This window comes from Chitinophaga sp. W2I13 (assembly GCF_050434005.1).
Classification (GTDB): Bacteria; Bacteroidota; Bacteroidia; order Chitinophagales; family Chitinophagaceae; genus Chitinophaga.
In genome coordinates, this window is the sequence record NZ_JBNPWD010000001.1 from 1,786,592 (window position 1) to 1,901,934 (window position 115,343).

At 47.1% G+C, this 115,343-nt stretch carries 90 protein-coding genes and 1 tRNA gene (1 of these 91 cut by a window edge); 32 read left to right on the forward strand and 59 right to left on the reverse strand.

What is annotated here, in order from left to right:
• The 3 genes from QFZ48_RS07155 to yihA all read right to left on the reverse strand — a co-directional run.
• Nucleotides 1-704: the 5' portion of a FecR family protein gene (locus QFZ48_RS07155; protein ID WP_429044623.1), read on the reverse strand. Its footprint begins 274 nt before the window's first position; the window shows 704 of its 978 coding nt (coding positions 1-704); its start codon is at nt 702-704; its stop codon lies off the left edge, out of view.
• A gap of 73 nt (nt 705-777) precedes the next feature.
• A complete protein-coding gene (locus QFZ48_RS07160) occupies nt 778-1,365 on the reverse strand; it encodes an RNA polymerase sigma-70 factor (RefSeq protein ID WP_429044620.1) in 588 nt (195 codons plus the stop codon).
• 117 nt (nt 1,366-1,482) lie between these two features.
• Complete coding sequence (yihA, locus tag QFZ48_RS07165; RefSeq protein WP_429044616.1) at nt 1,483-2,091, reverse strand: ribosome biogenesis GTP-binding protein YihA/YsxC; 609 nt, start codon at nt 2,089-2,091, stop codon at nt 1,483-1,485.
• Between the two features lie 86 nt (nt 2,092-2,177).
• Here yihA and ubiE point away from each other — a divergent pair, with 86 nt between their 5' ends.
• From ubiE to QFZ48_RS07190, 5 genes are all read left to right on the forward strand, one after another.
• On the forward strand, nt 2,178-2,924 hold the full coding sequence (gene ubiE / locus QFZ48_RS07170; protein WP_370910931.1) for a bifunctional demethylmenaquinone methyltransferase/2-methoxy-6-polyprenyl-1,4-benzoquinol methylase UbiE: 747 nt from the start codon (nt 2,178-2,180) through the stop codon (nt 2,922-2,924).
• Complete coding sequence (locus QFZ48_RS07175) at nt 2,897-3,595, forward strand: porin family protein (RefSeq protein WP_429044613.1); 699 nt, start codon at nt 2,897-2,899, stop codon at nt 3,593-3,595. Before ubiE ends, QFZ48_RS07175 begins: the two co-directional genes overlap by 28 nt.
• 66 nt (nt 3,596-3,661) lie before the next feature.
• The gene (locus QFZ48_RS07180; protein ID WP_429061739.1) at nt 3,662-5,005 is read left to right on the forward strand and encodes a dihydroorotase; all 1,344 of its coding nucleotides are present in this window, start codon (nt 3,662-3,664) and stop codon (nt 5,003-5,005) included.
• A 124-nt stretch (nt 5,006-5,129) separates the two neighbouring features.
• Nucleotides 5,130-6,458 (forward strand): MutS-related protein, encoded by a 1,329-nt coding sequence (locus tag QFZ48_RS07185; RefSeq protein WP_429044610.1) that lies wholly within the window; start codon nt 5,130-5,132, stop codon nt 6,456-6,458.
• A gap of 87 nt (nt 6,459-6,545) precedes the next feature.
• Nucleotides 6,546-8,084, forward strand: coding sequence for a YifB family Mg chelatase-like AAA ATPase (locus QFZ48_RS07190; protein WP_429061741.1), 1,539 nt, complete (start codon nt 6,546-6,548; stop codon nt 8,082-8,084).
• A 55-nt stretch (nt 8,085-8,139) separates the two neighbouring features.
• On the opposite strand, the gene QFZ48_RS07195 is transcribed toward QFZ48_RS07190, so the two are convergent.
• Complete coding sequence (locus QFZ48_RS07195) at nt 8,140-10,266, reverse strand: elongation factor G (RefSeq protein WP_429044605.1); 2,127 nt, start codon at nt 10,264-10,266, stop codon at nt 8,140-8,142.
• A 150-nt stretch (nt 10,267-10,416) separates the two neighbouring features.
• Between QFZ48_RS07195 and QFZ48_RS07200 the strand changes: the two genes are divergently transcribed.
• From QFZ48_RS07200 to QFZ48_RS07210, 3 genes are all read left to right on the forward strand, one after another.
• A complete protein-coding gene (locus tag QFZ48_RS07200; protein WP_429061743.1) occupies nt 10,417-12,192 on the forward strand; it encodes an ABC transporter ATP-binding protein in 1,776 nt (591 codons plus the stop codon).
• Between the two features lie 43 nt (nt 12,193-12,235).
• A complete protein-coding gene (locus QFZ48_RS07205; protein WP_429061745.1) occupies nt 12,236-12,673 on the forward strand; it encodes a DUF983 domain-containing protein in 438 nt (145 codons plus the stop codon).
• A gap of 436 nt (nt 12,674-13,109) precedes the next feature.
• Nucleotides 13,110-13,589 (forward strand): hypothetical protein, encoded by a 480-nt coding sequence (locus QFZ48_RS07210; RefSeq protein ID WP_429061747.1) that lies wholly within the window; start codon nt 13,110-13,112, stop codon nt 13,587-13,589.
• A gap of 14 nt (nt 13,590-13,603) precedes the next feature.
• Here the strand turns inward: QFZ48_RS07210 and QFZ48_RS07215 are convergent, their stop codons facing one another.
• The 4 genes from QFZ48_RS07215 to QFZ48_RS07230 form a co-directional block, all read right to left on the reverse strand.
• Complete coding sequence (locus QFZ48_RS07215) at nt 13,604-16,060, reverse strand: TonB-dependent receptor (RefSeq protein WP_429061748.1); 2,457 nt, start codon at nt 16,058-16,060, stop codon at nt 13,604-13,606.
• A gap of 71 nt (nt 16,061-16,131) precedes the next feature.
• On the reverse strand, nt 16,132-16,488 hold the full coding sequence (locus QFZ48_RS07220; protein WP_429044594.1) for a hypothetical protein: 357 nt from the start codon (nt 16,486-16,488) through the stop codon (nt 16,132-16,134).
• A 43-nt stretch (nt 16,489-16,531) separates the two neighbouring features.
• Complete coding sequence (locus tag QFZ48_RS07225; RefSeq protein ID WP_429044591.1) at nt 16,532-18,115, reverse strand: DUF1501 domain-containing protein; 1,584 nt, start codon at nt 18,113-18,115, stop codon at nt 16,532-16,534.
• Nucleotides 18,116-18,133: 18 nt separating this feature from the next.
• Nucleotides 18,134-19,768 (reverse strand): DUF1800 domain-containing protein, encoded by a 1,635-nt coding sequence (locus QFZ48_RS07230; RefSeq protein WP_429044588.1) that lies wholly within the window; start codon nt 19,766-19,768, stop codon nt 18,134-18,136.
• A gap of 708 nt (nt 19,769-20,476) precedes the next feature.
• Here QFZ48_RS07230 and QFZ48_RS07235 point away from each other — a divergent pair.
• Nucleotides 20,477-20,695, forward strand: coding sequence for a hypothetical protein (locus tag QFZ48_RS07235; protein ID WP_429061750.1), 219 nt, complete (start codon nt 20,477-20,479; stop codon nt 20,693-20,695).
• A 58-nt stretch (nt 20,696-20,753) separates the two neighbouring features.
• Here the strand turns inward: QFZ48_RS07235 and QFZ48_RS07240 are convergent, their stop codons facing one another.
• Nucleotides 20,754-21,932 carry a thiolase family protein gene (locus QFZ48_RS07240; RefSeq protein ID WP_429044583.1) on the reverse strand — a complete coding sequence of 393 codons (1,179 nt, stop codon included), beginning with the start codon at nt 21,930-21,932 and terminating at the stop codon, nt 20,754-20,756.
• Between the two features lie 157 nt (nt 21,933-22,089).
• Between QFZ48_RS07240 and QFZ48_RS07245 the strand changes: the two genes are divergently transcribed.
• Nucleotides 22,090-22,163: transfer RNA gene (locus tag QFZ48_RS07245), tRNA-Lys, on the forward strand.
• Nucleotides 22,164-22,649: 486 nt separating this feature from the next.
• Here QFZ48_RS07245 and QFZ48_RS07250 read toward each other — a convergent pair.
• Nucleotides 22,650-23,084 (reverse strand): hypothetical protein, encoded by a 435-nt coding sequence (locus QFZ48_RS07250; protein ID WP_429061752.1) that lies wholly within the window; start codon nt 23,082-23,084, stop codon nt 22,650-22,652.
• A 1,049-nt stretch (nt 23,085-24,133) separates the two neighbouring features.
• Nucleotides 24,134-25,603 carry a LamG domain-containing protein gene (locus QFZ48_RS07255; protein ID WP_429061753.1) on the reverse strand — a complete coding sequence of 490 codons (1,470 nt, stop codon included), beginning with the start codon at nt 25,601-25,603 and terminating at the stop codon, nt 24,134-24,136.
• Nucleotides 25,604-26,191: 588 nt separating this feature from the next.
• On the opposite strand from QFZ48_RS07255, the gene QFZ48_RS07260 reads away from it, so the two are divergent.
• A complete protein-coding gene (locus QFZ48_RS07260; RefSeq protein ID WP_429061755.1) occupies nt 26,192-26,635 on the forward strand; it encodes an SDR family oxidoreductase in 444 nt (147 codons plus the stop codon).
• Between the two features lie 71 nt (nt 26,636-26,706).
• Here QFZ48_RS07260 and QFZ48_RS07265 read toward each other — a convergent pair whose 3' ends face one another.
• Entirely contained in the window at nt 26,707-27,156 is a 450-nt protein-coding gene (locus QFZ48_RS07265; protein ID WP_429061756.1) for an SRPBCC family protein, read from the reverse strand.
• A gap of 281 nt (nt 27,157-27,437) precedes the next feature.
• On the opposite strand from QFZ48_RS07265, the gene QFZ48_RS07270 reads away from it, so the two are divergent.
• Genes QFZ48_RS07270 through QFZ48_RS07280 form a run of 3 tightly spaced genes read left to right on the forward strand, consistent with a single transcriptional unit; the run spans nt 27,438 to nt 29,692 of the window.
• On the forward strand, nt 27,438-28,409 hold the full coding sequence (locus QFZ48_RS07270) for an aldo/keto reductase (RefSeq protein WP_429044574.1): 972 nt from the start codon (nt 27,438-27,440) through the stop codon (nt 28,407-28,409).
• Nucleotides 28,410-28,451: 42 nt separating this feature from the next.
• Entirely contained in the window at nt 28,452-29,264 is an 813-nt protein-coding gene (locus QFZ48_RS07275; RefSeq protein ID WP_429061758.1) for a helix-turn-helix domain-containing protein, read from the forward strand.
• Nucleotides 29,265-29,281: 17 nt separating this feature from the next.
• Nucleotides 29,282-29,692: an SRPBCC family protein gene (locus tag QFZ48_RS07280; RefSeq protein WP_429061760.1), complete on the forward strand. Its 411-nt coding sequence runs from the start codon at nt 29,282-29,284 to the stop codon at nt 29,690-29,692.
• Nucleotides 29,693-29,737: 45 nt separating this feature from the next.
• Here the strand turns inward: QFZ48_RS07280 and QFZ48_RS07285 are convergent, their stop codons facing one another.
• Genes QFZ48_RS07285 through QFZ48_RS07295 form a run of 3 tightly spaced genes read right to left on the reverse strand, consistent with a single transcriptional unit; the run spans nt 29,738 to nt 31,355 of the window.
• Nucleotides 29,738-30,457: a hypothetical protein gene (locus tag QFZ48_RS07285; protein WP_429061761.1), complete on the reverse strand. Its 720-nt coding sequence runs from the start codon at nt 30,455-30,457 to the stop codon at nt 29,738-29,740.
• A gap of 1 nt (nt 30,458) precedes the next feature.
• Nucleotides 30,459-30,959, reverse strand: a complete 501-nt coding sequence (locus tag QFZ48_RS07290) for a hypothetical protein (RefSeq protein ID WP_429061762.1) — start codon at nt 30,957-30,959, stop codon at nt 30,459-30,461.
• 9 nt (nt 30,960-30,968) lie between these two features.
• A complete protein-coding gene (locus QFZ48_RS07295; protein ID WP_429044561.1) occupies nt 30,969-31,355 on the reverse strand; it encodes a hypothetical protein in 387 nt (128 codons plus the stop codon).
• A 187-nt stretch (nt 31,356-31,542) separates the two neighbouring features.
• On the opposite strand from QFZ48_RS07295, the gene QFZ48_RS07300 reads away from it, so the two are divergent.
• Entirely contained in the window at nt 31,543-33,498 is a 1,956-nt protein-coding gene (locus tag QFZ48_RS07300) for a sensor histidine kinase (RefSeq protein ID WP_429061764.1), read from the forward strand.
• A complete protein-coding gene (locus QFZ48_RS07305; RefSeq protein ID WP_429044555.1) occupies nt 33,479-34,114 on the forward strand; it encodes a response regulator in 636 nt (211 codons plus the stop codon). The genes QFZ48_RS07300 and QFZ48_RS07305 overlap by 20 nt, the downstream gene beginning before the upstream one ends.
• Nucleotides 34,115-34,185: 71 nt before the next feature.
• Here QFZ48_RS07305 and QFZ48_RS07310 read toward each other — a convergent pair whose 3' ends face one another.
• From QFZ48_RS07310 to QFZ48_RS07340, 7 genes are all read right to left on the reverse strand, one after another.
• Nucleotides 34,186-34,737 (reverse strand): ferritin, encoded by a 552-nt coding sequence (locus QFZ48_RS07310; RefSeq protein WP_370910957.1) that lies wholly within the window; start codon nt 34,735-34,737, stop codon nt 34,186-34,188.
• A gap of 219 nt (nt 34,738-34,956) precedes the next feature.
• Nucleotides 34,957-35,694 (reverse strand): protein phosphatase 2C domain-containing protein, encoded by a 738-nt coding sequence (locus QFZ48_RS07315; protein ID WP_429044552.1) that lies wholly within the window; start codon nt 35,692-35,694, stop codon nt 34,957-34,959.
• Between the two features lie 121 nt (nt 35,695-35,815).
• Nucleotides 35,816-37,084: a RagB/SusD family nutrient uptake outer membrane protein gene (locus QFZ48_RS07320; protein WP_429061766.1), complete on the reverse strand. Its 1,269-nt coding sequence runs from the start codon at nt 37,082-37,084 to the stop codon at nt 35,816-35,818.
• Nucleotides 37,085-37,103: 19 nt separating this feature from the next.
• The gene (locus tag QFZ48_RS07325; RefSeq protein ID WP_429044547.1) at nt 37,104-40,256 is read right to left on the reverse strand and encodes a SusC/RagA family TonB-linked outer membrane protein; all 3,153 of its coding nucleotides are present in this window, start codon (nt 40,254-40,256) and stop codon (nt 37,104-37,106) included.
• A 168-nt stretch (nt 40,257-40,424) separates the two neighbouring features.
• Nucleotides 40,425-42,911: a glycoside hydrolase family 9 protein gene (locus QFZ48_RS07330; RefSeq protein ID WP_429044544.1), complete on the reverse strand. Its 2,487-nt coding sequence runs from the start codon at nt 42,909-42,911 to the stop codon at nt 40,425-40,427.
• A 65-nt stretch (nt 42,912-42,976) separates the two neighbouring features.
• Nucleotides 42,977-45,361 carry an ABC transporter permease gene (locus tag QFZ48_RS07335; protein ID WP_429044541.1) on the reverse strand — a complete coding sequence of 795 codons (2,385 nt, stop codon included), beginning with the start codon at nt 45,359-45,361 and terminating at the stop codon, nt 42,977-42,979.
• Between the two features lie 139 nt (nt 45,362-45,500).
• Complete coding sequence (locus QFZ48_RS07340) at nt 45,501-45,869, reverse strand: hypothetical protein (protein WP_370910963.1); 369 nt, start codon at nt 45,867-45,869, stop codon at nt 45,501-45,503.
• Between the two features lie 58 nt (nt 45,870-45,927).
• Between QFZ48_RS07340 and QFZ48_RS07345 the strand changes: the two genes are divergently transcribed.
• Nucleotides 45,928-46,323, forward strand: a complete 396-nt coding sequence (locus QFZ48_RS07345) for an SRPBCC domain-containing protein (RefSeq protein WP_429061767.1) — start codon at nt 45,928-45,930, stop codon at nt 46,321-46,323.
• Nucleotides 46,324-46,379: 56 nt separating this feature from the next.
• Here QFZ48_RS07345 and QFZ48_RS07350 read toward each other — a convergent pair whose 3' ends face one another.
• Together QFZ48_RS07350 and QFZ48_RS07355 are read right to left on the reverse strand one after the other, a co-directional pair.
• Nucleotides 46,380-47,018 carry an SMI1/KNR4 family protein gene (locus QFZ48_RS07350; RefSeq protein ID WP_429044533.1) on the reverse strand — a complete coding sequence of 213 codons (639 nt, stop codon included), beginning with the start codon at nt 47,016-47,018 and terminating at the stop codon, nt 46,380-46,382.
• Between the two features lie 39 nt (nt 47,019-47,057).
• Complete coding sequence (locus QFZ48_RS07355) at nt 47,058-47,885, reverse strand: metallophosphoesterase family protein (protein ID WP_429061769.1); 828 nt, start codon at nt 47,883-47,885, stop codon at nt 47,058-47,060.
• Nucleotides 47,886-48,097: 212 nt separating this feature from the next.
• Between QFZ48_RS07355 and QFZ48_RS07360 the strand changes: the two genes are divergently transcribed.
• Both QFZ48_RS07360 and QFZ48_RS07365 read left to right on the forward strand, forming a co-directional pair.
• On the forward strand, nt 48,098-49,615 hold the full coding sequence (locus QFZ48_RS07360) for a malate:quinone oxidoreductase (protein WP_370910966.1): 1,518 nt from the start codon (nt 48,098-48,100) through the stop codon (nt 49,613-49,615).
• A 202-nt stretch (nt 49,616-49,817) separates the two neighbouring features.
• Nucleotides 49,818-51,188: an alpha-L-fucosidase gene (locus tag QFZ48_RS07365; protein ID WP_429061771.1), complete on the forward strand. Its 1,371-nt coding sequence runs from the start codon at nt 49,818-49,820 to the stop codon at nt 51,186-51,188.
• 234 nt (nt 51,189-51,422) lie between these two features.
• On the opposite strand, the gene QFZ48_RS07370 is transcribed toward QFZ48_RS07365, so the two are convergent.
• Nucleotides 51,423-51,818 carry a DUF1634 domain-containing protein gene (locus QFZ48_RS07370; protein WP_429044522.1) on the reverse strand — a complete coding sequence of 132 codons (396 nt, stop codon included), beginning with the start codon at nt 51,816-51,818 and terminating at the stop codon, nt 51,423-51,425.
• Between the two features lie 3 nt (nt 51,819-51,821).
• Nucleotides 51,822-52,658: a sulfite exporter TauE/SafE family protein gene (locus tag QFZ48_RS07375; protein WP_429061773.1), complete on the reverse strand. Its 837-nt coding sequence runs from the start codon at nt 52,656-52,658 to the stop codon at nt 51,822-51,824.
• 144 nt (nt 52,659-52,802) lie between these two features.
• Here QFZ48_RS07375 and QFZ48_RS07380 point away from each other — a divergent pair, with 144 nt between their 5' ends.
• The gene (locus QFZ48_RS07380) at nt 52,803-53,639 is read left to right on the forward strand and encodes a CvfB family protein (protein WP_429061775.1); all 837 of its coding nucleotides are present in this window, start codon (nt 52,803-52,805) and stop codon (nt 53,637-53,639) included.
• A 45-nt stretch (nt 53,640-53,684) separates the two neighbouring features.
• Here the strand turns inward: QFZ48_RS07380 and QFZ48_RS07385 are convergent, their stop codons facing one another.
• From QFZ48_RS07385 to QFZ48_RS07455, 15 genes are all read right to left on the reverse strand, one after another.
• Complete coding sequence (locus QFZ48_RS07385) at nt 53,685-55,142, reverse strand: ATP-binding protein (RefSeq protein WP_429044516.1); 1,458 nt, start codon at nt 55,140-55,142, stop codon at nt 53,685-53,687.
• A 51-nt stretch (nt 55,143-55,193) separates the two neighbouring features.
• Nucleotides 55,194-56,615 (reverse strand): DHA2 family efflux MFS transporter permease subunit, encoded by a 1,422-nt coding sequence (locus tag QFZ48_RS07390; RefSeq protein ID WP_429061777.1) that lies wholly within the window; start codon nt 56,613-56,615, stop codon nt 55,194-55,196.
• Nucleotides 56,612-56,959: a hypothetical protein gene (locus tag QFZ48_RS07395; RefSeq protein ID WP_370910973.1), complete on the reverse strand. Its 348-nt coding sequence runs from the start codon at nt 56,957-56,959 to the stop codon at nt 56,612-56,614. Before QFZ48_RS07395 ends, QFZ48_RS07390 begins: the two co-directional genes overlap by 4 nt.
• Nucleotides 56,952-57,908 carry a DnaJ C-terminal domain-containing protein gene (locus QFZ48_RS07400; protein ID WP_429044511.1) on the reverse strand — a complete coding sequence of 319 codons (957 nt, stop codon included), beginning with the start codon at nt 57,906-57,908 and terminating at the stop codon, nt 56,952-56,954. The genes QFZ48_RS07395 and QFZ48_RS07400 overlap by 8 nt, the downstream gene beginning before the upstream one ends.
• Before the next feature lie 177 nt (nt 57,909-58,085).
• On the reverse strand, nt 58,086-59,318 hold the full coding sequence (locus tag QFZ48_RS07405) for a DcaP family trimeric outer membrane transporter (RefSeq protein ID WP_429044508.1): 1,233 nt from the start codon (nt 59,316-59,318) through the stop codon (nt 58,086-58,088).
• A 25-nt stretch (nt 59,319-59,343) separates the two neighbouring features.
• Nucleotides 59,344-61,047 carry an aspartate-alanine antiporter gene (gene aspT, locus QFZ48_RS07410; RefSeq protein WP_429061779.1) on the reverse strand — a complete coding sequence of 568 codons (1,704 nt, stop codon included), beginning with the start codon at nt 61,045-61,047 and terminating at the stop codon, nt 59,344-59,346.
• A gap of 232 nt (nt 61,048-61,279) precedes the next feature.
• Nucleotides 61,280-61,618, reverse strand: coding sequence for a DUF6686 family protein (locus QFZ48_RS07415; RefSeq protein WP_429044502.1), 339 nt, complete (start codon nt 61,616-61,618; stop codon nt 61,280-61,282).
• 444 nt (nt 61,619-62,062) lie between these two features.
• Nucleotides 62,063-63,655: a RagB/SusD family nutrient uptake outer membrane protein gene (locus QFZ48_RS07420; protein WP_429044500.1), complete on the reverse strand. Its 1,593-nt coding sequence runs from the start codon at nt 63,653-63,655 to the stop codon at nt 62,063-62,065.
• 24 nt (nt 63,656-63,679) lie between these two features.
• Nucleotides 63,680-66,856 carry a SusC/RagA family TonB-linked outer membrane protein gene (locus tag QFZ48_RS07425; protein WP_429044497.1) on the reverse strand — a complete coding sequence of 1,059 codons (3,177 nt, stop codon included), beginning with the start codon at nt 66,854-66,856 and terminating at the stop codon, nt 63,680-63,682.
• A 75-nt stretch (nt 66,857-66,931) separates the two neighbouring features.
• Nucleotides 66,932-67,879, reverse strand: a complete 948-nt coding sequence (locus tag QFZ48_RS07430) for a FecR family protein (protein ID WP_429061781.1) — start codon at nt 67,877-67,879, stop codon at nt 66,932-66,934.
• Between the two features lie 90 nt (nt 67,880-67,969).
• The gene (locus QFZ48_RS07435; RefSeq protein WP_370910981.1) at nt 67,970-68,524 is read right to left on the reverse strand and encodes an RNA polymerase sigma factor; all 555 of its coding nucleotides are present in this window, start codon (nt 68,522-68,524) and stop codon (nt 67,970-67,972) included.
• 177 nt (nt 68,525-68,701) lie between these two features.
• A complete protein-coding gene (locus QFZ48_RS07440) occupies nt 68,702-69,553 on the reverse strand; it encodes a DUF4249 domain-containing protein (protein WP_429061783.1) in 852 nt (283 codons plus the stop codon).
• Between the two features lie 10 nt (nt 69,554-69,563).
• Nucleotides 69,564-72,206 carry a carboxypeptidase-like regulatory domain-containing protein gene (locus tag QFZ48_RS07445; protein WP_429061785.1) on the reverse strand — a complete coding sequence of 881 codons (2,643 nt, stop codon included), beginning with the start codon at nt 72,204-72,206 and terminating at the stop codon, nt 69,564-69,566.
• Nucleotides 72,207-72,256: 50 nt separating this feature from the next.
• Nucleotides 72,257-73,234 (reverse strand): FecR domain-containing protein, encoded by a 978-nt coding sequence (locus QFZ48_RS07450; protein WP_429061786.1) that lies wholly within the window; start codon nt 73,232-73,234, stop codon nt 72,257-72,259.
• A 98-nt stretch (nt 73,235-73,332) separates the two neighbouring features.
• Nucleotides 73,333-73,863 carry an RNA polymerase sigma-70 factor gene (locus QFZ48_RS07455; RefSeq protein WP_370910985.1) on the reverse strand — a complete coding sequence of 177 codons (531 nt, stop codon included), beginning with the start codon at nt 73,861-73,863 and terminating at the stop codon, nt 73,333-73,335.
• A gap of 106 nt (nt 73,864-73,969) precedes the next feature.
• Between QFZ48_RS07455 and QFZ48_RS07460 the strand changes: the two genes are divergently transcribed.
• Nucleotides 73,970-75,007: a quinone-dependent dihydroorotate dehydrogenase gene (locus QFZ48_RS07460; protein WP_429061788.1), complete on the forward strand. Its 1,038-nt coding sequence runs from the start codon at nt 73,970-73,972 to the stop codon at nt 75,005-75,007.
• Here QFZ48_RS07460 and QFZ48_RS07465 read toward each other — a convergent pair.
• The 3 genes from QFZ48_RS07465 to dnaB all read right to left on the reverse strand — a co-directional run bounded on the left by QFZ48_RS07465 (nt 74,984) and on the right by dnaB (nt 78,935).
• Nucleotides 74,984-75,688 carry a 16S rRNA (uracil(1498)-N(3))-methyltransferase gene (locus QFZ48_RS07465; protein ID WP_429044477.1) on the reverse strand — a complete coding sequence of 235 codons (705 nt, stop codon included), beginning with the start codon at nt 75,686-75,688 and terminating at the stop codon, nt 74,984-74,986. The two genes, QFZ48_RS07460 and QFZ48_RS07465, sit on opposite strands and share 24 nt — an antisense overlap.
• 53 nt (nt 75,689-75,741) lie before the next feature.
• Nucleotides 75,742-77,100, reverse strand: coding sequence for an MATE family efflux transporter (locus QFZ48_RS07470; protein ID WP_429044475.1), 1,359 nt, complete (start codon nt 77,098-77,100; stop codon nt 75,742-75,744).
• 266 nt (nt 77,101-77,366) lie between these two features.
• Nucleotides 77,367-78,935, reverse strand: a complete 1,569-nt coding sequence (dnaB, locus tag QFZ48_RS07475; protein ID WP_429044472.1) for a replicative DNA helicase — start codon at nt 78,933-78,935, stop codon at nt 77,367-77,369.
• Nucleotides 78,936-79,407: 472 nt separating this feature from the next.
• Between dnaB and pheT the strand changes: the two genes are divergently transcribed.
• The 7 genes from pheT (at nt 79,408) to QFZ48_RS07510 (ending at nt 86,588) form a co-directional block, all read left to right on the forward strand.
• Nucleotides 79,408-81,837, forward strand: coding sequence for a phenylalanine--tRNA ligase subunit beta (gene pheT, locus QFZ48_RS07480; protein WP_429061790.1), 2,430 nt, complete (start codon nt 79,408-79,410; stop codon nt 81,835-81,837).
• A gap of 9 nt (nt 81,838-81,846) precedes the next feature.
• Nucleotides 81,847-82,155: a hypothetical protein gene (locus QFZ48_RS07485; protein ID WP_079469556.1), complete on the forward strand. Its 309-nt coding sequence runs from the start codon at nt 81,847-81,849 to the stop codon at nt 82,153-82,155.
• 17 nt (nt 82,156-82,172) lie between these two features.
• Nucleotides 82,173-82,487, forward strand: a complete 315-nt coding sequence (locus QFZ48_RS07490; RefSeq protein ID WP_429061792.1) for a cell division protein ZapA — start codon at nt 82,173-82,175, stop codon at nt 82,485-82,487.
• 151 nt (nt 82,488-82,638) lie between these two features.
• Nucleotides 82,639-84,204 carry a ribonuclease Y gene (gene rny / locus QFZ48_RS07495; protein ID WP_370910991.1) on the forward strand — a complete coding sequence of 522 codons (1,566 nt, stop codon included), beginning with the start codon at nt 82,639-82,641 and terminating at the stop codon, nt 84,202-84,204.
• 126 nt (nt 84,205-84,330) lie between these two features.
• On the forward strand, nt 84,331-84,942 hold the full coding sequence (locus QFZ48_RS07500) for a 3-keto-disaccharide hydrolase (RefSeq protein ID WP_429044463.1): 612 nt from the start codon (nt 84,331-84,333) through the stop codon (nt 84,940-84,942).
• 12 nt (nt 84,943-84,954) lie between these two features.
• Entirely contained in the window at nt 84,955-85,743 is a 789-nt protein-coding gene (locus QFZ48_RS07505; protein WP_429044460.1) for an SDR family oxidoreductase, read from the forward strand.
• A 23-nt stretch (nt 85,744-85,766) separates the two neighbouring features.
• Nucleotides 85,767-86,588 carry a purine-nucleoside phosphorylase gene (locus QFZ48_RS07510; protein ID WP_429044458.1) on the forward strand — a complete coding sequence of 274 codons (822 nt, stop codon included), beginning with the start codon at nt 85,767-85,769 and terminating at the stop codon, nt 86,586-86,588.
• Between the two features lie 90 nt (nt 86,589-86,678).
• On the opposite strand, the gene scpB is transcribed toward QFZ48_RS07510, so the two are convergent.
• The 3 genes from scpB to QFZ48_RS07525 all read right to left on the reverse strand — a co-directional run bounded on the left by scpB (nt 86,679) and on the right by QFZ48_RS07525 (nt 89,659).
• On the reverse strand, nt 86,679-87,908 hold the full coding sequence (scpB, locus tag QFZ48_RS07515; RefSeq protein WP_429061794.1) for an SMC-Scp complex subunit ScpB: 1,230 nt from the start codon (nt 87,906-87,908) through the stop codon (nt 86,679-86,681).
• Nucleotides 87,909-88,024: 116 nt separating this feature from the next.
• Nucleotides 88,025-88,909 (reverse strand): ATP synthase F1 subunit gamma, encoded by an 885-nt coding sequence (gene atpG / locus QFZ48_RS07520; protein ID WP_429044454.1) that lies wholly within the window; start codon nt 88,907-88,909, stop codon nt 88,025-88,027.
• A gap of 168 nt (nt 88,910-89,077) precedes the next feature.
• Nucleotides 89,078-89,659 carry a DJ-1/PfpI family protein gene (locus QFZ48_RS07525; protein ID WP_079469564.1) on the reverse strand — a complete coding sequence of 194 codons (582 nt, stop codon included), beginning with the start codon at nt 89,657-89,659 and terminating at the stop codon, nt 89,078-89,080.
• A 218-nt stretch (nt 89,660-89,877) separates the two neighbouring features.
• Here QFZ48_RS07525 and QFZ48_RS07530 point away from each other — a divergent pair, with 218 nt between their 5' ends.
• Entirely contained in the window at nt 89,878-90,396 is a 519-nt protein-coding gene (locus QFZ48_RS07530) for a hypothetical protein (protein WP_429061796.1), read from the forward strand.
• 76 nt (nt 90,397-90,472) lie between these two features.
• On the opposite strand, the gene QFZ48_RS07535 is transcribed toward QFZ48_RS07530, so the two are convergent.
• The 7 genes from QFZ48_RS07535 to QFZ48_RS07565 form a co-directional block, all read right to left on the reverse strand.
• On the reverse strand, nt 90,473-91,981 hold the full coding sequence (locus QFZ48_RS07535) for a TlpA family protein disulfide reductase (RefSeq protein ID WP_429044449.1): 1,509 nt from the start codon (nt 91,979-91,981) through the stop codon (nt 90,473-90,475).
• 9 nt (nt 91,982-91,990) lie between these two features.
• Nucleotides 91,991-93,340 carry a RagB/SusD family nutrient uptake outer membrane protein gene (locus QFZ48_RS07540; protein WP_429044447.1) on the reverse strand — a complete coding sequence of 450 codons (1,350 nt, stop codon included), beginning with the start codon at nt 93,338-93,340 and terminating at the stop codon, nt 91,991-91,993.
• Between the two features lie 10 nt (nt 93,341-93,350).
• Nucleotides 93,351-96,902, reverse strand: a complete 3,552-nt coding sequence (locus QFZ48_RS07545; protein ID WP_429061798.1) for a SusC/RagA family TonB-linked outer membrane protein — start codon at nt 96,900-96,902, stop codon at nt 93,351-93,353.
• 277 nt (nt 96,903-97,179) lie between these two features.
• Entirely contained in the window at nt 97,180-98,343 is a 1,164-nt protein-coding gene (locus QFZ48_RS07550) for a FecR family protein (protein WP_429044442.1), read from the reverse strand.
• A gap of 103 nt (nt 98,344-98,446) precedes the next feature.
• Nucleotides 98,447-99,034: an RNA polymerase sigma factor gene (locus QFZ48_RS07555; protein WP_429061800.1), complete on the reverse strand. Its 588-nt coding sequence runs from the start codon at nt 99,032-99,034 to the stop codon at nt 98,447-98,449.
• A 129-nt stretch (nt 99,035-99,163) separates the two neighbouring features.
• Nucleotides 99,164-100,777, reverse strand: a complete 1,614-nt coding sequence (locus QFZ48_RS07560) for a RagB/SusD family nutrient uptake outer membrane protein (protein WP_429061801.1) — start codon at nt 100,775-100,777, stop codon at nt 99,164-99,166.
• A gap of 40 nt (nt 100,778-100,817) precedes the next feature.
• A complete protein-coding gene (locus QFZ48_RS07565; protein WP_429044435.1) occupies nt 100,818-103,826 on the reverse strand; it encodes a SusC/RagA family TonB-linked outer membrane protein in 3,009 nt (1,002 codons plus the stop codon).
• 262 nt (nt 103,827-104,088) lie between these two features.
• On the opposite strand from QFZ48_RS07565, the gene QFZ48_RS07570 reads away from it, so the two are divergent.
• From QFZ48_RS07570 to QFZ48_RS07580, 3 genes are all read left to right on the forward strand, one after another.
• The gene (locus QFZ48_RS07570) at nt 104,089-105,456 is read left to right on the forward strand and encodes a 3-keto-disaccharide hydrolase (RefSeq protein WP_429044432.1); all 1,368 of its coding nucleotides are present in this window, start codon (nt 104,089-104,091) and stop codon (nt 105,454-105,456) included.
• A 114-nt stretch (nt 105,457-105,570) separates the two neighbouring features.
• Entirely contained in the window at nt 105,571-107,361 is a 1,791-nt protein-coding gene (locus QFZ48_RS07575; protein WP_429044430.1) for a DUF885 domain-containing protein, read from the forward strand.
• A 360-nt stretch (nt 107,362-107,721) separates the two neighbouring features.
• Complete coding sequence (locus QFZ48_RS07580) at nt 107,722-108,078, forward strand: MmcQ/YjbR family DNA-binding protein (RefSeq protein ID WP_370911006.1); 357 nt, start codon at nt 107,722-107,724, stop codon at nt 108,076-108,078.
• Here QFZ48_RS07580 and QFZ48_RS07585 read toward each other — a convergent pair whose 3' ends face one another.
• The 5 genes from QFZ48_RS07585 to QFZ48_RS07605 form a co-directional block, all read right to left on the reverse strand.
• Nucleotides 108,079-108,861, reverse strand: a complete 783-nt coding sequence (locus tag QFZ48_RS07585; RefSeq protein WP_429061803.1) for a sulfite exporter TauE/SafE family protein — start codon at nt 108,859-108,861, stop codon at nt 108,079-108,081.
• A 276-nt stretch (nt 108,862-109,137) separates the two neighbouring features.
• Nucleotides 109,138-110,475, reverse strand: a complete 1,338-nt coding sequence (locus tag QFZ48_RS07590; RefSeq protein ID WP_429044425.1) for a Gfo/Idh/MocA family protein — start codon at nt 110,473-110,475, stop codon at nt 109,138-109,140.
• A gap of 505 nt (nt 110,476-110,980) precedes the next feature.
• Nucleotides 110,981-112,348 (reverse strand): alkaline phosphatase family protein, encoded by a 1,368-nt coding sequence (locus tag QFZ48_RS07595; RefSeq protein WP_429061805.1) that lies wholly within the window; start codon nt 112,346-112,348, stop codon nt 110,981-110,983.
• Nucleotides 112,349-112,475: 127 nt separating this feature from the next.
• The gene (gene eboE / locus QFZ48_RS07600) at nt 112,476-113,687 is read right to left on the reverse strand and encodes a metabolite traffic protein EboE (RefSeq protein WP_429061807.1); all 1,212 of its coding nucleotides are present in this window, start codon (nt 113,685-113,687) and stop codon (nt 112,476-112,478) included.
• A complete protein-coding gene (locus QFZ48_RS07605) occupies nt 113,687-114,841 on the reverse strand; it encodes a 3-dehydroquinate synthase (RefSeq protein ID WP_429044418.1) in 1,155 nt (384 codons plus the stop codon). Before QFZ48_RS07605 ends, eboE begins: the two co-directional genes overlap by 1 nt.
• Between the last annotated feature and the right edge of the window lie 502 nt (nt 114,842-115,343).

Consider the following 115,343-nt stretch of genomic DNA (forward strand, 5'->3'; position numbering starts at 1 on the left):
GTGAGCATTTTAGTGACCGCATTATAGCTGGCCATTTCGCCGGGACTGAGCAACAGGATGCCGGCGCCGGCGTTGACTTTCACGCGTCCTTCGTTCAGCACTACCACTGCGTTTCCATTTGCCGTATTTACATTAAAGGCAGTGCCCAGTACGTTTACATCCACGCCGTTTTCCGTGTGCACAACAAAGGGCATTGCTGCCTGGTGGATCACTGTAAAAAAAGCTTCTCCTTTCAGCCATGCTTCCCTGGGCTGATTTTTACGGGGAGATGTGTTTACGGTGAGGCTGCTGCGTTGATTGAGACTGATCACCGTACCATCTTCCAGCCGGAAGGTTTGCACCTGGCGGGTGTTGTTTACAAAATGGCGTTTATCATTTTTATCTCTGTAAAAAAATAACAACAGGGTAGCCAGGCCAATGAGTGGTACCAGGGCTGCCGCCACTCTGAAGCCGGTTCTTTTCCATAGTGGGATCACCGGTTTGGACGGTGTATGTTGCAGGATGGCGGCAAAAACCTGACCGGCCCTATCCGCCGGCATTGCGGGCCAGTTTTGCTGCAGCAACAACTCTTCCACCGCAGGCAAATACTCCGGCGATGGATGATCCTGTAACCAGGCGAGGAGCTCCAAACGCTCTTCCTGTGTACATTTCCTTTCCGTTAATTTAATAAAGAGAGCAGTGATCCGTTCCTTATTTTCTTCCATTGTTCCTGGTTGACATAACAATAGTACGATCGGGCGGATTTAAAAGACGACCGGACTTAAAAATATTTTTTTCTCAGCGAAGGATATGGCAAAAGGCGGCAATAATAACAGAGATATCGGCATGTTGATAAAGGTAGTGCCTTACAAAGCGGGAAGCCTTTACGAGCTGGTCTCTCACGGTGTTGACAGAGATGCCCAGCTGATCGGCTATTTCCTGGTTGGAACAGCCCTGTACTTTGCTCATTCTGAAAATCAGCTGCCGTTGTGCAGGTAACTGGGCGATGGCATTCATTTTAATGGTTTCCAGCTGCCGGGTGTAGAGCATGTCGTCCATAGCGCCGGTATCTTCTGTATACATCTGCAGAAAATATTCGCGGAATTTCTGATCATGCACCGCCTTTCTCAGGTAATCGAATACATAGTTTCGGGTGGTGGTGTACAGGTAGGCTTTGAGAGATAATCCGGGATTCAGGGTATCTCTTTTTACCCATATCTTCATAAATACTTCCTGAACGGCGTCGGATGCTACTTCCGGCAGGCCGCAGAGTTTCAGGGTGTAGCCATAAATATGATCCCGGTATTTTTCATACAGTACCCTGAACGCTTCCTCATCCTGCGCTATTATCTTTTTACACAGTATTTCATCTGTTGCATCCAGCATTCCAACAAGTATTTGGGTAAAAAAATGCCATCACTGATTAAGATAAACAAATAAAAATAAAAAATTACCCCAGATTACTGAGGTAATAATAGTGTGCAGAAAAGATGATGCAGCGGATCAGGCGATGGCCCGGAATTGTGCGTTGAGTTCATCGATATAGTTGAGGATGGCATCCCGGCCGGATTTCTTTACGGTAGATGTAACGAAGTTGGGGGGCAGGAACTGCCAGGTTTCCCTCATTTTATTGAGAAAAGATTTTACGTTTTTGCTGACTTCTGCCTGGGTACTTTTATCTGCTTTGGTGAATACCAGGCTGAAAGGGATATTCCATTCTCCCAGTTTGGTAATAAAATCGATGTCGATTTTCTGTGGCTGATGGCGGCTGTCGATGAGTACAAATACGCTGACGAGGTTGGGCCGTTTGCGCAGGTAATTTTCGATCATCTGTTCCCATTGGCGGCGTTGCGACAAGCTTCTTTTAGCGAATCCGTAGCCGGGCAGATCCACGAGGTACCAGGCGTTATTGATGGCAAAATGATTAATCAGCTGTGTTTTACCGGGGGTTCCCGACGTTTTGGCTAATTTTTCATTATTAGCCAGAATATTGATCAAAGAAGACTTACCTACGTTCGACCGGCCGATGAATGCGTATTCCGGCCATATGGGATTGGGGCATTTTTCCCAATCGGGACTACTGATAAGATATTCTGCTGACTTAATAACCATAATGATATTGCTTTGTTCCATTAAAAATCCCGTATCCCTGTTTTTGCATACTGTCACATGACTACATTTCTTTAACTTTGCGCACTATGTCAGAAAATGCAAATGTTCAGAAGATCGTTCCCTTTGAAGGGTCAAAATTAAGCAAGAAGGAGCAGATAGCGACCATGTTTGATGATATTGCTTACCGCTACGACTTTCTTAATCACTTTATGTCGCTGGGGATCGACATTATATGGCGTAAAAAAGCCCTGGGGTATTTGAAATCGCTTCAGCCCAAACTCATGTTGGACGTGGCTACCGGCACGGGCGACTTTGCTATAATGGCGGAAAAGCGTCTTCATCCCGACAAAATTGTGGGCATTGATATTTCTGAAGGGATGTTGAGTCATGGCCGTGAAAAGATCCTGAAAGCGGGGTTAGGCGATAAAATTACCCTGCAAACGGGCGATAGTGAGACAATAAGTTTTCCCGACCAAACGTTTGATGCCATAACAGTGGCATTCGGTGTGCGTAATTTTGAGCACCTGGAAAAGGGGCTGTCTGAGATGTATCGTGTGTTGAAGCCAGGAGGCAAGTTGGTGATACTGGAGTTTTCGAATCCCACAGTTTTTCCTATTAAACAATTATATAATTCGTATTTTCGTTATATCACACCGCTGATCGGGAAATGGATAGCTAAAAGCCAGGCGGCTTATAGTTATCTGCCGGAATCTGTGAAAGCGTTTCCGCAGGGTGAAGCAATGCGAACTATTTTAACCAACACCCGTTTCCAGGCCGTTACATGCAAAACGCTAACATTCGGCATATGTTCCATTTACTGCGCTACGCGCTGATATTCATTGTATTCGGAGTGCTTCCTGCAAGGGCGCAAACCCAGATGAATATGTTGGAACACGATGCAAAACCCTATTACTTTGGTATTACGCTGGCGGCAAACCAGTCGTATTTCAAACTGGAGCATTCTCCTGCCTTCCTGGCCGATGATTCTATTATGGTAGCGGAACCGCTGAAAACCATGGGATTCAACCTGGGACTGCTGGCCAATGCCAGGCTCAGTGAGCATTTTGACCTTCGCTTTAACCCGCAGCTCATTTTTGCATCCAAAAACCTTTACTACCGCGAAACTTATCCCAAGCCACAGGATACTGACAAGAAGATTGAGTCGATATTACTGAGCTTCCCGCTGCAGATTAAGTTTAAATCGGACCGCATCGGCAATATGCGCGTTTATACCATTGCGGGCCTTAAATATGACTATGACCTTGCCTCCAACGCACGCCTGCGCAGAGCAGAGGACCTGGTAAAGATCAAAAAGAGCGACTACGGTTATGAAGCCGGCGCTGGCTTTGAGTTTTATTTCGAGAGCTTCATCTTTGCCCCGGAGTTTAAGATCAGCAATGGTTTTGGCAATGTGCATGTGAAAGACCCTAACCTGCGATATTCCAATGTGGTGGAAAAATTACAGTCGAGGATGATTGTGTTTTCGATTCACCTGGAAGGGTAACCGGAGAGATTGCCTCCCAACCACACCGATTAACCATCATTACGCTGATTTTTTTACCTTTGCGCCATGCAAAATTACCTCATCAGGAATATAGCCGTGGTAAACGAAGGGCGCACCACGGTACAGGATGTATGGATCAAAGACCACCGCATTGAAAAAATAGCGCCTAATATCACTATCAGCGGTAATTACACGGAAATTAACGGGGAAGGTAAGCACCTGCTGCCAGGCGTTATAGACGACCAGGTACACTTCCGGGAGCCCGGCTTAACCCACAAAGCCACCATTTATTCCGAAGCACGCGCTGCGGTAGCCGGCGGTACCACCAGTTTTATGGAAATGCCCAATACCAAACCGGCCGCGCTCACCCAGGAACTACTCGAAGACAAATACACCATTGCACAACATCATTCACTGGCCAATTACTCCTTCTTTATGGGGGCTGCCAATGACAATGTGGAAGAAATACTGAAAACAAACGCCAAAAAAGAAAGCGTTTGCGGCGTGAAAATATTCATGGGATCTTCTACCGGGAATATGCTGGTAGATAATTATCTCACCCTGGAAACGGTGTTTTCCAACAGCGAACTGCTGATTGCCACCCATTGCGAAGATGAAAAGATCATTCGCGCCAATATGGAGGCGTTTCAACGGGAAAAAGGAGATCGCCTCACCGCTGCGGATCATCCGTTGATACGCGATGTGGAAGCCTGTTTTGAATCATCCCTGGTAGCCATACAGTTTGCGCAGAAACACAATGCCCGCCTGCATATCCTGCACATCTCCACGGCGAGGGAGCTTCAGCTGTTCAGCAATATGCTGCCGCTGGCAGAAAAAAGGATTACGGCGGAAGTGTGTGTACACCATCTTCATTTTACGGCCGATGACTACGCACAATACGGCAACCTGATCAAATGCAACCCGGCCATTAAAGCGCCGGAAAACAAAACCGCGCTCTGGCAGGGACTCCTGGACGACCGGCTGGATATCATTGCCACCGACCATGCACCGCATACCTGGGAAGAAAAACAACTGTCTTACCTGCAGGCGCCGTCCGGTGTTCCACTGGTGCAACACAGCCTCCTGCTAATGCTGGAATATGTAAAGAAGGGAAACATCACCCTGGAAAAAGTAGTGGAAAAGATGAGCCATGCTCCCGCTATCTGTTTCCAGATAAAGGAAAGAGGATTTTTGAGAGAAGGGTATTATGCCGACTGCGTAATCGTAGACCTGCAGCACCAGACGAACGTAAATAAAGAAAACATATATTATAAATGCGCCTGGAGCCCGTTTGAAGGCCATACCTTCCTGGCGGCCGTTACGCATACCTTTGTAAGCGGACACCTCGCTTATGCGGATGGCGTTTTTAATGAGAACGTATTGGGTCAGCGACTGGCTTTCAGCCGGTAGTTTTTGCCTCCGTAAATGCAGCGGCAGCCGCTGCATTTACGGAAATGCCGGTACAGCCTTTCAATTCTTATGGAATTTTTCTATCCTTGCATCTTCCACCGTATATTCACCAAAAAGATGCTGCATGCAACTGGACAAAACATCCTACTACGACCTGTCTATCTTTAACCGCGACGAAGAATTTTCCCTGTTCCACCGCCTCGATTTTACTACCACTGCAGGCGGCCGTGAATACCTGCGGCAGCTATACAGCAATCCATTATCCGATATCAACACTATTAAGAACCGGCAGCGTGCATTGCAATATATACTGGAACAGGAAAGCAACTGGCCTTCCATTATTTCCAACGGTACCATTGTAGTGGTGGAGAATTACATGGATGCCCAGATCGAACCTATTTCCAGCACAGAAGGACTTGCCTTATATCTTCATGCAGCACTCAACAAAACGCTGTATGCGCCTGATTATGGCTATATCAAATTTTCGTTTACACAACTGGTGATATTACTGAAAGGATTTCGTTCGTTTATCAACGTTTTCAATTCAAACGAGACCCCAACAGTGCTGAAAGTGTTGCTGGACAGGGCGCAACAGTTACTTGCCAAAAAAGAGTTCTATGAAATTTTAAAGGCAGATGAAGAGGGAAAACTGAACTTTGTGGAGATCCTTCGTTATGATAATTATATCCGGAAGCGACACAGAAAAGTAATTCAGGAGCTGGTAACCCTTTACCAGCAGCTGGATGCGTACTATGCGATGGCCAAAGCCATGAAGCACTATAACCTGCAGTTCCCGGTTTTCTCCGGCGGCACCACACCTGTTATTAAAGCCACACAACTCTATCATATCATCCTTCCTGAGCCGGTGGCTTATGATGTAAAACTGGATGAAGCAGCTCATTTCATGTTCCTTACAGGTGCCAATATGGCCGGCAAAACCACCTTTATCAAAGCCGTTGGCGTAGCCGTATTCCTGGCACATATAGGCATGGGCGTGCCCGCTGAAAATATGGAGCTGAGCTTCTTTCACGGCATCTTCAGTAACATCCAGGTACAGGATAATATTTTTAAGGGAGAAAGTTATTTCTATAGCGAAGTACAGCGTATTAAAAACACTATCCTGCAAATCAGCAATGGTAAAAACTGGCTGGTGCTGATCGACGAAATGTTTAAAGGCACCAATGTGGAAGATGCCAGAAACTGCTCGCTGGCAGTGATCCGGGGATTTTTGAAAAGTACCAACTGCCTGTTTATCCTTTCTACTCACCTTTATGAAGTGGCGGATGAACTGAGCACAGAAAAACGTATCCAGTTTAAATATTTTGAATCTACCGTTATTGACGACGACCTGCATTTCACCTACCTGCTCAAAGATGGAATTGCCAAAGAAAAAATAGGTTACCTGATCCTGAAAAGGGAGAAGGTACTGGATCTGCTTACGCAGATAAAATAAAAAAGGAAAGCATTTAACTGCGGGCGATGTAACGATGTTTCCAGCAGTTAAATGCTTATATTCGTATCTGTTAACCCAGATATCGATATGATTGTTAAAACCTACGGCAGCGCCATCCTCGGCGTAAATGCCATCACCATTACCATAGAGGTAAATGTATCTTCCAAAGGCAACAAATTATTTATAGTAGGACTACCAGATAATGCGGTAAAGGAAAGCGAGCGGCGTATTGAATCCACTATTCAGTGCATGGGCCTGCGTATGCCCAGAACACGCACAGTGGTAAATATGGCGCCCGCCGCTATCCGCAAGGCCGGCGCTGCGTATGACCTGCCCATTGCCGCGGGTATTATTGCTGCCTCCGGGCAGGCCTCTCCCGTTCATCTTGAGCATTACCTGATGATGGGCGAGTTGTCGCTGGATGGTACCATTCAACCGATCAAAGGTGCGCTGCCAATGGCCATGCAGGCACTGAAAGATGGTTTCAGCGGCTTTATACTGCCCAAACAGAATGCGCTGGAAGCCGCCATGGTTAGTGGTTTGAAAGTGTATGGCATTGCTCACATTTCGGAGGCCATTAATTTTTTAAATGACCCGGATTGCCTCATACCTGTAACGGCTGTCCGTGACGAATTTTACGCCACGCAGGACCATTGGGGCATTGATTTCAGCGAAGTAAAAGGGCAACAGCATATTAAACGCGCCCTTGAAATAGCCGCCGCTGGTGGGCATAATGCCATATTGATTGGTCCGCCGGGAGCAGGAAAAACTATGCTGGCAAAACGTTTGCCCACCATCCTTCCACCGCTCACATTGCAGGAGGCGTTGGAAACCACTAAAATCCATTCTGTGGCAGGGAAGCTCCCCGAGCACACTTCGCTGATCACGCACCGCCCGTTCCGTTCTCCGCATCATACCATCAGTGATGCGGCATTGGTGGGTGGTGGCAGCATTCCCCAGCCGGGAGAAATTTCACTGGCGCATCACGGCGTATTATTCCTGGACGAACTGCCGGAGTTTAAACGCAAGGTGCTGGAGGTGATGCGGCAGCCGGTAGAAGAAAGAAGAGTGACTATTTCCCGTGCCAGAACAGCCATCGACTTTCCAGCCAGCTTTATGTTGCTGGCGTCTATGAATCCCTGTCCGTGCGGGTATTTCAACCATCCCGAAAAAGAATGTTCCTGTGCGCCCGGGCAGGTACAGGAATACCTGAATAAGGTATCCGGTCCGCTGCTGGATCGTATAGACCTGCACGTAGAAGTAACGCCGGTAAAATTTGCGGACCTGTCGTCCTCCAGTGCGGCGGAGAAAAGTACGTATATACGTAACCGTGTGATTGCTGCGAGGGCGATCCAGGCAAAGCGGTTTGCCGGTCATGACGGCGTGTATTGCAATGCACAAATGCATAGCCGGTTGCTGGCCACGGTATGCGTTATCAGTGATAAATGCAGGGAGCAGCTGGGGCAGGCGATGCAAAAACTAAAGCTCTCCGCACGTGCATACGACCGGATACTGAAAGTAAGCAGAACGATAGCCGATCTGGAAGGCAGTCACAGTGTAGAACCTGCACATATGGCGGAGGCCATACAGTTCAGGAGTTTAGACAGAGAAAACTGGGGGAACTGAGCATGGATCAATGGCCGCTGCCAGCGGTAACGATGGTGGCGCACACATTATTCCGTTAAACGCCCAGGTCTTCCTTATAACTTTCGCTCAGCTTACGCTGCATCTCAGCAGGAACGGGTGCATATTCCGCAAACTGGGATTTCAGCTTGGCTTTGCCCTGGGTAACATTGCGCAGTGCAGCAAACAGTTTATCTATTTCTGCCTGTGGGGTGCGTGCTTTGATCACCTGGTAACCATTCAGTGTATCCATTCCCGTTATGATGCTGCGATGTGTTTGCAGTTCGCTCATTATGTCGCCCATCATAACATCGGGGGCTACGGCTTCCAGGTCGTACACCGGTTCCAGCAACTGCGGGGCGGCCTGGTGGAACGCTTCGCGAAAAGCCATCATACCGGCTATTTTAAAGGAAATATCGTTACTGTCTACCGGATGCATTTTACCATCGTATACGCTTACACGTATATCGCGTACATATGATCCGGTTAGCGGGCCTTCCTGCATTTTTTCCATCACGCCTTTGAGGATAGATGGCAGGAAACGGTTGTCGATAGCACCGCCTACGATACAATTGTTGAATACCAGTTTGCCGCCCCAGTTCAGCGCTATTTCTTCCGAATCGCGCACGGTATGTTCCTTGTAGGGCGGCATACCCTCGTACCAGGGTTCTATTTTCATGTATACCTCTCCAAACTGGCCGGCGCCACCGGATTGTTTTTTATGGCGATAGGAAGCCTGGGCAGGCTTTTGGATGGTTTCGCGGTACGGTATTTTGGCGGCGTGAAAAGCCACCTGCATTTTATAAATATTTTCAAGGCGCCATTTGGTCACCAGCAAGTGCAGTTCTCCCTGCCCGTGGAGGATCACCTGTTTTAGTTCGCGGTTGAACTCCACTAGGAGGGTTGGATCTTCCATGTGTATTTCCGCAAGCACTTCGCTGAGTTTTTCATCGTCGCCTTTATTTTTTGCTTCAATGGCCACCCTCACTTTAGGGGCGGGAAAATCGATGGGAACAATTTGCCCGGGGAAATTCTTTTCGGCCAGTGTATGATTGGTGAGGGTACTTTTCATTTTAAGCGTGCAACCGATATCCCCGGCCTGCAGGCGCTCTATGTTATTGCGGTTCTTTCCGTCTGCGATAAACAGCTGGCTGATACGCTCGGTAGTATTGCCCTGTTCGTTGATAAGCTCCATACCGCCTTTTACTTCTCCCGACATTACCTTAAAATAAGTGAGCCTGCCGATATGCGGCTCCTGTAAGGTTTTAAAAACAAATAATCCTGCCGGACCAGCAGGATTACAGGGAACAGGTTTACCTCCGGTAGTAACTTCGGCAGGCATTTCCGCTGCACCGGGAGCTACATTATCGATAAATCCCATGAGGCGGCCGCTGCCCATATTATTTTTGGCGGATAAACAGAACAGGGGGAATACGTGGTGATTGAGCATGCCTATTTTGATGCCTTGCCGGAGTTCATCTTCATCCAGGCTTCCTTTTTCAAAATACAGTTCCATGAGGGTATCGTCGTTTTCTGCTGCTTTTTCCACGAGTTCGTTGTGCAGCTGGTCGGCTCTTTCCTTTTCGCTGTCGGGGATGGGAAGTTTTTCGGGTTTGCCGCCTTTTTCGGGAAAGCGGTACATGGTCATTTTCAGGAGATCGATGATCGCATTGAATCCGGGGCCGGCATTTACGGGGTACTGCATAATAGTAACAGGCTGACCGAATACCCGGGAGGCGTCTTCCACGGTTTTATTAAAATTGGCCAGTTCAGCATCCAGCTGGTTAACGGCCAATATGGTGGGTTTCCGGTATTTGTCCACATAATCCCATACCAGTTCTGTACCTACTTCCACTCCATACTGGGCATTGAGCAGGAGAACAGCGGTGTCGGATACGCGGATGGCTGCAATTACTTCCCCGATAAAATCTTCCAGTCCGGGTGTGTCTATAATATTTATCTTATAATCTTTCCATTCGGTGTGCAACAGGGTGGCATATACGGAGTTTCCCCGTTCGTGCTCAATATCGTGGTAGTCGGACACGGTATTTTTCTCTTCAATTGAGCCTCGTTTACTGATGATGCCGGCTTCAAATAACATGGTTTCGGAGAGGGTAGTTTTGCCGCTTTTGGGTGCACCTAACAGTACGATGTTTTTGATGTGTTTTTCATCATACGTCTTCATATGTGGAGATTTATTTAGATAATAGATACTCACCTGTGTCTTTACAAAGAACTTACTATTAAGTTAACGTTTTTTGACTAAAATAGCCAGTACTTTTCCCCGGAATATGTGACAACATACAGTAACTTTGCACCTCAGGAAAACGGACATATGAAACTATTACTGCATTATTTGAAGAGATATAAATGGTTGGTCGTATTAGCAATGGCTCTGGCCAGTATTAACCAGCTTTTCTCACTGATGGACCCTATGATCTTCGGATGGATCATTGACAGGTTCGCTTCTCATCCAAAAACTTTTAAGGGTGGCACTATGTTCCGGCCGGAGAACGAGTACCTCACAGGGGTACTGCTGCTGGTTGGCGCTGCGATAGGCGTTGCAATGGTATCCAGGATCGCTAAGGCTTTCCAGGACTATTTTGTGAACGTAATTGTTCAGAAATTCGGCGCCCAGGTATATACGGATGGCTTGAAACACTCACTCCGGCTGCCATACCAGCAGTTTGAAGACCAGCGCAGCGGTGAAACGCTGGCTATTCTCCAGAAAGTGCGGGTAGACTGTGAAAAATTCATCACCGCCTTTGTGAATGTGCTTTTTGTATCGCTGATAGGTGTATTGTTTGTGATGGTATACGCCACCACCGTACACTGGAGCCTTCCCTTCGTGTATCTGACCGGCTGTATTTTACTGACTATCCTGATGAGTTTACTGAGCAGGAAAATTAAGGTGATACAGAAGACGATCGTAAAAGAAACCACCGCGCTGGCAGGATCAACGACAGAATCGCTCCGGAACATTGAACTGGTAAAGAGTTTGGGCCTCTCCAACCAGGAAATCAGGCGTTTAAACTCCACTACCATGAAGATCCTGTTGCTGGAACTGAAAAAAGTGCGGAGCATCCGCAGTATCAGTTTTGTACAGGGTACTTTTGTGAACCTGATGCGCTCTGCCATCCTGTTCCTGCTGCTGTTCTACATTTACCGCGATGTAGTGAGCATTGGGCAGCTGATGACCTTACAGCTGTATTCCTTCTTCATTTTCGGACCATTACAGGAACTTGGTAACATTATCCTGAATTACCGCGAAGCGCAGGTATCACTGCTGAATTTCCAGAGCATCCTGAATACGCCGGTAGAGGAAATGCCCGCCAATCCTATCAGGGTTACGCATATTGATGAACTGCAATTCAAACAGGTAGGATTCAAGCACCTGACTGCAGCCACCAAAGCACTTGATAAGGTGAACTTCTCCGTAAATGTAGGGGAAACCATTGCGTTTGTAGGACCATCGGGGTCCGGTAAAACCACGCTGGTAAAGCTGCTGGTAGGATTATACAAACCAAATGAAGGGCATATCTACTACAATGGCATTGATGCCAATGAAGTAGATATGGAAGACCTGCGTCACCAGGTAGGTTTTGTGACACAGGATACCCAGCTGTTTTCAGGTACCATCCGTGAAAACCTGCTGTTTGTAAATCCGGGCGCCACTGATGCCGACGTAATGGAAGCACTGGATAAAGCTTCGTGTTATTCTTTACTGGCCAGGGCCGACAAGGGCCTTGAAACGGTAATCGGCGAGGGCGGTATTAAAATTTCCGGTGGGGAAAAACAACGTTTATCCATAGCCAGGGCGTTGTTGCGCAGACCGCGTTTACTTGTATTTGACGAGGCAACCTCCGCGCTGGACTCTATTACAGAGGAAGAAATTACTAAAACCGTACGTGAAGTAACGGCCAGCAAACAGCATATTACCGTGATGATTGCGCACCGTTTAAGCACTATTATGCATGCCGACCGTATTTACGTGCTGGAAAAAGGACAGATCGTGGAAATGGGTAAGCATGCCGACCTGGTAGCTGAAAAAGGACTTTACTATGCGATGTGGAGACAACAGATCGGCGAGCGCAAAACAGAAGCGGTGTAAGCTCCACTTTCAGTTGCTGAAAGTAATTGATTAATTTTGCAGCATGAGTACACAACAGCCCAGGCGCCCTAACTATTTTGTCAGCATGCTGACTATGAAATGCCCGAGATGCAGGAAAGGAGATATGTTCAGAGATCAGAATCCGTTTCACGTGAAGTTTTCGAAGATCTTTAATATGTATGATCACTGCCCTGTATGCGGACAAAAATATGAGTTGGAAACTGGCTTCTGGTTTGGAACGGGCTATGTTAGTTATGCTTTATCGGTGGCATTCAGTGTGTTTAACCTGATCTGGTTCTGGTTATTTTTTGGATTAACCTGGAGAGATAACAGCATTTTTATCTGGCTTGCCGTGAATGGGGTCCTGTTGGTACTTATACAACCATGGCTGATGCGGCTATCCAGGGCTATTTATCTTTATTTCTTTGTGTATTATGACGACGATACAGAGAAACTGGAAAAGCCGACACATCAACATTAAAAAAAATAACTGAAAAAAATATGGGGCTGTAAAAACAGCCCCTTTCTTTTTCAACCAAAATCTGAACCAATGGTGGTCAGAAAAGTCTTAATAACAAAAACCAATTTTTGAAAACTGAGGGGACTGTTCCTCCTGGCAGGACATTCAATCTGACACTTACATAATTAACGATCCTCTAAACTACAAAATCTATCAATATTTCAATTAAATATTTACATCAATGGTAAAACCACCGTGTATTTATACTGAAAAAACGATTTTACTTATCAAGCCCGTCAGGACCGGGTTTACGTCCGATACGGCAAATTAATATAAATTAGAAAAGATCATAACGTTATTATTAAAAATAATGTATAAGTAACCTTTATATATTAACAGGAGTCATGATGAGTTCCGTAAAAATTCAATAGCTTTATCTTTCAAACAGTTACTTATCGTGCAAAGAACCTTATTACTGCTCCCTGTTTTACTACTTGGCTGCAAACAGCCGGCTACCAAAACCCCGCAGGAAGCAACTCCGGCCGATGTTACCGGAGCCCAAACAATACCAGTCCCTTTTAGCCTTATAAGTGGAAATATAAACAGCGACAGCGCTGTGTTTGAGGCGGCAGGCATTACGGCTTCCATCGCCAATTCGGGATCGGGCATGCAAACCATCCATATTACGCGGGAAGGCAAACGGCTGATCAACTACATGCGGGCGATTGATTCCGCTGCTGCAACCATACCGGTGCCTCAACTGATGATAACGGGAACGGATACTGCGGTTGGATTTAATACCGAACCCGCGGCCAACCGGAAGATCTTCTTCAAAATAAAAAATAACAGGGCTACCTATACTAAAATGAGAAACGCTCCGGCAGGACCGGCGCCTGACACCATAAAAAAAGCCCCTGCTGACGCAGGAGCTCTTTAAAAGAAACCTTAACACTATTTGAAATCAATCGGAATTGCAAGCTTCACACTGAAATTCCGGCCAACGTTATATACGCCTGATCTGCCCGTTACTTCATTGATGGGTGCATACTTCAACCTGCTCAGGTGATTCTGGTAAGCCACATCTGTTAAGTTATTGACAGCGAAATGCAGGGAGAACAAAGTTTTATTCTTCTTATTTACAAAATCACTGCCTAACCCTGCGTTAAACAAAGTATAACCGGAAGTAGGCGTTTCTGTTTCGTAAGCTGAAAACACATCGTTCTGCGCAAAGTTCAGGTCCATCTGCACACCGATATAAGCATTATGCAACGGACTTTTTCCCACTTTTTTAAATCTTCCTTTTAATTCAGACAGCCAGTGTGCCGCCGGAATATTAGGCAGGTATTTCGTAGAGTCGCTGCTGTTAGCAGTAGTAGCCCTTACGTACGAGAAAGTATTCTCAAAATGAAGCCAGTCGATCGGATGCGGGTGAATATCCACCATCAGCTCTCCGCCATACAGGTTGGCATCTGTTTGCTGGTATTTAAATGCCGCATATCCTTCGTCATTATCCGTTGCCGGAATAGAGTCTGTACCGGCTGCATTAAACAGTTTGCGGGAGAATATGAAGTTATTGATATGATTGTAAAACAGGCTGGCCGACAGGGAAACGTGCTGAGTATTGAAATCCACTCCTGCATCTACCTGTGTGCTTACTTCCGGTTTCAGGTCCTGGTTACCATATTCGTATTTGATGGTTCCTTCATGCACGCCGTTAGCAGACAGTTCTGCCACATTAGGCGCACGGAAACCTCTTGCTGCATTGAGTTTCAGCACTACCTGTTCGCTGGCTTCATAGCTGAGGCCTATGCTACCGGATACGTTATTGAAGTTGCGTTTGAATGCATCAAATTTTGAATCCCCTGTATTGGATGGTTTGCCATCTGCATCCAGGAACAGTGATTTGGCGTTCATGGAACGGTTATCAAAACGCAGTCCGCCGCTCAGTGTGAGTTTATTAAAAGTTTTGCTTGTTACCGCGAAAGCGCCAAAGTCGAACAGATCGTATGCAGGGATCAGGAATTCTTCTCCCTTGTTCTGATTTGTTTGTTGCATGCCATTCACCCCTACAGTTGTTTGCCAGCCGCTCATTTCAGGCAGATAATATTTCAGCGCGTAGTTGAAAGTTTGCAGATGCAGGTACAATTCCGGTGTGGAAGGTTCCAGCACGTTACCGAATTCGCGGCGCTGGTTCAGCTGATAACCCAGAGTAAGACCAATACGACCACCATTATGCAGATAGAGGTTGTTGTCCCATACTATTTTCTGGTGGTTGATCTGTTGCTTGGGTACCGTCATGCTGTACGATTTATTATCGCTGCTGGTGGCGGGTACTTCTTCTTCTGTGCCGTTGTTGTTGATGAGTTTCAGGAAATCGCCGTTGCTGTCGCGGTCACCTTCCACCAGCCCGAGGTGCTGGTTAAAGGACGTGAAGCTCAGGTGAGAGTAGCCCCATTGTTTATTGATCCCGATATTAGCGCCGAAGTTGGTGTTATTAAAGCGGGAATTAAATACGTAATCGTCGTATTTATTCTTGTAGTCGTGCGCTTGTTTTTGTGTTACGAAAGCGCCCCAGCTAAAGCCGTTGTTATTACCGGCAATGTCGGCATGATAGGCCATCAGTCCGTTGTTGGTCTGATAGTTGGCTTCCACGTTGCCTTTAATTTTTCCCAGGGGCAGCGGTGCAGGCGGCACAATGTTCACCACACCGGCCAGTGCATCTGAGCCGTAGATGAGGGAGGCAGGGCCTTTCAGCACTTCAATCCTGCTTACATTGTAATCGTCGATTTCAATTCCATGTTCATCGCCCCATTGCTGGCCTTCCTGGCGTACGCCGTCGCCTACCACCACTACGCGGTTGTAGCCAAGGCCACGGATAAAGGGTTTGGAGATGGCCGGGCCGGTAGAAAGTTGTGTAACACCGGGCACTTTGGCAATAGCGTCTATAATGTTGGTAGAAATATTATCGTCGAGATAGTCGCGGCGGATTACGTTGATGGGCGTTGGTGTTTTCCTTGCAGATGTTGCCAGGTTGGCGCCGGTGATTACGATTTCATTTTTTTCTATCAGTGTTTCCCCGAGTTCAAAATCCCGGGTAGTAGCGCCGGAAATAGCTACGGGAGCACTGAATGCGGCGTAACCGATGTAGTGTACATCTACTACATACTTTCCTTTTGGAAGATTTTTGATGATATAGTTTCCCTGTGCATCAGCGGCAGCGCCAACGCGGAGATCCGGCAGGTAAACAGTAGCGCCGGGTAACGGTGTATGGGTTAATTTATCCACCACTTTACCGGTTAATGAATTTGAGTATTCCCCTTCTTCGGGGTTAGTGCCGGCATAGGCAGCAGGTAACGCCAGTAACATTACACTCCAAAGGCCGAGTATAAATACACGCAAATAATGCATATCTGAAAAATATAGAATCAGTAATAAAGAATAAACAACATGTACCGATGGTTCACGTTGCAAAAGAGAAGTTATGCCAGCTGTGCGGGCGGCGCTCTGGGAGTAAGATTAAAATAAGGGACGTGCGTGGTTTCCGGTAACGTAAGCGGAGAAAATACCCAGATTACTTTTTGGACCGGTGCTATATATAAAGTAACAAATGACTCATAAGGTTCTACCCCTATCTGCAGAAAATCACAGTGCCGGTGATGTTCAGATATCGTGAGGCCATCGTGTTGATGGAGGGGATCTGTTGTATCGTGGTGACCTGCAAATTCGTGTATAAATTCCCTTGGGATGGTATTTAGAGAAAATACACCCAGGAGAATAATCGCTAATATTTTATGCAGATAGCTCTTGTACACGGAGGCAAAGGTAGCAAAATCCATCTATTTGCAACAGCGTTGCACGAATATTAATGAAATTATAAGGTCAGTTTACTTTCAGCATAGGTCTTACCTGTTGTACCGGGCCGTTCTGGAAGCGGGCGTAGTAAATACCATTGGGCAGGCTATGCGCATCGAAGGTGAACGTATAGGTGCCGGGCGTATGTACTTTATTGACCGGTACGCTGATGAGGCGGCCGGTGGTATCAAAGATCTGGACCAATGTATTGCCGCTGCCGGTGATATAGGTAATAGTGGTATAATTTGAAAATGGATTGGGAGAGTTGGTTATCAGCTTCTTATCATCTGTATTCAGGTCGGGCAGGCCAGTGATGGTACCACAGGCCACGCCGCTGATGAGGGGCAGGCGTTGGTAGTCTTCCCGGAGAATAGTTTTCAGCACGGTTTGATCCACGCAGAACCATTGTTCCAGGATAGACGCATAGATAGAGCGGAAGTCGTACTGCATGGGGATGTTATCAATTACAGAAGAAGCGTCCGGCAGTGCGGGTGAATTTCCGAGCACACCCTGGTTCACGTAATCTCCGAAAATGATAATGGGGGCGGCAGCGCCGTGATCCGTACCCATACTGTAGTTCGATTTGATGCGGCGGCCGAATTCGGAGAAGGTCATGCCCACTACCCTGCGGGAAGCGTGCAATCCTTTCAGGTCGTCCATAAAGGCTTTGATGGCATCGGAAACGCCACCGAGCAGGTTAGCGTGACCTCCTTTGGTGGTATCACCACCTTCTGTTTGGTTGGCATGCGTGTCAAAGCCGCCGGTGCTTACCATGTAGAGCTTTGTTTTCAGTCCGCCGGCTACCAGGCGGGCAACGATTTTCAGTTGTTCCGCGAGGCTGTTATTGGCCGGGTAAGCGCCCTGTGAGGTCACTTTTTTCGCGGCTGCGGTGATGGCCTTTTCGTAGCTATTGGTTTGTTTGGCGATGAGGCGAATATATTCCAGTTCTTTTCCCCATTTGGTATTGGGAACAGGATCTGTTACACCATCGATCAGGTTATAGAAATCCGTAGCGCTGGTGATAGCGATGCCCATGCTGGCGTTGGGGCCCTGGAAGGCGGGCGATACGATAGAGCCTATCTGTACAGCCAGCGGATCGGGCGCCTTATCGTTGGGATATCCATCCGGGAAACCTTCAAATTGTGTATCCAGGTAGCGTCCTGCCCAGCCGGTGGTGAGCACTTCGTTGGAATTAGACCCTGTGAGCCAGATATCGGTAGCGCGGAAGTGTGAGAAATTGGGAGAAGGGTATCCGACACTTTGAACGATACTTACTTTTCCGTCGTTATACAATTTCTGTATGCCTGTCATAGCGGGATGCAGGCCTGATTTAATATAATTATCGAGGCGGAGTACTTTTCCTTCCTGGATAGCGATATTGGAACGTGCGGCCTGGTATTTACCGTATACATCCAGTGGGATGACCATGTTGAGGCCATCATTACCGCCGGTCATCTGGATCATAACCAGTACGTGATCATTATCTGCCGAGGCGGTGCTCAGTGCGTCCAGCATCGGGGATGAACCGAAAGCTTTGATAGAAAAGCCATTGATTAAAGTTGGCAGGATAGCAGCTGGTGCTGTATATTTCAGGAAGTCTCTTCTTTTCATAAAAAGGTTTTTCTGCTATCAGGATAATTGATATTCAGACAGGTCCATAATGTATTTATACAGGGCCTGGAGGCGGCTTTCCACATTATCTTTCAGGGTGGCATCCGAAGGCGAGGCTTTCCATGCGTTCCAGGCCTGCGTCCAGTAGTAGTTGCTATCAGGGCTTTGGTCGCTCAGGAGGATTTTATTTTTCAGAAATCCTTTAAGGTTATCGGAAACGCCTACACGATAAAGTATATCCAGGGAATCGTTGACCAGTGCTACGGGGTCTTCCGGGTGAGGAAGGCGGCTGGCAAAAGCGAGTGTGTCTATACGGACGCCGTTATAACCGTTGCTGCTGACGAGGCCATCGCTGAAGCGGTTACGTTTGGGCAGTGTATCTGTATTGATCCACAGTTCATGAAACGAAGGGGCCTGGTAGTATGCGTCCCATCCGGCTACCAATGGGGGATCTCCGAAGTTTTGCAGCATCGAAGCGGCCCTGTCGTGGACCACAGCCCATGCTTTATATTGATTGGTATAATCCGAAGGGAAGGTGATGCCATATTCGCGGCAGATACCGATGCAGAAGTCGGCGGGACTTTTAATCAGGCAGGCCATGTTCAGCGGATCAAAGAAATGTTCGCTGGTGAACAGTGCGTTGAGCGTGACTTTAATATCATAGCCGCTGCTGCGGAAAATATCTGCCAGTGGTGTAATTACATTCTGTTCCGTGGCGGCATCAATATCATAATACACAAAGAAGCGGTATAGTTTACGGCAGATAAATTTTGCGACCTCCGGTTGCAGGAAGATGATCGTGAGGAGTTCATCCAATTCTTTAGCGCCATCCTGGCCTGTTTTACCAGAGATAACTTTATTGAGATAGAATCCTGAAAATTCTTTGTTGGTAAGATCGTGTTGTGTGGTATCGAATAAGCTGACGATGTTGGTTCTATCTACCCGGAAGCCGGTGAGTACGCGGGCGGTGGCCCTTACATCATCTTCTGTATAATGGGAATCGGGGCCTTTTCCTACGGTAAAAAGTTCGTGCAGTTCCCGTGCATAATTTTCATCCGCGGCGCCCTTGGAGTTGAGGTATCCGTTGAGATACACCAGCATGGCCGGATCCAGGGTTATTGCCTTTGTAAGATCTTTAAAATTACCGAGGGCATGTTTACGCAGGGTAAGGTTATATTGGTAGATAAACCGGCTATCGCCAACCATGCCAGTTTCTGTAACGAAATGATTGTGCCAGAAGAGCACCATCTTTTCGTGTATGCTTGCCTGTTGGTTAATCATCTGGCCTGTCCACCATGCTTTATAGGAGTCAATTCTTTTTCTTTCCAGCATTTCATCACCGAGGGGAGCTTTTACCCATGTGGCACCGGGCGTAACGCCGGTGTCATCGATACCGTAGTTGTTAACGGGAGGAGCAGGATCTGGCTGCGCGGTGAGCAATGTATCTACTGCCTGCTGCATACTGAGGCTGCTGAAGGCATTGACGTTTGCGGGTGTAACCCCGAACAGGGTGCGTTTCAGCAGGTGAATGCGTTGTAAAGTATCCCAAGCGCCGGTATACGGAGTAATGCCGGTGGCGGTACGGGCGACAGTAGTGGCAGTCCGCTGTTGCTGGCGGTCAGGTGATAAGGTTAGGAATTGTCTGCGATCCATAAGGCGATATGGTTGATGGCTTAGGGGCCGATTATAGCGCCAAATTAACAAAAAGTTTAATCTAATTAAAAAGAAAGTGAGATTATATTAATAAGAAGTTTCACAATGATATTTTTTATATCATATTGATATCTAAATTATCATTTTAATATCTATCTAATTACTTTGATATCAATTTGTTACAAAATATTTTATTTGCCCGATGCGCCAAAATCTACTACATTTGAAAATGTATGTTTAATACCTTAATAGCCAAAAGAGAGCTGCCCGTTCCTGGAAAGAAAGACAGCTCCTTTGGTTTTTGTCTTACAAACAAAAAAATTTACGATGGATTTTTTTAGAAATCCGGCGATTGGCCGGTTGTTACATCAATCAGTTTTCCCTTCACCTCTTCTTCCTTCCTCTTCATCTGACTATTTTAACAGCTGTTAGTACCCGCTATTAAATGATTGCATCTCCACATCTTTTTTACCGGTACGCCGGTAATGGGTGTTTTATGTTCAAAATGAAAATCTATCTATCAAAAATTCGCCGCTCATATCAATTCAACACTTTTAAGATCAGTGATTTACACATTACGATACAAATATAGTTAATAATTGTTACAGTGGCACATTTTTGTAACATTTTTAATCCTAATCCATGCAATTATATAATAAGCGGGTAATCAGAATAATCCGTAAATCGCTAAAACTAACGCAGCAGGAAATGAGCAATTTGTTAGGTGTATCGTGCGCCTGCTTTGTGACCTATGAGAATGGAAGAGCAAAGGGAAAGCGTTCTTTTTTTTATGAGAGAATGATGTCCGAATTTGGCATTGACCTGCGACAGCCGGCCGATTCGCGTCGCATTGTATTTGTAGACGCCAGTAAGATTCCACAACCGGTATACCGGTATTTAAGTGAACTGGAAATAACAGGAGAATAAAAAAAGAAAGGAGCCAATGGCTCCTTTTTTAATATAAAGGTGAGTTGACCGGTATTTATCAGTTGATATTTTCTATGATACCTGCAATGCCTTGTCCCCCGCCAACGCAGGCGGTAACAATACCATATTTTTTATTCAGCCGTTTTAAATCGCCCAACAACTGCACTGTTAATTTTGCACCGGTACATCCCAGTGGATGCCCTAACGCAATAGCGCCGCCATTGATATTCACAATATCCGGGTTGATGCCCAGTTCGCGGATAACCGCAATAGACTGTGAAGCAAATGCCTCGTTCAATTCAACCAGGTCGATATCCTGCAACGATTTCCCCACACGTTGCAACACCTTTGGTATGGCGGCCACAGGTCCTACTCCCATGATACGCGGATGCACTCCTGCAGAAACACAACCCACCAAACGCCCGATAGGCTTCAATCCCAACTCATTCACCATCCGCTCGCTCATTACCACCACGAAGGCAGCACCGTCGGAAGTTTGTGAGGAGTTACCTGCTGTAACAGAACCTCCCGCGGCGAAAACAGGTTTCAGCTTTGCCAGCGCTTCCAGAGAAGTATCGGCACGCGGCCCTTCATCGGTATCCACGATGTAGGAACGCTTTTGCTTCTTTCCTTTTTCATCTACATATACTTCTTCTACTGAAACAGGGAGTATGCCCGGCTTGAAATAGCCGTTCTGAATAGCGTTCAGCGCTTTCTGATGTGATTTATAAGAGAACTCATCCTGGTCCTGGCGGCTTACCTTAAATTCATTAGCCACTGCTTCAGCGGTGAGTCCCATTCCAATATAATAATCGGGATTAGTGCTGGCCACGGTGTAATTGGGGACTGTTTTCCAGCCGGCTACCGGCACCAGGCTCATACTTTCGGTACCACCTGCAATGATACAATCGGCCATACCGGTTTGTATTTTCGCGGTGGCAATCGCAATTGTTTCCAGGCCGGAGGCACAGTAGCGGTTCACCGTCATTCCCGGCACATCAATGCCCAGTGCTCTAACTGAAATCATACGGCCAATCTGTAACCCCTGTTCTGCCTCCGGTACCGCGTTTCCCACAATGAGATCGTCGACCCGCTTAGGATCCAGCTGTGGCAAGGATTTCAGCAATCCCGTGATTACGTCTACAGCCAGGTCATCAGGTCTGTAAAAGCGAAATCCGCCTCTTTTGGATTTTCCCACCGCAGTGCGGTATCCGGCTACTATGTACGCTTCTTGCATGAAAAAAAATTTATAATGAGCTAACGGTTAGATTTTCAACATAATGGGTATTTATCCACATTTCGTCCTTCTTATCAAATTTAATTAAATAAAGTACACAAATATTCAGAAGATCCGTTAAATTTGCGCTCACGTTTTTTAACAAAGACGGTGGAAAGACTCCCTAGCTCAGTTGGTTAGAGCTACTGACTCTTAATCAGTAGGTCCTGGGTTCGAGCCCCAGGGGGGTCACAAGGACTGAAGCCTGTACTATCACAGGTTTCAGTTTTTTTTCTTTTCAATTTTTGTAGCAGCATAATGGTAACGCTAACAGTTACCTCTAACAGTTAACCTTAAATATCTGCTCCCTAAAAAATTAACAACACAGCTCCTTAATGGATGCTTCTGCACCAATTCTCAGTCTATCCCACTAATTGCATACTAAGAAAAGCTCCATTTTAATAGATTGGTATGTTTATACCGCTGCACTTTGTTTTGCTCTATAAATAGCCTGATATCCCAATCAGTTTGTTCTTTAATACAAATCTCCTTCCGAATCGGTGATATTGCTGCCAGGGGCGGAATGATGTATCAGAGTTGCTGTCGGTAAAAGGAGCTGGTGCCCGGCTATTTCTATTAAATAAAAAGACCGCCTACAGAGAGCGGTCTTTTTATTTAAACCGGTGGGCAAAACCTCACCGGCATTATTGGAAGAATATACAGTTTCTCCAGGTGGCATTACCTGCAAGGCCCGTTTACATCCACTGTTTGCGCCTCCTTCAGGCTCCTCGCTAAAGCGAGCCTTGTCATGCTTTGTACATAGGCCATTCTTTCCGAGGTAGAAGCAGTGGTAAGATTTCCCTGCACATCGATGGCCGCGATTATACTATCTCCTCCATTTAGCCCATTTATTTGTATCCACCACGTCCGGCCGCCGCCTTCTATAACTGCCCATACCATAAGGGTTACCGATCCAACAGTTTTCCTAAATCCAGGTAATTGCCAGATATCCATAAATTCCAATTGGGAAATACCATTCATCGCATCCTGAATGTTGGCAGGGCTGGGAACGTGATAATAGGCGATGGGCCCGGTATTGACGATGTTAATGGTACAATTAGGGTCATTAAGAAGCTCATTCGCCTCCTGCATTTTGGTTTCTTCCTGAGACATAATATTCATTTTGAGGGTGAAAATTGGGTTTTAATTGGCTTGTAGTGGCTTTCGCCGCTGGTAAGAAATAAAGATCAGGTTTTCATCGTATAATATTAACGGTTATAAATATCCGGGGACTAACAACCATAAATAAAAGGTTGAATTGAATAATTATTCGGCTGATTCCGCCCGTCTTCAAATTTAAATATATATTCCATCACATCAACAACAATTTCAACTAAGGCCCAGGAAATAAAAAGGGGAATACGCAGATTCCCCTCAGGTAGTATTACTACAGTAGTTAACACAGAAATCGCATTGTTTTGGCAATAGCAAATACTACCATTTATATGCACTATTCTAAGCATACAATACAACTTTTCAGGTTCACAAATGATCATATACAGAAAGGCCACCAGGCAGTCTGTTTATTGAACAGCCATACTTGCGGGCCTTTTTAAATTTTTCATAAAAAAGTTCGAAAAAAGTGTCTGAGGTGTCACAGGAAAATTTCAGGCTCTCGAGGGTCACGGGCTTTGTTGTTGGGTCTGTTTATTGGTAGAGATTGTTGTTTAGTTATACAGGGACCTCTAATCACTACTATATTTGCCACTTTTAAATCAGCAATCGCTTTCATCTAAATAAATGAGCGGGCTTCATCATGTTCAGACAGTCGGGACCAAACAGAAACATAAAACTCTTCGGGGTGAAATTGTTCGAAATGGAGAGATAGGTGACGTAGTGAGGCTCTTATGCTTAATGATAGCATCGGGATAAACCACCAATAGCTTTTCAATAATAGTCTTGCCCAATTTTATACTAATAAGAGTTGGTTACAAGGCTTGTTGCCATTAATATTTTAGGAGTAAAAATAGCCAGCTACCCAGGAAATAAACGAGGGAAAATGTGCAGTCCTATATAACCTAAAATCAACCATTGTGCAAGAATAGATAAATATCCTTAAAATGGAAAAGCTATAAAGTAAATTGTGATTGACTATGCAGAAATGAAAAACGGCTGCAAATCATTTGATCTGCAACCGTTTCAAAATATAAAAGTGTTTGCTATTAATTGACCGCAGTAAATAACTGTTGAATTTCGGTTGCACTTAATGTTCTGTTATATATGCGGATATCTTCCAGCGCCCCTTTAAGGTAATAGCCATTTGTACCAAGGATGGGATCATCACTGCCAATGTATAATTTGGTCGCCGGAGCATTAGTTGATAGTATACCTGTAGTAACATTATCCAATACACCATCAATATAGATGCTGAGCTGTTGGGTACTTACATTATATACATTGCTGACCATGTGCCAACTATTTAGCGTAACTACCTTTGTACCGAATGCATTGACAGATCCGCCACCAGGGCCAAATGAACCGGTACCAACGGGGGAGGCCAGCAATCCAGTGACTGACCATGTAAAGCCGGCAGAAGAGTTTCGTTTTACTAAAATTTCAGAACCCCAGGATGAGTTATAGCTATCGAGTTTTACCCAGGCATTCATGGAGAAGCTCGTTGCTGCCAATCGGATATCTACCTTGTCTTCTACAGAAATGTAGCTACTTGTTCCATTGAAATTGGATGCACCGTTATTAACACCTGATCGGTCTTTTGTGTAGGTGACATTATAAGCAGTACCATTATGTCCCAGTCCTGTTAAATCATTGGCTGCTGAGCAACTATTTAATGGCCAATAAGTGATTAAGCCGATAGTTGGAGCAGTAGTTTGATTATACAAGGCAAGAATTTCGGCAGCAGTCAATGATCTCCTATAAATGCGGATATCATCTAATGCTCCTTTGAGGAAGTATCCGGTTGGCAGCGAAATTTCGTCTCTGCCAATGTATAATTTGTTTGTTGTAGTGCTAATAGATGGTATGGCATTGGTAACATTATCAAGTATTCCATCAACATAAATACTTATTTGCTGCGTTGAATAGTTATAGGTAGTAGAAACCATGTGCCAGCTACCAGTGGTAACTACTTTTGTACCGTAAGCATTGAAAGATCCACCACCAGGGCCCAGTGAAACGACACCTGGGTTAGTCAGTAATCCTGTGATTGACCATCCATAGCCGTTGGGATTCCCATTTCGTTTGGCTATAATACTAGATCCCCAGGACGATTCGTAGTTATCCAACTTTACCCAGGCACTGAGGGTATAATTGGTATTAAGCAACTTTATATCTGTTTTATCATCCACAGATATATAGCTACTTGTGCCATTGAAATAATAGGCACCTTTACTATTACCAAACCTGTCTATGGTAAAGGAGGTATTAAAAGAAGTACCATTATGCCCGTTTCCGGTGACATCATTAGCCAGCAAACAACTGTCCAGTGGCCAGTAAGCAACTAAACTATCTGTCGACACAGGCGCAGCAGCTAATAATGTTAAGTTTGGGGTGATAGCCACGTCCTCTGCAGGTAACTTGTCCATCTTAATTGGCTTGGCTTTTTCACAGGAAAATTGTGTAGCCATAACAGTGGCAATAATGGAAAGCTTTCCAATGTTCTTTGTTGTTAGCATATTATTTTATAATTGATGTGTACGGGATAACTATTGTTTTACTATAGGATTTCGGATATTATTTCGAGGATGTTGTTAAGTAGAATATGGATTGATGTTGTTAACGACGGCGAATTTAAATTATTAGAATTAAAATGCAAGAATTTTTTTGGAGGTTGATAAATTGACAATGCAGAGATGTATTGAATATTCACCACAGGTAGGTATTTGCTCTGCTGCCCGAAGGAGTTTTATACTATTTCTACATAATTAATGCTTCTAAAAATGAGATTGAGATAGGTACTTATTTAGAAAAAAAGAATATCAAACTTCCCGATAAAATATACTTTAGGAAAGCTTCAGGAGAATTTTGGCGCGGATAAGGAATTTAAAAATAGAGGCATAATATTATAAGGAGGCGACTGCGGCTAGAATTGGTGCTGTTATAGTCGGAGGGTTTGAATTCTGGCAAAGGCGTTAACCAAATAGTTCGATTTCTGTGCAATAGGCGGCACACAGAAAATAGAAAGCCTTCAAAGCCATTGGCTTTATCTACTCAATCAACCCAACCGCTACGCAATCCACCTATCTCCCAATTATCTTCTTCCTATGTACATGAACTTAAATCTGAAGAGTGTTTACTTCACTGTTCAGAAATCACTCTCTTACCTGAATGACGGAGCTTCTGTTATTCTTATTGCCTCCAGTGCTGCACACCGGGCCGCACCAGGCATGACGATATATGGAGCCGCAAAAGCTGCAGTTATATCATTAGCCAAGGGCTTGTCGCTGGATTTATTATCAAGAAATATCAGGGTAAATGCACCTTCGCCAGGTTCTATTGACACGCCGGTATTTGGTAAAATAGTGCCGCAGGAACAGGTAGAGCAGGTTAAACAAATCTGGAGAGATCTGACTCCTGCAGGGCGACAAGGCCTTCCATCTGATATAGGAAAGGCAGCTGTATTTTTAGCATCGGACGACTCCTCTTTTATCGTCGGTACCGAACTTCTTTCAGATGGCGGGATGACAAATATCAGCCTGATGAAATAATGCTTAGCAACAAAAAAAAGCCGCATAAATCATGAAATTTACGCGGCTTTTGTTTTCCGTCCGGAACTAAATCAGGCATCCGGTATATTAGGTTCTACCAGTTTCGCTAATTTTTCCAGAGATTCCTGCCAGCCCAAGTAGCACATTTCTACGGGTATAGCGGCAGGTATTCCTTCCTGCGTAATTTTTATTTCTGTACCGACCATTGTTTTGTTAAGCCATACGGTAGTGATCATTTCGCCGGGCAGGTTGGGATCGTCAAATTTATCAGTGTACTTCAAAAATTCATTGGGTTTGATTTCCAGGTAGGTTCCGCCGAATGAATGACCATTGCCGGTGGTGAAATTCTGGAATGACATCTTAAAAGAACCACCTGTCTCCGCCTTCATTTCATGTATGGTACACAAAAATCCGTAAGGAGGCAGCCAGGAGGCGATTGCCAGGGCGTCAGTAAATGCGCGGAATACTTTTTCCGGAGATGTTTTAAGAACTCTGTGCAGTGAAACTGTATTGTTTGACATAAGATATATTTTGTTCCTACTCATCTGGCTTTTCGGTCCCGCCCGTTTTTTGTGGTTGCTGCTCCACTTTTATTTATGTTGTTTGATTACTTCGTTAAAACAAAGATGATAAGAAATGAGGATTCGGGCAGGGGGAGTATACGACAATCCAGAGGGTTATTTGCGACCTGAACATCTCTCCGAAAAGGTGAGCCATACAGACAAGTAAATTGAGCCATAAAAGCAAGTGGTGGTAGCCTGCAAAGCCGATCTTTGTGCTGTTAATCAATAAAACAACAATCATGACAACAATAACAAAGATGCCCTTAGGCAAAAATGGACCACTCGTGTCTAAACTCGGATTAGGCTGTATGCGGATGTCGTCCGTTTGGGGCAGCAAGGCAAATGATGAAAGCGAGAGTATTGCTACCATTCAGAGTGCATTGGACAACGGCATTAATTTTCTGAATACAGGAGACTTTTACGGCAGCGGCCACAACGAGCTCCTGGTAGGCAAAGCCATCAAAGGCAGACGCGACGACGCCTTCATAAGTGTGAAATTTGGCGCTATCTTCTACGGCAATCAAATGCTTGGACTTGACCTGCGCCCCATAGCCATCAAGAATTTCATTAACTACTCCCTGGTACGTTTAGGTGTAGATACCATAGATCTTTATCAACCTTGCAGACTCGATAACAGTGTTCCGGTAGAAGATGTGATTGGAACTGTAGCCGACCTGATCAAAGAAGGAAAAGTGCGTTACCTGGGCGTTTCTGAAATCACTGCAGATCAACTCCGCAAGGCGAATAGTGTTCACCCGGTAACAGCATTGGAAATAGGTTACTCATTGGCAGACCGCCAGATAGAAAACGACCTGCTTCCTGCCGCAAAAGAGTTAGGTATAGGAGTGGTGGCGTTTGCCAATACTGCTGAAGGACTACTCACCGGCGAAATGAAAGCGCCTCTTCCGGCCAATGACTACCATCTTCACTTCTCGCGTTTCCAGGGAGAGAACCTGATAAAGAATTTGGAGAAAATAGACCTATTAAAGCAGATGGCAAAGGATAAAGGATATACACCAACCCAACTGGCGATTGCCTGGGTAAATGCGCAGGGTGATCATATCATGCCATTAGTAAGCATGAGCAGGAGAGCACGGCTACCGGAAAACATACAGGCCATGGATATCAGGTTCACCGCCGATGAATTAAACACGCTTAATACCCATTTTTCGCAAGGAGCAATACTTGGAGGTACCTACCTGCAGCGATAGTGAAATGACACATACACCCCGCCTGTTTTATATCTTTACATCATGATGAATCCAACTGAAATAATCCCGGGAGTCATCTTTTTCTCTTATCACTCCGCCATGAGAAAGGAGAAGATTGCCTTCCTGGAACATAACACGCTGGTATTGCAGGTTTTAGGTCGTTTCACATTGGAAACTGCCACCCAAAAGATCTCCATGGAGGCCGGGGAAATGTTGCTGATACGAAAAAATCAACTGGGAGAAATTACCAAGATGCCTTTGGATGGCCAGGATTATCAAACCATTGTGATTCGCCTGACGGAAGACTTGCTCAGGAAAATCGCGCTGGAGGAACAAATAGAGGTAGCGCAGAAATATACAGAAGCTTCCAATCTTCTGATCCCGGGGAACGATTTTTTGCACGCTTTCTTTCAATCCCTGATGCCCTATGTTCGTCACCCGGAAAAGAAAATAACGAATGAAGTAGGCATACTTAAAGTGAAAGAAGCCGTGTATCTCCTCCTGGATATCATGCCCGGGCTCAGAGAGTTCCTGTTCGACTTTTCGGAACCTTATAAGATGGATCTGGAAAAATTTATGCTCACCAATTTTCATTACAACGTTCCCATTGAGAAATTTGCACACCTCACGGGAAGGAGTCTTGCGGGGTTCAAACGTGACTTTCAAAAAATATTCGGCATGGCGCCCCGCCGGTGGTTATTGGAAATGCGGCTAAAGGAAGCCCTGCACCTTATAGAAAAAAAGAATAAAAAACCATCCGGGATTTATCTTGACCTGGGATTTGAAAGCCTCTCTCATTTTTCTCATTCTTTTAAAAAGAAATTCGGTAAGGCACCTACCGAATGGTTAATTTAAAGCTGCAAACATAACATATGAACAAACCGGTTATTACAAAGACGATCGAAATAAACGCATCCCCAAAAAAAGTATGGCGCGTTTTCACAGATCCTAAGGTAACGAGGCAAATGGGCGGTGAATATGTTTCTGAATGGAAAGCTGGCAGCTCTTTTGGATGGAAAGGAAAAGACAGCAGCCTTTATACGAACGGAATAATCCTTGAATTGGAACCGGAAAAATTACTGAAGCATAATTTATTTGACCTCAAAGATAAAAGCAGGTTGCTTTCCGTGATAACGTATGAATTTACAAAAAATGGAGATGGAACCATTCTTTCAGCAAGAGAGGAAATCAATTATGAAATTACGGATTACCTGCTTAAAGAAGCAAATGAAGGTTGGGATGCAGCGCTTCAATTGGTAAAATATGTAGCCGAGAAATTATAACTTAAAAGAAAAGCCTACACAAGTTGGCTTTTCTTTTAAGTTACTTTACTTCATTTTAAATTTTGTTTTCAGAAACTGATCAAGATCCGTTACATAGCCATCGAAGAATGATTCCAGGCGCTTCTTATTGCCGGGGTTTACAACTTTGCCATCCGGATCAAAAATACTGTCGGGATAAGCCAGTTTATAATTGATTTTACGTGAAGTTGCCTTACCCAAAAGGCCGCCATGCGGAGCCACGGCACTTTGCGTACGGCCGTCGGTGGGCTGTATAAACTTATACTCATTGAAAGGCACATCTTCCTCAGATACAACATCGTCGCCCGGACTGATACGCAGCTTTGCATCAAAAACAGAAGCGTATATCTTTGAATTGCTTCCGGGACGGATGGAAATATATCCTTCTTCAGGTATCGCAAACAGGAAAATAAGCCCGGTAAGATCAGCAAAACAATTTTGCTTGTTGCCGATCGTGGCAAAATCACGATATACAACAACAGATCCATTATTAAGCACTGTATCAATTTTCAGGGCAGGTCTGTTTTTCAGGTATTCCAGTATGCCCTCCAAAAGCTGCCGCTGGTTTTTGCCCCCATAAGGAAGTTTTACATCGTACTGGTTATTAAGTGGTCTTATTCTTCCATAGTCCATTCCATTGAACACGCCCTTCTCAATAACTACTTCAAAGTATTTACCTTGTGAGACCCCCGAAAAGTTTATGGCCAGCAAACTGGCCGCGAGTATTGTCTTGAATACGTAATTCATATCAAAAATAGTTACCTGACCGCGAGCTGTTTATTTTATAGTCCACTTTTGTAACGACCCCGTTTTTATCTACAAATACAGTGGTAGTTTCCACATACTGACTGGCCCAGCGCGTATCTTTAGACTGCACTGTTTCTGAGTTTACAGCCTGTCCGAAAACATTGTAACCCGTTATCGTATATCCGGGGGTATAGCTGCCACCCCCATAGTTAGACATCTTTTCATATACCACTACCTGGCCCCCATCTGCATCCGGGAAGGCTTTTGCGGGAGCACCCCATTTTTTATAAATATCTGACAGCCTGGCCCCTACCCATGAATTCTTCCAGTTTTCCCGGTTATAAATACCTCTTTGAAAATCAGCGTAATACTTATCATCCTGATAACGCTGTTCCAGCGCCTCTTTCGTCCGTTTGTCCAGTTTCGACTGCGCATAAGAACCGGCTGCAGAGAAAATGAGCGTCAGCACAATGATGATGGATGTATTTTTCAGGAGCCGCATGAAAAAGTATTAAAATTTGTAATTGAGGTTAACCGTTAATACCGTACCTGGACTGGATGATGCTTCCTTTTTCAATTGGCCATCTACATAAATCCCTACCTTCAATGTGGAGGCATTGCTGGTGCCTATTCCATTCATAACGATATTGGCATTGTACGCGCCTGCCGGCGCCGTAAGCTCAGGACTGCTCCAGGAGGTACCACTAAGGTTAGTAGCACTGTGGGCGTCCGCATCGACCCCATAGGCGGCCCTGTCGACTGTGCCACCTCCTGAAGTTTCGGCTTTAAATACTACTTTGTGTGTCGTTGGGGAATTGTTATCATCCTTATCTTTGGAACAGGACGTGGTGAGCATTGCTGCGAACAGGATACTTGCAATGGATAATTTTCTGTACATATGCTATGGTTTGAAATGATATTCTTTGAATTTAACCCGGTTTTTATGTCAGTACGCAGAACAAAATTACTTATGAAAACAAGGGCGTCCTATACCGTGAAATGGTCATTTTGCGTATAGCTGTTTTCAGTCATTCTCTTCCCGTATCTTTATTATGACGATAATATGTAACAACTTGCAAATTGTTATGAAATCATTTACACTCGTACTTATTCTTCTGTTGTCGGCAGTCCGGAGTTATGCGCAGCAGGCTCCCGGAAAATTTGACAAGGATAGTCTTGCCCATATCCTTGAACAAGCGGTAAACGATAGCATCAAAGCCCGTGTAAGCTTTCGTTTGTCGGATGAATGGGAAGAGACGGACACTACGCTCTCGAAAAAATACATGCAGTCAGGTAAAAGACTTAGCAAGGGCTATCCATTTCTGCAGGGCGTGACACTGTATTACGAAGCCAGGAGACTGACCGCCGCAGCACCGGATTCTGCTGCCAAGATGTTCATGCAGGCGGAAAACATCCTGAAGAAATTTCCGGGCAAAGATGCATTGCTTTTCCGTTCCATGTGCTGGCATGATTACGCGCGGGTATTCCACTTCGAAAAAGATGATCCGGAAACTTATGTAAACCTGCTTGTAAACCAGGCCATCCCGCTGGCCCAAAAAGCCGGCGACCAACTGTACCTGGGAAAGAATTACCTGGATCTGGCTTATGGATTTAAAAACCTGAAAGAATACGCCAAAGCTAAAGCCTATCTGCAACTCTCGATTGAAACGTTACGGAATCAGCAAGGAAATATAAAATACCTGGCTACTGCCTATCATACCTTATCCGAGAATTATTCGTTATCGGGTGATTCCGCGAAAGCCGCTTTGTACCTTGATAGCATGCGGGTGTTATTGGCTCCCTACCCCGAAGCAAATGAGTGGCTGGATTATTATGCCGGAGAAAGTATGCGGCTTACCATCGCGGAAAAATTTGAGCAGTCCCTTGCAGTTGCAGAGAAAGGCATTGCATTGGCCAGGCAACTGCACCAGCCTTATCCTGAACAACGGTTATTGTTACAGAAATTCTATGCATTATACAATAAGAAAGATCTGCAGCAGGCCCGCAGCGTAGCCCTCGACCTGTACAGTAAACAACCATTTATGAACAATTCAGCCAACCGGCTTTTATTGTTCTATGGCCTCGTAGTAACCAATGAAGATCTGAAAAATATTCCGGAGGCCTTCCAGTGGTTGAAGCGTTATAGTTACCTGAGCGACAGCGTTGCGCAAAGCAACCTGGAGACAAAAATAAATGCCCTGGAAATAAAATTCAGGAATGCAGAACATCAACGGAAAATTACGGAACTGAACGCGTCCAACGACAAGGCAAACTTTGCATTAAAACGAACTATCCTGCTAAGCTGGTCGTTGGGATTGGTAAGTATTCTTTTATTTATGATCTTACTACTGGCTTACTTCTTTTATAAAAATAAAAAGAGAACTGCCATCCAGCAGGAACAAATAAAGGTTTCGCATGCCATGCTGCTGGGTCAGGAAGAAGAACGCAAACGGGTGGCGCGGGATCTTCACGACAGCCTGGGAGGACTATTGGCTTCCACAAAAATCAATCTTTCTAAAATTGCCGGCGCCGTCAATACCAGTAACCGCCCTGAACTGGAAGGCATCATCGCACAGATGGATACATCAGTGACAGAGTTAAGACGCATTGCTCATAATATGATGCCCGAAATGCTGTTACGACTGGGTCTTGAAGCCGCATTGAAAGATCTTTGCGATTCATTTTCCTCTGAAAAAACAACCATCCGCTTCCTGTGTTTCGGGATTCAGACAAATATCCCGCAGGGAGAACAGCTGATCATTTATCGCATTGCACAGGAATTACTCACCAATGCAGTAAAACACGCCGCAGCAAAAAGTATCCTGTTACAATGCAATCAACGGGATAATAAGTTTTTTATTACTGTTGAAGATGACGGCACCGGTTTCAATGAAGATATGCTGCATGAAAATAAAGGAATGGGCTTCATTAGTATTAAAACCCGTGTAGCGTATCTGAATGGTACAATAGACATCGTTTCCAGAGGAAATCAACCAGGTACTTCCATAAATATTGAAGTGTATGTTGCAACCAAAATATAAGCTGGCCATTCTTGATGATCATCCGGTGGTACTTCAGGGGCTCGTGAATGTTCTTGCCGGGGAAGCGGCATTCGAAATTACAGGTACGTTTACCCATGCCAGGGATTTCCTACAGTTTTTCAATACCAACCCCGTTCATGTGGTGCTCCTTGATATTATACTCCCGGATGGAAACGGAATGGATATCTGTAAGGAAATTAAAAGAACAGCTCCCGATACCATTGTCCTGGCGCTGAGTAATCATGATCAACGCAGCGCCATTATGAAAATGCTTGAAAACGGCGCAAGTGGTTACCTGCTCAAAAATGCATCTGTAGAGGAATTGGTGCGCTGCATCCATGAAGCCCTGCAACACCAGATCGTATTCAGCAATGCCATCAAAGAAATTATTGCCCGGCCCGGAGGGCGGGCCACAAAAGACGTTCCGGCGATTACTACCAGGGAACTTGAAATCCTGAAACTTATTGCTTCCGGTATCACCACCAGGCGCATTGCAGAAATGCTTTTCCTAAGCAAATTCACCGTTGAAAATCATCGTAAAAATCTGCTTCAGAAATTCCAGGTAAAAAATGTAGCCGGGCTTATCAGCGCTGCAAGCCAACAGGGGCTACTTTAGTTAGCGTGCAATAATTATAAAGGAGGGATTGCCAATGCAACCCCTCCTTTATATCATTATGAATAGCTCTGCTATGGATTCTCTACTGTTTTTGTTTCTGCCAGTTCCGCCTCATCCGGTTCTTTTTCCAGATCCCTGTCCAGTGCATACAATGCTTCACCGGTTGCCTTTTCTCCACCTGCCACTTTGATCTTATCCAACAGGTTCAGCGCCAGGGTCTCTTCTTCCGTTTGTTCCTTCACAAACCACTGCAGGAAATTCCATGAAGCCCAGTCGCCTTCGTCAAAACTCATCTTCACCAATTTATAGATTCCCGTTGTGTTATTAACCTCCTGCTGAAATACCTGTTCAAAACAGTTTTGTACGCTGACAGGATTTGCAGGCGGTTGCGGAATAGCGGCTATCTCCACTTTACCCCCTCTTTCCAGGATATATTCCAGGAATTTCATCATATGATTACGCTCCTCGTTGGCATGGCGGAAGAGGAAATTGGCAATCCCATTATATCCTTCACTTGCAGCCCAGGATCCATAAGACAAATATATCTGTGCTGCAAACGCTTCCTGGGTCATTTGATTATTAAGTCCTGCTTGTAAGCTGGCTGAAAGCCTGTTCTTGTTCATGATAGTAATTTTTAGGATTTCGCTACGAAAGGCCAAATCAAAAACTACACCACAACAATGTTGCTTTGCTCCTGTGTTTGCTTCATTTGCCGGAAAACGCCATCTCTGTATGGGATTGGCAATCAGCAGGCGGTTGGTGGGTTTAGTTCAGTAAAATATAATGGAACATCTTTCTCTTTATATCCACGGGGAAAAATATGGACGTAATGCGGTATAAGATTATTTTATCATCCTTATCACTGCCAGATCATCTGTATGATTCAATCCAAACTTGTGCTCAATCACTTTTAATTTCATATTCAGCATTTCTTCATTGCCTCTCCCGGTTTGATCATTTAACAGAAAATCTACCGGATTTATTACCTCGGAATTTTCCGGCGCTGCCACCCTGGTAAATGTTTCTAAACCATCGGTAGCAATGCTGATATCGATGAGTTCATGTAAAAATATTTTCTGCAGCTGACATTCATACCAATGATCAAAATCTTCCGACAGATGATAGCCCAGGTAATCAGGCTTGTTATCCTGATCAAAGGTAATAACGGCGCCGTTAATGTTCACTATACCATCTCCTACTACTAAAACCAAACCTTTATCTGCTTTGGTATCTGCCAACAAAATAATCAATGTGGTTAACAACTCTTCTCTCTCCAGTTGTATTTGATTTTTGATAACTTTTAATTCTGAGAATAATTCTTTTAAGATGATTTTCAGATAGTCATCCAATGACATTTCGGGGTATTCTTTGGAATAAAACGATTTATAGCTTAGCGATTTACAGATTTTTCTCAACAGCTTACCTACCAGTGAAGAAATCAGATAGCTATCCTTTCCCATTGTACAGCCGTCCATAACGGCACAAATGATCTTATTGCTATCGATATGATCGAAGAAGAGATAGTCTTCACAGTGGTTAACATGATAGGCGCCTATCTGAAGGGTTGTATATATTTCCATACTTAAACATCAAGATAACAACTTTGCCCCCCATTTCAAAACGTTTTACAGGTTGCCACCACCCGCGGCAACCTGTAAAACGTAACATTAAAATGCAGGATCATCCGGCGTATTCGGATTGTCATTCCGTTCTACAAACGGATATGGAAAATAACTCCGCTTCCGTTCCAACACTGGTCTTCCAAACCGGCGGCTGTCCTCCAGTTCCTGGGCCCCCCATAAACAATTCTATTCTCCGGTGCTTATAGATCAACGTCAGCAATTCCGCTTCAGTGACTGCCACTACCGGCGGCAATGCTGCACCAACACCGAACGCATCTTCAGATGCCTTCTTGGTAACAACTTTGTTCAGGTAAAGCAAGCCGTTCACAATGTCATGCTGACGGGCATAAGCTTCTGCTTTAATAAGCAGCATTTCCCCCGGCAGGTAAATGGGCACAGCAGTTAAACTACTTCTGAAAAAGCCGTTGATATTAAACTTCGGCTTCGCTGGCCGGGCAATATAAAACGGTACCCGCTGGTCAGCCAGATCCGGTTGTATAGGCACCGGCAATCCCATCGTAGAGTCAACAACGTTATAGATGTTGTTGGTAGCCGTTACCAGCGAAAAGATGGGGTTGTTGATCTGTGGATTAAAAGAAAGCGTAGACTGTACACCCAGGTTTACTTTATCAGCTGCACTTATTGCCGCCGGGTAGTCACCTGCGTAGAGGGCGTACCTTGCTTTCAGTGCATACAGGGTATTAATGATATCCACATTCTGGGGGATATTGGCCAAAAAGCTAGTTCCTATAGGCGTAGCCGTTATAGTGCTGATCGCGTTGTCCAGGGCGGCTACTGCCATTACATAACCCTGCTTGGCCGGAACAAATTTCACCCCACCGGATGACACAGGGGTACCGGTATTTTCCGGTACCTGCTCCCAGAAATTCGCCTGCACGCCCAGGGCGAGGGCCTTAAAAATAGTGGTATAACCAATAAGGCCACTGGCAAAGCCTTTATCGGCAACAACAACGCCGGTACGGCGTAAAATGCTATCGGCTTCATACCTGATCTTATTAGACACATTCCACATACCAGTAACTACCACGTTGGTGGTCAGGATTTTATTCCCTCCTGCAGCGATCTGCCCTTCATCTGCGTTACCCGGGTTGGTTACAAAGGTTTCTCCCAATAGCAAACTGCCGGAAGTAACCGTGGTGTATAACAACCCTGTGCGATCTTTTGCATACCATGCCTGCAGGCCCACTGCTGCATTCGCCAAAGTAGCGGGCGAGCTGTAAGCCTGTTCTGATGAAGGTCCCGATGGATCCTGGTAATCTTTCTTACAGGCGGTGAAAATGCAGAACAAAGCGATGGCGAGGATACTATATTGCATATATCGTTTCATAATAGCTCTTTTTTTGTGATTAAAATTTTGCGCGAATAGCCAGGTTATAACTCCGGGGCACCGGCACGGCGCCAAAATCAATTCCGCGCAATACGGTACTTTGTCCTGCCGCATTTAATTCCGGATCGTATCCTTTGTAGTTGTCCCAGGAAATCAAATTCCTGCCGCCAACACTTATCGTTAAATCACTGAGTCCTTTCAGCTTGCCAAAGCTATAGCTGAAGGCAACTTCCCTCAACTTCACAAAGGAGCCGTCATCAATTCTCCATTCCTGTATATTGTAATTGCCCGCTACAAAACCGCGTGGAAGCAACCCGAGATCCTCCTGTTCAGCTACCTTTCCGTTATCAACACCTTGCCTGGTTCGCCAGTCGGCATTGAATACATCGCCACCCTGCACAGCATCTATCTGTATATGAAGACCCAGTTTTTTATATTGGAAATCATTGGTAAGTGTGCCGGTCCAATCGGGGTTAGGATCACCTATTTTTTTATTCAATGCCGTAACGCCTGTTGTTGGCGGCAACCCGGTAGCCGGATCACGTGCAACCGTATACGTTAGTGGTGAATTTTGTTTGCCTGCTTCCGTAACCGGTATGCCGGCAGGTGTTTTCAGGAGATTACCACTTTCGTCCCTGGCGAAGAAGGTACCATAGAAAAAGCCGATCGGCTCTCCATTGGCAATGCCCACAGGAGCGCCGCCTACAGTGTTATAGAGGATCAGCGATTGTCCGATATCCACCGCTTTATTGCGGTTACGGTTATAGATAGCAGTCAGGTTCCAGTTGAAATTAGTCGTCTTCACCGGCATTACATTCAACACTACTTCCACACCGGTGTTTTCCAGTGTACCGATATTATCCTGGTAAAAAGAGTAGCCTTTGGTGGGGGCCACTGCGCGGCTGATTAACAGGTTTTCAACACGTTTTTTATAATAGTTAACGGATAAGCCTATACGATTATTCCAGAACGCCAGGTCCGTACCTACTTCCAGTTCTTTTTGCTTCTCCGGTTTCACATCCGGGTTTGTATAGGTGGAGGGCGACTGGAAAGCAGCGGCGCCTATAAAGGCTGTGGCAGCATAGGTATTGTAACGGCCATATGCGGGGATACCGGTTAAGTTACCGGATTCGCCGTAGGCCGCTCTTAATTTCAACAGGTTCCACCATCCGGCCACGGATGATTTTTCCCAGAAATCTGTGCCGGATATCACATAGCTGCCACTGAGTTTAGCATATAACTGGTTCCTTTCATCTACCCCAAATACGGATGATCCATCCACACGCAAGGCGCCGGTAAGAAACAGCTGGTTGCGGTATTTAAAATTCTGCTGGATATATTCTCCGGAAACAGATAACTCCGTCCGTTGATCTGCACCGGGAATAATAGTAGTGGCCTTATCTGCTGTTTGCACAAAAGGAGGCAGCCCTCTTCCCTGTTCCAGGGTGTAGTGCATGCGCTGGTATTGCACGGAGTAGCCCACCTGTGTTACCGAACTGAGTTTATCATTGATATCCCAGTTATAGGTAGCATTGAGGTCGTGGTTGATCAGAAAGGAATTATTATTACCGGCGCTGGCATAACCATTCTGCGCAGGGTCCAGGGTAGGACCGCCGCCGTAAAAACCAGGACTTACAAAGTAAGCGAATGCGGGCATGAAGGTGGTGCCTTCCTGGTTATAGTTGTCGATACCGAGCCGGTAATCTACCGTAAGGTTCTTGATTGGCCGCAGCTTGACGCCGGCGCCGGCAATCACCCTGCCTACATGTTGCTGCTGTTTAAAATCCTCCATGATAGACACGGGGTTTACGCGGCCGCGTTCTCCTACTTTCATCAGCTGACCTAAGGCGTTACGCTTTTGTATATCATAGTAGTTACCGATGATGGTTACGCCATTCATGGGAGAATAGAAGGTATTGCCATCAGGTTTTTCATTTGCTTTGCTGTAAACATAGTTCAAACTGGCATTGAAGCTTATCCAGCTGGCCAGCTCCTGATCGAGGTTTAAGCGGAAACTGAACCGGCTGAAATCTGTTTTATTGATAATTCCCTGGTTATAAAAGTAACTGCCGGATGCGTAGTATTTTGTTTTGTCTTTGCCACCGGCCACGGATATATTATTATCCGTTCCTACGCCGGTGCGGAAAATATAATCCTGGTAGTCGTACCTGTTTACCGGTGTTTTACTCACGATAGCAGGAGTCAGGATGTTTTGTGTGGAATCGTCCGGAGATCCGCCAAACTTTACCGGGGCCTGATTCACGTCCAGTTTTTTACGCAGTTGATTCACGGAAAAACTGGTGGAAAAATTAACCACCGGTGCTCCGGCGCTGCCTCGCTTAGTGAAGATCTGTACAACACCGGCGTTGGCGCGGGAACCATAGATGGCTGCCGCAGCAGCGCCATTCAGTACTTCTATGCGTTCAATATCTGCCGGGTTAATATCAGAGATACGGCTTTGCCCTACGTTACCTACAAAGTTATTGCCTGCGCCACCTGCCGGATCGGTTGTTCCTCCAACGCCGTAGCTCGGATCAGCATTGGTTACACGCGTAGTAGAGTTATCAATGATTACCCCGTCGATGATATACAAAGGTTCTGTAGAACCTGATATGGTACTGATACCACGGAGTTTTACAGAGATGCCGCCTGCCGGATCCCCGGAGTTCTGGGAAATCTGTGCACCGGCAGTTTTACCCTGCAGGGCTGCCAGCACGTTACCCGAGCCGCTTTTACTCAGTTCATCAGCTTTCACCGTGCTGATATAGTTACCCAGCTGCCGGCGCGTGGTTCCTTCGGAGGTACCGGTTACCACGATCTCATCCAGTTTGGACACTTCTGCCGACAGTTGAATGTTTTGCGTATAGGTGGTGTTGCCGGCGCTTATTACCAGCACCCGCTCACCGGGTGCGAAGCCAATACCTGAATAACCCAGTGTGTAATTGCCGGGCGGCAGGTTGCCGCTGATGGTATAACGTCCGTCCACATCTGTTTTGGCGCCCAGTTTTGAATTCTTCACTACTACCGTGATGCCGGGAATAGGAGATTGCTGGTTATCCGTTACCTGGCCTGAAATTTTTACCTGGGCATAGGTAGCAACGGCCAGCACGTTCATGAACAGGAATAGCAAAAAGGACCGGCCTTTAGCCATCTTCAATAGAAACAAGCTCATAGAAAAAATTTAGCGGGTTTAAGTTTGGTCGATTACAGTCATGGGTAGCATACTAACTACCTTTTCTAATTTTGGTTGTCTTTGTTTTGATTCAATTCTCGCATTTATGTGTTTATCAATACTTTAAGTTCGCTAAAAATTGGCAGGTCACCAAAAGGACCATTAATGTTATTGCAGCACCTGTTCCAGCGGATTGAAATGATATCCCCGCTGCTTCAGCGCCGTGATCAATGCTCCCAGCTGTTTGTAAAATTTATCTGTTCTGCGGGGATCCGTGCCTATATGCAGCAGCAACAGGAAGCCATTCAAACCGCCGGGACGGTTTGCTTCATATTGCAGAATGGATTGATAAATTTCTGCTGAGGTACGGTATTGCTTTCCCAGCGCCGGATAGGTATAGTCTGCATTGGAACGGGTGCCTGGTGTAAAGTTAATCAGCTGCAAACCCGCTGTGGCAGTCCATGCAGCGATGCTGTCATTGTACCATTCATACGCAGGCAAAAACCAGGGGGCAGCTTCTTTTAAAATTCCTGCCACTGCCAATTTTTTATAATTGGCCTGCAGGTCGTCAAGGAACTGTGTTTTTGTAACCAGCAAACTATCCCTGTTTTGCCAGTCGCAATACAACAGGTGCTGATCGCCGTGCGCTCCTAAGTAATGCCCGTCTGCTTTCAGCTGCCGGATGAGCGCCAGGTTAGCGGGTTGCTGATAAAATCTACCGGTGAAAAAGAATGCCGCTTTTACATGCTGCTGCTGCAATGTTTTGCGGATTACCTGCGCGCCGTCCGCATATTCATCTCCTGTGAAAACAAGTGTCAATTGTTTTTTGCTGCTATCTCCCCGGATTAATCCGCCATGATCGTATTGCCGCTTCCCGGCCCCTTCCTGTGCTTTTGCCGCCAGCAGGTATACCAGGGAAGCCGTGCCATCCATGGTGGGCTCATTGGTGCTGTAATCACCAACATCGTCGTGATACACGGCGAGGTTACTTTGAAATGCCGCATATTCATCGGGGTTCGACAACCGGATGCCGATGAGATTTTTGTAGATGTTGGTATACACAGGTCCGTCTACCAGTCCGCCATCCACCGGGTAGTGGCCAACAGCGGAGAAGGCGGCGTGCGGATCTGCAGGCGTATCGCCGTTTGCAGGCAACCCGTATACCATGCTGGTGCCCCAGGGGTTACAGCCGAAAAGCCAGTCGATGTTTGCCTGCTCCAGGGCAGCAAAAGTATTTTTATGACTGAGTTGCCGGTACCAGTAACACTGGATGGCAAAGGCGGTAGTCAGGTTATTACTGCACCAGATAAATGGTATACCGCGATAAAAAGCATTATGCTTTGCTTTGTTCCACACCCGCTGGATACCGGTTTCATAATAGCTGGTGAGACGGTCCTTTTCCGCACGGTTGCTTTGCTGGGCCAACGCATAATGCCCCAGGTTGATGAACGGATACCACTGGTAATGATGAGCGGTATCGGCGCCCAGCCATGGCGTTACTTCTTCCTGCGCGGCATAGCCGGTGGCCGCCTGTTGGTATGCCGTTTCTTTTGTGATCTGGTACAGTTGTGCAGCGGCCAGCTCCATGTCATCGGTCCAGTTATCTTCTGCATAAATGTAGGGCGATAGTACCGACGCCGTTTGACATACGCCGGGTTGTTTTCTTCCCATTTTCCAGGCAGACAAAGCCCGGGTTTTCAGCAGCTGCGCATAGGCAGGCGCAGTTGTTTTCAGCAGATCATATCCCAGCGCGAAAGTGCTGGAAAACTTTCCTGCCGTAGAAGCTACGCCGGTGCTTTTGTTTTTGTATTTACCTAAGCCCTGCGGTTCTCCTGTGCAAAAATATACGGGTCGTTCAAAGCCTTTGCCATAAAAGTTATCTTCACCGGGCAGGCGAAGACCATGATGATCGCGGTCGTCGGCTAACTGGTTAAACATCACGTTATCCGACGGATGCATTTTCAACAGCCAGTCGAGGCCCCATTTTGCTTCGTCCAGCACATCGCTGATATGATTGCTGCCCGGCAGGCCATTGGCCGAATAGCTATCTCCAAAAACACCCGGAAAATCGCGGTAAGCTGCCAGCAGGTGAAAGGCTGCATTGGCAGAAGTAGTTACATACTGGAGGTAATCGGTGGCATCATGCCAACCACCGGTTACGTCGATATGCGTACTGTCTGGCATAGGACCGTACATGGTGTAGCCGTCGTGCGTGTGACAGGAATCTTTGAGCGTAGGATTGAACCCGCTTCGCTGCTGCCGCATATAACGCAGCAAAAAGTCTGGCGTACGCGCGTACACGTTATCGCCTATACGAAATTCAGGAGAAATGATACTATCTGTTTTCAGGTAATATTTCCCGGGAGATGAATACGCGGAGAAGTCCAGCCGATAGGTTTGATCAAACGGGCCGTAGGCGCCGAAAGGCGTACCTGTACCGGCTGTAAAAACAACTTTACCGGTAACCGCCGACACTAGTTGAAAGGTGCGTGGCTGCATGCTTCCTTTGCCGCCCCAAACGGCTACTTTAACGCCACCGGGAAGATAGCCAAGCTGGTTGATGCGTATCCATGCGGCAGGCGCCTGTGCATGGCTACAGGCAGCTACGCACAATAAGAATAACAGGTATGCCGCAAACAGCCGGACGTTTTTCATTATTCAAAAGCGGGTTGAGGATATTCAATAAAAATACCTTTTTTACCGCACAGGGAAAAGAAAAATTATTCTGCCCGCAAGCTCTTCACTGGGTTCGACAGTGCTGCTTTTGCGGCCTGGTAGCTTACGGTGAGCAGCGCTATCAGTAAGGCTCCCAACATGGTGAACACAAATATCTGCCATACGATGGTGGTGTGGTATTCGTACTGCAGCAACCATCTGTCCAGGCAATACCAGGCTACCGGAATCGCAAGGCAACAGGAAATACTGACCAGTATCACAAAATCTTTCGACAACATTTTCCACAACTGGAATACAGAGGCGCCCATTATTTTACGGATACCTATCTCTTTAGTACGTTGCTCTGCGAGGTAAGAAGCAAGGCCAAACAAACCCAAACAACTGATCATGATAGCAAGTATAGCGAAGAAGGTGGAGAGCTGCCCGATGCGTTCTTCTTCACTGAATTTCTTTGCGTATTCTTCGTCGGCAAATTTATATTCAAATGGTGCAGCCGGATTATATTTCTGCATTACTTGCTGTATCACTGCCATCGCTTTACCAGTGGTCACGTCCGGGTTGATCCGGATGTTTACAAAATTGCCGGGTTCACTCAAGAGGTAATAAATAGCCGGTCTTACTTCTTCATAAGGAGAAGCCATGATCATATTATGCACCACGCCGAGTACATGATACTCGAGGCTGTCCTTACGTATAATTTCACCTACAGCATTATCAAATCCCATGTACTTGGCAGCTGCTTCATTCAAAATTATTCCCATAGAATCGGAAGCAAATTGCTCGGAGAAGTCCCGGCCTGCAATAAACTGCCAGTCAACTGTTTTGCCATAACCCATTCTGCCGCCAATTACAGCAAAACCGTCCTCCTGGTCAGATCGCTGTCCTCTCCATTTATAACCGCCGGCGCCGGCCCATATGTCGGTGAGTGGCCCCTGCGACTCCGATACAGCGGTGACCATACCCGAACTTTCCAGTTCATTCTTGATGATCTTATAGTTCCTATAGATCTCCGGGGTGGTCATTTGTATGGACAGCAGGCCGTTACGGGTATATCCTACAGGACGGTTTTTCGCAAACTGAATCTGCCGGTAAATAACAATGGTGCCGATAATTAAAATAATGGATACGGTGAACTGTACTACGATCAGCGCTTTACGCGGCATAGCAGCAAAGCGACCGGCGCGGAAAGTGCCTTTTAATACTTTCAGTGGCTGAAACGAGGAAAGATACAACGCGGGATAGCTGCCTGCCAGCAAGCCGGTGAGCAAACTAAATCCCAGGCCAATGAGCCAGAACACGGGGCTGCCCCATAATACCCCAATATGTTTGTTAGCTACCTGGTTAAACCAGGGCAACACTATTAATACGATCAATATAGACAACACAAAAGAGAAGAATGCCACCAGCACCGATTCACTTAAGAACTGCCAGATCAGCTGCCGGCGCATAGAACCAATGGCCTTACGGATGCCTACTTCTTTTGCCCGCTTTTCAGACCGCGCGGTGCTCAGGTTCATAAAGTTGATACAGGCCAGCATTAACACAAACAAGCCTATCAGGCCAAATAACTTTACATAACGTATTTGCCCGCCGGTATTCACGCCATTTTCAAAAGAAGAATACAGATGCCACTTACGCATCGGGTGCAGGAATAATTCCTCTTTCAGGCCAGGCTCGAGGGTTAAATGCGGTGTTGCTACCTGGCTTATTTTTGCTGATACTTTGTCCATATCCGCGTTATCTGCCAACTGCACAAACAGTTTCGTCATGTTGAAGTCCCACTTGTCTCTCGCGTCGCCTATCCAGGTCCAGTTATTTATAAACAGCGACCATGGCGCAATATAGTCGGTGCTACTGAAAGAAGTATTTTCAGGCAGGTCTTCATATACACCCGTTACTTTCAGCACGAGGTTACGGTTGTTATCCATCTTCACCAGCTGGTCCATTGGATCTTTGTCGCCAAACAAAGCTGTTGCTAACCGGGCAGACAGGAGTACAGATGCTTGTTCTTTCAGGCCACTATAGGTGCCTTTCAGCATTTTCAGGGAAAGCATTTCAGGGCCGCCGGGTTCCGAAAAAATGCCGGTCCGGGTAAATTTTTTTTCTCCTGCAGCAATGGTATGTGTGCCATCTGCCATAATTACCACCTGCTTAAAATCGTCGGGATAGGAAGTCCGCAAAGCGGCTGCCAGGGGAATGGGGGTTGAATTAAAAGCGCCCGCCTCGTCGCCCTTCGACATCCGTTGCCATACCTGGGCAATACGATCGTAATTAGCGTGGTACTTATCGTACGACAATTCATTCCAGATCCATAGTCCTATGAGCATGGTTACCGCCATGCCGGCAGATAAGCCGAAGATGTTGATAAAGGAGGTGCCCCTGTTCTTCAACAGGTTCCTGAAAGCTATTTTCAAATAATTCCTGATCATGGCAAGGCGGATTTGATGGACGCCCTTAAAGACACAAGAAGACCGCCATAGTTGCATGGCCTTATCCACAAAGGATTACAAGGGAAGTATTCGTCTCCTTTTGTCCGGAAATGGACGGCAAATGCCCGGAAATGAACAATCAGGAAGGCTGCTGGAGAATCACGCACACGTCTTCTGTATCTCTCAGGGCAAATTCCAGTGCTCCCCAGGGTTGGAGCTTTATCTCCGGTAAATTGGGGTGTAGTAACTCAGGGTGACTTCCTTTCACCAGTGCATATGCTGCTTCTATGTCATCGGTTTCGAGTCGTATTTCCGGCCTGTCCTTGATCGCCCATTCATGACTTTCAATCAGGTGAATCACCAGGTTGTCCCGCTTGATGATGCAAAACGGCTGTTCCCCGCTGTCATCACGGTATGCCACAGAAAAGCCCAGCGTATCCACAAATAGCTGCAAACCCACATTCATATCCGAATAAAAGATATTCGGGATCAGTTTGGTTAGTTGCATATGCTCAATTTTTATAGAAAAGTAAATAATAATTCATCAATTCAGTAGCTTTGAAACCATGAAAGATTACAAAAAACATTTTATACTCGCGGCCCCGCCTGAAGAAGTATATGCGGCACTCACCAATCCCGCCACCATTCAGCTGTGGACAGGCGAAGTAGCTGAAATGTCGACAGCGCCGGGTTCTGAATTCGCTTTATGGGAAGGAAGTATTGTGGGTAAAAACCTGGAATTTGAGCAGGACAAAAAGATTGTGCAGCAATGGTATTTTATGGACGATGAAGAGGAAGAAGAGGAAAATCCATCCATTGTCACCATCAAACTGCATCCATCTCCAAAAGGAACAGATGTGGAGTTGAAGCATGTGAATATTCCGGACGAAGCTTATGAAGATATTATTGCCGGCTGGAATGAGCAGTATTTCGGCTCGCTGATAGATTTTTATAAAGATTAAAATAAGCGGGGCCGGCTAAAAATGTGATTTTATCCCCAACATTTTTAGCCGGTTTGTTATCCTCTTGTCTGGTAAGGGAAGCTGCTGTCCAGCCATTCAAAGCTCATTTCTTTCTCTACAATTTCGTGCAGGGCCACATTGGTCAATCTTCCAAAATCATATACTGCCTCTATAATACCTGCCTGGCGTGGTGTGAGGTAAGGTGCATGTGTGCGCAGGAAGTTGCGGCAGTTTTCTTTCATGTTACCATGTGCAATCAGCGAAGGGTTCCTGGGATCCAGGTCTGTTACTGCTTCCAGCATTTGTAAAAAAATAAAGTCCTGCAGGTTTTTAGCCAGGATGCAGGCTTCATTGGAATCATGAAACACCTGTACAATGGGCACATCGTCGCCGTTTTGCAGGTTGAAGTAAAAAGCGAACCAATCGCCGGCGCCGCTCATGGCAAAGGGAACGAACTGGTGTACAGGATCTGCAAAGAGCAGCCCTTCGTCCATTTCTTCATCCACCGTAGGCAGGGCCATTATTTCGAGATCGTTGGCGTATAGCAGTAAAGGCGGTGCAGTTTTAATAGCAGGGTATACTTTATCCAGCCAGTCTTCCCCAAACTCACCCCAGTTCAGCATACCATCCTTATATAATTGTTTATAGAGCGTAGGATAGGTAAATCCGTAGTCTTTTTCAAGTTCCTCCAGCATAGATTTTCTTTTAGCATCCCGATTGGACCGGCAAAATAGCTAAACTTTCGGAAAAACCCTTTCGTTCTGTCTTTTCAGCGGGTTCATAATAAAAGAGAGCAGGCTGCCGTCTTCCTTTAACTCCACTACCCGGAAACCGTGATAGCCAACTCCCCAGCTGCCGCCTACGTGACCATCGAACAGGAATGGGATGGGGCAGTTATCGAGCATTTTTACGCTGTCCTGGTCATGGTCATGCCCGTTGAAGATGGCCCTGATATTCGGATACTTCCGGATGAGCTGTTGAAAATCCTGACAATCCAGCCCGTTATCTGTCCATTTTACCGGGGTAATATGTAAGAAGATGAATATATTTTGAGCGGTTTTATATTGTTCGAGCTTTTGCGTGAACCAATCAACATCGGGGCAGATGTATTTTCCTTTCTCATCGGCGGTATTACCGAGGAGAATAACATGGTTACCCATTACCATATCGTGGTTGAGCGGCATTCCCCAGGCCTGTTCCCAGGCAGCAGCCGGCACCATGTCGTGGTTACCATGGGTAACCAGCAACTTGGGATGCAATTGCTTCAATTTGGCGGCGGCAGGCAGCAACAGGGCGGGATCGTTGTGGATAATATCCCCGTTGAGCGTAAAAAATTCGCAGGGATACTGGTGCTGGTATTGGTTAAAAGCGGTTTGCAGATCCAGGAAATACTGGTCGTAATTGGTTTTAGGCTCGCCGTAATGCCAGTCGGACCCGACCGCAAAGCGGAAAACGGTTTTACTGTCGAAGTGCCGGGGCGTTACGGCCTTTACTATTTTACCGCAGGCAGAAATCACTACTGCTGCGGATACTCCTTTTAAAAACAGGCGTCTGTTCATCATAAAATAAAAATAAACTTTCCGGGCAGTCAATTATTTCATTGCCAAATGCTTAACCAAAATATAAATTTATATATACGCAACGAGAAATTCAAAACTTTCAATCCGTTCAGAAAGAATTGTAATAGTATTGTTAAAGTGTAGTAAACGATCAATTTATTCTCCCTGCATAAGTGTTTTGATTGTAACTTTGCACCTCGAATAAAAATGGGGTTATGTTTAGAAGCAAGAGTACAGCTGGAACAGGTCCGGATGTGGTTTTAATCGGCGCCGGGATCATGAGCGCAACACTTGGAATGCTCCTGAAAGAGCTGGAACCTGAGTTAACCATTGCAATTTTTGAACGACTGGATGTGGCAGCTGCAGAAAGTTCCGATGCATGGAACAATGCGGGCACAGGACACTCTGCATTTTGCGAGTTGAACTACACGCCACAGAAACAGGATGGATCAGTAGACATTAAAAAAGCGGTGAACATTGCAGAGCAATTTGAAGTATCCCGCCAGTTCTGGTCCTACCTGGTAGAAAATAACATTATCTCCAATCCGCACAATTTTATACAGGCTGTTCCCCACATGAGTTTTGTTTGGGGAGAAGAGAATGTGGATTACCTCAGAAAGCGCTACAATGCCCTGCAACAGTGCCATCTGTTTAAAACGATGGAGTATTCTGAAGATCCGGAAAAGCTGAAAAACTGGATGCCCCTGGTAATGAAAGGTCGCGATGCCTCTCAGAAAGTAGCGGCTACCCACATGGAAATGGGTACAGACGTGAACTTTGGCGCATTAACCCGTGCCCTGTTTAATCATCTCGCAAAAATGGATGGTGTAAGCATGCACTTTAACCATGATGTGCGTGACTTTAAAAAGGAAGACGACGGCAGCTGGACCATCAAGGTAAAAAACCGTGGTACACGTGAAAGACAATCCATCAACACTAAATTCGTATTCATTGGCGCCGGCGGCGGTTCCCTGCCGTTGCTGGAGAAGTCGGACATTCCGGAAGGAAAAGGTTTCGGCGGTTTCCCGGTAAGCGGACAATGGCTGCGTTGCAATAATCCTGAAATAATTGAACAGCACCGTGCAAAAGTATATGGCAAAGCCTCTGTAGGCGCCCCTCCTATGTCGGTGCCGCATCTCGATACCCGCATGATAGATGGACAAAGAGCCTTGCTGTTTGGCCCTTATGCCGGGTTCTCCACCAAGTTCCTGAAAAATGGTTCTTTCATGGACCTGCCTTTATCTATCAAAGCCAACAACATTGTACCCATGGTGTCTGCTGGTTTGGATAATATTCCGCTGACCAAATACCTGATTGCACAGGTAAGACAGAAGCCGGAAGACCGGCTGGAGGCGTTAAGGGAATACTTCCCCGAAGCTAAAATGGAAGACTGGGAACTTGAAATTGCCGGACAACGTGTACAGGTGATTAAAAAAGATCCTGAACATGGCGGTATCCTGGAATTTGGTACTGAAGTAGTAAGTGCTGCCGATGGCTCCATTGCAGCGCTGCTGGGCGCTTCTCCCGGTGCATCTACTGCAGTATCCATCATGCTAAACCTGCTGAAACGTTGTTTTAACGAAGACGTTGAAACCGAAGCATGGCAGATCAAACTGAAGAAAATGATCCCGTCATACGGACAGTCGCTCCTGAATAACCCTGCCCTCTGCGATGAGCTGCGTACCTGGACTACCCAGGTGCTGGAACTCGGCGAAATGGAAATGGCGCAATAATATTCCTCCAATAGTTGGATATTTTATTCCTTCTCCCGGAATAAAATATCCAACTAAAAAAATACCAGCTTCCGGTAAAATCATCCCACTTCGGACCAGTTTTTTTATAGACATTTATGTGAATTGAATAAAGATCAGCGCGATAAGCGCTTATTTTTAAACCCTTTTTGCAATCGTTTGCATAACCGACAATACTTTCCACATGACGTTTATGAAAAAACTCACGCTATTCCTGATGGTGCTGTTACCCGCAGCTTCTCTTCACGCACAGCACACACTTACCCACGACCAGCGCATGCAATGGTGGCGCGACGCCCGCTTTGGCATGTTTATCCACTGGGGCGACTATGCCGTACTGGCCGGAAACTACAAAGGACACCAGGTAGGCCGCGGCGGCGAATGGATCATGAACCGCGGCAAAATACCGGTACTGGAATACCAGCAATACGCCAAACAATTCAATCCCGTTAAATACGACGCCGACGCCTGGGTAAAAACAGCCCGGGATGCGGGCATGAAGTATATCGTCATCACCGCCAAGCACCACGACGGCTTTGCTATGTTCAAATCTGCCGCCAGCAAATGGAACATTGTGGATGCCACTCCTTATGGTAAGGATGTACTGAAGCCGCTGGCTGCCGCCTGTAAGAAATACGGTATCAAACTCGGCTTCTATTGTTCCCAGGCGCAGGACTGGAACAACCCCGGTGGCGCCGCTGCCCGTAAAGTGGCCACCGAAGGCTGGCCTAACCCTGATTCCGTCAAAATAGATGCTTATACCCTGGCGCACACCGGCCACTGGGACCCATTGCAAACCTCCGCTACCATGTCGGACTACATCACTAAAGTAGCCGTGCCCCAGGTAAAGGAACTCCTCACCAACTACGGCGAAGTAGCCGTGCTGTGGTGGGACACCCCTACCAATATGACCGACGAATACGCACAGCAACTACAGGAGGTGCTGAAGCTGCAACCCAATATCATTACAAACGACCGCTTAAAAAGACCCAACTTCCCGGGCGATTATAAAACACCGGAGCAAAAGATCCCCAACCAGTCGGAGCTGGATGGCAGGGATTGGGAAACCTGCATGACCATGAACGGCACCTGGGGATATAAAGACTACGACCAAAAATGGAAAAGCACGGAAACGCTTATACGAAACCTGGCAGACATCGCCTCCAAAAACGGCAACTACCTCCTCAACGTAGGCCCTGATGCGCTGGGACAATTCCCCGAGGGCAGTCTTACCGCGCTGAAAGGAATTGGCCAATGGATGAAAGTAAATGGCGCCTCCATATACGGCACACAAGGCAGCCCGCTGCCACCCCTGGAATGGGGCCGCTGCACCCAAAAAATAAAAGGAGCCACCACCACGCTATACCTGCACGTTTTCAACTGGCCAACCGACGGCAAACTGCATGTTCCTGGTATAAAAGGAAAAGTAAACAGCGCCCGCCTGCTGGCAACCGGCCAGCAGCTCTCCACCACCGGCAACGCAGAGGACCTCGTCATCTCCGTTCCAGCAACAGCACCGGACCCTATTGACGCGGTGATTGCGGTAACCCTGTAGCGAAGGTTGTCTTTCTCAGGATTACGCTGATTATACTGATTTTTGGGATTTTGTTTTTTTTGATTTATAAAGGATTGGGGGAGATAGCAGCGAGTGTTTTAAAAGATTAGGGAAGACAAAAGCAAAATATCCGCTGCTGTCTTCCTTAATCTTTTAAAATCAAAAACAAATCCCAAAAATCAAAATCCCAAAAATCAGTATAATCAGCGTAATCCTGAGAAAGACAAAATCCGCTCACCCCGCTAATCCGCCCAGCATGCTGAATAGGATGATACCCAGTACCAGGAGTGTGATGCCTACGTACAGGTAGTCCTTCTCTATTAAAAAGGCGATAACGGAAAAGGCGATACGGATGATAGGCGTGGCAATTAATAATACGATGCCCAGCTGGATGATGTTCATGCCTTTATTTTCCATTACACCCTGCCAGATGCCGGGCAGGTTGGTTAAACCTTCTCTTACACCGGTAAAGTCGCCATAGGAGGGGTGTTCATGGCCATGACGGACGAGGTAAATGACACCACCGATAAATACGATGATGCTGGAAACAATTACGCCTATACGCAGTTGTTTGCCGATGAGCTGCTGGATATCCTTATCCCGGAAATACTTTGCGAGTGCCTGTTTCATCGTTTATAATTTTCCGGTTATCCCATTATAGATCATCTGTAAAGCGAGCAATCCGATTACTACGCTAAAGACTATACGCAACCCTTTTACATTGGCGCGTGTGAGCAAACGGGAGCCCGCAAAGGCGCCTGCCAGCACTCCCAGTACTACCGGCATACACAGGCCCGGAGAAATATATCCCCGTTGCAGATATACCACTGCACTGGCAGCGGCGGTAACACCGATCATAAAATTACTGGTGGTGGTAGACACCTTAAAAGGAATACGCATAATATTGTCCATCGCCATCACTTTCAGTGCGCCGGAGCCGATGCCCAGCAACCCGGACATGATGCCGGCGAAGGTCATCATAAAATAGCCCCCTGGTACATGATGCACTTTGTAATTGACCATCTCACCGTCGGAAGGATAGCTTCCGTTGAGCCGCAGCTGCTCCGCTGCTTTGCTGTCGCTATGCCCTGCCGGAAACTCCATTTCCTTGCGAAAAGACATTACGGACGAGAAAATGAGGACCAGTCCGAAAATAATGGCTACGATATTGGTGGGCATATATACGGCTATCAGTGCGCCCACAACGGCGCCCGTGGTTGTGGCTATTTCCAGGAACATGCCCAGCCGGATATTGGTAATGCCCTCCTTTACATAAGCAGCCGCTGAGCCGGAAGAAGTGGCAATGGAGGCTACCAAAGCGGTACCAATGGCATACCGGATATCGGTATGAAATACCAGGGTTAGCAACGGGATGATCACAACGCCCCCGCCTAAGCCGGTCAGCGATCCCAGCAGCCCAGCCAAAAAGGCCCCGCCGAGGAGGATCAGGGTGAATGATAAAATCGTCATAAGATAGTTTGGTTGGTTTTAGACCGGATACCCGGGAATTACCAATACTGCCCGGTATCTGATGCTTACAAAAGTAAGCAGAATATGATTCTCGCAATCCGGCAATCTATAAGTAACTTGCAGCCTGACAATTAATCGTTTTTTATGATAAAGGTGGGTGAATACAACCTGTTAAGGGTGAAAAAAGAAGCTGATTTTGGTGTGTACCTCGAAGGCGTAGAACAGGAGATCCTGCTACCCACAAGGTTTGTACCCGACGGTACCCGTGTAGGCGATGAACTGGAAGTATTTCTTTACCATGATTCCGAAAACCGCCTGATTGCCACTACCCAGCGCCCCTACGGGATTGCAGGGGATATTGTGATGCTGAAAGCGGTGAGCGTTACCAAACAGGGCGCTTTCCTGGACTGGGGGCTGATGAAAGACCTGTTTGTGGCCTCTTCCCAACAGCTTACCCGCATGGCGCCCGGACAGGAATACCTGGTAAAAATATACATCGATGAGCTGACCGGCCGCCTTGCTGCCACAGAGAAGATTGACCGTTACCTCAGCAATGAAAACCTCACCGTACAGGAAAAAGACCAGGTAAACCTGGTGATTTACCGCCGTACCGACATCGGTTACGTGGTGATCATCAACAACCTGCATACCGGTATCCTGCATCACAACGAAATATTCCGGACCATTGAAATCGGTGACAAATTACCGGGCTTCATCCGCCAGATCAAAGACGATAAAATAGATGTGATCCTGGGTAAACCCGGATTTAATAAAGTGGAAGACGAGTCAGAGAAAATTATGCGGTTACTGCAGGAAAACGATGGTTATCTGCCGTATCACGATAAATCGACACCGGAAGAGATACAGGAGTTTTTTGGGATGAGCAAGAAAACATTCAAAATGACCATTGGCAACCTGTACAAACAACGGAAGATCGTGTTTACACAAACAGGCATCAAAGCAGAAGAAGAGGATAAATAATATCATCGGCCGGTAAGTGCTGTAAGGCATTTACCGGCCGGTAGTCTATTCACTCTGGCTTTCTCCGTCAATAGGAAAACTAATCAGGAAAGTAGTCCCTTCTCCCAATATACTATCTACTGCAATCGTACCCTTATGCTGAAGTATAATATTCTGGGTAGCCGTTAATCCCAATCCCGTTCCCTTTGTTTTGTTGGTAAAAAAGGGCTCAAAAAGTTTCGCCAGGTTCTGCGGGGAAATACCACTACCGTTATCGGTTATACGAATAAATACTTTCTCCGCGTCTTTCCATGTATTGATGGTAAGTTTTCCTTCCCCGGCTTTCATGGCTTCAATGCCATTGATAATAATGTTCAGAAAAGCGATGAGGATCTTGTCTTCATCTGCCAGGATCATACAATCAGGTTGGCACATTTCCTTTACCACGTTAACGTTGCTTAGCTGCAACCTGTCGGCTGCAAGTTGCAGCGCTTTTTCTACCAGCATATTCAGTCCCAGCGGCAGCATATTGAGTTCCGACATCCGGGTGGACTGCAGTAATTCAGTGACCAGGTGATTGATACGATGGCAGTTGCGCTCCATAATATCCAGGTATAAGGTGGCATCTTCTGTTTCAGCCACCGGCTCCGTTTTAAGCTGGGATACTGCCAGCAGGATATTTGTCAGCGGGTTACGGACCTCATGCGCTATCAGGCGGGCAATGCGCCCGGTAATCGCGAATTTTTCCTGTTGCTGCTTTTCCCTTTCCTTCCGTTTGCGGGCGGTGATATCCTGGATAATACACAGGTATAACTGCTTTTTTTCATCCAGCAGGGAAGCGTTGATCATTACATCGAGCTGTTGACCCAGTTTACTGCGGAATACATATTCCTTTTGCACCACACCTTCATCGCTGCACAGCTGGTCGAGGAAAGAATTGATCACTCCTTCCTCCGCGAACAGGCTCTGGAGATGGCTGCTATACAGTTCTGCTTCCTCATACTTTAATACATTGAGTGCAGCGGGATTAGCCGCTACAATTTTGTGCTCGCAGTCTGCCAGCAGGATAAGATCATTGGATTTTTCGAAGATGCTGAAATAGCGTTTCTCGCTTTTTTCAATGGCCAGAAGGTGGCTGAATTTATCGAGGGTGTAGCGAATAGCCCGCTCCAGCAAGGCTGCGTTGATCTCGCTTTTTACCAGGTAATCAGACGCACCGGCCAGCATGGCTTCCTTGTCTATATGGTAATCGCCCTTCCCGGTAAACAAAATAACGGGGGCTTTATATCCCAGGTTGCGGAAATGATGCAACACATCAATACCAGTATGAGCGCCAAGACGATAATCTACCAGGTAAAGATCGTGTGAGCGTGCTTCAATTGCCAACAACCCTTCTTTGTAGGAAGAAACCCACTGCAAAACGTATTGATCGGGCGAAATATCCTGTAGTAAAGAGTTTACAAGGAAAAAGTCATCTTCGTCGTCGTCGATCATCAATATGTGCTTCTTACCATTTGTTGTCATAAATGCCGGAAAAGTTAACCTATCCTCACCAATAATCATGCACTAAAAAAGTCAGGTATCAATGTGGGCATCTGTATCTTTTAATACCACATTCCGGCGCGGAAGGAACCAGGCGGGTATCAGGGTTATCAACAGGATAAACAGGGAAATATGAAAACCCTGCTTGAGTGCCAGGTGATGGGCATAATGGCCTTCCTGTCCGGCCAGCACATGTTTATTGTAGGCAGCCTGGGTTACAATGGCCAGCACTGCGATACCTATGGCGCCGCCCACCTGTTGCATCAGGGTGCTGATAGACGAGGCCATTGTTACTTCGCTTGGCCGTACTGCGCTTAGTGTTGCGGCATTGAGCGGGGCGAGTAAAAGCCCCATGCCCAGCCCCCTCACCGTCATAGTGATGATCACGCCGGTAATAGTGCTGCCTTTGTCCAGCAGGGCAAACAGGTACATAGACACCGCCAGCAACGCAATTCCCAGCATGGATATTTCCCTGGAGCCGTGTTTATCGGACCAGCGCCCTGCAAAAGGCATCATCGCCGCCATAAATACGGAATTGGGGAGTATCAGCAACCCCGACATCCCTTCTGAAAAACCCATCTGTTCCTGTAACAGGAACGGCATCAGGAATAAGCCGCCGAACAGCGCAGCCGACCTCGAAATAGTTACGAGGATACAACTCACAAAAGAATAATTGGCAAAAAGATCCAGGTTAATGATCGGCTCTTTTTTATGTTTGTCTATCCAGATAAAAACAGCAAACGCAATCAGGGCCACACCCAGTGTAGCCAGTATTTCGGGAGAAGTGATCCCTACAACTTCTGCCCGTGCCACACCATATTGCAGGCAAACCAGGAATATGGTGAGCAATACAAAACCGGTAAGATCAAACGGCAGTTTCAGCTTCGGCTGCTTCCGCAGTACATCCAGGTAACGGAAGGCGAGGATCACTGTAAGGATACCGATGGGAAGATTGATATAAAATATAGAAGGCCACCCGAACTTTTCAGTGAGTATACCTCCCAGCGTGGGTCCCATGGCGGGGCCCACCAGGTTACCAAGGCCCCACCATCCCAGCACAGTGCCGCGCACCCTCGCCGGGAACACGTAAGAAATAATAGCCATAGAGGTAGGCGCCATAGCACCGCCTCCCAGCGCCTGGATCACCCGGGCGGTAAGCAGGCTGTCCAGGCTAGTGGACAAGGCGCACATTAAAGATCCCAGCGTAAAAAGGGAGATAGCGCCAATATAGAGATTGAAAAAGCCAATCCTGTTTTTCAGCCAGTTGGTGAGTGGCATCAATACGGAAAAACTGAGCATGTATACGGTAATCACCCATTCAATCTCGTCGAGCGTACAGTTAAACTGCCTGCTCATAACGGGAAGGGATATATTAACAATACTGGAGTCTATCCCTGCCATAGTGGTGCCCATGATCACTACTATGAGGATGCCTGTCCGGTTGATATCTCTCATACCCGGTCTTTCATCATAAATATCAGCTGGGCTTTCGCTACAAAAGGATTCAGCGGATTACAGTTGATCATGAACAGGTAAGTAGCCAGTTCCGATAACTGCCAGTCGGTGGTAAGTTCCCCATCCCGAAAGCAGTATACTTTCTTGAAATTATAGTCCACCGGGATGTTCAGGGCGGCACACGCATGCATGGCCCTGTCGAGCGGCTCCTGTTCCATGCCCGACTGGCCATATCCCATTTCCTGCATAATTTCGCTGGCGGTATACAGCAGGCGTGGGTTATTGAGTTGTGAGATCCGTTCTGTGGAAATCACTTCTTCCAGATAATCAAAAAGTTTAAGCATGGCCATTCTCATTTAATTGTGAAAGTTGCTGAAACAATTCTTTTTCCTTGTCGGAGAGGTTTGCCGGTATATGTACCATTGCTTTGATGTATAGATCCCCGGCTGTTCCGCTGTTGTCGTAAGCGGGCATCCCCTTGCCTTTTAAACGAAAAACCTTGCCGCTGTCTGTTCCGGCCGGAATATTCATATTCAGGGAAGCGCCCGGTGTGTTTACGGTCAGCTTTCCTCCCAATACGGCAGTATACAAAGGCACTGCCAGATCTGTATAAATATCTTTCCCTTTCAGCTCGTATTGCGGGTTTGGCGCCAGTTGCACGGTAATGAGCAGGTCGCCGTTCTCCCCGCCTTTGCGGCCGGGGTTCCCTTTTCCCTTTAACCGGATCACCTGGCCTTCGTACAGTCCCGGCTTCAGCTTGATATTAAGCCTGCTGCCACCCACTTCTACCTGGCGGGTAGCACCGGTATAAGCATCCTCCAGGGATACTTCCATGGTTGCCTGCACATCGCGGCCCCTGCCAGGGCCCTGCTGCTGCCGGCGGCCACCGCCAGCGCCTGAAAACCGGCTGCCAAAAAGCTGTTCAAAGAAATCGGAGAAGTTACCTTCACCGCCGCCGAACATATCATCCATATCCCCGCTGCCATAAGAGTAGGTGCGACGCTGTCCGCCGCCACCACCGTACTGCGACCAATCGTAGTCTTCCGGCCGGCCTCCGTGCTGCTCGTAATACTTGTAGTTTTCGCCAAACTGGTCGTACTTCTTACGCTTTTCAGCGTCACTCAGCACCTCATAGGCTTCATTGATCTCTTTGAATTTATCTTCAGCGGCTTTATCATCGGGATTCTTGTCCGGATGATACTTTACCGCCAGTTTACGGTAGGCTTTCTTAATCTGTTCAGCTGTTGCCGTTTTCTCTATCCCCAAAATCTTATAATAATCCTTTACGTCCATAGCTCTAAAACATGTTAAGGTGATAACTTGTTTTATGAATTTACGAATTAACGGGGAAAAATAACAGGTAAACAGCCACAGCATAGCCAGCAGGGACTTACGCCGCCGTCCGGCAGGGCGGGCAGCAGGAGAAGCGCAACTTTAGCGCTCATGATTATTCCATTTTTATGCAGATGATCAGAATTTGAAGAACGCGCTGAACTGAGTGCGGATATCATCGCCGGAATGATCATCCGTATTCACCCTTTTCCCATACAGTACTTCACCGGCTATTTTAAAGAAAGAAGTGAAGTAATAAGTGGTATTAAAAGAACCGTAGTGCGTTGCTTTCAGTGTGCCTACGGGCATATCGAGATCCGGCGTGTTCAGTTGCAGGTAACCATACCCGAGAGTAGATCCGAGACTTTTTGTCCAGAAATGATCGAAGTACAGCCAGGTAGCCAGCATGCTGATGTTACTGATACTTTTATCATCTGCCGTTGCGTATCCGTCGTATCCCTGCCCGCTGATATCTTCGCTGTATTTTGCATAGCCGCTGCCATAAGCGAACTGGAATTTCACATCATCGTTTTTAGCGAGATTAATATTTCCGGAGATATTAAAGGCGCCGCCTATACTTGTTTTCGTATCTGCGTCACTGTTCTTGTAATCGATCGGGTGCAGCAGGCCGGACAGCCGTACATGGCTGGCATTCTTTTTTCCAAAGTTTTTCTGAAAAGCGGCTGTTACATCCGGGTAGATGGTTTTGCTGCTCCAGGTGGAAGGAATGGAAATATCGCCACCGGGTTGTTCTGCGGAAACGGAGAAAGTCATTGATTCAGATATGGCCTGTGTAAAGCGCAGCTGTACCTGGCGTGTCCATACATAGGAATTTGGCCCCCAGTAATCCATGATGTTAGGCCAGTTATCACCATCCATAAAGTTGCTCCAATACTGACCGAAGATCCATTTGCCGTGTTGAATATAAGCATGGCGCAATCTTGGCGCACCGGATAAATTACCCCAGAGATCAAATTCCAGCACGGCTTTGAGGGTGCGCCCTTTGGCGTCCGGAACACCAAAGGCGGAAAAAGCAAAACGGGACTGCCGGATGGTAAAGGCCGTGTTGCCATCACTCAACGTGGGCACCGTGATAGTAGATGGCTGCATGGCATGTATGTTGCCGATTTCACTGAAGTCGTGGATAAAATCCGCCTGCACATATCCGCTAAACTGCAGCCGGATGCCCTTTACATCCGTAAAAAGAAAGCCCTGCGTTTTCCCGCCCTCAATCATGTTACGGGTAAGCCCCTTTCCGTTTTCAGCAGTATCTGTTTGTGCATGTGCCTGCGCCGCCCACAAAAGAATGGATATAACGTAAACGACCAAACGTAAATAACTGGTAGGGGTGTCTGTCACGGTGTATCTCATTTATGATGAATAGTTATTCACAACATCAGGTCATCAGCAGCACAATCACCACGCCCCAGATGATGAGCAGCGTATTGCCCACCGCGTATGTAATGGTATAGCCCAGTGCAGGCAGGTTGCTTTGTACCTCTTCCTGGATAGCGGAAAGTGCAGCGGTAGTGGTTCTGGCGCCTGCAGTACAACCAAGCACTAATGCCGGATGAAATTTAAAAATATACTTAGCCATCAACACCCCGGATAACAACGGGATAGCTGTAGCTGCAATACCTACTAAAAAAAGTCCCCATCCCACTTCTTTGAAACCCGCCACAAAGCTGGGACCTGCGGTGATGCCCACCACTGCAATGAAAGTATTTAAACCCACATTGTTCATCACCCACAATGCCGGCTCCGGGATTCTGCCAAAGGCAGGATGCTGTGAACGTAACCAGCCAAAAACCAGTCCTGCTATGAGCGCACCGCCACTTGTACTCAGGCTGAGCGGCACCCCTCCTACATGAATGCTCATGGCGCCAACAAGCCCCCCTAACACAATACCAAGGCCCACAAAGATCATATCTGTTTTATCGGTAGGAATATCCGCGTAACCAATTTCTTTGGCAGCTTTGTCCATATCTTTTTTGTAGCCTACCAGTTCCACATGATCCCCTTTTTCCAGTACGGCCTCCGGATACACCGGCATGGCGATTCCTGCGCGCCTGATGCTCTGCACCGGGATACCGTGCATGTAATCCATGGCACGTAAGGCTTTCACTGTTTTCCCAACTACGTTTTTATTCATCACAAATACCTGTACATTTTCCACGGGGAAGTTCAGCAATTCCATATCTACTATTTCTTTACCGATACCCTGTTCTTCTCCGAGGATAAATTCCCTGCGGCCGCTGAGTACAATTTCATCACCGGGATTAATTACATAATCCGGCGTGGCTTCCACCAGCTTCTTGTCTTTCCGGCGAATGCGTTCTACAAACAGACGGTGATTGCGTTGCAGCAATTCAGCTTCCAGCTGTTGTATTGATTTGCCTGCGGCAATGGATGCAGCATCTATTAAATAAGCGCGGAATGTAACCGGGATAAAAGCAGAGCGCATGCCGGGATCCTGTGTGGGGTCACCGGCGCCCATTGTTTTTTCCAGCTCTTTACATGCGGCTCTTACCTTTTCAATTCCGCCCATCATCATGGGAGCAATACTGGATAGTAACCACGCCGAACCTGCTGTTCCGAAGATATAGGTTACTGCATAACATACCGGCATGGCGTTGATCCATGCAGCTTTTTGTTCGGCAGACACATTTAACTGGTTAATGGTATCAGAGGCCACTCCCATAGTAGCGGAAATGGTTTGTGAACCGGAGATCAGACCGGCGGCCTGCCCTACGTTATAGCCGCAGGCAAGCGCCAGCAACCACGGCGCCACCAGGCAAACAACACACATAAGTACAGCAAACAATACCTGCGGCAGCCCATCTTTTTTCAGACCACGAAAAAATTGTGGTCCCACACTATAGCCTACTGCAAACAGGAACATGAGGAAAAAGACCGACTTCACATTGGCAGATACCTGTATGTCCATCTGCCCTACAATTACTCCGGTCAACAAAACACCGGTTACGGATCCTAACGAAAATTTCCCTACCCGTATGCTACCTATAAAAAATCCTGCGGACAAAGTAAGAAATACGGCCAGTTCAGGATATTCCTGGAATGTATGCTGTAACCAACTCATTTATATATGGATTATGAGAAGAAGAATATGGTCATCATTCAATTGTAATAGGTAACACAAGTCGTTTCGCATTTGTTCACATAAAATCAATTTTGATCATGGCTGAACAAGTAGCCATCCCGGTTGTTAAACAACAGCGCGTGCTGTCATATTCCGTCTGAAGGCGGAATATGACAGCACGCGCTGATCCAGGATTATATACATTTCAAAAAAGAAGGGGCGGCATTTATCATTAGCCGGCAGACTGGCATCCGGAGGATGTTTCCAGGATATCATAGGCATCAATCAATGCCTGTACTTCCGCTGTTATATTTGCCAGCGCAGTTATTTCAGCAGGGGTTACCAACATCATCACATGATCCGCCGGCAGGGGCAAACAAATCATCTTTTCATTTTCTGATGTGTGATAGTGTTCATCCGATAGCCGGTTGACCATCTTTTTGAAGCACTCAAATTCGGTGATATCAAGGTTAACAACCGTTGTACCAAAGGCTAACTGAATGCCTTTGCAATGCGGGCAGCGGATCACATATCCTGCAGCGCCGTGGTATAATGTCTGGTAATTACACATGGGCCTATGGGTTTGTGCCTCCAGCGACCGGGTTACGGCCGCTGTCAGGACTTAATTCATCACTCTTTACCTTTGAAAAATGGTGGTGGCAAACAACGGATGTATGGACTATGTATAGTTAATGACTCCGGGGTATTATTTATATCTCACAAAAATACAGCAGGAAATCGGGGAGTAATGATCGGATCAGGAAAACGACTTACGCAAAAGGGAAAAGATCGCCTTCGGCGATGCGGATTTTGTCTTTCTCGCTGATTACGCTGATTTTACTGATTACTTTGATTTTTACTTTTGGATTTTTTTTGATTTTTAGATTTATAATAATTAAGGGAGATAAAAGCTATATATCCGCTTCTATCTCCCTTAATCCTTTATAAAATCCAAAAGTAAAAATCAAAGTAATCAGTAAAATCAGCGTAATCCTGAGCCAAGACAAAATCCGCGCTAGTAGCCTGGATTCTGCACCAGCTTTGGATTCAGCGTGATTTCATCTACAGGTATGGGGTAAATGCGGTGCTGGGTATTTACATCTGATTTAAAACCCCAGGTGCCTTCAAATACGCCAAAACGGATCATATCATTCCTGCGCCATGCTTCCCAGGCTAATTCCCGCGCACGTTCTTCCAGCAAACCGCTGAGGTTGATACCGCTTACCGACGGGGCATGTGCCCGGGTGCGGATTTTGTTCACCAATACATCTGCATCCTGTAATTCGCCTTTCACTGCTGTGGGAGCAGCACCCCTCAGGATGGCTTCCGCCTTCATAAGCATTACATCTGCCAGCCTGAAAACGGGCACATCATTATTGGAGTTACGTTCTGATGGTTCAGTGTTTTTATCAGGGTAATACTTAATGGAACGCACACCGGCCGCTTTTGCCAGTTCATCATTCCCGATATCCATGGTAGTATCTACACGTAAGGTCATGGTTTTAGAGAACGTAAGCTGCCATTTGATTTCCTTCTTAGGTTCCGAGCCGGCATACTTATCATCTAATCCTTTGTTGGTGGTGGTAATCAGGATAGGCGAGCCGTCGGAATTAACCTGCGGTCCTTCCAGCCAGGTATTATTGCGGACATCCCCTGTTAAATTGAATTTATCATAGAAAGAACCGATGGTGCTCATTGCAATACTTGGGCGGAAAGGTAATGAGTACTTTGCCACCAGGTTTGGATGTAATCCGAAACGGGAAAACTGGTTGCCTTTGATCACATATCCATCATAAGGAATCGCAAAAATGGTTTCCATAATAGCAGGACCGTTATCAGGCATAAAAATGCTGGCGTAGTTGGCATCCAGCTCATATTTGCCGTTGGTCAGGATACTATCAGCCATTACTACCACGTCGTTATACCTGGGCTTGCCGGTGTATACCATTGAATTCAGATACATTTTTTCCAGCAGTGTAAAGGCAAACCATACAGTAGGCTTCGAATAGGTAATTTGCCCACGTTCCCTTCTCAGCAATGGTAACACTTCTTTCAGTTCCTTTTCTATGAAATTAAATACCTCTTCGCGTGATGATTGTTCTGGCGGCGTTGGATTACCAAATGTGGTGATGATGGGTACTTTGCCATACAAGTCCATCAGGTAAAAGTAATACAGCGCGCGCATCGCCCTGGCCTCCGCCATTGCCTGCGGTTTGGAATCGCTGTCGGGTGCTTTTTCAAAAAGCGCGAGAATACGGTTGCAGGTGTTCACGCCGCCAAAAGCCCAGCTCCACACATTTTTCACGGTGGTGTGATCTTTCGTCCAGGAATGCCTGTGCAACTGCGCATACACCCCTCCATCCACATAGTTACCACCACGGGCAGGGATAATGGCTTCATCAGTAGAGAGTTCCTGCATCCGCCAGTAGTCAACGGCATAGCCTCCGCTTAGTTGTGTATAAATGGGACCGGATGCGGCAATAAAGCCATCGGGTGTGGTTGGAAAATTTTCCTTTACATATTCAGATTCCACATTTACATCCAGCTTCGTACATGCTGAAAGTAAAGTAAAACTGAGTGCTAGTCCTGTGATAAAAATATTTTTCATGTCGCTATTTTTAACCGTCAGTTTTTAGAATGTTGCGTTTAAGCCAAAGAGGAAAGAACGTGTCTTTGGATAGAAATTGCTGTTGTCAATTCCCGGTGTAAGTCCGCCCATATTGATTTCCGGATCAATACCTGAATAATCGGTAATGATAAACAGGTTATTACCGGAAACGTATAAACGCAGTTTCCTGATATACTTATTCTGCATAGGAACCGTGTAGCCAATAGTAGCATTATCGAGCCGGAGATAAGCGCCATTTTCCAGGTAGCGGGAAGAGATGTAAGGCGCATTTACATCGCTGGGCGACTCTTGTTTGGAATACTGTGGAATATTGATGATACCCGCTTCATAAGGTGCATTCAGGTTAGCCAGGGTAGCGTTCAGTATCTTGTTTCCGGATACGCCGCGCAGAAAAATATTGGCATCAAAATTACGCCAGGTAAAGCTGTTGCTCCAGCCATAGGTAAAGGCCGGCTGTGCGTCTCCGGTATAAACCCGGTCGGTGGAAGTAGGGCCGGTAACCAGGTTGCCTTTGGCGTCGCGGAATTGTGAAAGACCGGCAGCGTTTTTATCCACGTATTGCCAGAGGTAGAACGAACCCAGTGCATATCCGCCTTCCACACGCTGTGATTTATTGCCTGATTGTCCCCTGCCGCCAAGTTCTGCGGTTTCAATATATTTCACAGAAAAAATATCATTGGAGAGGGAGAGTACCCGGTTCTTATTATGCGCAATATTAGCGGAGGTGGTCCAGTTGAAATGAGCTGTTTTTACCGGCACTGCATTCACCTGGAATTCAACACCTTTATTGCTCATGGAGCCTACGTTCGCCAGCATGGTAGATACAAAATACTGCGTGGCGGGTACATTGTAGGAGTAGATCAAATCAGTGGTGCGCTTATCATAGTAATCCACGGCGAAGCCGAGGCGTCCCCTCAGCGTGGTGAAATCCACGCCTATATTAGCCATGCCGGTGCGTTCCCATCTGAGGTTGGGGTTATCGTTCTGTACGGGTCCGATAGCGTTGATCAGCCTGCCGTTGTTATAAAATTTACCGGTGATATCATACCGGAGCGTGGCGATCAACGGATCGAAGCCCAGCGAGTTACCGGTAACACCATAGCCTGCACGCAGTTTAAGATCTTCTATCCAGGATACGCCGGAGAGGAAGCTTTCCTTATTGATTTTCCAGGCGGCGGATACGGCTGGGAAATAACCCCAGCGGTTGTTTGCGCCGAAGGCAGAAGAACCGTCCCTTCTCACAGAGGCCATCAGCAGGTACTTTCCGTCAAACTGGTAATTGGCTCTTGCATAAAAGGAGATGAAGCGCAGGGTTTGAATGCGGGTGGTACCAAAATTAGGCTGGAAGGCGCCATCGGGACTTCCCAGGCCCAGGTTATCGCCTTGGGTGGCGTCTGATACAAAACCCTGGTTGGAGGTCTGGAATCCGTCGCCGCGGCGATCTTCCTGCCAGGAGTAGCCGGCCAGCAAACGCAGGTCGTGTTTACCAAAAAGCACGTCGTAATTGAAATAGGTTTCCAGTACTTTCCGTGTATTCGTATAGGCGCTGCGGGTAGCTCTTCCGTTAACGCCCTGTGCCAGGCCGGAAGCGCGATTGTTATAAATGTCCCGGTTGATCTGCTCATCCTGCATAGATACATTCAGCGTATAACGCAAACCCGGCAAAAGATTGAGCTCTGCACGGGCATTCCCCAACATGATCTTGTTTTTGGTGCGGTCGCTGTTGTTATTAAGGAGTGATAAGGGATTCAGGTAGTTGCGTGTACGGGAGAAATCTTCTTTATAAGTACCATCCGGGTTAAAGATATTCACGGTAGGCATATAGTTCAGCATGTTCATAAACACCAGTTCCGGGATCTGGTTTTGTGTGCTTACGCTGTTACTGATCGACAGGTTCAGTTTCAACAGGTCGTTGAACGCGCGTTGTTCCAGGTTTGCTCTTACGTTTAGCCGTTCCAGTGATGATTTTTGCATGATACCATTATTCTGCAGGTAGTTCACGCTTCCATCGAATACGGTTTTCTCATTACCGCCGCCAAAGGAAATATTATGGCTGTGCGACAGGCCGTTGCGGGTTACTAGTTTCTGCCAGTCGTTATCAGCGTTATCATCATAAGCAGGTGTAATACTTTTACCGTTGTCTTCCAGGTATTTCGTGAGGTCGGCGCTGGACATCATATCGATGGAATTGGAGATGCGCTCACTGGCCACGTAGGCATTGTAGCTGATCCAGCTTTGACCGGGTTTTGCGCGGCGGGTGGTGATCATAATCACCCCGTTGGCAGCGCGTGCACCATAAATAGCGGTAGATGCCGCATCTTTCAATACATCCATTGATACGATATCTGACGGAGATACCAGCTGGATATTAGCGCCGGGTACACCATCAATAACATAGAAAGGCTGTTGTGCTTCACCATCGCGGAAAGTGGACGGGCCACGGAGGATCACTGCGGGTGTGGCGTTTGGATCACCGCTGCGGGTAATATTCAGGCCGGGTACTTTTCCCTGTAACAGCTGTTCCGGGGAGCTGAATACACCGGTATTAAAGTTTTCAGCGCCTACATGGGATACGGCGCCGGTAAGATCGCCTTTGGTGGTTGATCCGTAACCTACTACTACCACGCTGCTTAACAGGCTGGCATCGGTTTTCAGTTTAATCGCCAACCGTTGCTGCCCGTTTAACACCAGGCGGGTGGATTTATATCCCAGGGAAGTAAATAACAGGGTATCGCCGGCGTTATCAGCCTGCAAGGAAAAAGCACCGTTAGCATCCGTGATGCTGCCTTGTGTATTTCCTTTTACCAGTACGCTGACGCCGGGTAAACCCACGCCGGTTTCTTCGTCGGTGACTTTACCGGTGACCGTTGTTTTGTTCTTTTCTTTTTTAATGATGTATACGCCTTCTGTAGCGGAGAAGTGGAACCCGCTTCCTTTCAGTAAAACGCGCAATACTTCTTCTATGGGCTGTGAACGGAAGTCCTGTGTTTTCACCGTCAGGTTCTTCAATAAAGCTGCATCGTATACAATGTCAGCGCCGCTTTGTTTTTGCAGCATTTTCAGTGCGTCGGCAAGCGGGCCTGCGGTAATATGCAGTTCCTGCACGACGGTTGTTTTTTGCTGGGACATGACGCTGCCGCATAGCGACAGCATAAGCGCTACAAGAAATATCTGTTTCACAGAGCTCCTTGTACGCAAGTGGGTACTACGTACATTCATAACCGGTGTTTTAGTTTCAGTTCAGGGAATAAATATTTATTGATCTATGTTGTAATTTCCTGCGCCGGCAGGTGTTATTTTCAGCTGATGATCCGTAAGATCTTCCAGTACATTTATGATCTGCGTAATTGTTAAGTGCATGTTGAGCGATCCGCTGATTTGCCTGCCGGGCGCGCTCTTAACGTGGAACTTCACCGGGTAATAATTCTCCAGTAACATCAATGCATCCATAACGGGCATATTATCGAACACTATTTTATCCTGCTTCCAGCCATTTATATCTGGTGAGGATACAGACAACCGGGAAGAAGTATAATTATTTCTGTTAACCTGCAGTAGTTGATTGGCTGTTAAGATATCCATTACCTGGCCGCCTTTGTTAACGCTCACTTTCCCGGTATTCACCCCTATTTCCAGCAGCTGCCGGGGATAGGCCCTGATGTGAAACGAAGTGCCCAGCACCTGCACCTGCAGGCTGTCGGTGATTACGCTGAAAGGTTGTCCCGGAGCCTGGGCTATATCAAAAAAGGCTTCCCCTGATACCAGTTGTACCTGCCTGTTATCCGTAAAATGGTCCGGGTATTTCAGTACGCTATTGGCGCCCAGCCAGATCCGGCTGCTGTCGGGCAATAACAGCACTTTCTTTTCACCGATGGCCGTACGCAGTTCCAGCCAGGCGATCTTTTGGGACGACCGGTAACTCATCATCCACCAGCTGCCTATGCCCATCATCAGCAATACCGCCGCCGCTGCGGCCAGTTTCTTCCAGACAGGATATATGGCAGCCGGCTCGCCGGTACGTTGCTTTATGACCTTTAAAATGCTGCGGCGCAGCCGTTCCCGGCTACGGGCATCCTGTTCCGTTCCCGGACCGGCGTCTTCTGCCAGTGCATCCAGCCAGTGGGTAAGCAATTGCTCCTCCTCCGGAGTGGCTTTGCCTTCCAGGTATTTACCGATGAGTGCATTTATTTTTGATCGGATCAAGGTGTGGTGTTTATGACTAAGTTGCACAAACCACCCTTTTTAACTATCCGGAATCCCGGCTTAACGTTAAGGTAACATGGAGAGGGAAAATCAGAGGAACATTAACAGGCGGTTCAGCAATGGACGGGCTTTCTTGTAGGCGTTTCCGAGCTGGTTACGTACCGTTTGCTCGGCCGTGCCATGCATCATGGCTATTTCGCGGATGCTCAGCTCATCGAAGTGGTACCATTCAAATACCTGCCTTTCTTTTTCCGGTAAATGCTGGAGGTCTTGCTGGAGCTGGTTCAGAATATCTTTATGGATCAGGGAGTTAAGGGTAAGTTCGGACCGCAGCTCACTATGGGTAATAAATTTTTCGAGGTGCTTTTCTTTTAATCCGTCGTCGCGGAACTTACGCAGGATTTGCTTCCTTACCGCGCTAAACAGGTAGTAACGGATATGAGTATGCAGCTCCAGCTGCTGCCGGCGCTCCCAGATACTGGCAAACAAATCCTGTATGATATCCCGTGCATCTTCTTCACTACCCGTAACCTTTGCTGCGTAGGCATACAGCTCTTCCCAGTATGTATTGAAAATCAACTCAAAAAGCTTAAAGTCACCAGCACGTAACCGGTGAATAAGATCAATGGGGAATTGTTCAGGCATATAAATATATATATCCTAAAAATAGATCAGGTTTTTAAGATAAAAAACGGGATAACAAAAATATAGCGAAGTATTAATATAGCGCCGTAAAACGGCTTAAAGCATGCCCGTTTCTTTAAATGGCAGCGTCTTCACTGCGATATTATCTTATTTAGCTATGTTATATCACCGCGGGGATCACTGTATTTTAAAGGTCATCTTCCTGGTATTGATGCCGCCAACAATGCCATAGCCATTGGTTACATTGGTAAATACCCTTACATGGGACCCCAGGGATATCCCTGCATCTTTTTGGGCGGCGAGAGTATTGAAGTACTGGTAGGTAGTATGGGTCAGCGCACTTACCTCTACAGTCATTTCACCTGCATTCATGATGGGATCTGCTGTTTGTAAAACGAAGTTCACGGGTTTACCATTAAAGCGCTCATCATTCATGATCAGGCTGTTATAATTATCCTGGGAAAAATAGTCAACCAGGTTATTATTAAAGGCAGGGTCCAGCCTGAAAAGCAGGAAGGCGCCCTTTCCGGTGGAGGCATCGGTCATATAAATGCGGATCCGGTAATAATCCGCGGAGGCTGGCTGGTCTTTCAATGTGAACTGCACCCGGCTGCTGCTGCGCTGCGCGGTGGCATTGTATGCCACCGGGGCTTGCGGGAGTGTATCCGTAGCCGTTACCGCCTGTAACCCCGCCGCTGCCACGGCCACTTGGTATCGTTGTCCGAGCACCGCTTTCTGGCCAGACACATAGTAGGAAAGTCCTTTTATCGTTTGTACCTGCAACGGCATCACGGATGATTCATTTGTGGTAAGCGTTACGGTGGCGCCGGGAATATCCTTATACACGCCATCGTTATACACGTTGGAGGGCACGCTGCGCGTTACCCGGATATAAACCACACTATCCGGTTGTATCAGCGTGTTCACCACTATTTTATCGCCTTCATAAGGCAACTTAATTTCTTCCCGCTTTTCACATGCGCTCAATAGCATGGATAACCCGATCGTACCTACGAAAAAATATTTCATACTCATCTCTTTAAAACTTAACCGAATAAGTAATACTGGGTAATATAGGCAGGATGCTTACCCTGGACAGGTACCGCTTTTGCGCTGCCGCATCTTCACTGATATAATAGAAGTAAGGATTCTTCTGGTTATAGGCGTTAAACACGCTCAGGTTCCAGCTCCGGATCCAATATTTTTTTTGCTTACTCCAGGTAACACCCACATCGAGCCGGTGAACAGCCGCGCCCCGGTAATTGTTCCGGTTGTCGAAACGATCAATACTGCTATTACCGGTACCCGGCTCCCAGGGAGAGGAGCCCTCCGTTCCGGCATACGTGGATACCGGCAAAGTAAACGGCGTTCCACTGTTAAAATGCCAGGAGGCAGAAAGCTCCCATTGTTTTCCCAGTTGCTGTACCAGCACCAGTTCAATATCATGCCGGCGATCATATTTATAGGGATAGATATGCCCGTTATTCACGCCGGGAAACCGGCGGGTAGACCAGGCCAATGTATATGCCAGCCATCCCGTAGTGCTTCCTTTTTTCTTCTGCAACATTAATTCCGTACCATAGCTCCAGCCTTTACCTACGGTTACATTTTCATCCCACCGGGTAGCGGCAGTAGTAATGATACCGTTGGTTTCCCGGGTTTCAATCATGTTGTGCATGGATTTGAAATAACCCTCCAGTGAAAATTCATACTTCAGGTTAGCGGAAGTTTTAGCTACGCCGGCAGCCAGTTGCCGCGAAAACATAGGCGCTACATGTTGCGTGGATGGCACCCATATGTCTGTAGGCAAGGTAGTTCCATCGCCGGACAACAGGTGAATATACTGGTTCATATGTGTAAACGCCGCTTTTACCGCCCAGTTGCGGGGCAGCACGTAACGCAATCCCAGCCTGGGTTGCAGGGAGTAATAAAAACGGCCTTCCACTAAAAACGCAGATGCGTGCAAGCCTATGCTGGCAAAAAAATCAGGCCTGATCTGCCAGTCATCTTCCGCATACAACGACAATTCATAGCCCGTTACTTTCAACGAAGCATCGGCCGTATCCAATGGTATCACCTGGCTGTCCCTGTCTTCGAAACTGGAGTTGCCGGGTTTAAATTTATGTATGGTAGTGATGCCGCCAAATCGAATAGAATGGCGGGGATCCGGGCGGTAGTCAAAATCTATTCTGCCACTGTTATTCTCCATCCTCGAGTTGTATTTTCCGTATACATCCGCCTTTTCACCGGAAGCAGCCAACATATACCTATGCTCGATTTCTGTAAAAAACTCGTATTGCGAATAGTTCAGGGTTACATTGGAAAACAGCTTGGGGTTATAAATGTGGTTCCAGCGTATCGCGCCAATGGTATTGCCCCATCCAAGCCGGAACCGGATGCTTTCAGCAATGTACTTCGACGGACTGCTGAGGCGGGAAGTATCAGGCACCGTCTGTTTCAGCAACAGGTTATCTTCTCCCTTATAAAAACTAAAAAAGAGCCGGTCTTTGGATGAAAAAATATGATTCACTTTTGCATTCACATCAAAAAAGAATGCCTTAAAATCCCCATCCGGGCCTAGTGTATTATCTGATTGTAAAGCCGCCTTGATCAGCAGATCCGGATAAGAACGGCGGGCAGAAAACATGAAGGAGGTTTTGTCTTTTACGATGGGTCCCTCAATATTAAATTTAGCCGCAATGAACCCGATGGACGCGTCTCCGTGAAAGGTTTTCATATCTCCTTCTTTCATCGAAATATCTACCACGGAAGATATCCTGCCGCCAAAGCGCGCCGGGAAGGCGCCTTTATACAGGTCGGTAGTTTTTACCACGTTGGCATTCAGCATAGAGTATACGCCGAAGAAATGAGAGAAATTAAATACCGGTGTGCCGTCTATCAGCACGAGATTCTGATCAGGGCCACCGCCTCTTACATATAAACCACCGGCGCCGTCGGTGCCACCGCTTACGCCCGGAAGCGATTGCAGGGCGCGCATTACATCCACTTCACCGAGTAACCGCGGCATCGCCTGCAAATCAGACGTACTAAGATGCACCCTGCTCATCTGCGTTTGCTCCTGGAGCTTACTGCCCTCCTTTGCGCTGATCACCACCTCTTTTAAGCTGCCCAGGGGTTGCAGGTGGATGTTGATCAGCTGGTCGCCCTTAGCTTTTACCTTTTGCAGATAAGGCTTGTAGCCAATGTAAGAAATCAACAGGCTGTTGGTGTCTTTCACCGTAGTTAAACTATAAAAACCATACTGGTTGGCAGTAGTGCCCTGTTTGAGCGCAGGTGAATAAACAGTGGCCCCAATCAGGTTTTCACCACTGACCGCATCTTTGATATAACCACTGATGGTGCGGCTGCTGCGTTGCGCGGGTGATAGCACGATCTGATCGCCTACACGGGTGAAACGGATATCATCGGGAGAAAATAATTCGTCCAGTAATTTTTTAAGACGTTGCTGATGGGCGGTTAACGTAACCTTCCGGGACAAGTTGACAAGTTCCCTGCTATATGAAAAATGAATACCATATTCTTTTTCCAGTAATCCACATACTGCCTCCAGGGGCAGATCCTTTGCTACTATTGTTACTCTTGTTTGCCAGTCCCACCCGAAAACCTGTAAGGGGAAACTACATATTAATATTCCCGTCAGCAGTTTTAAGGCTAACGACATAGTATATCTGAATTGAAAGTGTGACTACAGCTTTAGTTGACGGCTAAAACCTATTTTAATTTGTATTGACGGTCGTTTACTTTTTCGTATGATGCGTTCAGCATAAGTGCCAGCGATTTCATCACCTCTTCTGTTGATTCATCTGTAAAGCTGGCCCGTACCGGCAGTTTCAGCAGGTCGGTGTCCATTACTTCTATTTTAACATCATACACCTCGGTGATCGTATGCAGTACTTCTTCAAGCGGGGTATTGTTGAACGACAACGACCGTTTACCCATATCAGTTACATGGGAAGCGATCCGGAAAGCGGGCCTGTCGTTATCCTTTTGTAATAACATACCATCGGTGAGCACTACGCTGTCTTTTTTATCATGATTAATCACCATTACCTTACCGTTGCTCACATGTACTTTCAGCGTGGCTTCGCCGGGTTGATAATTGATCATAAACCGGGTACCCAGCACTTTTACTTCGTTGTGCCCAAGTATGATCACAAAAGGGTTTTCCGCACTGCCATTTATATCAAAACTGGCCTTACCGCTGAAGGTTACTTTCCGGTTGCGGTCATTAAAGCCCCTGGCCACTTCCATTTTTGCACCTGCTGATAATTCAATCTTACTTCCGTCGCTGAGCACCGCGCTTACCGGGCCGGCATATACATAGTCCGGCTGATTACGGGTGAGAAACCACAACCCGGCGCCCAATGCAACCAGCAGTACAGCGGCAATTTTCAGCCAGGTAAAGCGGGGTTTGGACCTGATGGCAATCAATGCCGGCTTATCATCCATTTTTTCCTGGATTTGCGCCCAGGCGCTACCGGTATCGGCCGCCACTGTTTTTTCGTTGGCCGCAGCAGTATCCAGTACTTTCCCCAGCGATACCAGCAGGGCCATATTACCGGGGTCCGTTTCCCTCCATGCTTCCACCCACGCACGCTCTTCCTCATCCGCTTCATTCAGCAGATACTTGCAGAGCAAGGTATACAGCGCCTCATCGGGCAGTGCCTCGTTAGGAAAAGATGGTGTCATCAGTTGTTGTAAGTTTTTACAGTCGTCGCCCTTCGGGCGGTAATATATTAATAAGACGCACGCGAAATACAGATGCCCCTATGCGCCCGGAAATATTTTTAGAACAGGAATCCTGTCAGTAACGGCAGGTACTCCTTCAACTCCTGGTGGAGGATCTTCAGGGCCTTGCCCATCTGATTTTCCACCGTTTTTACAGAAATATTCATCGCTTCCGCTATTTCTGCATATTTCATATGCTGCTGGCGGCTGAGGATAAACACTTCGCGGCAGCGCTCCGGCAACTTTTCCAAGGCCACCCGGTACAACCGCTCCAGCTCCTTCACTTCTTCCCCCGCGCCAACCGTTGTTTCTGTTATTTTCCCATACCCATTCTCCTTTTCCGAGCGCACAACATCCTTTCGCCACTGGCTGATGGCGGTATTACGGATGGCAGAAAACAAATATGCTTTTACCGGGCCTGTAATAGTGATAGTGTCCCTTTTTTCCCACAACCGCAGGAATACCTGTTGTACTATTTCCTCCGCTACATGGGTATCCCCGGTGTAGTGAGTGGCAAAGGCCAGGCAATGAGCATGGTTTTCCTTAAATAATGCTTCAAATGTTTGGAGCTCCAGCATGATGAAGGGCAAATATAGGAAGGATTTTCACTTACGCGAATTTTGTCTTACTCCAAACCACACAAAATTCGCCCCCTGTCTTGCTCCCAATCGCGTAATGCTTATCTTTGTTCCCGCAATGTACAACCTGATTAAAAATTTCCTTTTCCGCTATCCGCCGGAAAGTATTCACCACAGCGTTATGCGTGGTATGAAAACAATTTATTCGCTGCCACTTGGCAAGAATATCCTGAACGCCTTTTGCGGAGTAAAAACCCCGGGCCTGGAACGTGAAATATTCGGACTTACCTTTTCTAATCCCGTGGGCTTAGCGGCAGGTTTCGATAAAGATGCAAAGTACATTGATGAACTGGCCTGCCTGGGTTTTGGTTTTGTGGAGATAGGTACCGTAACGCCGCTCCCACAGCCGGGTAATGAACTCCCGCGGTTATTCCGCCTGCCGGAAGATAAAGCCCTCATTAACCGCATGGGCTTTAATAACGAAGGAGCTGTGGCTGCCGCAAAAAGACTGCAACGCAAAAGATCCAATATTATAGTAGGCGGGAACATCGGGAAAAATAAAGTGACCCCGAATGAAGAAGCTGTCAGCGATTATGAAAAGTGTTTTCATGCGCTGTATGATGTGGTAGACTATTTCGTGGTAAATGTCAGCTCTCCCAACACGCCAAACCTCCGCGCCTTACAGGAGAAAGAGCCGTTGAAACAACTGCTGCATCACCTGCAGGTACTGAATGCCCAGAAAGTAAAACCAAAACCCATCTTACTTAAAATAGCACCCGACCTCACTACCGAGCAACTGGATGATATTATTGAAATAATAAAAGAAACAAAACTCGCCGGCATTGTAGCCACCAATACCACTATCAGCCGGGCCGGATTAAAAACACCGGCAGCGGAAGTAAATGATATCGGCGCCGGTGGACTCAGCGGTTTACCTGTAAAAAAGAAAGCCACAGAAGTGATCCGCTATATCCATACGCATAGCCAGGGCAGCATTCCCATTATCGCTGTGGGCGGTATTTTCACCGCGGAAGATGCGCAGGAAAAACTGGATGCCGGCGCATCGCTGGTGCAGGTGTATACCGGGTTCATTTATGAGGGCCCAACGATCGTGAAAAAGATCTGCGCGGGCTTACGCCCAACTGGCATTCATTAGTGTTACCGCCACCATACCGGCCGTTTCCGTACGCAGGCGGGTATCTCCCAGCGATACGGGTATATAGCCTTCGTCCAGCGCCAGCTTTATTTCTTCCGGTGTAAAATCACCTTCAGGGCCTATCAGTATAATGCTATCCTTTGCAGGCTGCATCACTTGCTGCAACGGGGTTTTCTGCTCCGGCAAACAATGCGCAATCAGCCGCTGCGGATCTTTATTATTTTTCACCAGCTTTTCAAAAGCCTGTGGTTCCTGCAATTCCGGTAAGTAAAACTGCTGCGATTGCAGCATAGCCGACACCAGGATATTCTGCAATCTCTCCGCCTTCATCTTTTCTTTCTCCGTACGCTGGCTTACCAGCGGAATGATCGTTTGAATGCCTATCTCTGTGGCCTTTTCCAGGAACCATTCTATCCGGGATGCATTTTTTGTAAAGGAGATAGCGATCCGCAATGCCCGCGCAGGCGCCGGCATCGTTTCAGAAGAAACAATCTTTACTACACATTTCTTGCGGTTATCATCGGTGATCACCGCGGTGATCTTATGCCCGCGGCCATCTGCCAGCAACACCTCATCGCCCTTTTCATGACGAAGCACCTGGATACAATATTTGGAAGTATCCTCATTCATGGTATACACTGCGGCATCCTGCTGTATTTCCGGCGCGTAAAAAACTGACATATATTTTTGATTATCCTGATGTGCGAAGATAGTATACAGAGATGATATGGATTTTATCCGGCAGATGATATCCGTAGTTTCCTGGTTTTAACCTGGAAACGCACAAACAACAGCACAGAAGCCACCAGTAAGCCCAGCAGCAACGCCCACCACACGCCTTCCACGCCATAATTCAATTTGATACCCAACAGGTAACCCAAAGGAATCCCCAGCACCCAGTAAGCTAACAACGTTATCACGGTAGGAATACGCACGTCGCCCAGGCCGCGCAAAATACCAAGTCCCACCACCTGCATACCATCAAACAACTGGAAGAAAGCCGCAATGATCAGCAGGCGGGAAGCTATCTGGATTACCTGCGGGTCCTGGATATAAAATGACGGCAACAGCTGATTACCCAGCGTAAACAACAGGGCAGCGGCTCCCATCAGCAGCAGCACCATATGATAACTGGCGATGGCGGATAAACGCAGCGCCCCGAAATCTTTCTTCCCAAAATTATTCCCGCTTTTGATACCCGCTGCCGCGGAGATACCGCTGGCCATCATGTAGGTCATGGCAGCAAGGCTCAACGCTATCTGGTGCGCCGCCAGTTCTGCCGCTCCCATCCAGCCCACCATCACAGCCGCGCCACTGAAGGCGCTTACTTCAAACAGGTATTGCAGCGCCACCGGCGTACCGATGCCCAGGATCTTTTTAATGGCGGCTGCCTTCAGGTTCTTAAACCCGAACGATTGCAGGTATGGTTTGAAGCGGGGCGCACGCAGCACATAAAACGCCATCGTAATTCCCATAATAAGGCGGTCGGTAAAAGTGGCGATCCCCACGCCGATCACACCCATCCTGGGCAATCCGAACAGGCCGTACACCAACGTAATCCCTATCAGGATATTCAGCACATTCCCGATGATACTGATATTCATAGCCTGGCGGGTAAACCCAAGCCCTTCGGCAAACTGCTTGAAGGAAAGGAACAGCATCAGCGGAATAAAGGAAAATCCCAGGAAACGCAGAAAGGGCCGGGCCTGATCTGCCACATCCCCTTCCTGGTGCAGGAAAGATAAATGGGCGCTGCCAAAATAAATAACGGCAGACAGCACCACACCCACCACCATATTGATAATAAGACTATGACTCAGTAAATGCCCGATGGCGCCTTTGTTGCCACGCCCGTTTTCCTGTGCAATCAACGGGGTTAGTCCGTACGACATACCAATACCGGCCACCATAAATACGGAAAACAAGCCATTGCCCAGGGATACTGCTGCCAGCGGCACCTTCCCGGTATGACCAATGATAATACTATCTGATAATGCTACTAATGTATGCCCCAGTTGGGAAATAACTACGGGGTAGGCTAAACTGAAATTGTCTTTGTAATGACCTTTGTACTTTAAATACAGTTGTTTCATTGATTGTTCTGTTATGCGGATTTTGTCTTTCCCAGGATTACGCTGATTATACTGATTACCTGGATTGATTTTTTGGGATTTTTTAAGGATTTGGAGAGATATAAGCGATATATTCCGCTTACATCTCTCCAAATCCTTAAAAAATCAAAAGTGATCAAATCAAAGTAATCAGTATAATCAACGTAATCCTGAGTAAGACAACCTCCGCGTATAAAAAAAGCCGGCGATCATTTCGATGCCGGCTTTTAGCAATATCTTTTTATGCGCTAAAATGGTGCATCTTCAAATCCTTCATCGAAGTTCATGTCGTTCATTTTGGATCCCTTCTGTATGTACAGCTTCGCTTCATCGTTGCCGCCGCCACCTTGTTGCGGACGGTTCATGCCTGCGTAGGGATTGCCGCCACCGGGGTTTTCCAGGCTGCCATCATCTTCAAAGCGCTGATATTCCAGTACGGCTCTCAATTTGATGGTATCCAGCTGACCATTACGGTGCTTGGCTATACGAACGTGGGTTTCACCTTTATTGGATTCGCCCATTTCATTGGTGTTGATTTCATAATATTCAGGACGGTACAGGAACATTACCATGTCCGCATCCTGCTCGATGGCTCCGGATTCACGGAGATCACTCAGCTGCGGCATTTTGTTACCGTCTTTACGTTTTTCCACATCACGGCTCAACTGCGAGAGGGCGATTACCGGTACCTGTAACTCTTTTGCCAGTCCTTTCAGATCGCGGGAAATCTTACTGATTTCCTGCTCACGGTTGGAACCTTTACCATCGCTGCTGCCGCTCATGAGCTGGAGGTAGTCGATGATGATAACGCCTACGCCGTGGTTATGTACCAGCCTGCGGCATTTGGCGCGCAGTTCAAAGATGTTGAGGGCCGGGGTATCGTCAATGAAGATGGGAGCTTTTGCCAGGCGTTCGATACCATGGGTCATCAGCTTCTTCATTTCATATTCTTCCAGCTTACCGCGGGAAATTTTTTCCAGCTTTATTTCTGACTCGGCCGAGAGGATACGTTGTACAATCTGGCCGGACGACATTTCCAAAGAGAATACCGCTGCTCCTTTAGGGAAGCGGGGGTGGAGGGCCGCGTTACGCGCGAGGTTCAGCGCAAAGGCGGTTTTACCCACAGATGGACGGGCAGCGATGATGATCAGATCTGTGGACTGCCAGCCATAGGTTACTTTGTCCAGTGAAGGGAACCCGGACGGTACCCCGGTAATATCATCTCCTTTATTCCGCAGGTCCTCGATGCGTTTCATGGTGTTCACCAGTACGCGGTCGATGGAATCGTAGTTTTTACGGAGGTGATTATTTGTTACTTCAAATAGCTTTGATTCGGCGCTGTCGAGCAGGTCAAACACATCCGCAGTGTCTTCATAAGACTCTGTGAGGATTTCCCCCGAAATGCGGATCAGTTCCCGCTGGATAAATTTCTGGAGGATGATGCGGGCATGCGCTTCGATATTTGCAGAAGACACCACCATGTTGGTGAGCTTCATCACGGTAAATGGTCCGCCGATTTGTTCCAGTGAGCCCATGGATTTCAGCTCTTCTGTTACGGTGAGGATATCCACCGGCATCGACTTACCCGCCAGGCGGGTCATGGCACTAAAAATAATCTGGTGAGCTTCCACATAGAAACACTCCCCTTTCAATATCTCGATAACGGTGTCAAATGCACCTTTTTCCAGCATTACGGCTCCCAAAACAGCTTCTTCCAATTCTTTAGCCTGTGGTGGTATCTTGCCATACACCAAGGATGACACATCAATGGACGGTTTTCTGCGCACATTGCGGTCCTTCTTAAGATTGAGATCCATTTATGGTTAGTGTATTAAAAAAAGTTAATAAAAGGTTACTGTCAATGGGCCTTTCCTGTTGTTTTTACAATCGATATCTGCATTTTCCCGCATTCTATAGGGGTCATAGCTACGTTAAGAAATTGTAAACTTTTTCAAGCCGTACAAACTAAGGTAAAGGCATTTTTCCGATTAATACCCTCTCCTTCGTTATTAAATTTATTAAGCCTCATACACAGGTTATCCACAAGCAAAATGTCAGTTATCCACTGACAGCGCTATGGTTATCCACCAAAACACAGAAAATTCCCTGGCAAAGGTCCGATTATTCACACACATTGTGTAAAAAGATTTTCCACATCCTGCAAAAATACAGCACTGTAGCGATTTTGGGCTATTTTTAATTTCAAAGAATCAAAGCAGATAAGCCGCAAAGCCCGAAAATCAATTCTAGTTGTTAACTTTACGCCACTTATATAAACCGAGCAGATAAATGACGATTTCATACAACTGGCTATGTGATTATTTACCGGTGAAGCCTACACCGGAGGAACTGTCTACCATTTTAACCAGAATAGGCCTGGAGGTAGAAAGCCTGGAGAAATTTGAAGCAGTAAAGGGAAGTCTGGCTGGATTAGTAATCGGAGAAGTACTGACGGCAGAAAAACACCCCAACGCAGACAAGCTGAAACTCACCACCGTTAACATTGGCAACGGCGAGCCCCTGCACATCGTTTGCGGCGCTCCCAACGTGGCACCCGGACAAAAAGTAGTAGTGGCGCCCATCGGCACCACCATTTACCCGCTGAGTGGCGAACCGCTGACCATGAAAAAAGCAAAGATCCGTGGAGAAGAAAGCCAGGGAATGATTTGCGCGGAAGACGAAATCGGGCTGGGTAGCAGTCACGACGGCATCCTGGTGCTGGACGCCTCCCTGCAGCCAGGCACTCCTGCCAGTGAAGTCTTTAAACCCGCACAGGATTGCATCTTCGAAATAGGTCTTACCCCCAACCGCATGGACGCCATGAGCCATATTGGCGTGGCCAAAGATGTTTGCGCATTCCTTAATAATTTAGAACATACGCATAAATACCAGGTACAGCTGCCTGAAATAAAGGCCCTGCCCAAAGCAGATGCGCCTTTAGCCATCAGCGTTACCATCGAAAATACAGATGCCTGCCCCCGGTACAGCGGTATTTCAATCACCGGCGTACAGGTGGCGCCATCCCCCGAATGGCTGAAAGCCAGGCTCACCGCCATTGGCGTTCGTCCTATCAATAACATTGTGGATATCACCAATTTCATCCTGCATGAAACCGGTCAGCCACTGCACGCATTTGATGCGGCAGCGGTAAAAGGCAATGCCATCGTGGTGAAAAACCTCCCGCAGGGAACGCCCTTTGTTACATTGGATGAGAAGGAAAGAAAACTGGATGCCACCGACCTGATGATCTGCAACGGCGCCGGCGAAGGCATGTGCATAGCAGGCGTATTCGGCGGATTGCACTCCGGCGTAACCGATACCACCCACAACATTTTCCTGGAAAGCGCCTTTTTCAGCGCCGGTGGCATCCGTACCACGTCGTTCCGTCATGGTTTACGCACCGATGCGGCCACCCGTTTTGAAAAAGGAGTGGATATCTCTAACGTTGTGTTTGCCCTGCAACGTGCGGCAGACCTGATCTGTGAGCTCAGCGGCGGAAAAGCAGCATCGGAGATCATCGATGTATATCCGGCTGTAAAAGTAAAAACGCAGGTGGAAACTACGTATAGCTATATCCGTAAACTCAGCGGCGGCAACTATCCCGGCGATAAGATCAAAAACATCCTGCGCAGCCTGGGCTTCGACATCCTGTCGGAAACCACCGAAGGACTCCGCGTAGCCGTGCCCTTCAGCAAACCGGATATCAGCCTGCCGGCCGACCTGGTGGAGGAAGTAATGCGCATCGATGGCCTCGATAATATAGAAATACCATCTAAAATAGCGATTTCCCCTGCCCTCTCCGCCCAACCGGACGCTGAAAGGGTAAAGGAGAAGATTGCAGACTATCTCGCCGGCAACGGGTTCAACGAAATATTCACCAACTCCATTACTAACAGTAAATACTATACGCCGGAAGTGCTGGAGCATGCCGTGAAGATGATGAACAGTCTTACCGTGGAACTGGACATCATGCGCCCGTCCATGCTGGAAACCGGCCTGGAAAGCATTGCCCATAACCTGAACCGCAAAAACGAAGACCTCCTGTTCTTCGAATTTGGTAAAACCTACCAGGTGCTGGAAAAAGGCTATGGCGAAAATAATCACCTGGTATTATATCTCACCGGTAAAAAAACAGCGGAAACCTGGATGCACAAATCCAACCCGGTAGACTTTTACTTCCTGAAGGGTTTTGTGATCAATATCCTGCAGCAACTGGGTTATAAGCAGTTCACCTGGGCGGAAAGCACCGAAGAGGGCCTGCAGCCCTCCTGGGATATCAAGATAAAAAACCAGGTGGTGGTGACACTGGGAGGCGTGCCCACAGCTAAACTGAAGCAATTCGATATCCGTCAGCCCGTATGGTTTGCTACCTTCAACTGGGATAAAATACTGGGACTCTTGCAAAAAAGTGATAACTTTTACAAGGAAATTCCGAAATTCCAGGCCGTTAGAAGGGATCTGGCACTGGTGCTCGACAAACAGGTTAAGTTTGCCGCCGTGGAAACAGCCGCACGCAGCGTGAAATCGGGCCTGTTACAACAGGTAAATCTGTTCGATGTATTTGAGAGCGAAAAACTGGGTACTGATAAGAAGTCTTACGCCGTGAGCTTTACCTTCCTGGACGCTCAGAAAACACTTACAGATAAAGAAATTGACAGTGTAATGGACAAACTTATCAAAACGTTTGAAACACAGTTACAGGCGGAGATAAGAAAATAAGTAAATGAAATGGTGCTCGAGCAATACATTCAACGTGTAGAAGAAAAATTGCACCTGCTGGTAAAAAAGCTCCAGCAGGTGCAGGCTGAGAATGCATTGCTGAAAGAAGAAGTGAGCATACAGCAACGGGAGCTGCAACAGCAGCAACAGGCGGTACAGGGACTGGAGGAAAGACTGCAACTGATGAAAATTGCATCTACCGCCCAGGGAGGTACCACCATAGCAGCAGAAGACGAAGCGTTCAAAAAAGAGATCCGGGGCAAAATCAATGATTACATTAAAGAAATTGACCGTTGTATCGCTTTGCTGAACAGCTGAATTAAAAATCATACATCATGGAGCAACTCATTCCTGTTAATATTATCGTAGCAGACCGCTCTTACCGGATCAAGATAAAACCGGAAGAAGAAGCGGAAGTACGTCGTATTATGAAAGAAGTGAATGAGAAGATCGTCGATTTTAAAACTGCCTATGCAGGGAAAGACCTGCAGGACTATATCGCTATGGCCCTTATCATGTACGCCACGCACCCTGTAACCAGCGGCGGTAAAGCCCAGGCTAGCACTGCGGCCTTTTTTGCAGGAGAAGCTGGAAAAGCTGGAAGAAATTATCAACCAGGCATTGGGTTGATCACGTTACCCATTGCTTAACAATGAATTAGCTAATTGGCTAATTATCACGTATCAAACACGCTTTAACTGCTATTTTTTTGTATTTTCGCGGGTCAGTTCTCGCCCCTGTCGTGTTTTAGCAGCGATATGGGTATGAGGATACTACATAAATCAAGTATAAATAATTCATATGGATGTTACACTTATCACGACAATAGCTGCAGTAGTGGCATTGATCATTGGGATTGTGCTAGGTAAGGTGATTTTTGCCAAAAATACGCAGCATAAGATAGACGAAGCTGAACTACAGGCTAAAAAAATCATTGCAGATGCGCAGATCAGTGCAGAAAATCTTAAAAAAGACAGACTGCTGGAAGCCAAAGAAAAATACCTGCAACTAAAAAGCGAATACGAAAAAGACGTATTGCAACGCAACCAGAAACTGGGAGAATCGGAAAACCGCATCAAACAGAAGGAACAGGCATTAAACCTGAAAAACGAGCAAATCCAGAAGCAATTAAATGAAAATGAGGCGATCAAGGAAACCCTGAACCGCCAGATGGAACTGGTAACCATCAAACGTACCGAACTGGAAAAACACCAGGAAGAGCACATCCGCCGCCTCGAAAAAGTGGCCGGCTTAACCGCAGACGAAGCGAAACACCAGCTGGTAGAGAGTTTGAAAGAAGAAGCCCGCTCACAGGCCCTCTCTCATATCCAGGAAATCATTGAAGACGCTAAATTAAAAGCGAACAAGGAAGCAAAGAAAATCATTATCCAATCCATTCAACGTACTGCTGCAGAGCAAACCATTGAAAATACCATCACGGTATTTACCCTGGAAAGCGATGAAATCAAAGGCCAGATCATTGGCCGTGAAGGTCGTAACATCCGCGCCATTGAAGCGGCTACGGGTGTGGACCTGATTGTAGACGATACCCCTGAAGCCATCGTATTATCTTCCTTCGATCCGTTACGCCGTGAAATTGCCCGTTTATCCCTGCAACGCCTTGTTCAGGACGGACGTATCCACCCTGCACGTATCGAGGAAGTAGTAGAAAAAACCAAGAAACAACTGGAAGAACAGGTAATGGATATCGGTGAAAGAACCGTTATTGAACTGGGTATCCACGGCCTCCATAAAGAACTGGTACGCCTGGTAGGTAAGATGCGTTTCCGCTCTTCCTACGGTCAGAACCTGCTCATGCACTCCAAAGAAACCGCTAACCTTTGTGCGGTAATGGCAGCTGAACTGGGACTGAACCCTAAACTGGCCAAACGCGCCGGCTTACTGCACGATATCGGTAAAGTACCGGATGAAGAAACTGAACTGAGCCACGCTCTGCTCGGCGCCAAGCTCGCTGAAAAATACGGCGAACATGCCGCCGTGGTAAATGCTATCGGCGCCCACCACGATGAAATGGAAATGCAATATGTTATTTCTCCCATCGTTCAGGCCTGTGATGCTATCAGTGGTGCACGCCCCGGCGCACGCCGCGAAATCATGCAGAGCTACCTGCAACGTATTAAAGACCTGGAAAACCTGGCGCTTGCCCACGATGGTGTGGAAAAAGCCTATGCTATCCAGGCTGGCAGGGAACTGCGTATCATTGTAGAAAGTGATAAAGTTTCCGATGGAGACGCAGATCGCTTATCCTTTGAAATTGCCAATAAAATACAAACAGAAATGCAATATCCCGGCCAGATTAAAGTAACGGTAATCCGTGAAAAAAGAGCAGTGAATATAGCAAGATAGTTTTCTGATTTAATAATTCAGGAATTTGAACTTATATTGGAGTCCTCCGGTTTTACCGGTGGACTTTTTTTATAGATCAATGACTGATCTTCATTCACCTGAAAATCACTAAATCTTAGCAGTGTTATGAAAAAAACCTTTTTCAATTGTTTACTGGGAACCGCCCTGTTATTGGGCTCCGGCAGTGCATTCGCACAAAAAGCACAGTCTTTATTCAATGGTAAAAACCTCGATGGCTGGAAAGTATATGGTACAGAGAAGTGGTACGTGGAAAACGGAGAACTGATCTGCGAAAGCGGCCCGGATAAAGAATACGGCTACCTGGCCACCGATGGGCAGTACAAGGACTTTGAGCTGACCGTACAATTCAAACAGGAAGCCAATGGCAACAGCGGCGTGTTCTTCCACTCTTCATTAGATGGCACCAAAATCACCGGCTGGCAGGCAGAAGTAGCGCCGCCCGATATGCATACCGGCGGTATCTACGAATCTTATGGCCGTGGATGGCTCATTCAGCCCGATAAAGAGAAAGAAAAGTTCCTGAAAATGGGCGAATGGAATACCATGAAAGTAAAGGTGCAGGGCGACAATGTAACCACCTGGCTCAATGGTCATGAAATGATCACCCTGAAAGATGACAAGATTGGCGCGGCCAATGGCCAGATAGCCCTCCAGATTCATTCCGGCGGCGGTATCAAGGTAAGATGGAAAAACATCAAACTGGTGCCTTTAAAGTAAATACACCGTTGAATGCACTTTACGGATAAAGTAATATTAATTACAGGCGCCAGCTCGGGTATAGGCCACGAGCTGGCGCTTTTGCTGGCAAAGGAAAAAGCCCGGCTGATACTCGCAGCAAGGAATCAGCCCGCCCTGGAAGCCGTACGCAACCAATGCCTGCTGTACACACCCCATTGCGAAATATTGCTGATGGACGTAACCGATGAAGTCCAGGTAAATGAAGGCGCCCAACGCGCCCTTCAGTTTTTTGGGAAGATAGATATCCTCGTGAATAATGCCGGCGTTACGCAACGGTCCAAACTGATAGATACCTCCATAGCGGCTATCCGCCAACTGATGGAAGTGAATTTCTTTGGCGCGGTGATGCTCACCAAAGCCCTGCTGCCACATTTCAAAGAACAGGGCAGCGGCCAGATCGTGGTGATCAGCAGCATGGCCGGCCTTATGGGCTATCCCTGGCGCTCCGGCTATAACGCCGCCAAACACGCCCTGCAGGGATACTTCGAAACACTGCAAACCGAACAACCCATCCCCCGGTTATATACTACCATTGTTTGCCCGGGCCGCATACACACGCCCATTACCTATTCCGCCATTACTGCCAACGGCGAGCCTTACGGGAAAATGGACCCCGGCCAGGCGAATGGCATACCGGTTGACCGCTGCGCGCAGCAGATCCTCAGGGCCATGCATAAACGAAAAAAAATAGTGCTCATCGCCCGGGAAGAAAAGCTCCTGCTATGGATTAAAAGATATTTTCCACCACTGTTTTACGTGATTGCGCGCAAAGGGAATTAATTTGCAGCAAATTCAACAAACGTATGGACCTGTTACTGCAACAAATAGCTGCGGCTACCACCTATCTGCAATCCTTTTCCTTTGAACAACCGCGTGTAGGCGTAGTATTGGGCACAGGCCTCGGGGAACTGGTAAATCATATTAAAATAGCCCATTCCATTCCCTACCAGCAAATCCCTCATTTCCCTGAATCTACCGTAGAATCACATAAGGGCCACCTGATCCTCGGGCATATCGGCGATACACCAGTAATCGCCATGCAGGGCCGCTTTCATTACTATGAAGGCTATACGATGCAACAGATCACGTTCCCCATCAGGGTGATGAAAGCACTGGGCATCCAGCAGCTGCTGCTCAGCAATGCCGCCGGTGGTATGAATCCGGATTTTAAGAAAGGCGACCTCGTATTGCTGGATGATCATATCAATATGCAACCAGAAAACCCGCTGCGGGGGCTCAACTCACCGGCATACGGTCCACGCTTCCCGGATATGAGCTGCCCGTACCACCCGGAGCTGGGCAACAAATTACAGGCGGCTGCCGCCTCACTGGGCACCACGTTAAAAAAGGGTATATACGTATCCGTTATGGGGCCCAACCTTGAAACACGGGCGGAATACCGCTTCCTCCGCATGATAGGCGCAGACCTGGTGGGAATGAGCACTGTGCCGGAAGTAATTGTGGCCAATCAGCTGCAGTTGCCTTGTGCAGCAGTTTCCGTGGTAACGGATGAATGCGACCCGGATAACCTGCATGCCGTTTCCATAGAAGAAATTATTGCCGTAGCCGGCAAGGCGGATAAATTGCTGAGCGGACTTTTTGCGGGGGTGATTACCGGGTTGTAGCGTAGGTTGTCTTTCTCTGGATTACGCTGATTATACTGATTACTTTGAGTTTTTTAAATAAAACAGCGGCTTCGATGAGCCGCTGTTTCTTTATTTTTTTCCGGAATTGTCGTTTTTTTCGTCATTATCGTCGTCTTCATCATCTTCATCATCTTCATCATCTTCCTCTTCTTCCTCTTCTTCCTCCTCATCTTCCACACCGGGTCCGCTGACCACCAGCAGCTTTTCGCCTAAAATGGCATCTTCCATCATATCATCCGGATCTTTATCGCCATCGTCCTCATCATCATCTTCCTCAGTATCTTCTTCTTTCTCCTCTTCCACATCATCTTCTTTTTCTTCTTCTCCGGAGATGACATCTTCCACGATACCATCGGGATCTTCATTCTCTTCGTTGGGGCTATGAGTAGCGGTATCCTTTACGGCATAAGGGTCTTCGTCTTCTTCCTCCCCATCCTCTTCGGTGGTGCTGGTGTCGCTTTCACCTTCTTCTCCGCCGCTGAGTTCTTCATTTACTTCTTCAATAATATCATCAAAACGAACAATTTCATCGTCAGGTTCCACTTCCTCATCTTCTGAGGCGGGCGGCTCTTCTTCGACGTCCGGGGCGGGGGGGGCCAGGTGATCCAGCTGGTGATCGGGGTCCAGGAGTTCTCCGTCTTCCGACACCATCAGGGAATGGACTGTTTCCGCTTCGGCGGTATGGGTGTTGTGTTCTCCCCGGCCGAGGGTAGCGGTATCGTCGGTGATAAGAGTAGGTTGCACCATTTCCTCATCAAATAATTCTTTCAGTTTAGGCAAATCAGCTACGGAGCTGATGCCGAAGTAATCCATAAAGGAGCGGGAAACGGCATACAGCAGCGGTTTACCGGGTTGGTCTTCGCTGCGGCCGGTAATCACGATCAGTTCCTTTTCCAGGAGCTTCTGGATAGAATAATCGGTGCTTACCCCGCGGATATATTCAATTTCGCCTTTGGAAATCGGCTGCCGGTAGGCGATGATGGCCAGGGTTTCCAGGGCGGCAGTGGAAAGGCGTTTCAGGAATTTATCCCCGTTGAGCTGCGCCACTGTCTGGTAATACTCTTTTTTGGTGAGGAACTGGTAGCCTCCCCCGCTGCTACGTACTTCGAAAGCATAAAATTCAGAGTTGTATTTCTCCCTGATCGCCTCCATAGCGGCTTCCACCTGATCCAGGTTGGTACGGTCTTCCAGAAAAGCCAGTGCATTGTTGAGCAGATCCACTATTTCCAGCAAAGGTAACGGCCGGTCGGCGGCGAAAATTAATGCTTCCACGTGCGGGATGATCTGTGATATTTCCATACGTTAACAGGAGATGTGGATTTACAAAAAAGGTCAAAGACCGAAAATACAGTCTTTGACCCTAATCTGAAAATATTAATTCAGTTGTTGACTTAGTGTTAATAACCCCTCTATCCTTAGTTCGCCAATGCAGCCGCACCACTCACGATTTCTGTGAGCTCGGTGGTAATAGCAGCCTGACGGGCACGGTTGTAAGAGATCTTCAGGGAACGGAGCAATTCGCTGGCGTTTTCTGTAGCCTTATCCATCGCGGTCATACGGGCGCCATGCTCGGAAGCGTGGGAATCCAGGATGGCTTTGAAGAACTGGGTGTTCAGGATCTTAGGCATCAGTTCAGCAATCAGGGTATCTTTTTCAGGTTCAAAGATGAAATCCGCTTTCAGACCACTCTTTTCCTTATTTTCTACTTTCGCGATTGGCAGGAACTGCTCTGCTACAAAGATCTGCGTAGCAGCATTTTTGAATTCGCTGTAAACGATTTCAACGGCATCGTAAGTACCATCGGTAAAACCCTGCAGCGCTACTGCTGCCGCTTCTTTCACGTGATCAAAAGTAAGACTGCCAAAAAGCTGCCAGAACTTATCATTTACTTTGTAACCGTTCTGTACAAAGTGATCATATCCTTTTTTACCAATTGGTAAGATTTCTACCTGGCCCTGTTCAAACTGTTCAGCATACTTTTCGCGGATCACACGTTTAGCTGTTTTGATCAGGTTGGAGTTAAAGGCGCCGCACAAACCCCTGTCTGAAGTGATGACCACAACCAGTACTTTTTCAACCTGACGCTGAGCTGCCAGTGGTGTATCGATATTGCCTTCGCTGTTGGAAACAATATTCTGCAACATTTCCTGGAGCTTTACGGCATACGGACGCATCAGCATGATGGCATCCTGTGCACGTCTTAATTTAGCAGCACTTACCATTTTCATGGCTTTGGTGATCTGCTGACCAGATTGAATAGATTTGATTCGGTTACGAACTTCTTTAAGCTGTCCGGACATATATAAAAATCAATTACGAATTACGAATTATCAATGACCAATGCAGGGATAGCCTCCTGAATTTGGCTGCAAAGGTAAGCAATGGCCGTTTAATTTGAAAATCCATGGAAAGATAATTTAAACTTTCTTTCTTCTTCTGATAATCAATTGTTTACACATGTCTATCGATTACAGGGTGATGCTGGTTCCCAGTACCTGCAAAAACGCTGCAATCCACTGCGGATGAGCCGGCCATGCGGGTGCAGTTACCAGCTTGCCATCTACCACGGCCTCATAAACATTTACAGATACATAAGTACCTCCGGAAGCGGTTACTTCCGGCGCTACTGCCGGGTAAGCCGTCAGTTTCTTTCCACGTACCACATCGGCAGCCGTCAGAATCTGGATACCATGACAAACAGCCGCCACCGGTTTATCTTCCAGGAAAAAATGCCTCACCAGCTCCAGCACATTTTTATTCAGCCGCAGGTATTCCGGGGCACGGCCGCCGGCTATCACCAGCGCATCGTAATCAGCGCCGGCCACATCGTTAAAAGTGGCATTCAACACAAACCCATGACCCGGTTTTTCACTGTAAGTCTGGTCTCCTTCAAAATCATGGATGGCCGTTTTGATTTTATCTCCTGCTGCTTTATCCGGACAAACCGCATGTACATCATGACCAATCATCTGCAGCATCTGGAACGGAACCATTGTTTCATAATCTTCTGCGTAATCTCCTGTCAGTAATAATATCTTTTTCTGTGCCATAGAATTGAAAGTTTTATTGCGTTAAAAAAGGCTGATGAAGATACGCATTTAGCTTTTAGCAAAAATGCAGCAAACGATCATGATGTGATCCCCTGCTGCATTTTTTTATTCCCGTAATATTTTTTGTTTAAATTCGGCTATGGGTTTATAATTCAGGCCATTAAAGTTTTCATGTTAAGCTCATCATTACCCTATATCAAAGCAAATTCCAGATAGAAATGAAACAATTAACCTATTTTCTTACAAAGAAATTTTATCTGCCACTGTTATTTCTGGGTGCCGTAAGTTTCGGACCAGGGTGTCAGAAAGCAAAACACGCCGATCCCTGTGAAGACGTACTGAGCGAAGGCATGCCTACCCAGGTGGGATTGATATTTATAGATGGACAAACAGGAGAAAATATTCTTTTGTCAAAAAATATTGATACTGCCACTATAACAATTACTCCGGAGCCGGCAGATCTTCCCTCAGAACGGGGAGTGATAGAAAAACGACCGGGGGCGCCTATGTATGGATCACTGATTTTTCATATTGCTGATACAAAAAAGGGCGCATTCAAATATAAAATAAACATTCCCACAGTAGGAAGTGCTACCCTGTCTTATATTAATAAGGAAATAAAATCAGACAGTAAATGTAAACCGTTTTATATCAGTGTAACTGATCCGGTAATTGAGGACCATCAGTTTACAGTTTCCAGCACAAACTCCCGGCTGATATTTAAAATAACGCTTTAATTTTCATTTCATCATAACCGGTAACTGCTACTCATAAAATGCAGTAGCAGATACCGGTTTATTTAATTGCCGGCATTTATCCTTCCGCCAGCAATTTATCCAACAATGCCCGCAGCGCAGGATTGGAAGGCCGCAGCGCATCAGCACTCACAATTTTCCCATCGGGCCCTATCAGTATAAAACGCGGAATGGCATTGATATTGAATTTCTGGATGAAATCAGATTGAAAATCTTTATCCGCCAGCAACTGTATGCCTTTCAGGTTTCCTTTCTGCACAAAATCTATCCATTTTTGTTTGTCTGCACTTTTGTCTACCGACAGGCTTACAAACCGGATCTTTTTGTGTTCATACAATGCTTCTATTTTCGACAAATGCGGGATTTCCATTTTACACGGACCGCACCACGTTGCCCATACATCAATATAAACATACTCCCCGCGTAAATCTTTCAGGGAAACTTTTTTGCCATTAACATCTTCATAAGAAAAATCGGGAGCAGGCGTGTTATCGCTGTAAGTATTGGCATTGCGGTAAATTTCCCGGATCTCTTTCAGGTAAGCAGGATGCTTTGCACTAGCCACGTAACTGTTATACAAACTATCCCGCACCTGTTTATCCTTCAGCATTTTTAAAGCATTCCGGGTGCCGGTATAAGTGTAGTACTGGAGCATAAAAGAATCGCTGATTTCGCCCTTTGAAATATACAATCCCATCAGGGTCCGTATATTATTGTCTTCTACAGATGCTTCAAATAAATGTCTGTACTTGTAGTACTGAATAGTAGAAAGATACCGATCCAGCACCTCCCTGTACCAGGCGGATTGTTGAAACAATGCAGCATCATTCTTATCCCAGTCGCTCATTGTCAGTTTATCCAGCAGCGCACGTTCTGTGCTGTCAAGCCTTTTCACATGCATGGCGCGGCCTGCTTCCTGCATGAGCCGCTGGTATGCTGTATCTTTCCGGTTACCGGTTTCCATCAGTTTATAAAACGCCTCCTGCTTCTTCAGGTCCGTTCCGTAATAGAGGCTGTAGTGGGCTAATACATATTTACCGTAGTACGCCAGGTCCTTACCGGCCATCTCCCGGAAAAATACGCTGGAGGATTGGTCAAACAAATGTTGTCCATCTTTTACGAAAGCATCCATCTTACCGATAAATTCCGGAACAGGGGTATACAAAGCTTCCTGCCCAAGCATATGCTCGGGGTCGGTGGCTACATATTTGGATAATGCTTTCCGTGCGTCTGCAGTGGCATTGTTTTCAAAGCTGCCCTTGCCGCTGAAGCGGTAGGTACTATCCGGCGCCAGTGCCATCTGAAGCTGGTAGCCAGGCTCCAGGTATACCTGCCCCACGCCGGTGAGGGAATAAAATCCCTTTGCAGGCAGGGCTACTTTTGAATGAAAGGTGCCGTCTCCATTTACAGGAATCAGCAGGTCGGCGCCGGTCATATTTTTCAGGTGCAGCGGTGTGGTAATATCGTTGCCACTCAATTTTCCTGAAAGTGTAGTAGTCATTTTCTGCGCAGCAGCAGTTGTAAACAGCAGTGTGCAGGATATCAGTACGGGAATAATATTTTTCATATAAGATGATTAACGGTCATTTAATTGCATGTCTGGATTAAATTGTTGTACGCGTGCGGGGATCTGGAAAACATACTTCTTGCTGCCTGGTTCCAGCGTGGCTTTCAAAGCGCCGGTGCCGTGCACTCTGCGCTCTACCAATGGCATCCGGCCTTCGCGGTCGAGGCGTTTCATATCCATCCAGCGTTGCCCGCGGAAAGCCAGTTCCCTTCTGCGTTCCTGCAACACTTTCATTAACGCATCTTCCTTTCCCGTGGCAGTCAGCGGCGTATAAGCGTCTGTTTTAAACCGGTATTTCCGCAGCTCATTCACGATGTTCATGGCGGCCTCGATTTGATTATCACGCGCCAGCACTTCTGCTTTTGTCAGGTGCATTTCCTGGAACGTTGTGCCAAAATTGGCATAGCCGTTTGTGCCGGAAAAGTAATAGTCATCAGGAAAGTCGTCAAACGCATAAGTGAGCAACAGTTTCCGGAGATCACCGGGTTCGTATAAATCACTCAGCGCGTGTTGCATGCCCATCATAGAAGGGATCGTATAATCCAACGAACCGCGTTGCCATAGTACTTCCGGGCTCAGGTCCGTTTCCGGGAATGAGTAAGGATCTTCGTAATCATTATAATTAACCATGCTGTGCGGCGCCGTTAATGCCAGGTCGGTATACTTTTTCGTTTTTTCATAATCCTGCATGTAGAGATAGATCCTCGACAGCAAACTATACGCAGCGTACTTTGTGGGCCGGTACTTGTTGAGATTAGTGAGCGGCAGCGATGCGATGGCATCCGTTACATTGGTAAGGATCGTATCCAGCGTTGTTTGTACAGAAGACCGCGGCGGCGTTTTATCGGTCACATTCGTGCTTCTTACCAATGGTAAACCCGGATCATTGGCAGCGGTGGCCGGATTATAGGCTTTTGCAAACAGCGTCAGCAACATGAAGTAACAATCTGCACGGATCACCAGCGCTTCCGCCAGTGTGGAAGCACGGGCTGCCGGCGTACCATCTGTGGTAGCCATTACATTATTGATGATTACATTGGCATTGTAAATAGTGTTATACAGATCGCCCCACGCTGCGGGATTCTCTTTTTCATTCTGGTCAATGCCAGGGCGCCAGTAATAAGCATTGGCTGGCGGTACTGTGCTCAGGTCATCAAATTCCTCGTAATAATCGTCTGTACAATACAACAATGCAGGCGGAAAAGTAAGCGTCATTGACCTGGAGTTCAGCATCAGTTGGTAGTCGCTCAGCTTCTCCGGAATTACGATCCCTTTTGGCTTCACTTCCAGGAACTTATCACAGCCGGAAAAAGCAGCGATGGCAAGTAAAAGGATAAAGACAATATTGATTGATCTCATAGATGAATGATTAGAAGTTAGTAAAAAGGGAAATGCTGTAAAGTGGCCGTTGCGGCAATTGGCGCACCCCGCTGGTCCGGTCTATCGCTTCCGGATCAATGTCGTTCCCGCTAAACGTATAGTAGAACAGGTTCTGGCCCTGTAACCGGATCTGCGTTTGACTAAGTCCCATCCGTTTTATAAAATTAAACTTCGGGTTATAAGTAATGATCAGGTCACGCAACCGGATATAATCCGCCCGGCGTACGAACTGCGATGCATACTGGTAACCGTAACGGGCATACGAAGAAAAATAGAATGGATCCTGTGCAGCACCTGGTGTAAACCCGGGAATATTGGTATGCAGTTCATCTCCGGCTTTTTTCCAGTAATTGGCAGATCCTTCCAGTAATGATGTGCTGTAAGTACTCAGGTTTACAGGATTGGGCTGTTCTACCCGCATCACATGACCACCATAATACATGAAGAGAAATGACAGGTCAAAAGAGCCTACGGAGAACTGGTTATTCAGGCCCAGTACATATTTGGGAGTGGTAGTACCGTTGTAGATCAGGTCCTCAAATGCTACATCTACCTTTGCATTACCATAAAAATACAGGATATGCTGGCCTCCTTTCCGGTCATACACAAATGGTTTGCCCATGTTCGTTAGTCCGCCGTAATTATAGCTGAATAACGCATCCATCGGATACCCCTGCCGGTTAATACGGCTACTGGTTATATCCTCTGTACTTTCATATTCACTGGCTTTTACCGCCAGTACTTTATTATTGTTCAATGAAGCGGTAAGACTTGTACGCCACCCGAACCGGCGGTTTTGTACATTCACGGTAGAAATCAGCAGATCCACGCCGCTATTCCGGATAGTAGCGGTATTGGCATTGTACTGGTTAAAACCGCTGGTGGGATCAGCATCATATTGTCCGAACACATCTCCCGTTCTTTTATAATAATAATCCACAGAACCAAACAGGCGGTTGTTAAAGAATCCGTAGTCCAGGCGCAGGTTATAAGTGCGGGTGGTTTCCCAGCGCAACGACTGGTTCTCGGGTGTTATCACATAAAAGGACGGTTGGGGAACCACAAACACATTGTTCAGCTGCGAAGCCAGGATCAGGAAAGGGCCGTTGTTACTCACCGGCACATTACCATTGAAACCCGTAGTAGCATTCAGCTTCAGCTCACTGATCCAGGTGTTGTCTTTCAGAAAATCCTCCATGTGCAGTCGCCAGGCGGCGCCGGCCGACCATAATGGACGATATTTATATTTGGGGTCCACACCAAACAGGTTGGACTGGTCGATACGATAACTACCGGTAACGATATATTTACTGTTGTAGATATAGGTGCCCTGTGCATAGTAAGAAAGAAAGCGCCGGTCGGCACTGGTTTCATTGACATAATCCCTCATGGCAAGAGCGCCGCCGAACTGGGTTACATCCGGGAAGGCAGAATTGATATAAAGGCTCGCACGTTGCAGGTTAACGGGTCTGCTGATCAGCGATTGTCCATCATACCCGAAGTAACTGTTAAGATAGCTGTCGTTAGTGGTTTTTCGCTGTTCTACGCCCAGAATACCCGACATTTCATGCCGGCTGTTGGCAGAACGTTTATCAAAATTCAGTTGTGCACGCAGGGTGTAGTTGATGGCTTTCTGATCTGTCCTCCGGAGAATATTACCCTGCGGAATGTCGATGAACATAGGTTTTCCACTGGGGTCTTTGCTGGCTTTAAGGTTCAGCAGCCTGCGTACGGTGTAAGATTGTTCATCCAGGAAGTTGTCCTGGATCCCTTGCTGCCGTTCATAATTACCGCCTACTTCGGCAGACATCCAGTCTGTGATCTTTCCTTCCAGGCGGGCTTGCACCCGAAACGCATTTGTGTTGACCTTAGTTGTATTGGCAGTGAGTTCCCGGTAAGGATAATAAAGCTGGTCATACAATCCCAGGGCGATCAGCCGGTTATTCCTTGCACGGTTTACACCAAAGTTGAGATAGTCCCTGTTCACTCCCTGAGCTACCGGCAGCGGGGTGCCACCAGCATCAGCCAGCTTTTCATACGGATAAAAATCATTCATGGGAGCGGTAGTACCTTTTTCGGATTCCGCATGCGAATACACGCCGCGAAAATCCATTTTCAGCCGGTTGGAAAGCTGGTAGGTATTGGCAAAATTCAGGATCAGCTGGTTGTTCTTCGATCCCACATTCACCGGTTGCTCCGCAATGTAATTCACCCCCAGCAGGTAAGTGCTTTTTTCATTTCCGCCGCTTACATCCAGGTTAAGATTGGTGGCCTGCCGTGTACGGAAGTAGAGGTCTTCGTATTCCCGTGTATTATCATAGCTCCCCAGCGAATCCAGTTTCTGCCTTGCTACCTCCGGGCTAATGCGTTTTTGCTGCTCGTCGAAGAGGATGGCAATGGCAGGAGCCATAGGCCGGTCATAAGCGGTATAGCCGATTTCATTCGGATTGGCACGCTTGAACTGTGCTTCCTGTAAGGTCACAAATTCCTTTGCCCCGGCAAACTTCAGGTAGCCAAAATCGGGCGACTGCTGCAACGCAGTGGTCGCGCGCAAACTAAATTTTGCCTTACCGGATTTCCCCCGCCTGGTTTCTACCACAATTACACCGTTGGAAGCGCGCACGCCATAAATGGCCGCCGCGGCGGCATCCCGCAGTACGGAAATAGAAACGATATCAATAGGATTGATAGTGTTAAGATCTATTTCTGTTGGAAAGCCATCCACCACTATCAACGGCTTCTTTACCGCATCAAAGGTAGAAACGCCGCGGATAGATAACTCGCCGGACTGACTGTTATACACCAAACCAGGGACCTTGCCTTCCAGGCTTTCCAGGAAGTTACCGGTAACGGCTACACGCTGATCGTATTCTTTTTGCGTTATCACAGAAGCGGCGCCGGTCAGCTGGTATTTAGGAATCTTTTTATACCCCGTGGAAATGGTTACGTTTTCCAGGTTCCGCACATCTGCCTGAAGGGCGATGCGGATATCGCTGCGGCCATTCACGGCAACTTCCTGCGGGGTATAGCCGATCATCTTTACCATCAGTGTTGCGCCGTCTTCTATATCGGCAGTGATCAGGAAAGCGCCGTCATCATCGGTAACGGTACCACGGGTAGTACCTTTCAACAGCACGGTCACACCAGGCAGGGGTTCCCCCTTTTCATTGACCACCGTTCCTTTTAACAGGACCGGCCGGGCCGCCGCCAGGCTGGTTTGTGCGGGGTTCGATGCCTGCTGCGGCCGGGGCCTCCCGGTTACAAGGATGGTATTGTTCCGGATCACATATTTCAGCGGTTGCTCCCTGAACGCAAGGTCCAGGAACGTTTCCAGTTGCATGTTATGCGCATCTACCGTCACCTTTCTGGCATCTTTCAACAGGTCAGCATTATACACCACCAGGTACCCGGTTTGCTCCCTGATGACGGAAAACGCTTTCTCAAGCGGTACATTTTTTCCGGAAAAGGTGATCTGTTGCGCATAGCTGCCCGCGGTTACATGCAGGAATGCAGCTGTAAGAAGAAGCATGGTCAGTTTCATGACTTTCAGTATTGGGATCCCCGTTCGGTAAAGGGATCCTTCGATTTTAGTTGACAACCGGGCGCTGCACATAGCTGGTGCTCCGGGGGCATGCGGACGTCGCATACCTTTCCCGGACCGGTTACAAAGAGCATTTAATTGCATAGCTTTGCAATGGTTTAGTTGATAAATAAGCAGTCTTGTGGGACTTGTTTTCTCAGTTAAGCCAATCTTTAACCGGAAGTGCTTCGAACCGCTTCCGGTTTTTTTATGGCATATGACCTGGTTGATAAAAAAATTAAGGCATGACCGTCAGTTTTCTTCCCGATAATTTAAAATGAACCCCTGATTCCTGCAGGAATTCCAGCACGTCTTTCAGTTCAAGGTCCCGTCCCATTTCACCACCGAAAGTAATGGCCGGGATATTTTTTTCATATACTACTTCTACATCATACCAACGGGCGATTTGCCGCATTACCACTTCCAGCGGGGCTCGCTGGAAATTGAAGATGCCGTTTTTCCAGGCAATTGCCTGACTGGTATTGGCATGCGCATCTACCGTAATGGATCCGGCTACCACCGCCTGTTCACCGGGTAACAATACCTTGCTGGCGGTAGCGGATTTTACGAGTATCTTTCCCTGCAGCAGGGTAGCCCGTAATGCCGATTCATCCGTATAGGCGTTTACGTTAAAGCTGGTGCCCAGTACCTGGATGGCCGTGCCGTTGTCTGTTTCCACGGTAAAAGGTTTGCGGGCATCAGCGGCCACTTCCAAGTAGGCTTCTCCCGTAATCATCACATTCCTTTCTCCTGCGGGAAAAGCAACCGGATACCGGATAGAAGATGCGGCATTGAGCCAAACGGTGGTACCATCCGGCAGTATTACCTGGAACTGGCGGCCACGTGGCGTAGCCACCGTGTTGTAGGCAAGTGAAGCGGATGAAGATCCATTCCGGCTGTTGTACAACAACTGTCCGTTCCGGAGCTGTACGTCGGTGCTTCCCTGCTGCGTGATCACGCCGTTTTTCAGGCTGTCCAGTACCACCTGCGAACCATCCGCAAGAGTAAGTATGGCGCCTTCCCTGCCTGGATGGATGATGTTGTTAGAGCGTTGCGCTATTTCCATATGTGCTTTCGGACGGGTAAGGAAATAAAGGCCCGTACCCAGCAATAATAAAACCGCTGCCGCCGCCCACCAGGTGCGCATGCCCACCACTCCTGCACGCGGGAGCGGAGCAGTGCGACGGTTCGCTTCTTCCAATATGTAACTAAATACTACCTGTTTATCTGCCGGCATTTCACCAGGGTAGCTACTTTTTTGCAACACCGCTTCTATTGCGGCTTCCTGCATATCTACGTCTCTTTCTTCCAGCACCCATTGCCGGAAGCGCTGCAATTCCTCTGTGGTAATACTATCGTCCAGGAATTTTTGTACAAGGTGCTGAAATTCGGATGGCGACATAATGATGCGTTGTTAAAATGGTAATAGTACCTGCAACCCGAAGGTCATTCCAGGTAAAGACAACCAGATAAGCAGGGGTAAGACGTTTGGAAAAAAATATTTTTTATCTGTAGAGGAAAAAGATCACGATTCCCAGTTTACCGGCATTTTTGCCAAGATGCCTGCGAATCGCCAGGAGGCAGCGGACCATATAGGTTTTGGAAGAAACAACGGAAATATTCATGCGGCGGGCAATCTCTTCATGCGTTAACCCTTCCTGCCGGCTTAGCAGGAATACCGTTTGCATTTGTGGCGGCAGGTTTTTAATGGCCTGATGAACAGATGTTTCCAGCTCCTTATATTCTATCCGTTCCTGCGGCGTTAAATTATTGTCCCTGAAATAAGCATGCAACATCTCCCCGTTCTCTACCGGCAGCACCTTTTTCTTTAGCTCATTGCGGATTACATTCCTGGCCACTGTAAACAGCCAGGCATCAAAGCGATCTACACCGGCCAGTTTTAACCGGTTCATCCATATCCGGATAAAGATTTCCTGTGTGAGGTCCTGCGCCAGTTCTGCTGATTTCGTAAAATGCAGCGCATTCATATACATCCTGTCCGAGTACCGGTCAAATAATACCCGGTACGCCTGCTCGTCTCCGGCAGCTACCTGCCGGAGCAGTTCCCGCTCGTTGTCTGAATTATTGGACATCCTGAAATATGCTACCCTCCTCAGCTATTGGTTGATTTCTGCTAAAAGTAGCAAAAAAGGTCAAAAAAGGGGCCGACCAATTTTACCTGGCCAGCCCCTTTTTGATTTTTTTTGAAAAAGAAAGAAATATTAATATCCCGGGTTCTGCGGGAACTCATTCACTGTTCTATCGATCTGGTCCTGCGGAATAGGCCGCAGCATATGTGTAAGCTTGATGTTACTACGTGCTTCGTCGTTATGCAGCTTCACCCTTTCCACCAGTTTATGGGTGCGGGTGAGATCAAACCAGCGCAGTTGTTCACCTACCAGTTCCCGGCCTCTTTCATCCAGGATAAAATCGATGGTCATGTCTGCAGCGGTTACGGTCATCGCATCACGGTTAGCCTGTGTTTCGGCAGGTGTAGCGCCAATACGTGCAGATCTCCAGCGAACCACATTTACGAGGTCGGCGGCTTCCTGTTTTTTGCCATCCATCATCAGGGCTTCTGCTTCTATCAGGTAAGCTTCGGCAAGACGCATGGCAATAAAGGGTCTTACGCCGGAAGCCTGGTTATCCGGACGGAGCGCGTCGGCAAATTTATTCAGGGAAGGATACAGCTTTTCAGTGTACAATCTTGGTGGCACCAGCATATAAGGTTTGGTGGCAATCACTGCGTCGGATACGTCATAACCAGGAAGGAACACAGCGGTATCGCCTGTTTTCAGGTTGTCAACCGGCGCATTGGTTCTCCACAGGGTGGTGTAGAATTTTTCATAACGTACATCGTGTATCCTGTCTTTATACAGTGTATCGATCAGGAACTTTGTAGGTCTGAAACGCTTCCAGGGCGTACCGTTGGCCAGATCCCGCTTCATTCCTTTCAACACATCATACTGCATCAGGAAAAAGCGGCAGGCGTTGTTATCAGGGTAACCATAAAGCGGGTCGGTGGTATACTGCGCTGCCCAGATAGTTTCATCGTTGTTTTCTTTTCCCTGTGCCCATACCTGTCCAACGTCGGTGAGTAATTTGAAACCGTAGTTTTTAATGACCATGTCGGCGTATTTGGCGGCATTGGCATAGTCTCCTGCCTTTGCCTGCGGAGAGGAGGCGCGGGTCAGGTAAACCCTTGCCAGCAGGTGTTCTGCGGCAGGCTTGGTAGCACGGCCCCATTCTGCCTGTGTAGCCGGCAATTCAGCTTCTGCTGCAAGCAGGTCGTTGATCACGGCATCGTAGATGGCAGATACGGAGTCGCGGTGAGCTTCTCTTATAATTTCCGCATTTTCGTGCAGGCGTAAGGGTACGGCGCCAAACATCTGCATGAGTACAAAATGATAATGCGCCCGGCAGAACAGCGCTTCTGCCACGCCTTTTTTCTTTGTTGCTTCCTCGAGGTCGGGGACCTTGTCGGCCCGGTCTACCACCACGTTACAGGTGTTGATGGTTTGATAGAAACTGTTCCACACTTCCCTGATATGATCGTAGCGGGAATCCAACTGTGAAGTATACTGACTTGTAAATTTGAAGTTACCGTCGGAACCGTTGGTGATAATATCGGTACCGGTTTCCGTAAGCGTCATACCGCGTTCCGTGCTGTAAAAGTTGCGCATAGACACGTAAGAGCCATTCACGGCTGTTTGAAAGCCGGCTTTAGTATTATAGAAATCATCTGTTACGTTGGTGACAATCTCTTCATCCAGCATTTTATTGCAGGAGGCGGTACCAACGGCCAGCAGCATGATGAGAGGAACTAAATATTTCATAACGTTTTCTTTTAAAGATGTTTAATCAGGATCCGTTGATTTAAAATTTGGCATTTATTCCGAACTGCAGCATCCAGGTGGCTGGTGCATCGATGCCGATCACATTTACGTCTTCAGGATCAACTCCTTTCCAGGTTTGGCGGTAAGGCGCCAGGATCATGGGATTTTTCACTCCTACGTTTACCCGGAGATCTTGCATGCGCATATGTTTCACCACTGCGTCCGAGAAGGCGTAGCTGAGTGTTATGCTCCTGATCTTAAAGAAGGAACCATCAAAGTAGCTCAGCGACTGGTAGTTGCTGGGTCTTTCCTGGTTGGCATTAGGCCGCGGGAAATCGTTGGTAGGATTGGCCGGTGTGTTATAGTCGATATTCAGGTTGTTATAACGGCCAAACAGGGTGTTATAGTTCTGGTAGAAATCACTTTTGATCATGCTTCCCATACGGGCAAAGGCCACGATGGATAATTCAAATCCTTTATAGGAGAAGCGCTGGGTGGTACCGGCAGACCATTTAGGCTGCGGGGAGCCCAGGATCTGGCGGTCGTTCTTAGCATCAATGAGGGTATCTTTATTTACATCTTCCAGCCTGATTTCTCCTGGCTTCAGGTTGTAAAGTTTAGCCAGCTGGGCATCCTTTTCCTGCCATACGCCGACTTTCTTAAAATCATAGTATACATAGGTAGGCTGACCCACAAACCAGGCGTTTCCAATATCGGCTGTTCTGCCATCGCCGAGCGACAGGATCTTGGACCTGTTCAGGAACATGTTGGCGTCCATTTTCCAGCTGAACCCATTAGGGTTGTCAATAATGGTGGCGCCTATTCCGAATTCAAAACCGCGGTTCTGGGAAGTACCGAGGTTCATCAGCACTTCATTAAACCCATTGCTGAACGGGAGCGATTGTGGCATGAGCAGGTCGGTAGTGCGTTGGTTGTACCATTCCACCACACCGGTGATACGGCCGTTGAGGAATCCGAAATCAATACCAATATCGGTAGAGGTGGTAGATTCCCAGGTGAGATTAGGATTACGCAGATCGAGCGGTACAAAGCCCAGTACGCCTTTATTTCCGAAGGAATAAGGAATTCTGCTCAGGTTACCCTGTGTAGCATATGGATTAATACCGGTGTTACCGATACGGCCAAAGCTGGCGCGCAGTTTCAGGTTATCCAGGACTTTCTGTTCTTTCAGCCACTTTTCACTTACCATGTTCCAGGCTGCTGCAATGGAGGGGAAATAACCCCATTTTTTGCCGGGTGCAAACCTGGAAGATCCATCCGCGCGAAGGGTGAGGGTCAGGAGATAGCGATCATCATACCCGTAGTTCAAACGGCCCATATAGGAAAGGATGGTCCAGGAACTAAGGCTGCTGGTTACGCCGGTTACGTTGAGCGACTGACCCAGGTTGTAATATTGTTGTGTTTCTACCGGGATACCTCTCACGTTGGTAGTAGAAATATCTACATTCTGACGTTGAACGCTGTACAAACCGGTGAAGCCGATATTATGTTTTTTGATCTCTTTGTTGTAGGTAACGATGTTTTCAATGGTATACGCCATGGTAGCAGCGTTTCCTTTGGTAGCTGTAGCGTCTCCACCGCCGATCAGCAGGTTGGTATTGTTTTTACCCTGGAAAAGACCATAGTTATAGTTCTGCACATCCGGACCTACGTTGAGGCGGTATTTCAGGCCATCTATGATTTCCACTTCTGCGAACAGGCTGGTGAAGATGCGGAAACGTTTCATTAATTCAACGCGGTTACCGGGTACATAATCCAGTAACGGGTTAGGCTGCTGGCTATCGCCGGTGGGATAGGTGATCAGCTTTCCATTGTCGTCGTACGGAGCGGCGATGGGCAGCATTTTCAGGGCATTGTCTATCCCGTTGTAGGTTTCGCCGTTACGTTCACTGTAAGCGCCCAACAGGGTAGCTCCCACGCGAACGCGGTCGCCGATCATCTGGTCGATGCCCACATTGAAATTATAACGCTCGTAGTCCTGCAGTTTCAGCACGCCCTGGTCTTTGAAGTAGCCCAGTCCCACGGTGTATTTTGTTCTTTCCGTACCGCCGGCTACGCTGAGGCCGTGATTGGTTTGATATCCGGGAGAGATCATCAGGTCCTGCCAGTCTACGTTTGTGCCTTTCTGGATATTCGCGTATTCAACGGTATTAAATATTTTCTTGTCGGAGGCATCGGGGTTGGCATCATCGTATTTACCGATGGTGCGGTTAGCTTCCCGGCGCATTTCTATGAAGCGGTTAGCGTCCATCATATCGGATTCGCCGAGCTGTTGTACATAACCGTAGGAGCCGGTATAGGAAACCACGGGTTTTCCTTCCTTGCCTTTCTGGGTAGTGATGAGTACTACGCCATTAGCGCCCCTGGAGCCATAGATAGCCGTTGCAGAGGCATCTTTCAAAATATCCATCGATTGTATTACTCCCGTACCGATATCGCTGAGTGTACCGGCGTAAGGGATCCCGTCTACTACATAGAGGGGGTCATTGCCGGCCCTGAGGGAGCGGCTGCCGCGGATACGCACAGTGGGTTCATCACCGGGCTTGCTGCTGTTGTTGAGTACTTCCACACCGGGAGCGCGGCCCTGCAAGGCTTGCTGCGGGTTGGTTACCGGTACGTCCTGGATAGCTTTGGTACCTACGGAGGAAATGGAACCGGTTACATCTTTTTTCTTCTGCTGGCCATATCCCACTACCACAATTTCTTCCAGTTTTTTGCGGTCTTCTGTTAAAACTACGGAAACGATTGCACGACCTTTTACAGGTTCTTCATAGGTGTTAAATCCGATGTAGGTAAATACGAGTACTGCGTTGGCGGCATCTGTAACTTTGAGCCGGAAATGTCCCTGGGCATCTGACTGGGTGCCTGCATTTTTCCCTTTGATAGAAACGGTTACGCCTACCAGTGGTTGCTTCTGGGCGTCGAGAACATTACCTTCTATGGTAATTGGGGTGCCTTGTGCCTGGGTGAGTTGGTAGAATAGCAAACATGCTATCATACAGATAAGACGTGAAAAAACTTTTTTCATAACGTAGTTTATAATGATTGTAGATAAAGAGTATTACTTTTTCGATTTTGGCTGTTGCTACGTGGATACTTTCGGAACCAAAATAAGATATTTTTACATTGCTGCAATCGTTTGCATGAATATTTTTATTTCTAATTCTGTAAAACCCCATATTGGTCAGATTATCATGTGGTTAAAAAATAAAAAATAAGATTAAAGTTTTGCAATCGGTTGTAAAAATCATTTTCATTGTTTATTTTGGTCACCTTATTCCGTTTAAGTTATGAAAAAGACGATCCTTTTATTTGGCACCCTGCTGTGTATGTATGGTGGCCTTTTCGCTCAGAAAGCCCAGTGGCAGCAGCTTTTCAATGGTAAAGATCTGAAAGGCTGGAAACAACTGGGGGGTGAAGCAAAATATAATGTGCAGAATGGCGAGATCGTGGGCACCACGGTGATGAATACGCCTAACTCTTTCCTTGCTACTGAAAAAGAGTACGGCGACTTTATCCTGGAGCTGGAATTCAAGCTGGGCAAGGAATTCAATTCCGGGATCCAGTTTCGCAGTCAAAGCAGGCCTGACTACCAGAATGGCCGTGTATTTGGCTACCAGATGGAGATTGACCCATCCGACCGTAAATGGAGCGGTGGTATTTATGAAGAAGGCCGCAGAGGCTGGCAGTACCCGATGGAACTGAACCCTGCCGGTCAGAATGCCTTTAAAAAAGACGGCTGGAACAAATACCGCATCGAGTGCCGCGGCAATGAAATGCGTACCTGGGTGAATGGCGTGCCTACTGCCCACCTGGTAGATACCGCATTACCAAAGGGTTTCATCGCTTTACAGGTACATAGCATCGGCAAAAATGCGGCAGACGACAACAAAAATATCTACTGGAAAAATGTAAGGCTGATAGAAAACCCTGCTGCTTCCCAGTATTCTCCCTACGACAACATCTACGTTGTTAATAATGTGGATAACACTATTTCCGGCCAGGAAAAGAAAAACGGCTACCAGCTGTTGTGGGACGGAAAAACCAGCAAAGGCTGGAGAGGCGTGTATAAAAAGAATTTCCCCACTGCCGGCTGGACCATGCAGAATGGTGTGCTCACCATTGGTAATTCTACGGGAGATGAAGAAGGCAGCGGCGGCGACATTATTACGGAGAAACAATACGGTGCCTTTGAACTGGAATTTACCTTCAAACTCACGCCGGGCGCCAATAGCGGGGTAAAATACTTCGTGAGCGAGTCCTACGAAACAGGAGGCAAGTCGGCTATCGGGCTGGAGTACCAGGTACTGGACGACGAAAAGCACCCGGATGCCAAATTAGGACGCGATGGAAACCGTACTTTAGCAAGTCTTTACGACCTCATGACAAGAAAACAGGAAAAACGTGCCATCAACCCTATTGGAGAATGGAACAAAGGTCGTATTATTGTGTATCCAAATAATCACGTAGAACACTGGTTAAATGGATTTAAAGTGTTGGAATACGAGCGTGGCTCCCAGGCCTTCAAGGATCTGGTGGCGATCAGCAAGTATAAAAGCTGGAAGAATTTTGGTCTGTGGCCTGAAGGGCACATCCTTTTACAGGACCATGGTAATGAGGTTTCTTTCAAAAGTATTCGTATAAAAATTCTTAAATAATATTTTTTACCTTTTTTTTCATTGTTCACTGTTCTAAATAAGCATTCCGATTCTTCGGAATGCTTTTTTTCTTGGATAAAACGGTAAATTACTACCTGTTCACAACCCATCAATATGAAAATGTTACAACGAAAAGGCTACCTCCTCCTGTCGGGGGCTTTGCTGGCCGCAGCTTGTCAGCAACCGGGCAGTCATAGTAATCCGCAGGCCACGCAGGACTCCCTGCGTCAACTGGCCACGCGGTACTACAATGAAAGCATGGCCCTGAACCCGTTGCAGGCTACCCAGAACGGGGAAAACCAATACAACGACCAGTTGCCGATAGATATCAGTGAAGGCTACCGCGCAAAAGCCGATTCTTTCTATGCCAGCTACCAGCAGGCAATCAAAGGCATTGATACAGCGGTACTCTCCGGCAACGACCGTATTACCTATGACATGTTGCAACGGGAGTTCAGCATCAACCGCGAGGGGCTTACCTTTCACGATCACCTGATGCCAGTGCAGCAGTTCACCTGCCTCCCAATCACACTGGCGCAACTGGGTTCCGGTTCTTCCGCCCAACCTTTTAAAACGCTAAAGGACTACCATAACTTCATGCATCGTATGGAGCGCTTTGCCATATGGACCGACACAGCCATCGCCAATATGCGCAGGGGAATGGCCACCGGCTATGTATTGCCGCAAAGCCTGGTGGTGAAAGTGATTCCGCAGGTAACAGACCTGGCAAAAAAAGATACTGCCAACAACGTATTCTATTCGCCGCTGAAAACGATCCCGGATTCGCTGGATGCAGCCACCAAAGTAACCCTGGTGAAAGAGTACAGCGCGGCCATTGAAACATACATCCTGCCTTCTTTTGCAAAGCTGCGCGACTTCATGCAGCAGGAATACCTCCCTAAGGCCCGCACCAGCAGCGGCATTGGCGCTATTCCTGATGGTAAGGCGTATTATGCTTTCCTGATAAAAAGCTGGACGACCACCGACCTTACCCCCGAAGAAATTTTTGCTTTGGGAGAAAAAGAAGTGGCACGGATCCGCGGTGAAATGGAAGCAGTGAAGAACAGCACTGGCTTTAAAGGCGATCTGCCGGCCTTTTTTGCATCGGTGCGTACTGATAAGAAGCTGCGCATCTTTAAAACACCTGCTGCTGTCCTGGATTCTTTCAAAGCCATCGAGGACAAGATCATGCCGGGTGTAAAAAAGATGTACGGTCATCTTCCCAAAACAAAATTTGAAATCCGCCAAACCGAAGCTTACCGGGCTGCTTCCGCCTCCGCAGAGTATATGCAGGGCAGCGCCGATGGTACAAGACCGGGCGTATTTTACGTGCCTATCCTTGATGCAACGGACTTTTCATATACCGGTATGGAATGCCTTTTTTTACACGAGGCCATTCCAGGTCATCATTTCCAGATTTCCCTGCAACAGGAAAACGACTCCCTGCCTAAGTTCCGCCGTTTCTCGTGGATTGGCGCCTATGGCGAAGGTTATGCCCTGTATTGTGAAAGTTTAGGAAAAGAACTGGGATTATACACCGATCCATATATGTACTTTGGCCGTTTAACAGATGAAATACACCGGGCTATTCGTTTAGTCGTGGATGTTGGTTTGCATACCAAAGGCTGGACCCGTGAGCAGGCCATCAAGTATATGATGGATAATGAGCCGGTATCCACACAGGAAGCTACCGCTGAAATTGAGCGGTACATGGCCATTCCCGGCCAGGCGCTTTCCTATAAGATCGGGGAACTGAAGATCCGCGGACTGCGGAACCAATATACAAAGTCGCTCGGCAGCCGGTTCAGCTTATCATCTTTTCATGATGAGTTGCTGAAAGATGGTTGTGTGCCACTGTCGGTGCTGGAACAAAAAATGGCGCGCTGGGCAGCTGCCCAACCTTAGTAAAGGCTTATCCATATTGACTTTCGGCTTGTATTACACCCCTGGGGGTGATAGTACAAGCCGAAACTTTTTTGCCTGGAAGGGATTAAATTTCGATTAAGAAAAAAAACGATGTTCCCTTGAAATACCCGCTGGTACAGGGCAAAGGAATTTCCTGCCGGAAGGAAAGTTCATTTTAACATTCAGGATTGGTTTTTATTTCCTATTTTTATAGGGCAGTTTCATTCACTATTTACAGCTTAGATTTACGTTAACCACACATACTTCATATTTTAATATGTTAGTCTGTGCATGTAAACTATTGACACATGTCGTCCTTAAAAAACGGCCCTAAATAATATTCTTTTAAAACCTGCTGCTATGTTTGATCATACCCTTGATCTGTGCCGGTCACTTCCGGCTGTCATCACTGAACAAAAGTGGGACAACGAATTGCGCTTTTACGTAGGCGAAAAATTATTCTGCATGATATCCCTGGAGCCGCCTCACCGGGTATCGTTTAAGTGCAGTCAATCGCAGTTTCATGAATTGATTTCGAGACCTGGTATTGTACCGGCCCCTCACCTGGCGCGGTATCACTGGGTGCAGCTGAAACAGGAAGATATGCTGCCGGCTACCGAGCTGGAAACATTCCTGCAAAATGCCTACGAAATTATCGTGAGCAGCCTGCCCCCTTATGAGCAGGAAGCCATCCATAAGATGAAGGCGCATGCCTGATTACTTCCAGATAGTAAAGAAGATATCGTATACCCCAAATACGATAAGGGTAAGTGCAAATAATTTTTCGAGGACGGGCGTTTTCATTTTCACCGCCGTTTTGGCTCCCAGCCAGGAAGCAGGGAATGCAGTAAGCGACAGCAGCAGCGCTATATTCCAATCTATATGACCCAGCCACCAGTGCGTTAAAGCGCCGGGTATGGATAAAACAGCCGATAACACTACCGCACAGGCCAGCGCCTGTTTAATGGGCATTTTTAATTTCTTTATAAAGAAAGAGCTAAACAATATCCCACCGGCATTTGCCAGCAGCCCTGATAAAAACCCGATAAACAAAGCGGCTACCACTAATTTACCCGCCGGCACGTCTTCACTTACCACGGTTAATTCACCAGTTGATTTACTGCGCAGAAAGGAATACATGAGCGACATACCTGTGGCCATGATAAAGAGGGCTGTCATGATCATCAGTGTTTTGCCGGGCAGGTAACTGCTGAGCCAAGACCCAATGACAGTGGCCGGGACACCGAAAGCAGCCCCCAGCAGGATCACCCGTTTATTAAACAGTTTCTCCTTACTGTATACTGCCGTGGCAGATAAAGTACTGGTGATAGACGCCGGCAGCGGCGATGCCAGTGCAAAAAACGGGTTTACGCCTGCAAAGATCTGCAGGGCTGGTGTGCTGATGGCACTGCCCCCTTTCCCTAATAAACCGGACAAATAGCCTACTACTAAGCCTATCAGCAATACTGACAGGTACTGAGATTGTTGTAAAAACTCCATTCAAATCATCCCTCCGGGGAACGCGCAACTTTTGTGGTTGGTGTGGTTGGTTATAAAAATTACAGGTAGGTCAAAAGTAGGGGATCATTATTAATTACAACGATAACTAAAAGTTATGGGGGATAACAAGATATTATATTTATTGTTAGCCTATAAACCCAATAGGAGAAAGGGTTTATAACTTCGTAAAGATAGGAATTCCGGGTAATAGTACAAGCATTTTTTTTTACAAATTTTGTGCTTGCAGCACTATTACCCGGAACCCGTTTTACTGATTTATGCTTTCGGTGTCCAGCCTTTTTCATACTCCCTTTCCCACATTTTCATGGCTTCCTTATCGTTCAGGATATGGCCATTGGAAGGATCGGTATGAAGGATGCGGCCCGTGCGTTGCGCTATATTGCCTAGCAGGCAAAGCAGCGTACTACGGTAACCGATATTGATTTCGGAGTTGAGGGTAGCGTTGCCGCGGATACTTTCCAGGAAGTTGTTGATATGCACGGCGTCATAAAACTCACCGGCGGGACTAACGGTATTGGTTACACTCTGGTTAGGATTGGCGGCCTGTTTTACTTCTTTGATCACTTTACCTTTGGTGTCGATCAGTTTGTAGCTGTCGCCGCCGGAATTATACAGGCTTCCGTTTTCGCCAAACAGGGTAAATCCGCGGCCGCTGCCTTCCAGGTTAAACGGGCTACAGCTGCGGCCTTCCCAGGCGATGGCTTTATTGCCTTCAAACTCGAAGTTCAGGGTTTGGGTATCCGGTGTTTCCCAGTCGTCCTTGGCATAAGCATACCGCCCACCGGCAGAAGTGACTTTGGTAGGGAATTCCACATCCATAAACCAGCGGAGGCAATCCAATTCGTGGGTGGCGTTGTTGCAGGTTTCGGAGGTACCCCAATGCCAGCGCCAGTGCCAGTTGTAGTGTACAATGTTATCCAGGTAATCGCGGCGGGGAGCGGGTCCCTGCCACAGGTCCCAGTTGAGCGTACCTGGAACCGGGATCTTTTTCCCAATACCAATGGGTTCGCGGTTATTTACATACCACCCGCGGCCATAATACACTTTTCCCAATACGTTTTGCTCTTTCACTTCTTTTACTGCCTGCTGGAGATTAGGCCAGGAGCGGCGCTGGTTTCCCATCTGCACGAGGCGGTTGTGTTTTTTTGCCGCTGCCAGCAGTATTTCGCCTTCGCCCGGATTGTGTGCACAGGGTTTTTCCACGTACACATGCTTACCTGCCGCCGTGGCCATGATGGCCGCAGGAGCGTGCCAGTGGTCGGGCGTTGCCACGATGAGTGCATCAAAATCTTTCCGTTCCAGTAGTTTCCGGATGTCCTTAACTACTTCCGGTTTGCGGTCCTGAGCGCCCGCAATGGCCTTGAGCCCTTTGGCGATGGCGCCGTCTTCCACATCGCAGACATAGCCTATTTCAGCTCCGGGCAGTTTCGCTGCACACTGTGCCAGCCAGTTGCCCCTGGAGTTAACGCCCATTACACCCAGTACCAATTTGTTGCTGGGGGCATTTTTTCCAAATACGGGGAAATTGAGGATGGTTAATCCTGCTCCCAATCCGGCCATGCTACCGGTTTTGAGAAAATCTCTTCTTTCCATAACGGTGATATTATTTATTCGTTTCAATCGGTTGCATGAATGTAGAAAAATAAATCAGTGATGGGGAGTTTTTTTGATGAGCGCGAGTTTTGTCTTGAACGCGAGTTTTGTCTTGAGCACTGATTACGCTGATTTTGCTGATTTAGTTTTTGGATTTTGGGAGATTTTTGGATTATTTAGACGGTTTTTGGGAGATTTTTGGGAGATTTTTGGGAGATTTTTGAGGATGGAATATGGATAGGTGGATGATACTTTGGATATGAAGCAAAGTTAGATAGGTGATGCTAAGCAAATGCTTTGAACATGCTTAGGACATGAAGTAAACGCGCTCTTGATGCGGAGATGAGGTGGACTTGATCGGTAACTGATTGTTTATCATTGGGTATAGGCGGTTTTTTGAAGCTGCTTAGAACAGCCCTGTAGTCGTAACCAGATGGTTATGAATAAGTTAATACAACCGGAGGATTATTTACCTGCCGGCTGATTACTGATCATTGCGGAGCCGTTATTTGCCTGTCAGCTGGTTCCAGATAACCCCGTACACGTCTGTTGCCTGAAGCTGCGACTTGGGAGCGGGTTGGGAACTGATGACCACCGGGTGATAGGCGGGGTTTTCTTCGATCCTGCCGTGAGAGCCTTTAATGAGGGTTGCATCGAGCGGGATGACGTTCATCAGGTAGCGGAAACCCAATTTCTTTTTGAGCAATTTTCCTGCCGCTTTCAGCTTAATGAGCGGGTCTGCGGGGTCCATGAACATCTCTACAGGATCATAACCCGGTTTACGGAATATATCTACAATTCGGGCGAAATCGGGGGCTTTGTTGTCATCCATCCAGTAGTAGTACGTGAACCAGCTGTTGGCATCGGCTACGGCAATGAGTTCGCCGCTGCGGCTGTGATGGAGATGATGTTGCCGTTTGCCTTCCCGGTCCAGCACCAGTTGTACACCCGGCACCTTTTCCAGGATGGAGCGTACTTTTTTATAACAGGAAGGATCATTGATATAGATATGCGCGATCTGGTGATCTGCTACTGCGAATGCTTTGGAGGCGCCTGCATCCAGCAGTTCGAGGCCATTTTCCACACGCAGGGCCAGCAGCCCTCCTGCCCTCAGAATCCTGTTAAGATGCACGGGGTTATTCACATTGGTAATGCCGTATTCCGACAGTACAATCGGATCACAATTCTTCTGCTGATAATAAGTAATCAGCTGTTTGCATACCGCATCAATTTCTGCCAGTTCCTTTGCATTTTTTACCGGGTCCTGTCCGAATTTCTGCAGGCAGTAATCGAGATGGGGAAGGTAAATAAAAGTAAGGGTAGGATCGTATAGTTTATCCGTGAGGATAGACGCATCAGCGATCCATTGGCTTGATTTTATGCTGGCTGTGGGACCCCAGTAATTAAACAGGGGGAACTTGCCGAGTTGTTCGGTGAGATAATCCCGGAGTGTAGATGGAGAAGTATAGCAATCGGGCACTTTACGGCCATCGGAAAGATAGTTGGGACGGGGTGTCAGTGAGTAGTCCACGTTCGCGTACATGTTGTACCACCAGCACATTTGTGAACAGGTAAAAGATGGATCCAGTTTGCGGGCACGGTCCCATATTTTGGGAGCGTCTACCAGCCGGTTGGATTGTTTCCAGAACTTAACTTCCGCATCGGTTCTGTCGTACCAGCCATTGCCTACTATTCCATGCTCACTGGGCCATTCGCCGGTAAGGTACGTGCTCTGTACAGCCGTAGTCACCGCAGGTAACATAGGCATTACGGTGGCCAGGTGCCGCTGTTGTGTATAGGCCTTTAAAAAAGGCAGGTACTCCAGCAAAGAAGAGGAGAGCCCTACTACATCAATTACTACTGTCTTTCTCATATATTCAATCGCCGTTACAATTCCGGCATAAAGCTATAATACCGGGGGGACAATTCCAAGATTGCGTGTTGCCGCCGGGGCTACCGGTGTTTATCCGGTGGCACCGCGCGGCACTATACAAAGATACTTATAACTGTTCCCTTATCCAGTTCAGCTCACGGGAAACGGATAAAGACATCTCCTGTTTAAGGGCGGGTGGTAACACGTCCCAGGTATATGTTTCCGCCTCCATGTGCTGTGTAAAAGGATGTTCCCGTTGTATGGCCAGTACTTGTTTTATGTCTTCCTGCGTGGATTGCAATACACCGAATTTATCGAGGAACACCGGTACATGAAAATGGGAGCGCCATTCTGTAACAGCTGCATTATTTTCATCTGCCAGCGCTTCCGGTAAGTCGGGATAATGAATAAAAGTGCCGTCCTTTCTTTTCGCGATCACCTGGTGCAGGTATACCGGTTCATTGAATTTACGGAAGGCGTCTGTTACTTCGTTGCGTGCGGTGGTATCTGCGGGCATATCGGCTTTCAGTGCCGCGCTGATCTGCAGTTTGCCGATCTTCAAACCATGATGCCGCATACGTTCGATGACCCGCTGAGGCGCTTCGTATACAAGTGCAAAATGGCAAACATCGTAACACAGCTGAATATGCGTTTTGATGATATCGGCTGCTGCCTGGTCATCTTCTATATTAAATTTCTCTTTGATAAACGGGATGCCGGCAGGCAGTAAATTTTCGAAGTACCAGTTAATATACTCGCTGGTATTTTCCATCATGCCATCGGGTTCCGGCTCAATATCGAGGTGCATCAAAGGGCCGCCGCTGCGATGTGTGCGCACCAGCTGTTCCAGCACCAGCAACATATTCAGCGTAGCGCTTTCTGTGTAAGAATTCTTGTCTTCTTCGCAGCGGTTGCACCAGTGTTTATATCCGAGCGGATTGGTGGAAATACCTCCTTCCATACCTTCGGGCAGCAATGCTGCCAGGATCCTGAACAGGCGGATGGTATAGGCTACGCGGTCAGCGCTGGTCCAGTCGGGCGCATGTACCTGGTCTTTTACCACTACGTTGTGAAAGCCGCCGTAAGGAAAACCGTTCATCGTAAACACATAGCAATCCTCTTCCCGGAGCCATTGCTGAAATGCTTTCAAAGGCGCTTCCTTGCTTAGTTCCAGGCTGGCGGTATTAGCCAGTCGCAATCCTATTCCAAAAGGTTTATCTGGTGATACCTGTTGTTTAATGGCAGGTATAAATTTTTTGAGTTGCGCAAAATGGTCGTCCCAGTTTTCGCCGGGATGAATATTTGTGCAGTAGGTAAGATGTCCTGCAGCTGTTTTCATTACTGATTATTTTTGCAGATAGCTACTGCTTTATATAATAAGTTAAGGTCCATTTCATGCACTTCTTCTCCTTTTCCTACTGCGCGCAGCAGGGAAATTGTTAAGCGGCCACCGAGATGTTCACGGAATTCTTCCAGTCCTGCTACCACCGGAGAAGGCTTACCATCCTGCATTTCCAGCAAAGGATGCCATACCGGCAGTTTCATATTTTTTAATACCGTGAGAATGCGGTGCATGTCTTTTTCGGAGAGCCATCCTAACAGGAACGAGTATACGCTGTCGACCGCAATACCGATAGATACTGCTTCACCATGACGTAATTCAAAGTTGGTGAGTTGCTCCAGTTTATGTGCGCTCCAGTGACCGAAGTCCAGCGGGCGGGAGGAGCCGCTTTCAAACGGATCGCCGGCGCCGCCGATATGTTGGATATGCAGTTCTGCGCAGCGGTAAATAAGTTCGTGCATAGCGGTCATATCACCGCCGGTTAGCGCCACTGCATTTTCTTCTATGCGGTTAAAGAAAGCGGCGTCTTTAATAAGGGCTACTTTCACGGCTTCCACCATGCCGGAGCGCCAGTCGCGCGGGTCCAGGGTGGTTAAAAATACCGGGTCGTTGAACACGGCTGCGGGCGGCGCAAAGGAACCGAGGAAATTTTTCTTCCCCTTATAGTTTACGCCGTTTTTCACGCCAACGCCGGAATCGTTTTGCGACAGTACGGTCGTTGGAATCCTGATATGTTTCACACCGCGGTGTGAAATTGCGGCGGCAAACCCCACGAGATCCAGCAGGGAACCGCCGCCGATGCCTATCACATAGGAGTGGCGGTCGATGCTATATTTATCGATGGCATCGACCAGGCTGAAAAGCAGGGGCAGATCATTTTTCACACCTTCGCCCCCGGCGATGGTGATGATTTCAGGGGCCAGCTGAAAGCCGCGCACCTGTTGAAAGTACTGATTGATCTGTTGGGTTAGTTCCGGGTGATGCGTTGCAACGCCACCATCCAGTATAACGAGTAATTTCTTAACGTATGCACTCTCTGCTTTTGATTCCAGGAAGGTAGCTAAACAGGTGTTGGCAGGATCGAATAAATTACTGCTAAAGAAAACACCGTAAGAGAAGTTGACATTGAAGTTTTGTTGAATATATTCCATGGCTAAATCCGCATCATCTGACTAAAAAAAACTATAGCCTTTAAAAGTACATAGAAAAACGTGATTTTTTACAAAGAAAAAGGCCCCGGGAACGGAGCCTGTTTTTTTGGGGTTAGTCTGTAGAATCAATTTATCGGTATGCAAAGAAATTTGTTTTACCCGGTTTTAGCTACGGTATAAACCATTATTTTATAAATTGCGTAGTTCTACTTATATGCGCAGGGCACCCGCCAATGCCTTACCAGCAGGCAATCTACGTAGTTCCCCCGATCTCCTGATCCGCTCCTGCTTCCGTTCATCCCATACGCTGTTGCGTATTAAAACAGAAATACTGAACTTTAGGCCGCTGTAGAAATGAACGACGGTTTCACAGTCTGAGAATTAAATTGTTTGACCAAAAAAACATGGGACGCCCATGTTGTTAACCCTGTAACATCGGTTGTATTTCACATCTTTTGTTGCATGCTGAGCATTTGTCAACGCACTGCGCGATGGCGGGTAA

Coding starts and splice junctions, on each gene's coding strand:
- QFZ48_RS07525 (WP_079469564.1), bottom strand. CDS start 89,659: ATGGCACAGAAAAAGATATTATTACTGACAGGAGATTACGCAGAAGAT.
- QFZ48_RS07545 (WP_429061798.1), bottom strand. CDS start 96,902: ATGAAACTGACCATGCTTCTTCTTACAGCTGCATTCCTGCATGTAACC.
- QFZ48_RS07415 (WP_429044502.1), bottom strand. CDS start 61,618: ATGTGTAATTACCAGACATTATACCACGGCGCTGCAGGATATGTGATC.
- QFZ48_RS07385 (WP_429044516.1), bottom strand. CDS start 55,142: ATGACAACAAATGGTAAGAAGCACATATTGATGATCGACGACGACGAA.
- QFZ48_RS07285 (WP_429061761.1), bottom strand. CDS start 30,457: ATGAATTACGTATTCAAGACAATACTCGCGGCCAGTTTGCTGGCCATA.
- QFZ48_RS07370 (WP_429044522.1), bottom strand. CDS start 51,818: ATGAAACAGGCACTCGCAAAGTATTTCCGGGATAAGGATATCCAGCAG.
- QFZ48_RS07445 (WP_429061785.1), bottom strand. CDS start 72,206: ATGTCGTTAGCCTTAAAACTGCTGACGGGAATATTAATATGTAGTTTC.
- QFZ48_RS07175 (WP_429044613.1), top strand. CDS start 2,897: ATGTTCCATTTACTGCGCTACGCGCTGATATTCATTGTATTCGGAGTG.
- QFZ48_RS07275 (WP_429061758.1), top strand. CDS start 28,452: ATGATGAATCCAACTGAAATAATCCCGGGAGTCATCTTTTTCTCTTAT.
- QFZ48_RS07300 (WP_429061764.1), top strand. CDS start 31,543: ATGAAATCATTTACACTCGTACTTATTCTTCTGTTGTCGGCAGTCCGG.
- QFZ48_RS07595 (WP_429061805.1), bottom strand. CDS start 112,348: ATGAGAAAGACAGTAGTAATTGATGTAGTAGGGCTCTCCTCTTCTTTG.
- aspT (WP_429061779.1), bottom strand. CDS start 61,047: ATGAGTTGGTTACAGCATACATTCCAGGAATATCCTGAACTGGCCGTA.
- QFZ48_RS07405 (WP_429044508.1), bottom strand. CDS start 59,318: ATGAGATACACCGTGACAGACACCCCTACCAGTTATTTACGTTTGGTC.
- QFZ48_RS07555 (WP_429061800.1), bottom strand. CDS start 99,034: ATGTCCAATAATTCAGACAACGAGCGGGAACTGCTCCGGCAGGTAGCT.
- QFZ48_RS07485 (WP_079469556.1), top strand. CDS start 81,847: ATGGTGCTCGAGCAATACATTCAACGTGTAGAAGAAAAATTGCACCTG.
- QFZ48_RS07290 (WP_429061762.1), bottom strand. CDS start 30,959: ATGCGGCTCCTGAAAAATACATCCATCATCATTGTGCTGACGCTCATT.
- QFZ48_RS07400 (WP_429044511.1), bottom strand. CDS start 57,908: ATGGACGTAAAGGATTATTATAAGATTTTGGGGATAGAGAAAACGGCA.
- QFZ48_RS07335 (WP_429044541.1), bottom strand. CDS start 45,361: ATGATCAGGAATTATTTGAAAATAGCTTTCAGGAACCTGTTGAAGAAC.
- QFZ48_RS07310 (WP_370910957.1), bottom strand. CDS start 34,737: ATGAACAAGAACAGGCTTTCAGCCAGCTTACAAGCAGGACTTAATAAT.
- QFZ48_RS07225 (WP_429044591.1), bottom strand. CDS start 18,115: ATGAAAAGAAGAGACTTCCTGAAATATACAGCACCAGCTGCTATCCTG.
- QFZ48_RS07590 (WP_429044425.1), bottom strand. CDS start 110,475: ATGGAAAGAAGAGATTTTCTCAAAACCGGTAGCATGGCCGGATTGGGA.
- QFZ48_RS07270 (WP_429044574.1), top strand. CDS start 27,438: ATGACAACAATAACAAAGATGCCCTTAGGCAAAAATGGACCACTCGTG.
- QFZ48_RS07200 (WP_429061743.1), top strand. CDS start 10,417: ATGAAACTATTACTGCATTATTTGAAGAGATATAAATGGTTGGTCGTA.
- QFZ48_RS07355 (WP_429061769.1), bottom strand. CDS start 47,885: ATGATGAACAGACGCCTGTTTTTAAAAGGAGTATCCGCAGCAGTAGTG.
- QFZ48_RS07350 (WP_429044533.1), bottom strand. CDS start 47,018: ATGCTGGAGGAACTTGAAAAAGACTACGGATTTACCTATCCTACGCTC.
- QFZ48_RS07295 (WP_429044561.1), bottom strand. CDS start 31,355: ATGTACAGAAAATTATCCATTGCAAGTATCCTGTTCGCAGCAATGCTC.
- QFZ48_RS07465 (WP_429044477.1), bottom strand. CDS start 75,688: ATGTCAGTTTTTTACGCGCCGGAAATACAGCAGGATGCCGCAGTGTAT.
- QFZ48_RS07390 (WP_429061777.1), bottom strand. CDS start 56,615: ATGAGAGATATCAACCGGACAGGCATCCTCATAGTAGTGATCATGGGC.
- eboE (WP_429061807.1), bottom strand. CDS start 113,687: ATGAAAACAGCTGCAGGACATCTTACCTACTGCACAAATATTCATCCC.
- QFZ48_RS07470 (WP_429044475.1), bottom strand. CDS start 77,100: ATGAAACAACTGTATTTAAAGTACAAAGGTCATTACAAAGACAATTTC.
- QFZ48_RS07550 (WP_429044442.1), bottom strand. CDS start 98,343: ATGTCGCCATCCGAATTTCAGCACCTTGTACAAAAATTCCTGGACGAT.
- QFZ48_RS07535 (WP_429044449.1), bottom strand. CDS start 91,981: ATGAAAAATATTATTCCCGTACTGATATCCTGCACACTGCTGTTTACA.
- QFZ48_RS07435 (WP_370910981.1), bottom strand. CDS start 68,524: ATGCCTGAACAATTCCCCATTGATCTTATTCACCGGTTACGTGCTGGT.
- QFZ48_RS07235 (WP_429061750.1), top strand. CDS start 20,477: ATGAGCAATTTGTTAGGTGTATCGTGCGCCTGCTTTGTGACCTATGAG.
- QFZ48_RS07440 (WP_429061783.1), bottom strand. CDS start 69,553: ATGAAATATTTTTTCGTAGGTACGATCGGGTTATCCATGCTATTGAGC.
- QFZ48_RS07375 (WP_429061773.1), bottom strand. CDS start 52,658: ATGACGATTTTATCATTCACCCTGATCCTCCTCGGCGGGGCCTTTTTG.
- QFZ48_RS07325 (WP_429044547.1), bottom strand. CDS start 40,256: ATGAGCTTGTTTCTATTGAAGATGGCTAAAGGCCGGTCCTTTTTGCTA.
- QFZ48_RS07190 (WP_429061741.1), top strand. CDS start 6,546: ATGATTGTTAAAACCTACGGCAGCGCCATCCTCGGCGTAAATGCCATC.
- ubiE (WP_370910931.1), top strand. CDS start 2,178: ATGTCAGAAAATGCAAATGTTCAGAAGATCGTTCCCTTTGAAGGGTCA.
- QFZ48_RS07220 (WP_429044594.1), bottom strand. CDS start 16,488: ATGGATTTTGCTACCTTTGCCTCCGTGTACAAGAGCTATCTGCATAAA.
- QFZ48_RS07580 (WP_370911006.1), top strand. CDS start 107,722: ATGTTTGATCATACCCTTGATCTGTGCCGGTCACTTCCGGCTGTCATC.
- QFZ48_RS07160 (WP_429044620.1), bottom strand. CDS start 1,365: ATGCTGGATGCAACAGATGAAATACTGTGTAAAAAGATAATAGCGCAG.
- QFZ48_RS07560 (WP_429061801.1), bottom strand. CDS start 100,777: ATGAAATATTTAGTTCCTCTCATCATGCTGCTGGCCGTTGGTACCGCC.
- scpB (WP_429061794.1), bottom strand. CDS start 87,908: ATGGAAATATCACAGATCATCCCGCACGTGGAAGCATTAATTTTCGCC.
- QFZ48_RS07530 (WP_429061796.1), top strand. CDS start 89,878: ATGAAACAATTAACCTATTTTCTTACAAAGAAATTTTATCTGCCACTG.
- atpG (WP_429044454.1), bottom strand. CDS start 88,909: ATGTCCGGACAGCTTAAAGAAGTTCGTAACCGAATCAAATCTATTCAA.
- QFZ48_RS07205 (WP_429061745.1), top strand. CDS start 12,236: ATGAGTACACAACAGCCCAGGCGCCCTAACTATTTTGTCAGCATGCTG.
- QFZ48_RS07260 (WP_429061755.1), top strand. CDS start 26,192: ATGTACATGAACTTAAATCTGAAGAGTGTTTACTTCACTGTTCAGAAA.
- QFZ48_RS07605 (WP_429044418.1), bottom strand. CDS start 114,841: ATGGAATATATTCAACAAAACTTCAATGTCAACTTCTCTTACGGTGTT.
- QFZ48_RS07505 (WP_429044460.1), top strand. CDS start 84,955: ATGCACTTTACGGATAAAGTAATATTAATTACAGGCGCCAGCTCGGGT.
- dnaB (WP_429044472.1), bottom strand. CDS start 78,935: ATGGATCTCAATCTTAAGAAGGACCGCAATGTGCGCAGAAAACCGTCC.
- QFZ48_RS07250 (WP_429061752.1), bottom strand. CDS start 23,084: ATGTCTCAGGAAGAAACCAAAATGCAGGAGGCGAATGAGCTTCTTAAT.
- QFZ48_RS07575 (WP_429044430.1), top strand. CDS start 105,571: ATGAAAATGTTACAACGAAAAGGCTACCTCCTCCTGTCGGGGGCTTTG.
- QFZ48_RS07490 (WP_429061792.1), top strand. CDS start 82,173: ATGGAGCAACTCATTCCTGTTAATATTATCGTAGCAGACCGCTCTTAC.
- pheT (WP_429061790.1), top strand. CDS start 79,408: ATGACGATTTCATACAACTGGCTATGTGATTATTTACCGGTGAAGCCT.
- QFZ48_RS07255 (WP_429061753.1), bottom strand. CDS start 25,603: ATGCTAACAACAAAGAACATTGGAAAGCTTTCCATTATTGCCACTGTT.
- QFZ48_RS07500 (WP_429044463.1), top strand. CDS start 84,331: ATGAAAAAAACCTTTTTCAATTGTTTACTGGGAACCGCCCTGTTATTG.
- QFZ48_RS07450 (WP_429061786.1), bottom strand. CDS start 73,234: ATGACACCATCTTTTCCTAACGAGGCACTGCCCGATGAGGCGCTGTAT.
- QFZ48_RS07395 (WP_370910973.1), bottom strand. CDS start 56,959: ATGCTTAAACTTTTTGATTATCTGGAAGAAGTGATTTCCACAGAACGG.
- rny (WP_370910991.1), top strand. CDS start 82,639: ATGGATGTTACACTTATCACGACAATAGCTGCAGTAGTGGCATTGATC.
- QFZ48_RS07265 (WP_429061756.1), bottom strand. CDS start 27,156: ATGTCAAACAATACAGTTTCACTGCACAGAGTTCTTAAAACATCTCCG.
- QFZ48_RS07280 (WP_429061760.1), top strand. CDS start 29,282: ATGAACAAACCGGTTATTACAAAGACGATCGAAATAAACGCATCCCCA.
- QFZ48_RS07215 (WP_429061748.1), bottom strand. CDS start 16,060: ATGCATTATTTGCGTGTATTTATACTCGGCCTTTGGAGTGTAATGTTA.
- QFZ48_RS07320 (WP_429061766.1), bottom strand. CDS start 37,084: ATGAAACGATATATGCAATATAGTATCCTCGCCATCGCTTTGTTCTGC.
- QFZ48_RS07340 (WP_370910963.1), bottom strand. CDS start 45,869: ATGCAACTAACCAAACTGATCCCGAATATCTTTTATTCGGATATGAAT.
- QFZ48_RS07380 (WP_429061775.1), top strand. CDS start 52,803: ATGATAAAGGTGGGTGAATACAACCTGTTAAGGGTGAAAAAAGAAGCT.
- QFZ48_RS07540 (WP_429044447.1), bottom strand. CDS start 93,340: ATGAGATCAATCAATATTGTCTTTATCCTTTTACTTGCCATCGCTGCT.
- QFZ48_RS07240 (WP_429044583.1), bottom strand. CDS start 21,932: ATGCAAGAAGCGTACATAGTAGCCGGATACCGCACTGCGGTGGGAAAA.
- QFZ48_RS07315 (WP_429044552.1), bottom strand. CDS start 35,694: ATGGAAATATATACAACCCTTCAGATAGGCGCCTATCATGTTAACCAC.
- QFZ48_RS07565 (WP_429044435.1), bottom strand. CDS start 103,826: ATGAAAAAAGTTTTTTCACGTCTTATCTGTATGATAGCATGTTTGCTA.
- QFZ48_RS07510 (WP_429044458.1), top strand. CDS start 85,767: ATGGACCTGTTACTGCAACAAATAGCTGCGGCTACCACCTATCTGCAA.
- QFZ48_RS07360 (WP_370910966.1), top strand. CDS start 48,098: ATGTTTAGAAGCAAGAGTACAGCTGGAACAGGTCCGGATGTGGTTTTA.
- QFZ48_RS07230 (WP_429044588.1), bottom strand. CDS start 19,768: ATGGATCGCAGACAATTCCTAACCTTATCACCTGACCGCCAGCAACAG.
- QFZ48_RS07570 (WP_429044432.1), top strand. CDS start 104,089: ATGAAAAAGACGATCCTTTTATTTGGCACCCTGCTGTGTATGTATGGT.
- QFZ48_RS07460 (WP_429061788.1), top strand. CDS start 73,970: ATGTACAACCTGATTAAAAATTTCCTTTTCCGCTATCCGCCGGAAAGT.
- QFZ48_RS07420 (WP_429044500.1), bottom strand. CDS start 63,655: ATGAAAAATATTTTTATCACAGGACTAGCACTCAGTTTTACTTTACTT.
- QFZ48_RS07585 (WP_429061803.1), bottom strand. CDS start 108,861: ATGGAGTTTTTACAACAATCTCAGTACCTGTCAGTATTGCTGATAGGC.
- yihA (WP_429044616.1), bottom strand. CDS start 2,091: ATGGTTATTAAGTCAGCAGAATATCTTATCAGTAGTCCCGATTGGGAA.
- QFZ48_RS07195 (WP_429044605.1), bottom strand. CDS start 10,266: ATGAAGACGTATGATGAAAAACACATCAAAAACATCGTACTGTTAGGT.
- QFZ48_RS07180 (WP_429061739.1), top strand. CDS start 3,662: ATGCAAAATTACCTCATCAGGAATATAGCCGTGGTAAACGAAGGGCGC.
- QFZ48_RS07185 (WP_429044610.1), top strand. CDS start 5,130: ATGCAACTGGACAAAACATCCTACTACGACCTGTCTATCTTTAACCGC.
- QFZ48_RS07365 (WP_429061771.1), top strand. CDS start 49,818: ATGACGTTTATGAAAAAACTCACGCTATTCCTGATGGTGCTGTTACCC.
- QFZ48_RS07330 (WP_429044544.1), bottom strand. CDS start 42,911: ATGAAAAACGTCCGGCTGTTTGCGGCATACCTGTTATTCTTATTGTGC.
- QFZ48_RS07345 (WP_429061767.1), top strand. CDS start 45,928: ATGAAAGATTACAAAAAACATTTTATACTCGCGGCCCCGCCTGAAGAA.
- QFZ48_RS07305 (WP_429044555.1), top strand. CDS start 33,479: ATGTTGCAACCAAAATATAAGCTGGCCATTCTTGATGATCATCCGGTG.